Here is a 113,818-nt window from a genome sequence, read left to right as displayed (position 1 = left end):
GGCCCGACCGTGCGCCGCATGCAGGACCTCGCCCGGGAGACCGGCATGGTCGTCGTCGTCCCGGTCTTCGAGGTCGAGCAGTCCGGCTTCTACTACAACACCGCGGCCGTCATCGACGCCGACGGCACCGTCCTCGGCAAGTACCGCAAGCACCACATCCCGCAGGTCAAGGGCTTCTGGGAGAAGTACTACTTCCGCCCGGGGAACGTCGGCTGGCCGGTCTTCGACACCGCCGTCGGCCGGATCGGCGTCTACATCTGCTACGACCGCCACTTTCCCGAGGGCTGGCGGCAACTGGGCCTCAACGGCGCCCAGCTCGTCTACAACCCGTCCGCCACCTCGCGCGGCCTGTCGGGCTACCTGTGGCGGCTGGAGCAGCCCGCGGCGGCCGTCGCCAACGAGTACTTCGTCGCCGCGATCAACCGGGTCGGCGTGGAGGAGTACGGAGACAACGAGTTCTACGGCTCCAGCTACTTCGTCGACCCGCGCGGTCAGTTCGTCGGCGAGCCCGCCAGCGACACCAAGGAGGAACTGGTCGTCCGCGACCTGGACTTCGATCTGATCGACCAGGTCCGCCAGCAGTGGGCCTTCTACCGCGACCGCCGCCCCGACGCCTACGAAGGGCTGGTGCGGCCGTGACCCGCGACCCCGGGAACCTGCACGCCCGGCACCGCGCGGTGATGCCCTCCTGGTTGAGCCTCTACTACGAACGACCCCTGGAGCTCACCCACGGCGAGGGACGGCACGTCTGGGACGCCGAGGGCAACCGCTACCTCGACTTCTTCGGCGGCATCCTCACCACCATGACCGCGCACGCTCTGCCCGAGGTGACCAAGGCGGTCGGCGAACAGGCCGGCCGGATCCTGCACACCTCCACGCTCTACCTCTCCCGCCCCATGGTGGAGCTGGCGGAGCGGATCGCCGCGCTCTCCGGCATCCCCGACGCCCGGGTCTTCTTCACCACCTCCGGCACCGAGGCCAACGACGCCGCCCTGCTGCTCGCCACCACCCATCGCCGCTCCAACCAGGTGCTGGCGATGCGCAACAGCTACCACGGCCGGTCGTTCTCCACCGTCGCCATCACCGGCAACCAGAGCTGGTCGCCCACCAGCCTCTCGCCCCTGCAGACCCTCTACGTGCACGGCGGGGTGCGTTCCCGTGGCCCGTACGCCGACCTCGGCGACGCGGAGTACGTCGCGGCCTGCGTCGCGGACCTGGAGGACATGCTCCAGCAGACCGCCGGCGGCGTCGCCGCGCTGATCGCCGAACCGGTGCAGGGCGTCGGCGGCTTCACCGCCCCGCCGGACGGGCTGTACGCGGCGTTCCGCGAGGTGCTGGCCCGCGAGGGGATCCTGTGGATCAGCGACGAGGTGCAGACCGGCTGGGGCCGCACCGGCGACCACTTCTGGGGCTGGCAGGCGCACGCCGAGAACGGCCCGCCCGACCTGCTCACCTTCGCCAAGGGCATCGGCAACGGCATGTCCCTCGGCGGGGTGGTGGCCCGCGCCGAGATCATGAACTGCCTGTCCGCCAACTCCATCTCGACCTTCGGCGGCAGCCCGATCACCATGGCCGCGGGCCTGGCCAACCTCAACTACCTGCTGGAGCACGACCTCCAGGGCAACGCCCGGCGGGTCGGCGGGCTGCTCATCGAGCGGCTGCGGGCGGTGGCAGCCGGGCTGGACGTGGTGCGGGAGATCCGCGGCCGGGGCCTGATGATCGGGATCGAGCTGGTCCGGCCGGGCACCGACGAGCGCTCGCCGGAGGCCGCCACGCTGGTGCTGGAGGCCGCCCGCGAGCGCGGTCTGCTGATCGGCAAGGGCGGCCAGGGCGGCGCCTCGCTCCGCATCGCGCCGCCGCTCACGCTCACCGTCGCCGAGGCGGAGCAGGGCGCGGAACTGCTCGCGGACGCCCTGCGGCAGGCCCAGCGGCAGCTCGCGGACGCGTCGTAGGGGCCGTCCCCGCGCCGGGCTGCCGTCCGCCGGGCCGCACCGGACCCCCGTCCGGTACGGCCCCGGCCCCCGGCCTTGCCGGCCCCGCCCCGAACCGCCGGCCGATGGCTCAGCCGGCGGGTGCCGCATCCCGGTAACTCCGGCCCACCGCCGGGCTGTTGAGCCAGGCGGTGGCCGCTCCCCGGACGCCGTCGGAGCGGTAGACGCCCCACTTGTCGGTGACCCAGTCGCCGCGCAGGGTCGCCGCGGGGTACTGCTCGGTGCCGCCGGGCAGCTGCTGGGCGGTGCCGTCGTGCCACAGCCGCACCCAGCCGCGGGCCGGGTCCTTCGAGACCTTGATGCCGACGACGAAGTCGTGCCAGGCGTGGAGGGTGAGCGGGGTGTGCCAGAGCCGCGTGGTCCTCAGTTCGGGGTCGCAGTACTCCAGGTCGACGGTGCCGTCACCGCGGGCGCGCAGCGACAGCGGCGGGGTGGCGGCGCCCGAGCCGTAGTCCTTGAGCTGCCACAGGACCACCCAGTCGCCCTTCTTCGTCGGCAGCGGGCCCCACATCGAGCGCCAGCCGATGTAGTAGACGTCGCCCTCCCGGGAGAAGCGCAGCGGGCCGGCGCCGGTGCGGTGGCCGCGGGTCTCCACCCGCACCCGGGTGGGGCCGTCGACCTTCTCGCCGGAGGTGTGCAGCTCGAAGGACTTCCCGTGCCGGCCGGCCGGGTCGTCGACCACCCGCACCGTGCCCGGCTTGGTCTCCGTGCCCTCGAAGTCGCCGGCGCCCCTGGCCGGGTCGGCGCGCCACAGCGTCGCCGCGTGCCGGCCGGCGGCCGAGGGCGCGTCACCGGTGCGGGCCGCGGCCGGAGCCTGGTGGGCGACCGCGGAGCAGGCGCCGGTCAGCGCGAGGCCGACGGCAAGGGCAACACCCTTGCGGAGGTGGGGGGTTAGAGGTCGCTTCATGGTCGGACTCCCGACGTGGGGAAGGGGACGGGAGTGAAAGTTAGGTTTGTTTCCAGATGTCGTCAAGGGGGTGCACGGGTGCCCCACGACCACCGCACCGGGGGCTCCCGGGCGCTGGGGTCAGTCCTGGGCCCGGGCGGCGGCCGCGCGCACCGCGTCGGCCACCTCGGTGAAGAAGCGGGAGTGCGCGCGCCGGCTGACCGGGGCCTCCGGGTTCCACGGCAGCAGTCGGACCCGGGCCTCGATCGCCCGCCAGTTCTCGTCCGTCCGCAGCGCCTCGACCTTCGCGGCGTTGACCCGTACGTCGATCAGGACGATGTCCGGGGCGAGCGACGCGGCCTCCGCCCAGCCGACCGTGGACCAGTTCGCCCCGGCGCCGGCCGCCGGCTCCGGCAGCTCCGCGCCGTGCTCGGCCAGCGCCCGCAGATCCGGCCAGGTGCCCGGACGGGCCAGGTGCACCCTGTCCGGCCCGGCGGGGGAGAGGGCCACCACCCGCGGGCGCACCGGACCGCCGGTCGCCTGCCGCAGCCCGTCCTCCGACGCGTCCAACTCCTTCGCCAGGGCGAGCGGTTCGCCGTGCCCCAGGGACCCGGCCAACGCCGCGAAGCGCTCCCGCACCTCGGCCAGGCTGCGGCCGGGGCCCACCGCGACGGTGGCGACCGGGACCTTCTCCTCCAACTCCTGCGCGGTCTTCGCCTCCAGGCCGTACACCTGCTCCCCGTCGTAGGTGACCGCCACCACCAGGTCCGGGCGGGCCGCCAGCAGAGCGTCCGGGTGCAGCGCGGTGCCCGAGCCGAGGTAGCGGATCTCGGCCAGCGGCAGCTCACCGGCCTTGGCCGGGTCGGCCGCCACCCCGTCGTGCTGGGAGCCGAACAGGCCGACCGGCCGGATGCCGTGGTCCCACAGCGTGGCCCCCGCCTGTATGTACGCCACGATCCGTTCCGGCCGTGCTCCGGCCACCACCAGGCGCCCGCGGTCGTCGGAGAACTCCCACGGTGTGCTCTGCTCCATGGCGCATCGCCTTTCTGACGTCATGAGTGCGCTTTTTGACGCCCTTGGTGCCGATTGTGAAGGTGTGATTCCTTGATGGCTTTCGAAGTTGTGGGTTCCGGAGTCTGTTACCTGCCCATCCGGCCGCCCCCGCACCCCTCCGGGCGCCGACCCCCGAAGCCTCGCGCGTCACCCGTTGAACCACCCGGCTGACCGCCGCCGCGACATCCGTCCGCCGGCCGATCTTCCGTCACGGTATTGCCACGGTGGGTGACATGCTTCTACGGTGTCTCCTTCCCGTCCGGAATCTACGGGTGTAGACCAGCTTGTGACGTAGCGTCAGGTAGGGAGCCGAGATGAGCCGTACGGTCGTCCGGGGCGGACTGGTCATCACCGCCGCCGAGGAGACGCACGCCGACGTCCTGATCGAGGACGGCAGGATCGCCGCCCTCGCCGCGCACGACAGCACGACCGCCGACGGTTGGACCGCCGGCGCCGACCGGGTCCTGGAGGCCACCGGCAAGTACGTCATCCCGGGCGGCGTCGACGCCCACACCCACCTGGACTTCCCGTTCGGCGGCACCTTCTCCTCCGACACCTTCGAAAGCGGCACCCGCGCCGCCGCCTGGGGCGGCACCACCACCCTCGTCGACTTCGCCGTCCAGACCCGCGGCCAGGCACTGCGCGCCGGGCTGGACCTGTGGCACGCCAAGGCCGACGCCCAGTGCGCGATCGACTACGCCTTCCACATGATCCTCTCCGACGTCAACGACCACACCCTCAAGGAGATGGACCTCCTGGTGTCCGAGGGCGTCACCTCCTTCAAGCTGTTCACCGCCTACCCCGGCGTCTTCCTCAGCGACGACGGCCAGATCCTCCGCGCCATGCAACGCGCCGCCGGCAACGGCGGACTGGTCCTGATGCACGCCGAGAACGGCCCCGCCATCGACGTCCTGATCCAACAGGCCCTCGCCGCGGGCCACACCGGCCCCCGTTACCACGGCGAGGTCCGCCACCCCCTCCTGGAGGCCGAGGCCACCCACCGCACCATCCAGCTCGCCCGGATCGCCGGCGCGCCCCTCTACGTCGTCCACGTCTCCGCCGAGCAGGCCGTCGACGAGATCGCCCAGGCCCGGCACGCCGGACTCAACGTCTTCGGCGAGACCTGCCCGCAGTACCTCTTCCTGTCCACCGACAACCTCGCCGAGCCGGACTTCGAAGGCGCCAAGTACGTCTGCTCCACCCCCCTGCGCCCCCGCGAGCACCACGCGGCGCTCTGGCGGGCGCTGCGCACCAACGACCTCCAGGTGGTCTCCACCGACCACTGCCCGTTCTGCTTCCGCGGCCAGAAGGAACTGGGCCGCGACGACTTCTCCAAGATCCCCAACGGGCTGCCGGGGGTGGAGAACCGGATGGACCTGCTGCACCAGAGCGTCGTCGAGGGCCGGATCGGCCGCCGCCGCTGGATCGAGATCGCCTGCGCCACGCCGGCCCGGATGTTCGGCCTCTACCCCAAGAAGGGCACCCTCGCCCCCGGTTCCGACGCCGACCTGGTCCTCTACGACCCCACCGCCGAGCAGACCCTCTCCGCGCGCACCCACCACATGAACGTCGACTACTCGGCCTACGAGGGCAAGCGGATCACCGGACAGGTCGTCACCGTCCTCTCCCGCGGCGAACCCGTCATCGACGCCCGGGAGTTCACCGGCCGCGCCGGACACGGCCAGTACATCCCGCGCGGCACCTGCCAGTACCTCATGTGAGCACCCGCGCCCACCCCTTCCGGCCCCGCGACCCACCGGGCCGGCCCGCACCCCCAAAGGAGCGCCGCAGTGGACTTCGGAGTCGTCCTCCAACTCGACCCGCCCGCCTCCGCAGTCGTGGGGCTGATGCGCCGCGCCGAGCGCAACGGCTTCCGCTACGGCTGGACCTTCGACTCGGCCGTGCTGTGGCAGGAGCCCTTCGTCGTCCACAGCCGCATCCTGGAGCACACCGAGCACCTGATCGTCGGCCCGATGGTCACCAACCCCTCCACCCGCACCCCCGAGGTCACCGCCTCCACCTTCGCCACCCTCAACGACATGTACGGCAACCGCACCGTCTGCGGCATCGGACGCGGCGACTCCGCGATGCGGGTGGCCGGCCGCCCGCCCAACACCCTGGCGCGGCTCGGCGAGGCGATCGGCCAGATCCGCGACCTGGCCGAGGGTCGGGAGACGGACATCGGCGGCCACCGCGTCCGGATCCCCTGGATCAAGAACGGCCGCCTGCCGGTGTGGATGGCCGCCTACGGGCCCAAGGCGCTGGCCATGGCGGGCCGGCTGGCGGACGGCTTCATCCTCCAGCTCGCCGACCCGTTCCTGACCGAATGGATGGTCAAGGCCGTCCGCCAGGCCGCCGTGGACGCCGGCCGCGACCCGGCCGACGTCACCATCTGCGTCGCCGCGCCCGCCTACGTCGGCGACGACCTCGACCACGCCCGTGAGCAGTGCCGCTGGTTCGGCGGCATGGTCGGCAACCACGTCGCCGACCTCGTCGCCCGCTACGGCGAACACTCCGGCCTCGTCCCCGACGAGCTCACCGACTACGTCAAGGCCCGCGAGGGCTACGACTACTCCCACCACGGCCGGGCCGGGAACCCCGACGCCGCCTTCGTCCCCGACGCCATCGTCGACCGCTTCTGCCTGCTCGGCCCCGCCGAGGCCCACCGCGAGAAGCTGCGCGCCCTGCGTGCCCTGGGCGTCGACCAGTTCGCGGTCTACGCCATGCACGACGCCACCGAGGCCACCATCGACGCCTACGGCGCGGACATCATCCCCGCCCTCGCCGACGACTGACCCCGCCGACCCCGCCCGGGGGCGGTCACGGAATGCGGGTGGTCCACTCCTCGCTGGCGAACTTCGTCCGCACGAGTTCCCGGGCGCGGGTCATCTCCTGCGCGGTGACCTCGCCGCGGGCCAGGCCGTAGCGCGAACGGAAGGAGTCGATCATCTTCTCGATGACCGCCTCACGGGGCAGGCCGGTCTGCCGGCGCAGCGGATCGACGCGCTTCTTGGCGCTCCTGGTGCCCTTGTCGGAGAGCTTCTCCTTGCCGATCCGCAGCACCTCCACCATCTTGTCGGCGTCGATGTCGTAGGACATGGTCACGTGGTGCAGCACCGCACCGGGCCCGCCGCCCGGACCGACCATGCGCTTCTGCGCGGCGCCGGCCACCTTCCCCATGTCGGTGGCGATGTCGTTCAGCGGCTGGTACCAGGCTTTGATGCCCAGGTCGCCGAGTGCGGCCAGGACCCAGTCGTCGAGATAGGCGTAGGAGTCCGCGAAGGACAGCCCGGAGACCAGCGCGTCGGGCACCGCGAGGGAATAGGTGATGGTGCTCTGCGGCTCCGCGAACATCGCCCCGCCGCCGGAGATCCGGCGCACCACCGTGACGCCGTGCCGCGCCGCACCCGCCGCGTCGACCTCGTTGCGCAGGGACTGGAAACTGCCGATGATGACGGCCGGCGCGTCCCATTCCCAGACCCGGAGGGTGGGCGGCCGGCGACCGGCGGCCACCTCCGCGGTGATGACCTCGTCGAGCGCCATGTGCAGCGCCGGGGACTGGGGCGCCTCGTGGATCAGCTGCCAGTCGTAGTCGCGCCAGTCGGTGGCCTGGGCCAGGGCGCGTCGCACCGCGACGCCCACGCTCTCACTGGTGAAGCCGAACAGCACCGCCGACTCGGGGAGCGCCGCGTCGATACGGTCCCTCAGCCCCGCCGTGTCGGTGTCGACCGGTGCGCCCTCCAACGCCGAATTGATCTCCAGGATGGCCTCGTCGGGCTCCAGGAAGAAGTCGCCGGCCACCCGGACGTTCCGCAGCCGGCCGTCCTCCACGTCCAGATCGACGACCACCAGCTTGCCACCGGGGACCTTGTATTCGCCGTGCACTCCACACTCTCCGCCTCGTCGGGCGCCGCGACCCGATCCGGCGCCGCACTCTCCTGGACACCGTAACGCCACGGCGGTCGAACGGCTCGAAAGGCCATCGGCTCCCGCGCAGCCGGCGGATTCCGAGGAGCGCCCCGCGGGCCGTCCGTCACGCCCCCGGGGACGCCGGCGTCGCCGCCCAGCTCGCCAGCAGCCGCAACCGCTCCTCCGTCTGCGAGCCCGGCTCCGGCGTGTAGACCACCAGCATCTGGTCCGGCTCGCCCGGCACCGTCAACGTCTCGTAGGGCAGCGAGAGTTCGCCGACCACCGGGTGCAGCATCCGCTTCGTCCCGTACGACTTCTCCTTCACCAGGTGGTCCGCCCACAGTCGCCGGAAGTCCTCGCTGCCCAGCGACAACTCGCCCACCAGCGTGGCCAGTTGCTCGTCGTGCGGATGGTTGCCCGCGTCCAGGCGCAGATGGGCGACGGTCTCCGCGGCCACCGCCGGCCAGTCCGGATACACCTCGCGCGCCCGTGGATCGAGGAACACCTGACGCGGCATGTTGCGGTCCTTGGGCGCCAGCCGCGAGAAGCCGCCGACGGCGTCGGCCAGGGCGTTCCAGGCGAGCACGTCCATCCGGCGACCGAGGACGAACGCCGGTGCCCGGTCGACGAGCTCCAGCAGCAGCCGCAGGCCGGGACGGACCTGCTGGGGCGCGGGGCGCGGCGCACGGCGCGCGGTGGCCGGACGGCGGCGCGCGGGCCTGGCCACCGTGCGCAGATACTCCCGCTCGGTGTCGTCGAGCCGCAGCACCCGCCCGACGGCGTCGAGCACGGCGTCCGACACCGAGGGGCCGCGGCCCTGTTCGAGACGGATGTAGTAGTCGACGCTGACGCCCGCGAGCTGCGCGACCTCCTCGCGACGCAGCCCCGGCACCCGCCGCCTGCCGTGCCCCGGCAGCCCGACCTCCTCGGGCCGGATGCGGGCGCGCCGCGAGCGCAGGAAGTCGCCGAGTTCCCGGCCGATGGATGTGTCCATGCCGCGATCCTAGGTCGTGGTCCGCGTTCTTTCCTGGTACTGCCGGACCCAGGAAAACGGCAACCCTGGGTAGCCGCGGCGCCCGGTTGCAAGGTGGTGGACGTCGCCGGGAGACGCCCGGCGGCGACCACCACGAACCCGGGAGTTCCCATGTCGTACGCCACCCTCGCCGGCCGCACCGCCGTCGTCACCGGAGCCGCCAGCGGCATGGGCGAGGCCACCGCCCGGCTGCTCGCCTCGCACGGCGTGCGGGTGGCGCTGCTGGCCCGCCGCACCGACCGGCTGGCCGAGCTCGCCGCCAAGATCGAGGCGGACGGCGGCCAGGCGCTCGTGGTCACCGCCGACGTCACCGACGCGGCCTCCGTGGACGCCGCCGTCGAGACGGTGCACGCCGCCTACGGGGATGCCGACCTGGTGGTCAACGCGGCCGGCGTGATGCTGCCGAACCCCGTCACCGAGGGCCGCATCGACGAGTGGCAGCGCATGCTGGACACCAATGTGGCCGGCGCCCTGCGCGTCATCCGCGCCTTCACCCCGGACCTGATCGCGGCGGCCGCGGCCGGCCGGACCGCAGACCTGGTCAACATCTCCTCCATCGGCGCGCACGTCCCGTTCCCCCACTACGCCGTCTACGGCGCGACGAAGGCCGCCCTCACCTACCTCTCGCAGTCCCTCCGCACGGAACTGGGCCCGCGCGACGTCCGCGTCACCAACATCGAACCGGGCCTGACCGACACCGAACTGGGCGGCCACATCGACAACGCGGAACTGTCCGGCCAACTGGACGGCATGTTCGACGCGCTGATCGGCCTGTCCGCCGACGACATCGCGGACCTGATCGCCTTCGCCACCAGCCGCGCCCGCCACGTCAACCTGCGCCAGGCGGTCGTGCTCCCGACGCGCCAGGCATGACGCGGTGAGTCCGACGCAGCGGGACCGGCCGACGGCGCACCGCGGGAGCCACGCCGGTGGACCCGGCCCGCCCGTCGGACGGCACCGGAGGAAGGGAGGAAGAGGTGCATTGTCGGCCCCCCGCGGGGAGGGTACGGGTGATCGCAACGCCACGACCGCCACCACGGCCCGCGCGCAGCCGGCACACCCCGTGCCGCCCCGCGACGGCCGACGACGAGGAGGAGCCCCCGTGTTCACCACCCGCCCCACCCTCCAAGGCACCTTCGGCATGGCCGCCACCACCCACTGGCTGGCGTCCCAGTCCGCGATGGCCGTCCTGGAGGACGGCGGCAACGCCTTCGACGCCGCCGTCGCCGCCGGCTTCGTGCTGCACGTCGTCGAACCACACCTGAACGGGCCGGCGGGCGAGGTGCCCATCATCCTGGCCCCGGCCGACGGACCGGTGCGGGTGCTGTGCGGACAGGGACCCGCCCCCGCCGGGGCGACCGTGGCCCACTACACCTCCCTCGGCCTGGACCTGGTCCCCGGCACCGGACCGCTCGCCGCCGCCGTCCCCGGCGCCTTCGACGCCTGGCTGCTGCTGCTGCGCGACCACGGCACCAAATCCCTGGCCGACGTGCTCCGTCACGCCATCGGCTACGCCGAGCACGGCCACCCCGCCGTCGAACGCATCGGGCAGACGGTGGAGACCGTCCGCGCGCTCTTCGAAACCGAGTGGACCTCCTCGGCCGAGCTCTACCTCCGCGGCGGGCGCGCCGTCCGCCCCGGCGAACTCCTCACCAACCGCCCGCTCGCCGCCACCTGGCGCCGCCTGCTCACCGAGGCCGAGGCCGCCTCCGCCGACCGCGCCGCACAGATCGACGCCGCCCGCCGCATCTGGCGCGAGGGCTTCATCGGCGAGGCGCTCGCCGACTTCGCCGCCCGACCCGCCATGGACACCTCCGGCGAACGCCACGCCGGCACCCTCACCGGCGACGACCTGGCCGCCCACACCGCCACCTACGAGGACCCGGTCACCCACGACTGGCAGGGCTGGACCGTCGCCAAGGCCGGCGGCTGGACCCAGGGCCCCGCCTTCCTCCAACAACTCGCCCTGCTGCCCGAGGAGTTGCCCGCTCTGGGCAGCCCCGACTACGTCCACCTCCTCATCGAGGGCAGCAAACTCGCGATGGCCGACCGCGAGGCGTGGTACGGCGACGCCGCCGACGTCCCGCTCACCACCCTGCTCGGCGACGACTACAACACCGCCCGCCGGGCCCTCATCGGCGACCGCGCCTCCTACGCGCTGCGTCCCGGCAGCCCCGACGGCCGCACCCCGCGACTGAGCAAGCACGCCCTGGCCGTGGCCACCGGCAGCGGCGGCTTCGACCCGTTGGGCATCTCGGCGAGCGGCGCGGGCGAGCCGACCGTGGCCCGCGGCACCGGCCCCCGCACCCCCGGCGCACCGCGCACCGCCGACCCGGGCATCGACCCCGACGGCACCACCCGCGGCGACACCTGCCACATCGACGTCGTCGACCGCTGGGGCAACCTGGTCTCCGCCACCCCCTCCGGCGGCTGGCTCCAGTCCAACCCGGTGATCCCCGGCCTCGGCTTCCCGCTCGGCACCCGACTCCAGATGACCTGGCTGGAGGAGGGCCTGCCCAACTCCCTCACCCCCGGACGCCGCCCCCGCACCACCCTCACCCCCTCCCTCGCCCTGCGCGACGGCGTCCCCGTCATGGCGTTCGGCACCCCCGGCGGCGACCAGCAGGACCAGTGGCAGCTGCACTTCTTCCTGGCGGTGGCGCAGCGCCCCCAGGTCCGCGGCGGGCTCGACCTCCAGGGCGCCATCGACGCCCCGAACTGGCACAACGACTCCTTCCCCGGCTCCTTCTTCCCGCGCGGGATGCGGCCCGGCAGCGTCACGGTGGAATCCCGGATCGGCGACGCGGTCATCGACGGGCTGCGCCGGCGCGGCCACGACGTCACGGTGGGCGCCGCCTGGTCGGAGGGGCGCCTGTGCGCGGTGGCCCGCGACCCCCGCACCGGGGTGCTGTCGGCCGCGGCCAACCCGCGCGGCATGCAGGGGTACGCGGTCGGCCGCTGACCGTGCGCAGATCGGCGTGCCGACCGATGTGCTGTTCGGCGTGCTGATCGGCGTGCTGATCAGGGCACTGACCTGGGACGATGCCTGTGGACGGGGCAGCGGCCGGCGCTCCTCGCGGCGGCCGGCCGCACCCGCCCGTGGCCCGCACGGCACCCGGATTTCACCTGGAGTCCGGCTGGTGTGTCAGTGGCTCGTGGTTCGATGGACACATGATCGAAGCACTGGACATGCGCAACCCGGGAGACACCACGGAACTCACCGACGCCGTCACCCTCACCCCGCCCACCGTCGCGGCCGCCGCCCCGGACCTCTCCGGGCTGGACCTCGCCGCCGTCGAGGCCGCCGTCCGGCAGGCCGCGGCCGACGAGATCATGCCCCGCTTCCGGCAGCTCGCCGCCGAGGACATCGTCCAGAAGAACGGCCCGCACGACCTCGTCACCATCGCCGACCGCAGCGCCGAGGAACACCTCACCGCGGCCCTCACCGCGCTGCTCCCCGGTTCGCGCGTGGTCGGCGAGGAAGCCGTCCACGCCGACCCCACCGTCCTCGACGCACTCCACGGCGACACCCTCGTCTGGATCGTCGACCCGGTCGACGGCACCCGCCAGTTCGTCCACGGCGACCCCGGCTTCGCGACCCTGGTCGCCCTCGCCCACCGCGGCGAGGTGCTCGCCTCCTGGACGTACGCCCCCGCCCTCGACCAGATGGCCGTCGCCCGCCGCGGCGCCGGCGCCCGGCTCAACGGCCGGCGGCTCACCGCCGGCCACCCCGCCCCCGGCGCCGACCTCGAAGTCGCCACCTCCCACCCCGACTTCACCACCGACGACCAAAAGCGCGTGCTGGCCGCCCTGCAGACCCCCGGCATCGCCCCCCGCCCCTGCGGCTCCGCGGGCCTGGAATACCTCCACATAGCCCTCGGCCGGCTCGACGCCACCGCCTTCAGCTGGGAGAACTGCTGGGACCACGCCGCCGGACTCCTCCTCGTCCACGAAGCGGGCGGCGCCAGCGGCACGGTCGCCGGAGCGCCCTTCCGCATCCAGGGCGGCAACGCGCTCCCCTTCACCGCGGCCCGGGACGCCGAAACGGCGCGGCGTATCCTCGGATTGCTGGCTGACGCCAACTGACCCTCACCGACGAGGGTCGGACACGAGGGGAGTGGCGCAGGTGCCGACGATGCTCGATGCCGTCGTGATCGGATCCGGACCCAACGGCCTGACGGCGGCGGTCGAACTCGCCCGCCGCGGCATGTCCGTGGAGGTCTTCGAAGCCCGCGACACCATCGGCGGCGGAGCCCGCACCGAGGAACTCACCCTCCCCGGCTTCCGCCACGACCCCTGCTCCGCGGTGCACCCGCTCGCCATCGGCTCGCCCGCCTTCCGCGCCATGCCCCTCGAACGGCACGGGCTGGAATGGCTCCACCCCGACCTCCCCATGGCGCATCCCTTCCCCGACGGCACCGCCGCCGTCCTGGCGCACTCCGTCGGCGAGACCGCCATGTCGTTCGGACCGCACGACGCCGGCACCTATCGCCGGCTCATCGCCCCGTTCACCGGCAAGTGGGACACCATGGCCCACGACTTCCTGCGCACCCAGTGGCTCGGCCTGCCGCAGGACCCGGTCACCTACGCGCGGTTCGGCCTGGTCGCCATGCAGCCGGTGACCCTGCTGAACCGCCGCTTCCAGGACGAGAAGGCCCGCGGCCTGCTGGCCGGCCTCGCCGCCCACGCCATCGCCCCGCTCCGCGGCCTCGGCACCAGCGGCCTGGCCCTGATGTTCGCGCTCGCCGCGCACGCCAACGGCTGGCCGGTGCCCCGCGGCGGCTCCCAGGCCATCTCCGACGCCCTCGCCGGACTGCTCCGTGCCCACGGCGGCACGGTGCACACCGACTTCGAGGTCAAGCGCCTGGACGACCTCCCGCCCGCCCGCGCCTACGTCTTCGACACCTCCCCGACCGCCCTCGCCCGCATCGCCGGCCTCGGCAACGCCTACCGGGACGTCGTCTACGGCCCCAGCGTCTTCAAGGTCGACTACGCGCTCTCCGGCCCCGTCCCCTGGACCGCCGAGGAAGCCCACCGCGCCGGCACCGTCCACATCGGACCCACCCAGGGCGAGATCTCCGCCGCCCTGGACGCCGCCGTCGACGGCCGCGACCCCTCCGTCCCCTTCCTCATCACCGCCCAGCCCAGCCTCATCGACCCCACCCGTGCCCCCGAGGGCAAACACACCTTCTGGGCCTACGGCCACGTCCCCAACGGCTGGGAGGGCGACGCCACCGACGTCATCGAGCGCCAGATCGAGCGCTTCGCCCCCGGCTTCCGCGACCTGATCCTCGCCCGCGCCGTCGCCGGCCCCCCGCAGCTCGCCGCCCGCAACGCCAACTACGTCGGCGGCGACACCGCCACCGGCTCCGCCGCCGGCCTCCGCCTCCTCATCCGCCCCAAGCTCACCCGTGTCCCCTACGAGACCGCCCACCCCGCCGTCTTCCTCTGCTCCCAGGCCACCCCGCCCGGCCCCGGCGTCCACGGCATGTCCGGCCACCACGCCGCCCGAGCCGTCTGGCGCCGCCTCCGCGCCGGCGGACGCTGAGGGCCCTCCCCAGGGCATGCCGGACGGCAGACGGCACTCCGCGGCCACCCCCTCGGGCCTGTCCGACGGGTCAGGCGCGGCCCCGGCCCGGACCCATCGGACGCGCCCTAGGCTCATCCCCATGAGCACCCTCCTCACCCTCACCCAGGGCGACATCACCGAACAGGCCGTCGACGCCGTGGTCAACGCCGCCAACTCCTCGCTCCTGGGCGGCGGGGGAGTGGACGGTGCGATCCACCGCCGCGGCGGCCCCGACATCCTCGCCGCGTGCCGCGCCCTCCGCGCCGGCCACTACGGCCGCGGCCTGCCCACCGGCCAGGCCGTCGCCACCACCGCCGGCCGCCTCTCCGCCCGCTGGGTGATCCACACCGTCGGCCCCGTCCACTCCACCTCCGAGGACCGCGGCGAACTCCTGGCCTCCTGCTACCGCGAATCCCTACGGATCGCCGAGGAACTCGGCGCCCGCACCCTCGCCTTCCCCGCCATCTCCACCGGCGTCTACCGCTGGCCGATCGACGACGCCGCCCGCACCGCCGTGGCCACCGTCCGCGCCGCGCTCGCCGCCGCCCCCGACGCCTTCGACGAGATCCGCTTCGTGGTCTTCGACGACCGCGCCCGCACCGCCTACGAGGCCGCCCTCGCCGAGGAGTGAACGCGCCGCCGCGAGGTCGCGGACGTCCGGGCTGATGAGCCGAGGTTGATGTCGGATTTCCGCCAGCCCGACCCGGTCGGCTGAGGAATCCTGGAGGACATGCACACCGACACCGAGCGCTGTCTGCGCGCCGTGCAATCCAAGGACGCCCGCTTCGACGGATGGTTCTACATCGCCGTCGTCACCACCGGCATCTACTGCCGACCCAGCTGCCCGGTAGTGCCCCCCAAGCCTCAGAACATGCGCTTCTACCCCAGCGCCGCAGCCGCCCAGCAGGCCGGATTCCGGGCCTGCAAACGCTGCCGCCCGGACGCCAGCCCCGGCTCCCCGCAGTGGGACGAACGCGCCGACCTCGTCGCCCGCGCCATGCGGCTGATCGCCGACGGCATCGTCGACCGCGACGGCGTCCCCGGCCTCGCCGCCCGCCTCGGCTACAGCCCCCGCCAGATCGAACGCCAACTGCGCGCCGAGCTCGGCGCCGGCCCCCTCGCCCTGGCCCGCGCCCAGCGCGCCCAGACCGCCCGGCTCCTGATCGAGACCACCGCGCTCCCCATGGCCGAGATCGCCTTCGCCGCCGGCTTCGCCAGCATCCGCTCCTTCAACGAGACCGTCCGCGAGGTCTTCGCCCTCTCCCCGACCGAACTCCGCGGACGCGCCCGCCCCGGCCCCCGCCCCACCACCCCCGGCACCCTCACCCTGCGGCTCCCCTTCCGGCAGCCGCTCAACCCCGACAACCTCTTCGGCCACCTCGCCGCCACCGCCGTCCCCGGCGTCGAGGAATGGCGCGACGGCGCCTACCGCCGCACCCTCGACCTCCCCTACGGCCACGGCATCGTCGCCCTCGCACCCCGCCCCGACCACATCGACTGCCGGCTCTCCCTCACCGACCTCCGCGACCTGGCCGGCGCCATCGCCCGTTGCCGCCGGATGCTCGACCTCGACGCCGACCCGGAGGCCGTCGACGGCCTTCTGCGCACCGACCCGCAGCTCGCCCCGCTCGTCGACAAGGCCCCCGGCCGACGGGTGCCGCGCACCACCGACGCCGACGAGTTCGCGGTCCGCGCCGTCCTAGGCCAGCAGGTCTCCACCGCCGCCGCCCGCACCCACGCCGGCCGCCTGGTCCGCGCCCACGGCGAACCGATCGACGACCCCGGCGGCGGCCTCACCCACCTCTTCCCCACCCCCACCGCGCTCGCCGCACTCGACCCGGAAACCCTCGCCATGCCCCGCACCCGCCGCGCCACCCTCACCGGCGTCGTCGCGGCGCTCGCCTCCGGCACCCTCCAACTCGACGTCGGCAGCGACCGGGACGAGGCCCGCGCCCGCCTCGCCGCGCTCCCCGGCATCGGCCCCTGGACCGTCGAATGCATCGCCATGCGCGCCCTCGGCGACCCCGACGCCTTCACCCCCACCGACCTCGGGCTGCGCCGCGCCGCCGCCGGCCTCGGCCTGCCCGCCACCCCCGCGGCCCTGACCCGGCACTCCGCCCGCTGGCGCCCCTGGCGCGCCTACGCCGTCCAGTACCTCTGGGCGACCGACGACCACCCCATCAACCACCTCCCGACGAATTGAGCCCCACGATGCCCACCCCCACCACGGCGACCCCGGCCACCACGGCCCCCACCGAGTCGGTCACCCACACCGTCCTCGACGACACCCCCGTCGGCCCGCTCACCCTCGTCGCCCACGGCGACGCGCTCAGCGGCCTCTACATGACCGACCAGCGCCACCGCCCACCACAGGAGACCTTCGGCACCCCCGCCGACCCCGACGAACCGCCCTTCGCCGCAACCATCGCCCAGCTCCGCGCCTACTTCCGGGGCGAACTGACCACCTTCGACCTGCCGCTCGCCCTGCACGGCACCCCGTTCCAACGCCGCGTCTGGGCCGCCCTGTGCACCATCCCGTACGGCGAGACGCTCTCCTACGGGCAACTCGCCGAACGACTCGGCAACCCGACCGCCTCCCGCGCCGTCGGACTGGCCAACGGCCGCAACCCGATCGGCATCATCGTCCCCTGCCACCGCGTCGTCGGCGCCAACGGCAGCCTCACCGGCTACGGCGGCGGCCTCGACCGCAAGCGCCGCCTCCTCGACTTCGAACGCACCACCGACGGCCTCTTCCCACCGGAGGCATGGGCCTGAGGCCGCCCAAGGACGCGGCGAGCGCCACCGCCCCGGCGCCCGCCGACCCGTCAGGCGCCGCCCGACGGCGAGAGCCCGCCCAGCAGCGCCCGCACCGTCTCCGCCACGAACTCCTCCTCGCCCGCCGGCCGCAGCGCACCCGCCGGCGCCTCCCCGTCGAAGAACAGGTCGAGGAACGCCCGGTGGAAGCAGGCCCCGATCAGCAGATTGGCCGCCGCGTCCGGATCGGCCCCGGCCGCGATCCGCCCCGACTCCTGCTCCGCCGCCAGATACGTCGCCAGCTGCCGGCTCGCGTTGTGCGGCCCGAGGCCACCCAGCGCGTCCAGCTTGCGCCGATGCGTGGCCAGCAGCTCCGGACTGGCGAACAGCGACGCCGCGATCGGGAACGACCGCCGGTAGAACCGCAGGGCCGAGCGCACCACCTCCTCCAGGTGCCCGGCCGGGCCGCGCTCGTCACCCGCCCGATCCGGCAGCTCCGCCAGCGCGTCCGCGAACTGCGGCACCCGCTCGTGCAGCACCTGCACGAAGATCTCTTCCTTGCTCCGGAAGTGCTTGTACAGGGCGGCCTCGGAGCATCCCGCCTCCTTGGCGATCTGCTTGGTCGTCGTATGCGTCAGCCCCACGCTGGTCATGAGCGCGGCGGCGGCGTCGAGGATGCGGGAGCGCGTCAAGGCGCCTCCGGACAGCGGGGCGGCGGCTTCGTGGCTCATGGGACGACCCTACATTGACAGGTAAGTGAGCACTCACCCACACTGGTGGGTAAGTGCTCACTCACCTCTGTTCGTCGCGGTGTCCCGCTGTGTCCCGCCGGGTTCCGCCGCGCGGGGGTGGCCAGGAAGGATCACCGGAGGAGCCATGAACATCACCGTCGTCGGAGCCTCGGGAGGCATCGGCCGGCACCTCGTCGGCCAGGCACTCGCCGACGGGCACGACGTGACCGCCGCACTGCGCAGCCCCGAGAAACTGACCGAGCGTCACCCGCGCCTGACGGTCGTCCGCGTCGACGCGCTCGACCCCGCCTCCCTCAAACCCGCCATCGAGGGCGCCGACGCGGTCCTCTCCGGTATCGGCCAGTTGGGCCGCCACGACCCGCTGCGCCCCGCCTCCACCTCGGCCCGCGCGGTGACGGAGGCCATGGCGGCGACCGGCGTGCGCCGCCTCCTCGTGGTCAGCGCCGGCCCGCTCAACCGCACCGGCGCCGGCCAGCCGTTCCTCACCCACCGGGTCTTCGGCCCCCTGCTCTGGGCCATCCTCCGGGAGCTCTACACCGACCTGGAACGCATGGAGGCCGTCCTGCGGGCGACCGACCTCGACTGGACTTCCGTACGCCCGCCCCGCCTGCTCGACAAGCCGGGTACCGGCCGCTACCGCCACGCCGTCGAAGCCGGCCCGTCCGGCAGCTCCATTCCCCGCGCCGACGTCGCCCGCGCCATGCTCGACCTCATCCCGGACCCCAGCACGTACGCCCACGCGGTCGGCGTCAGCGGCTAGGTCGTGCCCGCAAAGTCTCATCGTCCGCCCGGCATGCGGGACTTCGCGGACACGACCCAGGCCCTGTCTGCAGGGACGGTGGCGAGCCGGGCCGCCGCCCCTTCAGCGCCGTGTGGGACGCGGTGACCCGGCCGAGTCCGAACGGGCCTGACGGGAGCCGCACGTGCCGCAGAACACCGGTCGGGGCGGACGGGAGAAGGACCGCCGACAGGTCGTCAAAGAGTCGGGAGGCAAACCGGAGGGAGGACTTCCCCCGGTCGTAGAGCACGCGGGTGCGCTCGTCGGCGCCGGGGTGGTCGCCGTCCACCCCCACCACGACCGTGGCGTCGGGCGTGACCACGGCGAACATCCGGCGCCGGAAGGACTGGTCGTGGACGGTCGGCGGGCGGACCGTGTAGCCCATCTCCGTGCCGGAGTGCCCCGCGATCGTCAACCGGTTCTCGTACTCGCTGCCGTAGTACTCGCCGTAGTTGGGCATGCCCTGGCCGTCGTGGTCGAGCACCCCGCGGTCAGCCACCGTCCGCCGACCCGTCGGACACGACCTGGTCATGGCGTGCCTAGGCAGAGCCGAGCACTGCCCGCCCCGGCGTGAGTAGCCGAAAGTTGAATCCGCCGGAACGGTTCCGGCCTTCCGATTCACAGGAGCGCATCACTCATGACTGTCACGCTTGGCCGTACCGGCATGGAGATCACCCGGTTGGGCTTCGGTTCGTGGGCCGTGTCCGGCTCGGGCTGGACCTTCAGCTGGGGTGCCACGGACGACGCCGAGTCCGTCGCCGCGATCCGCCACGCGCTGGCCGCGGGCGTCAACTGGATCGACACCGCCGCGGTGTACGGCCTGGGCCACTCGGAGGAACTGGTCGGCAAGGCCATCGCCGGCCTGCCGCAGGCCGACCGCCCGTACATCTTCACCAAGGTCGGCCTGGTCTGGGACCCGGAGAATCCGTCGGCCGCGCCTCGGCGGATCATGAAGCCGGCCAGCGTCCGCCGCGAGGTCGAAGACTCCCTGCGACGGCTGGGCGTCGACCACATCGACCTCTACCAGGTGCACTATCCCGACACCGGCGAATCGCTGGAGTACGCCGGTGGCGGCTTCGGCGCCGTATCGCCCAACGCCACCCCGCTGGAGGAGTACTGGCAGGTCATGGCCGACCTGAAGGCCGAAGGCAAGGTCCGGGCCATCGGGTTGTCCAATCACACGCCGGATCTGCTCGACGCGGCCGAGCAGATCGCCCATGTCGACGTCATCCAGCCGCCGTTCTCGGCGATCAACCGGTCGGCCGCCGCTGAGATCGCCTGGGCACACGCCCACGAGACCGGCGTGATCGTCTACTCGCCGCTGCAGTCCGGCCTGCTCACCGGGGCCTTCTCCGCCGAGCGTGTGGCCGGCCTGCCCGCCGAGGACTGGCGGACCGCCCACCACGACTTCACGACGGGCCTGACCGCCAACCTCCAACTCGCCGAGGCGCTGCGGCCGATCGCCGAACGCCATGGGCGCAGCGTGGCCGAGGTCGCCATCGCCTGGGCGCTCGCCTGGCCCGGCATCACCGGGGCGATCGTGGGCGCGCGCAAGTCCGCCCAGGTGGACGGCTGGATCGGCGCGGGCTCGCTGGAGCTGACCCCGGCCGACATCGAGGAGATCGCCACCGCGATCACGGTCTCCGGCGCGGGCATCGGCCCGGCCCGCCACGGATGAAAGAGGCCGGCCCATGGCGACGGGCCAAGGGGGCAGCGAGCACGCGTCACACCTCCCTCCCCAGCGCCACCCCTCCCCCCAACGTCACCTCTCCCCGGTGACCACCCCCCGTACCTCCGCCACCAGGTGTTCCGCCCGGGTGAGGGAGTCGCGCAACTGGGCCCGGGTGCAGCCGAGTTCGCCGAGCAGGGCGGCGGCGCGGGCGGCGAAGTCCGGTGGGGTGTGGGGGAGGGTGGCAGCCGTCGCCAGGGCGCCCTTCTCATTCAGGCACCAGACGCCGTGGTGGGCGTGCAGGGCCTGGACGAGGGCGCCTATGGCCCGGGAAAGACACAGGGAGGCATGCAGGACGTCCGTGGCCGCGGACGACTTGGCCGCCAACCCCACGGAGAAGCCCGCGTCCCAGACGGCGGCAGCGGTCAGTGCCTCGCGCAGCGGCTCGGGATACGTCCCGGTCGCCTCCTTGAGGCGGCTCAACTCCCCGGAGCCGTCCGCCAGGATCTGACCGAGGGCCACTTCGCCCGGATAGGCGGGGGACCAGAAGCCCAGGGGATGGCCGGCCTGTATGCCGGTCTCGAAGCGGCCGGCGCGGCAGTCCTCCCACACCCGCCGCACCCGGTCGATGTCCCGGAAGATCCAGTCCACATGGCTGCCGTCGGGCAGGACCAGCCATGCCCCGCCGTTCACCCAGGGGCCCCAGGCGCCCGGCGGGTGTATCTCGACCGGGCCGCCGGTCACGTCCGCCGCCAGCGCCGCCAGTGCGGGCAGGTCCGGTGTTCCTCGGTAGTAGACGCCCAGGTCCCAGTCGGAATCCGGGCGGTTGGTTCCTCGTGCGCGGCTGCCCCCGAGCATGACCCCGACGACTCCCGGCACCCGCGCGATGCGTGCCGCGATCTCTTCCATGGGAACGAGGCTAGGGGGCGGGCGGGGCCAAGGAATCAACCCACGGTTCTCACACTGAGGGTTGAGGTCGAGAAACCGTGCCGCGGTGTGCGGTGTGCGGTCTGCGGCGTGCGCTGTGTGGAGCGTGCGCTGTGTGGAGCGTGGAGTGCGACGGGAGCGAGCCGGTTTCCGGGGAGGGGCGGTGGCGGGAATCGGAGGCGGGTCGGCCCTGCTCGTCCGCTCCCTCCTCCTCTCCCCTCTCCCCGCCCGGCGCCGCCCGGTCAGGCCGGTGGCAGGCCGTCCTCCAGTTCCACCGGGCCGTGGCCGGCTTCCAGGACGTCCAGGGCGGCGCGAACCCGCAGCCGCAGGCCCTTGGCCAGCAGCGTTTCGGCCTCGTCCCAGTGGGCCAGGCGCCAGGACAGGAGTTCCTCCTCCTGCACGCGGATCGCCGCGAACTGGGCCGCGTCCAGCACTCCGCCGTCGAAGAGGTAGGACACCAGCGGGGGGCGCGCCTCGCCGCGCACCCAGTCGACGGTGAGCAGTCGGCCCGGTGCCAGGTCGAGGCCGATCTCCTCCAGGGTCTCCCGGCGGGCGGCCTGGCGGGGGGATTCGCCGATGTCGGATTCGACGGTGCCGCCGGGCAGGACCCAGGTGTCGCGGTAGTTGGGTTCCACGAGCAGCAGGCGGCCTTCCGCATCGCGGAAGATGACTCCGGCGCCCGCCAGCACACGGGGCAGGCCGGCGATGTAGGTGGCGTAGTCGTCGTCCATGGTCGTCACGGCGCGAGCCTAGGGCGTGGCCGGCAGGAGGGAGAAGCACCTTCAGGGGGCGGACTGGCGCAGACGGGTGCGGACCGGTGCGGGCGGGGGGATCCTCTGCCGCTCTGTTCGGCGGGGGCATCGGGCGGATAAGGTCTCAGCGGCGCGACTGCCAGTTCGAAAGCAAGGGGAAACACGGTGGCGGACGCAGCAAGGACAAACACAGCACATGTGCTGATCGCCGCGGACAAGTTCAAGGGCTCGCTCACGGCCGTCGAGGTCGCCGAGCACGTCACGGCCGGTCTGCGGCGCGTGGTCCCCGGCCTGGACGTGGCGGCGGTGCCGGTCGCGGACGGCGGCGACGGGACGACGGCGGCGGCCCTCGCGGCCGGTTTCACCCGGCACGAGGCGCGGGTCACCGGGCCCACCGGCGAGCCCGTGACGGCCACCTTCGCGCTGCGCGAGGACGGCACCGCGGTGGTGGAGATGGCCGAGGCATCCGGCCTCCAGCACCTCCCGAAGGGCGTTTTCGCGCCGCTCACCGCCACCACGTACGGCACCGGTGAGCTGCTGCTCGCGGCGCTGGACGCGGGGGCGACCTCGATCGTCTTCGGCGTCGGCGGCAGCGCCACGACGGACGGCGGCGCGGGCATGCTGGCGGCGCTGGGCGCGCGGTTCCTGGACGCCGACGGGGCGCCGGTGGGGCCGGGCGGCGGCGGGCTGCGGGAGCTGGCCACGGCCGATCTGTCGGGGCTCGACCCGCGGCTGGCCGGTACGGACATCGTGCTCGCCAGTGACGTCGACAATCCGCTGACCGGCCCCAAGGGCGCGCCGGCGGTCTACGGGCCGCAGAAGGGCGCGAGCCCGGAGGACGTGGCCGTCCTGGATGCCGCGCTGGCGCACTTCGCCGAGGTGCTGGAGCGCGCCGCCGGCCCGAAGGCGGCCGAGCACGCGCTGGCCCCCGGGGCCGGGGCCGCGGGCGGTATCGGTTACGGCGCGCTGGTCGGGCTGGACGCCGCGTTCCGGCCGGGCATCGACGTGATGCTGGACGTGCTGGGGTTCGCGCCGGCGCTGGCCCGGGCCACGTTCGTGATCACCGGTGAGGGGTCGCTGGACGAGCAGACCCTGCACGGCAAGGCGCCGGCCGGGGTCGCGGCGGCGGCACGGGCGGCGGGCATCGAGGTGGTCGCGGTCTGCGGACGGCTGCAGCTGCCGCAGGAGGCGCTGGCCGCGGCCGGTATCCGGCGGGCGTATGCGCTGACGGACCTGGAGTCCGACCCGGCCCGCTGCATGGCCGAGGCGGGCCCGCTGCTGGAGCGGGCGGCGGAGAGCCTGGCGCGGGACTTCCTGGTCTGACGACGCCGCGGCGGGATGCCGCGGGCCGCCCGCGAAGAGGCCCGCTGCACACCACGGCTCCCGCTGCACACGACGGCTCCTGCTGCACACGACGGTTCCGCCGCACACCACGGCTCCCGTCACATGCACGGCTCCCGCCGTATGCGAAGAGGCCCCGAGCGGATCGTTCCGCTCGGGGCCTCTCGGCCTTCTTCGTGGGCGCCGCCGCCCGGGTCCGTCAGGGCTGGTGGGCCGCGCGCGACTCGGCGCGCGACTCGCGGCGGTTGTCACGGAAGGTGTTGACCCTCCGGGCCGTCGCGAAGACCGGGATCATGGCGCCCAGGACGATCTGCAGGGAGCAGCCGGTCTGGAGCAGCAGCTGGCCGCCGGGGGCGTCCAGCGCCCAGGCGGCGAGCATGCCCATGCTGAGCACGATCCAGCTGAGCATCGCCACCGCGAGTCGACCCCGCGGCTTGGGGTACTCGACCCGGCTCACCATCAGCCAGGCCACCCCGATGATCGCCAGCAACGTCGGCAGGAACGGCAGCTCCAGCAGGACGATGGCGACGACGGTCAGGGCGCCGAAGGGACTCGGCATGCCCTGGAAGATGCCGTCGCGCAGCGTGACGCAGGAGAAGCGGGCGAGCCGCAGCACGACCGCCAGCAGCACCACCACCGCCGCGACCACCGACACCCGCTGGTGCGCGTCCTGGGCGACCATGCCCCAGGTCACGACGAAGTACGCGGGTGCCAGCCCGAAGCTGATCAGGTCGGAGAGGTTGTCGAGCTCGGCCCCCATCGCCGAGGCCCGCAGCTTGCGCGCCACCAGCCCGTCGAAGAGGTCGAAGACCGACGCCAGGAGCATCAGGATCACGGCCATCGCCGCGCTGTGCCGCGCCATCCCGCCGTCCTCGGTCCCCGTCAGGTGGGGGATGAGGACGCCGGTGGTGGTGAAGTACACCGCCATGAAGCCGCAGATGGCGTTGCCGAGCGTGAGGGTGTCCGCTATTGACAGCCGCGTCGACAGCGGCATGTCATCGTCGTCCTCGTCGTTCTCCGGCGCCCAGCCCGCCTGGGTCTCGGGATCAATCACGGTCAAGGCGAGTCACCCCCGCGGTAGTGGCCTGGCCGACCTCGACCGCCGGCTCGACACCCTCCGGGAGGTAGACGTCCACCCGCGAGCCGAAGCGGATCAGGCCGATGCGCTCGCCCTGCTCGACCTTGGTGCCCTGGGGCACGTAGGGGACGATGCGTCGGGCGACGGCGCCGGCGATCTGCACCATCTCGATGTCGCCCAGCTCGGTGTCGAAGTGCCAGACGACCCGCTCGTTGTTCTCGCTCTCCTTGTTGAACGCCGGGACGAATCCGCCGGGGATGTGCTCCACGGACGTCACCGTGCCGGCCAGCGGCGCGCGGTTGACGTGGACGTTCAACGGGCTCATGAAGATCGCGACGCGGGTGCGACCGTCCTTCCACGGCATGATGCTCTGCACCACGCCGTCGGCCGGAGAGATGACGCGTCCCTGAGCGATCTCTCGCTCGGGGTCGCGGAAGAACCACAGCATGCCCGCCGCGAGTGCGGTGGTGGGCACGGCGACGGCGGCCCAGCGTCCGGACCGGCGGGCACGGGCCAGGCTGACCGCCGCCGTTGCCACGGTCGGGAGGAGCCACGGCGACGCTCCGCGCGCGAGGCGGACGCGACCGCGTTGTGCAGAGGATTGGCTGTGGGGCATGAATGACCTTCGTAGCGGAGGATGCCGCGTATGGATACGGGGGACGGCGGCTTTCCAGGGATGCTATCGGTTGCGAGCGGCAACTGGCCAAGAGCCAGAGCCAATCCGTGGCCGAAGAACGATGACGCGGTGTGATCTTTATCTACCAGTAAACGACCCAAAGGGGACGTTCAGCCCTGGATCCGGTACTCCTCAAGTAGCCGGCGGCCGATGATCATTTTCTGGATCTCGGCCGTTCCCTCGCCGATCAGGAGCATCGGGGCCTCCCGGTAGAGGCGCTCGATCTCGTACTCCTTGGAGAAGCCGTAGCCGCCATGGATACGGAAGGCGTCCTCGACCACCTCCTTGCAGTACTCGGAGGCCAGGTACTTCGCCATGCCCGCTTCGAGGTCGTTTCGTTGCCCGGAGTCCTTTTTGCGTGCGGCATTAACCATCATGGCATGGGCCGCCTCCACCTTTGTCGCCATTTCGGCAAGTTTGAACTGGATAGCCTGATGCTGGGCGATCGGCTTGCCGAAGGTCTGCCGCTGCTGCGCGTACGCCACGCCCAGCTCGAACGCACGCTGGGCGACCCCGCAGCCACGCGCGGCCACATTGACCCGGCCCACCTCGACGCCGTCCATCATGTGATAGAAGCCACGCCCGGTCTCGCCGCCGAGGACCCGGTCCGCCGGAATGCGCAGACCGTCCATGATCAGCTCGGTGGTGTCGACCCCCTTGTAGCCCATCTTCTCGATCTTGCCCGGAATGGTCAGGCCCGGCCGGACCTCGCCGAAGCCCGCCTCCTTCTCCACCAGGAAGGTCGTCATCGACTTGTGCGGAGCGGTGCCCTCCGGGTGGCCCTCGTCCGTCCGGCACAGCACCGCCACGAGGGTGGACGAGCCGCCGTTGGTGAGCCACATCTTCTGGCCGGTGAGGACGAATTCTTCGCCGTCCCGCACGCCCTTGGAGGAGATGGCCGAGACATCGGAACCCAGCGCCGGCTCCGACATCGAGAAGGCGCCGCGGATCTCACCCGCTGCCATCTTCGGAAGGAAATAGTCCTTCTGCTCCTGCGTGCCGTGCTGCTTGAGCATGTACGCCACGATGAAGTGCGTGTTGATGATGCCGGAGACGCTCATCCAGCCGCGGGCGATCTCCTCGACCGTCAACGCATAGGTGAGCAGCGACTCGCCGAGCCCGCCGTACTCCTCGGGAATCATCAGCCCGAACACGCCGAGGTCCTTGAGGCCCTCGACGATCTGCGTGGGATATTCGTCGCGGTGCTCCAGCTCCGTGGCGACCGGAATGATCTCCTTGTCCACGAATTCGCGGACGGTGGAGAGGATTTCCTGCTGGATGTCGGTCAGACCGTCGGTCTGTGCGAGACGCGCCATCAGGTCACTTCTCCTTCCGGGCCGCGGGGGCCTTGAGCTCGGGGCGGCCGGGCTGCTCGCCGCCGCGCTCCTCGATGTACGTGGCGGTGGGAACCATCACCTTGCGCCGGAAGACGCAGACCAGGGTCCCGTCCTGCTTGTAGCCCTTGGTCTCGACGTGGACGATGCCGCGGTCGGACTTGGACTTCGACGGCGTCTTGTCGAGCACGGTGGTCTCGCCGTAGAGCGTGTCGCCGTGGAACGTCGGCGCCACGTGCTTCAGCGACTCGATCTCCAGATTGGCGATGGCCTTTCCGGAGACGTCCGGCACCGACATGCCCAGCAACAGGGAGTAGATGTAATTGCCGACGACCACGTTCTTTCCGAAATCGGTGGTCCGCTCGGCGTAGTTGCTGTCCATGTGCAGCGGATGGTGGTTCATGGTCAGCAGACAGAAGAGGTGGTCGTCGTATTCGGTCACCGTCTTGCCCGGCCAGTGCTTGTACACATCGCCGACGGTGAACTCTTCGTAGGTGCGGCCGAACTGCATCGTGCTCATGCCTCCGGGGCTTCGAAAGTGGTGGTACGGGTCATGCCGGCGGCCCGGCCCTTTCCGGCGATGACCAGCGCCATTTTGCGGCTCGCCTCGTCGATCATCTCGTCGCCGAGCATCGCCGAACCCTTCTTCCCGCCCGCCTCGGACGTGCACCATTCGTAGGCGTCCAGGATCAGCTCGGCGTGGTCGTAGTCCTCCTGGGACGGCGAGAACACCTCGTTGGCGGCCTCCACCTGGCCCGGGTGCAGCACCCACTTGCCGTCGAAGCCCAGCGCGGCCGCGCGGCCGGCCACCGCGCGGAACCCGTCCACGTTCTTGATCTGGAGATAGGGGCCGTCGATGGCCTGGAGGTTGTGCGTGCGGGCCGCCATCAGGATCCGCATCAGGATGTAGTGGTAGGCGTCCGCCGGGTAGCCGGGCGGCTGCTCGCCGACCACCAGGGACTTCATGTTGATGGACGCCATGAAGTCCGCCGGACCGAAGATGATGGTCTCCAGGCGGGGCGAGGCGGCGGCGATCGCGTCGACGTTCACCAGGCCCTTGGCGTTCTCGATCTGTGCCTCGATGCCGATCCGGCCGACCTCGAAGCCCATGGTCTTCTCGATCTGCGTCAGCAGCAGGTCCAGGGCGGTCACCTGCGCGGCGTCCTGCACCTTCGGCAGCATGATGCAGTCGAGGTTCGGGCCGGCGCCCTCGACGACGGTGACGACGTCCCGGTAGGTCCACTCGGTGGTCCAGTCGTTGACCCGCACCACCCGCGTCTTGCCCGTCCAGTCGCCCTCGTTGAGGAACTTGACGATGGTGTGCCGGGCCTCCGGCTTGGCCAGCGGCGCGCAGGCGTCCTCCAGGTCCAGGAAGACCTGGTCGGCCGGCAGGCCCTGGGCCTTCTCCAGGAAGCGGGGGTTGCTGCCCGGCACCGCCAGGCACGAACGGCGGGGACGCAGCCGCTGCACGGGCGCACTCATGCGGGGACCTCCAGGGGGTCGAGTCTGTTCGCGGTGCGGATCTCGTCGACGATACGGCCGATGATCTCCGTGATCCCGAAGTCCTTCGGGGTGAAGACGGCGGCGACGCCGGCCCGGCGCAGCTCCGTGGCGTCCGCGGACGGGATGATGCCGCCGACGATGACCGGCAGGTCGGGGGCCCCGGCGCGACGCAGCCGCTCCAGCACGTCCGGCACCAGCGCGGCGTGCGACCCCGACAGGATCGACAGCCCCACGCAGTGCACGTCCTCCGCGACCGCCGCCGCCACGATCTGCTCCGGGGTGAGCCGGATGCCCTGGTAGACCACCTCGAAGCCGGCGTCCCTGGCCCGCACGGCGATCTGCTCGGCGCCGTTGCTGTGCCCGTCCAGACCGGGCTTGCCGACCAGCAGCCGCAGTCGGCCGCCGCCCAGTTCGGCCGCGGTCCTGGCGACCTTCTCGCGGACCACGGCGAGCGGCGAGCCGGTCTCCGCGGTCACCGCGACCGGCGCGCCGGAGACGCCGGTGGGAGCCCGGAACTCGCCGAAGACGTCCCGCAGCGCCCAGGCCCACTCGCCGGTCGTCACCCCGGCCCGGGCGCACTCCAGCGTCGCCGGGAAGAGGTTGGTGTCGCCCGCGGCGGCCTTCTTCAGGGCCGAGAGCGCGTCCTGGGCCCGCACCTCGTCGCGGTTGTCCCGCCAGTCGTGCAGGGACCGCACGACGCGGTCCTCGTTGGCCGGGTCCACCGTCATGATCGCGGTGTCCAGATCGGCGGTCAGCGGATTGGGCTCGGTGCCCTCGAAGCAGTTGACGCCGACGATCTTCTCCTCGCCGGACTCGATCCGGGCCCGCCGCTCGGCGTGCGCCGACACCAACTGCGACTTCAGGTAGCCGGACTCCACGGCCGCCATCGCGCCGCCCATCTCCTGGATCCGGTCGATCTCGGCCAGGCAGTCGGTCACCAGGGCGTCCACCTTGGCCTCGATGACGTGCGACCCGGCGAAGATGTCCTCGTACTCCAGCAGGTCCGACTCGTGCGCGAGGACCTGCTGGATGCGCAGCGACCACTGCTGGTCCCAGGGGCGGGGCAGCCCCAACGCCTCGTTCCACGCGGGAAGTTGGACGGCGCGGGCGCGGGCGTCCTTGGAGAGCGTGACGGCCAGCATCTCCAGGACTATCCGCTGGACGTTGTTCTCCGGCTGCGCCTCGGTCAGCCCCAGGGAGTTGACCTGGACGCCGTAGCGGAAACGGCGCTGCTTGGGGTTCTCGATGCCGTAGCGCTCGCGGGTGACCTTGTCCCAGATGCGGCCGAAGGCGCGCATCTTGCACATCTCCTCGACGAAGCGGACGCCCGCGTTCACGAAGAACGAGATCCGGGCCACGACGTCGCCCCGCCGCTCGTCGGGCACCTGGCCGGAGGCGAACACCGCGTCGAGCACGGCGATCGCGGTGGACATCGCGTACGAGATCTCCTGCACCGGCGTGGCGCCCGCCTCCTGCAGGTGGTAGCTGCAGATGTTGATCGGGTTCCACTTGGGGATGTGGTTGACCGTGTACGTGATCATGTCCGTGGTCAGCCGCAGCGAAGGGCCCGGCGGGAAGACGTGCGTCCCGCGCGAAAGGTACTCCTTCACGATGTCGTTCTGCGTGGTGCCCGACAGTTTGGCGATGGCCTCCTCGTCGAGACCTTGCTCCTCTGCGACCACCTGGTAGAGCGCCAGCAGCCACATGGCGGTGGCGTTGATGGTCATCGAGGTGTTCATCTGCTCCAGCGGGATGTCCTGGAACAGGCGTCGCATGTCACCGAGGTGGGACACCGGGACCCCGACCCGACCGACCTCGCCGCGGGCCAGGACGTGGTCGGGGTCGTACCCGGTCTGCGTCGGGAGGTCGAACGCGACCGACAGGCCGGTCTGGCCCTTGGCGAGGTTGCGCCGGTACAGCTCGTTGGACGCCTCGGCGGTGGAGTGCCCGGCGTACGTCCGCATCAGCCACGGACGATCCTTCTGACGCTCAGTCATGTAGTCCCGATCCTCAGGCGTTCCGGTCCGGTGCGCCGGCCTGCGGCGCCGCGGTGTCGCGGCTGGCCTTGTTGGTCCGCTCCGCCGGCGCGTCACGGAACAGGTTGATCGCATCGATGTGCTTCGCGCGCTTCTCCTCGTCGCGCACCCCCATGCCCTCCTCGGGGGCCAGGCACAGCACGCCGACCTTGCCCTGGTGGAGGTTGCGGTGCACGTCGTGGGCGGCCTGGCCAGTGTCCTCCAGGCGGTACGTCTTCGAGAGCGTCGGGTGGATCTTGCCCTTGGCAATCAGCCGGTTGGCCTCCCACGCCTCCCGGTAGTTGGCGAAGTGCGAGCCGACGATCCGCTTCAGCGACATCCACAGGTAGCGGTTGTCGTACTCGTGCTGGTAGCCGGAGGTCGAGGCACAGGTGACGATGGTGCCGCCCTTACGGGTGACGTACACCGAGGCGCCGAAGGTCTCCCGGCCCGGGTGCTCGAAGACGATGTCCACGTCCTCGCCGCCGGTCAGCTCGCGGATCCGCTTGCCGAAGCGCTTCCACTCCCTGGGGTCCTGGTTCTGCTCGTCCTTCCAGAACTTGTAGCCCTCGGCGTTGCGGTCGATGATCGCCTCGGCGCCCATCTTCCGGCAGATCTCCGCCTTCTGGTCGCTGGAGACCACGCAGATCGGGTTGGCGCCGCCGGCCAGCGCGAACTGGGTCGCGTACGAGCCGAGGCCGCCGCTGGCGCCCCAGATCAGGACGTTGTCCCCCTGCTTCATCGCCGCGCCGTTCTGCGAGACCAGCTGCCGGTACGCGGTGGAGTTGACCAGCCCCGGCGCCGCCGCCTCCTCCCAGCTCAGGTGCTTGGGCTTGGGCATCAGCTGGTTCGACTTGACCAGCGCGATCTCCGCCAGGCCACCGAAGTTGGTCTCGAAGCCCCAGATCCGCTGCTCGGGGTCGAGCATGGTGTCGTTGTGGCCGTCGGAGGACTCCAGCTCCACCGAGAGGCAGTGCGCGACGACCTCGTCGCCGGGGTGCCAGGCGTTGACGCCGGGGCCGGTGCGCAGCACCACGCCGGCCAGGTCCGAGCCGATGACGTGGTACGGCAGGTCGTGGCGCTTGGCGAGCGGCGAGAGCCGCCCGTAGCGCTCCAGGAAGCCGAAGGTCGACATCGGCTCGAAGATCGAGGTCCAGACCGAATTGTAGTTCACCGAAGAGGCCATCACGGCCACCAGCGCCTCGCCCGGCCCGAGTTCGGGCACCGGCACGTCCTCGACGTGCAGCGACTTGCGGGGGTCCTTCTCTCGGGTGGACAGGCCGGCGAACATCTCGGCCTCGTCCTTGTGCACGGTGACCGCGCGGTACGACTCGGGGAGGGGAAGGGCGGCGAAGTCTTCGCGCGTACTGTCCGGCGCGAGGATCGCATCGAGTATGTGGTTCACGGTATGCCTCCGGCGAAGCACGTATGGAACGGCTTGAGGGAACGTCGGGGGTGGTGCGAGGAACTGCCGTCGGTTCGGCCGGTGGTGCTCGGCATTGCGCGGGTGAGCGCGGTTTGGGGTACCCCCGGCGGTGGCCGGGGGGAGTGCCTGTGACGCAGGCGTCCGGGCGCACAAAGTGCTTGTGGGGACAGTCGGCACGCCCACGGTTGGATGGTTGCGCCGGCCGCCCGGACACCCCCAACGTATGACACCGCGTGCCAGCCGACAAGACACTGAGTGCCAAGAATTTCTCTCAGATGTCATTTGGTCGGCACGCATGAGCAATGGATGGGCCGATGGGGGGAGGGTTCGTTCCGGTGCGTGGTGGGTTGTGCGCGGGTGGTGTGCGCAGGGCCGATTACGCCATTCGGGTGAGGCGTCAGCCGATTTCCGGGCGACGCAGCCGGAGCCGCCGGGTCCGGAACGCCGGCCACAGTTGCGCGGCGGAGTGCAGTGCCAGCAGGGCCACGGGGACGGCCTCGACCGGCGCCCCCGCGGCCCACGCGGCGGGCGGGACGAGGGCGGCAGCGCCCACCGCGGGCAACCGGTGCGTCACGACCGCGACCACCCCGCCGACCCGGCTGCCCTGATCGCGGAGCCACACCCGCCGGGCGGCCCACGCGGTGGCCCCGGCCAACCCCAGCTGCGCCAGCCACCGCACCGCCGCGCCCGGGGCGGCGTCGGGCAGGGACCCGGCGAGGGCGCCGGCGGACCACACGGCGGCGCACAGCGGCAGCGCGTAGAGCCGGAGGAGGATGGGACGGACGTGGGTGGCCGCGTGCCGGACCGGGGGAGCGGGGACATCGGGCGGCGCCGCCGGCCCGGCGTCGGCGAGCTCGGCCGGCAGCCGCTCCGCGTGCGGCGGATCCGCCGCCAGCCTCAGCCGGGACCGCTCCAGCACCTGCAGCCGGTCCCGGAGCAGCACGAGATTGTGCTCGTCGGCCAGGTCGAGGGCCTCCTTGAGCAGCGGCTCGGCGTCCGCCGGTCGGGCGTTCTCCAGCAGTGCCCCGGCCTGCGCGGCCAGCGCCTCGATCGTCGCCCGGACGTCACCGGCCTTTCGCGCCGCGTCCAGACCCCTCTCGATCAGTCGCAGCCGGTCGTGCGGGTCGTCGGCCCGGCGGGCGAACCGCAGCCAGACGTGCGCCAGGACCGTGAGGTCCCCGGCATCGGCGGCGGTGCGCCCCGCCAGCCAGTACGACACGGCCGCCGCATCGGCTTCGCCCACCTGCTCCAGGGCCTCGCCCAGCGCGCTCAGCGAGGCGGCCGCCCGCCGCCCCTCGTGCCGCGCCCACCGCGTCCGGGCCTGTTCCAGATGGTGCACCGCACCGGCGAAGTCCCCCTGGTCCGCGGCCTGTTCGCCCAGGTCGTCGTGGAACGCGGCCGGTTGCACACCCGCCCGCACCCAGGCCAGATGGCCCGCCTCCGCACACGCCGCGGCCTCCGCCGCCCGGCCCACCGCGCGGTACTGCTGCCGCATCGCCCGCAGCAGCTCCGCCTCCTGCTCGCGGTCGCCGCGCCGCTGCGCGGCCAGCACCCCGTGCCGCAGCACCGTCAACGCGTCCACCGCCAGCCCCCGGCGCACCAGGGAGGCTCCCAGCGGGCCGGCGACGGCAGCCACCCGGCCGTGCAGTCCCCGCTCCGCCGCCGCCGCGACGGCCGCCGTCAGCGTCGCCGGCTCCTGGACGAACCACCCGTCCTCGGCCTCGGCGGCGCACCGACCGTAGTGGTGCAGCAGTCGGTCCAGGGCGGCAGTGCGCGCGGACTCCCCTTCCCCGTCGGCCAGTTCGCGTGCGAAGAGGCGCAGCAGGTCGTGGAAGCGGACCCGGCCGTCCGGGCCGGCCGGGTGCAGCAGATGTGCCTGGGTCAGGCGACGCAGCGCCCGGTCCGCGTCCGCCTCCGGGACGCCGGCCAGGGCGGCGGCCGAACCGGCGTCGATCCCGGTACCGGGGTGCAGCCCCAAGTACCGCAGCAGCCCGGCGTCCTCGGTGCTCAACGCCCGGTAGGAGGCGGTGAACGCGCGCCGTACGAGGTCGAGTTCGGCCAGTCTCCGGCCCGGCGGACGTAACGACGCCAACACCCGGCCGGCGCCGTCGGAGGCGTCCCGCAGCCGGCCCGCCGCCACGTCCAGGGCGAGCGGCAGATGGCCGCACAGCTCGGCGATCTCGGCGAGCTCGGCCGGCGGCACCGGGGCGACGGACGCGGCCGCCAGCAGCTCCAAGGAGTGCTCCGGCGCGAGCGAGGGCAGCGGCAGGACGGTGACCTCCGTCGAGGCGGGCGCGGTGCGGAGCGTGACCAGGAGGCGGTGCCGGCCGTCGGGCGGTATCAGTGGGGTGAGGTCGTCCTCGGCCACCGCGTCGTCGAGGAGGACCAGCACCGGGCCGGCGGCGTCCCGCAGCGTCCTGCGGAACTGGGCCTGAAGGCCGCTCAGGTGCGGCGCGAACTGGTCGTTGGGAATGCCGAATTGGAAGAGATAGCCGCGCAACAGCTGCTCGGTGCCCAGCGGATCCCGTCCGCTGTGCGCACCGGCGTCCTCGGCGATCACCCCGCCGGGGAACAACGCCTTCGCCTCATGGGCCGCGAACGCCATCAGGGCGGACTTGCCGATCCCGCCCTCGCCGGTGAGCGCGAGGACCCGCGCCGGCTCTTCGGGCCGTCCGGGCGTCAGCCGGGTCAGGAGGTCGGCCAGCGCGTCGCGGCGCCCGTAGAAGCGGCTGGGGCGCGGCGGCAGGGAGTCGGGGGCGGAGACGGGAGCGGCACCGGAGGGGCCGATGAAGATCTGGCCGGCCTGGTAGACGTTCCGCGCCCACCCACCACTGAACCTGTTGTGCGTGCCCGGAGTTGGCTCCGCCCCGCTCGCGTCCTCCACGTTCCCGTGGATAGCACGAGCGGGGCAGGGGCGTCAGGCGCTCCGCGGATCTTGCTCGGGGCGGCCGGTGCGGGACCGGGTCAGCGCCGTTGGTCCTTGAGGGCCTTGCGGATGGTGCGCATGACCTCGTCGAGCGGCGCGTCCGTGCGGGCGACCGCCACCAGGACCTCGCCCTCCCGGGAGACCGTCGCCGGCGCCGCGGACTCCCCGGTGGCGGCCCGGCTCGCGCCGATCCCCGCGCCGAAGGTCTCCCGGACGATCTCGAAGGCGTGGTCGAGCTGGGTCTCGACGTCGCCCTCCGCGCCGGCCCGCAGCCAGCGGCGCAGCACGTGGTTGTGCGCGGTGACCACGGCGGACGCGGCGACCTCGGCGAGCAGCGGATCGTCGTCGCCCTCGCGGTGTGCGCCCTCGTCGAAGTGGCCCAGGAGGTAGCGGGTGAACAGTCGCTCGTAGCGGGCCACGGAGGCGATCTCGGCCTCCCGGAGGGTGGGTACCTCGCGGGTGAGGCGGTAACGGGCCACGGACACCGCCGGAGCGGACGCGTACATCCGCATGACTTCCTTGATGCCGCGGCAGACCGTGTCGAGGGGGTTCTCGTGCGGCGGGGCGGCGTCCAGGACCGCCTCGGCGCGTACCAGCGTGTCGTCGTGGTCGGGGAAGATCGCCTCTTCCTTGGAGCGGAAGTGACGGAAGAAGGTGCGCCGGGCGACGCCCGCGGCGGCCGCGATCTCGTCGACCGTGGTCGCCTCGTAGCCCTTCGTCGCGAACAGCTCCATGGCGGCGGCCGACAGTTCACGGCGCATTTTGAGGCGTTGGGCGGCCGCCCGGCGGGTGCCGGGAGTGGGCGGGTCGGAGGCGTCGGAGGACTGCGGGCGAGCGGGCTGGGACATGTGGGGAAGGTACTGCATATTCTCGCGGCCCGCGGCATGAGGTACCGCTCCGGCCCCGGTGACCTGGGGCGGGCTGCTGAAACCACCGTGCGACGACTCCAGCAGCCCGCCCCAGCCGCCCCCGGCCCCAGGGCGCCGCCGCGCGTCAGCGCCGGGCGTACTCACGGAAGCCGCGGCCGGTCTTGCGACCGAGGCAGCCGGCCGCGACGAGGTGCTCCAGCAGCGGCGCCGGCGCCAGCCCGGGGTCGCGGAACTCGGCGTGCAGCACCTTCTCGATGGCGAGCGAGACGTCCAGGCCGACCACGTCCAGCAGCTCGAACGGCCCCATCGGGTAGCCGCCGCCCAGTTTCATCGCGGCGTCGATGTCGTCCAGCGAGGCGTAGTGCTCCTGGACCATCTTGATCGCGTTGTTCAGGTACGGGAACAGCAGCGCGTTGACGATGAAACCGGCCCGGTCGCCGCAGTCCACCGGGTGCTTGCGGACCTTGGCGCAGACCGCGCGCACCGTGGCGTGCACGTCGTCGCCGGTGAGGACGGTGCGGACCACCTCCACCAGCTTCATGGCCGGCGCCGGGTTGAAGAAGTGCATCCCGATGACGTCCTGCGGGCGCGAGGTGGCGCGGGCGCAGGCGACGACCGGCAGCGACGAGGTGGTGGTGGCCAGTACGGCGCCCGGCTTGCAGACCTTGTCCAGCGTCCGGAACAGCTGCTGCTTGACGGCCAGGTCCTCGGCCACCGCCTCCACCGCCAGATCGACGTCCGCGAAGGCGTCCAGCGACCCGGCCGGGGTGATCGCGGCCAGCGTCGCGTCGCGCGCCTCGGCGGTCAGTCGGCCCTTGTCCACCGAGCGGGCCAGCGACTTGGCGATCCGGTCCTTGGCCTGCTCCGCCTTCTCCTGGCTGCGGGCGGCCAGCACGACCGTGAAGCCCGCCTTGGCGAACACCTCGGCGATGCCGCTGGCCATCGTCCCGGAGCCGGCGACCCCGACGCTGCGGACCGGCCGGCCGGCCGCAGCGCCGTCGTCGGTTCCGTCCGCCGGCGTCTGGGCGTCCGGCACGACCGTCGCGGAGCCGGGCGCCTCGTAGGTGTAGAAGCCGCGCCCCGCCTTGCGGCCGGTCAGCCCCGCGTCCGCGAGCTGGCCCAGGATCGGCGCGGGGGCGTGCAGCCGGTCGTGGGACTCGGCGTACATCGCCTCCAGGACCGTGCGGGCGGTGTCCACGCCGATCAGGTCGAGCAGCGCCAGCGGGCCCATCGGCAGGCCGCAGCCGAGCCGCATCGCGGCGTCGATGTCCTCACGGGTCGCGTACTTCGACTCGTACATCGCCGCGGCCTGGTTGAGGTAGCCGAAGAGCAGGCCGTCGGCGACGAACCCGGGGCGGTCGCCCACCGCGATCGGGTCCTTGCCCAGCTCACGGGCGAGGTCGGTGACGGCGGCGACCGCGACCGGCGCGGTCAGCACCGACGAGACCACCTCGACCAGCTTCATGGCCGGTGCCGGATTGAAGAAGTGGACGCCGAGCACCCGCTCGGGGCGCTGGGAGTCGGCGGCGAGCCGGGTCACCGACAGCGCGTTGGTGCCGGTGGCGAGGATGGTGTCCGGGCGGACGATGCCGTCCAGCGCGGTGAACACCTCCCGCTTGAGTTCGTAGTCCTCCGGGACCACTTCGATCACCAGGTCGGCGTCCCGGGCCGCCGCCAGTTCGCCGAACGTACGGAACCGGGACAGCGCGTCCTGGCGCTCCCGCTCGGTGATCCGCTCGCGCCGCACGGCGCGGGCGGTGGCGGCTTCGAGGGCGGCGCGGGCCCGCCGCACCGCGGCCTCGTCGATGTCGATGCCGACGACCTCGCGGCCTGCCAGGGTCAGCACCTCGGCGATACCGGTGCCCATGGTGCCCAGGCCGACGACGGCGATGGTGGAGAGAGCCGGGGAGGCGGTTGCGGATGCAGTGGAGAGATCAGGGGTGGACTGACGGCCCATCGCGAGACTCCTGAAGGTGTTCCCCTGAGGGCAGGGGAGAACGTGACGACTGAGGGCTTGACGCACGTGCGGGGCTGCGGCAACGCGCGGCCGACCGGCGGCGGAAGGGCCGCGGCGAGCCACGGCACTGCGGGCAGCGCCTGCGGTGGAGGAGCGCGGCGGGCTCTGTCCCGGGGCCGTGGCGCTTCCCCCCTGAGGGGCGTGCTGTGAGGATGTCGCCACACGGGGCTGCGGTGCCCGCGCGGCGGTGGTGCTGGGTGGTGTGCCGAACCGACGTCACACTCCGGCGGCTGCGTCACCAGGCCGCCCGAGCAGGGGTGCTGCTCTTTCCAGCAGGTTAACCGGTGGGTAACCGAAGCGCCAGGGGTAAGGCGGGTCATTAGGTTGTGGTGCCGGCCACGCCCTGCGAACCAGGGCGGCCGGCAGGGAGGGGAGCGGCAAATGGAAGACGAATTCCACGAGTTGACGGACCGGGTGCGGGCCGAACTCCGCTCACCGCAGGATCTCGTCGCCTACGAGCGGCTGCTCGGACTGGCCCGCAAGAACACCCCCGCCGGGCGCGAGGAACTGGCCCGGATGCTGATCGCGGTGGAGCGCCCCCTGTGGGCCCGGGAGATCGCCGCCTTCATCCTCGGCTGCGCCGGCGACAAGCGCGCCTTCGAGACCCTGGTGCTCCTGCTGAACTACCGCGAACCGGTCCGCTGCGCCACCGCCGCGCACGCGCTGGGCAGGCTCAACGACCCGCGCACCGCCCGCGCCGCCGCCGCCCTCGCCACCAACCCGCTGCGCACCGCCTACGCCCTGCACCCCGTCCGCCTGCTGGTCGAACTCCGCGCCCCGCAGTCCGTCCCCGCCCTGATCGCCACCCTGGAACGGCTGTTGACCCCGCACACCCCCTACTGGCGGGTGGCGCTGGCCTGTGTGGAGGGGCTGGGCGCACTCGGGGACAAACGGGCGGTGCCGGCGCTGCGGGCGGCCACCGCCCACCCCCGGCTCGCCGCGGCGGCCGCCGCCTCGCTGGCCCGGCTGGGCGTCCATGAGGACCCGCCCGCGCCGGCCGAGGACGGTGTGCCGGCCAAGGGGGCGAGGGGAGACGGCAGCGGCACCGGGCCGGCGGGCTGACGGGCCGGGCGCGAACCCGACCGACGACAGAGCATGACCGGCTCCGGCCGGCAACTCCCCGTCGCCCGGGGCGAGATCGACGTCCCGGGCGGGGCCGGCGGCTGGCCGACGACCTCGCCGGCCCGCTCCGCCACCAGCTCCCACGCCTCGGGCCGGCGGCGCGCGAACCGCTCCCGGTGCTGCCGGGCGCCCTCCGTCGCGCCCATCGCGTCCAGATACGCCTGCGGCATGAGCCCCGGGTACGCCGCCTGCCAGCTGTGGACCCGCGCCGCCGCGACCGCGTCGATATCCGCCTCCGTCATCTCCCGTAGGCCCACCCCGTACGACGGCTGCTCGGCGGTCCCCCCGAAAGCGCCGTCCGTTCCCCGTGCATCGGCTCCTGTCATATCCCCTCCCGGTCCGGTTCCCATGGCTGAGGTTCGGATCCGTCGTGGCCACCGGCCAACCGGATTCACCACCGGATTCCCCGCCGGCCGACCACTCTCCGGGCGCGGCATTCGACCTCACCCGGCCGGCACCAGCACCGGCACCGGCCGGGCCGCCGCCCGCGCGTTCGCGGCGGGTGGCGGTGAGCGATCGGCGATCGCCGGGACGGCGCCCCGATCGCCGCCGCACCGGCCCGCCCTCACAGCAGCGTCAACTGCGTGGCCCCCGGGCCGGCGACGGCGGTGGGCGCGGTCGTGGCGGGCTCGGCGGGCCGTGGTGGGATCCGGCGTGCCCGGCCCGGCCGGAACGGCCCGAGGCCGTACTCGGCGGCCAGCTCGTGGACCTGCCGGGTGATCCGGCGCTGGTACCACGTCGGGGCGTAGGCGCCGCCGGCGTAGAGCGCCTCGTAGCGGCGCACCAGGTGCGGATGGTGGTGGCCCAGCCAGGCGAGGAACCACTCGCGGGCGCCGGACCGCAGATGGAGCACCAGCGGGGTGACCGAATCGGCGCCCGCCTCCGCGATGGCCCGGACCGTGGCCCGCAGCTGCTCCGGCGCGTCGGACAGGAACGGGATCACCGGCGCCATCAGCACCCCGCAGGGGATGCCGTGGGCGGTGAGGGTGCGCACCACGTCGAGGCGCCGCCCGGGCGCGGGCGTGCCGGGCTCTACGGTCCGCCACAGCGCCTGGTCCAGGAAGCCGACGGAGACCGAGATGCCGATGTCGGTGACCTCGGCCGCCTGCCGCAACAACTCCAGGTCGCGCAGGATCAGCGTGCCCTTGGTGAGGATCGAGAACGGATTGGCGTGGTCGCGCAGGGCCGCGATGATGCCGGGCATCAGCGCGTAGCGGCCCTCGGCGCGTTGGTAGCAGTCGACGTTGGTGCCCATCGCGATGTGGTCGCCGCGCCAGCGGGGCCCGGCCAGCTCCCGGCGCAGCAGGTCCGGCGCGTTGACCTTGACCACGATCTGGGAGTCGAAGTCGAGGCCGGTGTCCAGGTCGAGATAGCTGTGTGTCTTGCGCGCGAAGCAGTAGACGCAGGCGTGACTGCACCCGCGGTACGGGTTCACGGTCCATTCGAACGGCATTCGGGAGGCGCCCGGGACGCGATTGACGATCGAGCGGGCCCGCACCTCGTGGAAAGTGATGCCGCGGAATTCGGGGGTGTCCACCGTTCGGGTGACGGCATCCCTGCCGAACAGCGCGGATGGGCTTTCTCCCAGATTGTCCCAGCGCATCGGGCCTCCTGTTGTGATCCTGTCGAGCCCCCACCTCGACAATAGAACACATGTTCGCATTCGAGGTGTCAACCCGGATTTGGGCGCACTGCCCAGTGGTGGTTGGCTTGGCCGCGCGCACCGCAGGTTGGCGGCGCACCCAGGTCCGGCAGCCGACTACTGGAGGAAGACACACATGGGGCAGGTAGAGGCCACCACGCAGCGCGAGATCGCGGCGGATCCGGAGGACGTGTTCGACGCGCTCGCCGACTACACCGGCACGCGTCGGCAGCTGCTGCCCGAGCACTTCAGCGAGTACGAGGTCCGCGAGGGCGGCGACGGCAAGGGCACCCTCGTCCACTGGAAGCTCCAGGCCACCAGCAAGCGGGTGCGCGACTGCCTGCTGGAGGTGGACGAGCCGACCGACGGCCAGCTGGTGGAGAAGGACCGCAACTCCTCGATGGTGACCACCTGGGTCGTCACTCCGGCCGGGGAGAACCGCGCCCGGGTCGTCGTCACCACCACCTGGCAGGGCGCCGGCGGCATCGGCGGGTTCTTCGAGCGGACCTTCGCGCCCAAGGGGCTCGGCCGCATCTACGACGCGATTCTCGCCAACCTCGCGGCCCACATGGAGAAGTGAGGGAGCGTCATCCCGTAAACCGCTCGGGGCGCCGGCACGCTCACCGATTCGGGTGGTTTTCCTTACGCGGTGGTGTACCGGCCCTCCGGGCGGCCCACCGCCGGAAACCCCTGGTGGGATCCCAAGTGGCGCCCCTGGCACGGCATTTGACGTCCGTTCCCGCCCACCCTGTTCCGATTCACCTCGCTTGATCGCCGTTGTCGCCCGGTGCGAGAAATGGGCGCCCGCAGCAGCGTGACGAGGGGAGCAGAACGTGGGCGGGACCACCCTGAGCGAACCGGACCGACCGATCGGGCCGCCCGCCGCCGAAGCGATCGCGGACCCGGACCTGGACCCGGAGCCGGCCGGACCGGCACTCCCCGACGAGCCGGCACTCTCCGACGAGCCGGCACTCTCCGACGAGCCGGCACTCTCCGACGAGCCGGCACTCTCCGACGAGCCGCCCGCCCCACCCGGCCCCCGCCCGGTGCGGCCGGCCCTCCCGGTCCTGCTGGCGGCACTGCTGGCCACGGCCCTCGGCCAGACCGCCGCCCTCCCGGCGCTCCCGGCGATCGCCGCCGAACTGCCCGGAGGCCCCCCGGTTGCCTGGGTGGTGACCGCCTACCTCCTGGCGTCGGCCCTCGGACTGCCGCTCAACGGGGCGCTCGGCGACCGCGTCGGCCGCAAGGCCGGTCTCCTCCTCGCCCTGCTGGTCTTCACCGCCGGCGCGGGACTGGCCGGAACGACGCACTCCCCGACCGCCCTGGTGGCCTTCCGGGCCGTCCAGGGCCTCGGCGCCGGCGGCCTGCTGGCCGGCGTCCACGCGATCCTCGCCGAGGCCGCCCCGTCCCGGGCACGCGGCCGACGCACGGCCGCGGCCGGTGCGGCCTACGCCGTGGGCCTGCTGGCCGGCCCGCTGGTGGGCGGCTACTGCGTCGACCACGGTGCCTGGCGCTGGTGCCTGACCCTCGACGTCCCGCTCGGCCTGCTGGTCCTCTTCGCCACCGCGGCCACCCGCCGGCTGCCCCGGCCCGCCGTCCGCCCGCGGCCGGACCTCGCCGGCGCCCTGCTGCTCGCCGTGTTCGCCACGTGCCTTGTGCTGCCGGCCGGTTGGGGCGGCGGCCGCTATGCCTGGGACTCCGCGATGATCCTCGCGCCGGCCGCCGGCGCGCCGGCCGCCGCGGCCCTCTTCGTCCTCGTCGAGCACCGCGCCGCCACACCGCTGATCCCGCCGCGGCTGCTCCGCGAGGTGCTCTTCGGGCGCACCGGACTCGTCGGCGCCGCCCTGGCCCTCGCCCTCTACGGGGCGGTGCGCCACCTCCCGGCCTTCCTCCAGGCGGCCGGCGGCACCACCGCCACCGCCTCCGGGCTGCTGATGCTGCCCCTGACGGGGGCGCTGGCGCTGGCCGCGCTCACCACCGGCGGGCTGATCCACCGCACCGGCCACGTCACGGTCTTCCCGATCCTGGGCTGTGTGGTGGCCGCGCAGGGCATGTGGCTGCTGTGCCACCTGCGGCCGGACACCGCCCGCCCGGTCTTCGCCCTCTGGACCGGCATCCTCGGGCTCGGCCTCGGGCTGGTGCTGCCGGTGCTGGTGCTCGCCGTCCGGGCGTCCGTACCCGCCCCGGGCCCGGCCGGCGCGATCACCTGCCTGCGGCGGCTCGCCGGCAGTGTCGGTGCCACCCTCGCCGGCGCGCTGCTCGCCGGCCACCTCGCCGCCCGGCTGCCGGACCCCGGTCCACTCGCCCCACAGGTGGTCGCGGCGCTGTCCGCCGCGCTGCGGCACGCCTCCGCCGCCTACGTGCAGGCCGCGCCGGGGAACTACCTCTTCCTCGCTCCGGTCCTCGTCCTGGGCTCCCTGCTCGCCCTCTTCCGGAAAGAGAACCCCCTGGTGTCCCACGCCCCGCAGGTCCCGCAGACCCCGCACCCGCCGTACGGCGACCAGGCCGCCCCCGACTCCGCCCCCGTCCCGCCGGCCCGCTCCACCCTCGATCCCGCCCTCAACTCACCCTCTGCCGCGGAGAGTTGTGCCACGGAGCCCGTCCCCTGTGCCGCGCCGGCCGCGCCCGCCTCGGGCGGCGTCCCGGTGTGCGGCACGGTCCGGCACCACGACGGCAGCGTCGTGCCGCGCACCGCGCTCACCCTCATCGACGCCGCCGGCCGGCAGATCGGCCGCGGCGCCACTGGGGAGGACGGCCGGTACGCGCTGAGCACCCCCGGAGTCGGCGCGTACGTCCTGATCGCGGCGGCCGGCGGGCACCAGCCGCAGGCCGTCACGGTGACCGTCGGCGAACGCCCGGTGGAGCTGGACGTGGTGCTCGGCGGCGCCGGGCGCCTGGTCGGCACGGTCACCACCGCCGAAGGCGCACCCGTCCGGGACGCCACCGTCACCCTCACCGACGTCCGCGGCGAGGTGGTGGCGACCGCCCGCAGCGGACGCGAAGGCGGCTATGCCATGGGGGAGTTGGTGGCCGGTGAGTACACGCTCGCCGGCAGCGCCCCGGCATTCCGGCCGGTCGCGCTCCCGGTGTCCGTCCAGGCGTCCCGCGAGACCCGGCAGGACGTCGAACTCGCCGGCGGCGCGGTGCTGCGCGGAACCGTGCGGGCCGGCGACGGACACCGCGTCGAGGACGCCCGGGTCACCCTTCTCGATGCCGGCGGCAATGTCGTCGACACCGCGACCACCGGCACCGACGGGCTGTTCCGCTTCGTGGACCTCTCGGCCGGCGAGTACACCGTGATCGCCGCCGGGTACCCGCCGGTCGCCACCGTCCTGCGGCTGGCGGGCGGCGGTCGGACCGAGCGGGATCTCCACCTGGGGTACGAGGACTGACGCACCGTCAGTTGCTGCGCACGCCCTTTTGACGCCGGCACTGACCGCCGCCCGCCAGCTGCCGCTTCTCGTCGAACACGCCGACGCCGGGCTGCCGTCGGGGCGCTCCATGCCGAACTGGGCGACTGCAACGTCTCCCTGCGCGGAGTGCTGCACCAGTGCGCCGCCGGCGAACGGTTTCGGATCGCCGCCCGTGGCCAACTGCCGTCGGCCACAACGGAATACGGGCCCGACGGGTCCCTCCTCGACCCGCCCTCGCACGGGGTGGTGGTGGGCCCGGACGCGGAGACCGGCCGAGGGGCGGCGGGTCGGGGGCCGGACCCCGCGGCTCCCGCCGTCGAGCCCGGCCCCGTCCCCGGGGTCGCCCCGCTACTGCCCTTGCTGGGCGGCGAGGATCTTGGCCAGCTCCTTGCCGATGAACTCCTCGGCGGCGGACTTGTCGATGCCGAGGTCGGTGAGCGGCCCGGAGCCGTTCTCCTGCTCCAGCAGAGCCAGCAGGATGTGTTCGGTGCCGATGTAGTTGTGGCCCAGTCGCAGGGACTCGCGGTAGGTGAGCTCCAGCGCCTTCCGTGACTGGGTGTCGAACGGGGTGAGGGCGGGCAGGGAGTCGACGGCGGACGGCAGCAGCGCGGTCACCGACTCGCGGAGCGTCTCCGCGGTCACGCCCTGGGCGACGATGGCCCGGAGGGCCAGTGCCTCCGGCTCGCGGAGCAGGCCGAGGATCAGGTGCTCGGGGCGGATCTCGTCGTTCCGGGCCGTGTGGGCCTCGTTCTGGGCTCCTATCACGACGTTCCGGGCCCGTGCGGTGAACCGGCTGAAGCCCTGGTTGGGGTTGAGGTCGGCGCCGCCGCCCGGGTCCTTGGGGACGAAGCGCTTCTGGGCGGCCTGCTTGGTGACCCCCATGCTCTTGCCGATGTCGGTCCAGGAAGCGCCCGAACGCCGCGCCTGGTCCACGAAGTGCCCGATGAGGTGGTCGGCCACCTCGCCGAGGTGGTCCGCGGCGATCACGGCGTCGGAGAGCTGTTCCAGGACGTCCGAACGGTTGTTCTTGATGGCCTCGATCAGATCGTCGAGGCGGACGGGATGCGTCATGCGGACGGGTTCTGTCATGCGTCAACCATAGGTTGACGATCTCGCCATCGTCAACCGTTAGTTGACGATGGGGTGTCGCTTTCTTTCGCCCGGGTGCGCGCCCGCCGCTACGCCGCTCGGCCCGCTCGCCCCGGCTGGCCCTTACGTGGCGTCACCGGCCGCCGCCAGGTCCCGATGGATGACCTTCGCCGCCGCCTCCACCGTGGCCACCCCGTAGCCCATGGTGTCGCTGCCGCTGGAGAGGACGGCCATCGCGTAGTCGTTGCCGCTGCCGTCGAAGGTGCCGACGCTGTGCACCCGCCAGCCCTTCTCCGCGCGCGGCAGCCAGCCGTTCTTCAGGTGGGCGGTCGTCGAGGCGGGTGCCCCCGCCGGTACGCCCCACCGCTGCTCGGGGACGACCCGCTGCATCAGGTCGAGGGCGTAGTCCCGGGACTCCTGGCCGAGCGCGCCGTTCTCCGCCGTCAGCAGCCGCATCAGGGTGAGCTGGTCGGCGGCGGTGATCTGGGTCAGGCCCCAGGCGCCGCCGGGCCCGGGGATCGTGTGCCGCATGCCGGCCAGGTCCAGGAAGTGCTGGACCCCGCTCCGCCCGATCTGATGCCACAGGGCGTCGGTCGAGGCGTTGTCGGACTTGGTGATCATGTCGGTGGTCAGCTTGACCTCCTGTGACGTCAGCGCGCGGTGCGCCTCCTCGGTCTGCCGCAGCAGCGCCCCGAGGACGGTGACCTTGACCACGCTCGCGGAGTCGAAGGGCGTGCCCGCCTGGAACTCGCAGTTGGTCCCCGAGGTGCGGTCGTAGAGGGCGAGCGCCGAGGTGCCCTGGCGCCCGTTGAGTGCCGTGGCGATGTCGTGGGACAGGGTGGGAGCCAGGCCCGGCCGGTCGGAGGTGCAGACGACCTTGGCGTCGCCCACGGTGTCGCCGCCGGTGCTCGCCGGGGCGCCGGTGCCGGCCGAGGCGGGGGCCGCCGTGCTCCATACGGTGAGCGCCGCTCCGGCGGCCACCAGGGCGGCCAGTCCGCGACGGGTGCAACGTGTCGTGCGTGATCCGTGCATGAAGGTGGTGTCCTGTCCCACTGCGCGCGCCGCCCGCCTGGCATCCACAGGGGAGCCCGCCCGGTATCCCACCGGCTACGGCGATCAAGCGACGGCCCGTGCCCGCGCTCGGGCACTTCAGCAGAATATGGGGCCGATCGACCTATGGGAAAAGAGCGAACAGGTGTGATATTCGCCAAACGGGCATAGGCGTCACCCTGTTCGATGCCGCCGCAGGGCCCACGGGTTCCCGCGCCACCGGCCGCCCCGTTCGCGCGTCCCCTCCCGCCCGATGTACGCCCACGCACCCGTGCACCGGCACGGTCGCACTATCGGGGCAACGGCACACACCGCCACCCCGATGCCGCCCGGACTCCGCACTGCCCGGACACCGCGACGAACTGCCGCCCGCCTACGGCAACAACGGCTGCTCCGGGTCCATCCACCACGCGGCGGTGGCCCCCGGAAGCGTCCCGGCCGGACAGGCGCCACTGGCCAGCAGCGGGTCACCGGCCACCGGCGCGGGCACCGACTCGGTGCCGAAGTTCACCGCGCACACCAGGCCGTCACCGCGCACGAACGCCAACACCTGCGGCGGCGACTCCAACCAGCGCAGCGTGCCGTCCCCGAGCTGCGGCAGGCCCCGGCGCAGCTGGAGCGCCTCGCGGTACAGGTGCCAGAACGACCCGGTGTCGGCCACCGCGCGGTCGGCGGTGTGCCCGGCGAACGACGCGGGCTGCGGCAGCCAGGTCCGTGCTGCCGCGGCCGTGCTGAAGCCGTACGGGGCGGCGTCCCCGGACCACGGCAGCGGCACCCGGCAGCCGTCCCGGATGTGCTGCCGGCTGCCCGTGCGGTGGAAGATCGGGTCGGTGAGCACCTCGTCCGGGAGGTCGTCGACCTCGGGCAGGCCCAGCTCCTCGCCCTGGTAGATGTAGGCCGCGCCGGGGAGGGCCAGCATCAGCAGCGCCGCTGCACGGGCCCGGGCCGGGCCCGAAGCGCCCTCCGGCGTGCCCGGTTCGCCCGCGTAACGGGTGACCGTCCGGACCTGGTCGTGGTTGTTGAGCACCCAGGTCACGGTGGATCCGGTGTCCGCGATGTCGGTCAGCGCCTCGGAGATGACCTTGCGGAAGAGGTCGATGTCCCAGCGCGCGGTCAACAGGTGGAAGAAGAACGCCTGGTGCAGCTCGTCCGGCCGGACGTACGCGGCCTGCTCGCCCGGGGTCCGCACCGAGACCTCGCCCACCAGCAGCCGGTCGTGGCCGTCCCGGGCGGTGTACTCCTCGCACAGCGCCCGCCAGTCCCGCCACACCTGGTGCACCTCGGGCTGGTTCCAGGCCAACGGGTTGACCGAGTCGCGGGTGCGCTCGTCGGCCGCCGGGTCGGGGGAGTCGGGGAGTTCGGGGTGCTTGAAGAGCCCCGCGGCCACATCGATGCGGAAGCCGTCCACCCCGCGGTCCAGCCAGAAGCGCAGCACCTTGTCGAAGTCGGCCGCCACATCCGGGTTGCGCCAGTTCAGGTCGGGCTGCTCGGGCGTGAACATGTGGAGGTACCACTGTCCCGGAGTGCCGTCCTCCTCGGTGATGCGGGACCAGGCGGGCCCGCCGAACATCGCCCGCCAGTTGTTGGGCGGCAGCTCGCCGCGCTCCCCGCGCCCGTTCGCGAAGTGGAAGAGCCGCCGTGACGGCCCGTCCGGACCCTCCTCCAACGCTCCCTGGAACCAAGGGTGTTCACTGGAGCAGTGGTTGGGGACGATGTCCAACAGGACCTTCAGCCCGAGCCGGTGGGCATCGGCCATCAACCGGTCGAACTCGTTGAGATCGCCGTACACCGGGTCCACGTCGCGGTAGTCCGCCACGTCGTACCCGTGGTCGTGCTGCGGTGACGGGAAGAACGGGCTGAGCCAGATCCCGTCCACGCCGAGCCTCTTGAGGTAGGGCAGCCCGGCACGGACCCCGGCCAGGTCTCCGGTACCGTCTCCGGTGGTGTCGCGGAAGCTGCGCACGTAGACCTGGTAGATGACCGCATCGCGCCACCAGCGCTGGGCCGTGTCCTGGGCGGGGGTCGGAAGGCCGCGATCTGCGGTGGCTGTGAACATCTGCCGGATCCACTTCTTACGGAGCAAGTCGGCGTGGCGCCTTGCGAGTTGCTGTGATGCATGCATGTTAGGTAGCCGCATCTTTTCGGTGTCAACAGAATGACGAAAGTCGAACGGTACGTGCCCGGATTTGTGGGGTATGGCGTCGGGATCCTGCACCGAACCGCGCCGGTGTCTGCCATGAATCGTCCGCCTGGATTCGTCAACTCCCTTATGCGGCAGGCGAGTACAGGCGGTAGCGAGTGGGTGATGGCGCGTGCGGACGACTGCGGACGACTGCGGACGGCCGTGGGCGGCTGCGGATGATCGCAGAACCACCGCAGAACTACTGCAGAACGAGTGCGGTCGAGTGCGGTCGAGTGGGGGAGTGCGGCTTCGCGAGGGTGGCCCCGACCTCCGCCCTTCCCATGTCCGGTTCGTGACCGCACCTTTGCGTACCTGTTAGCCATGCGGGAGTGGGGAAGTGGGGAGCCTGGAGAAAGGATTTCCCTGCGAGGTCCCGAAGGCGGGACCGCGACTGCGGACGACGACACGCAACGGGCGACGAGGGCACAGGGAGAGGGAAGGCGTGCGGCTGCCACTCCTGGCGCTGTTGGTCAGCGCACCCGCGCACGGCTATGAACTGAAACAGGCCCTGGAGGCACTCCTGGGCGCGGCCTACCCCCGGCCGAACATCGGGCAGATCTACGTCACCCTGGGGCGGCTGGAGAGGGCGGGCCTCATCGAGGGCGAGGAGGTCGAGCAGTCGGACCGGCCGAACAAGCGGATCTACCGGATCACCGCGGCCGGCCGGGAGGCGGTGGAGGCGTGGTTCGAGGAGTCCACCGGCGGGCCGAGGCTCCGCGACGAGTTCTTCATGAAGCTGGCGCTCGCCTCCCGGGTCGGGGCGGTCGACCGGACCCGCCTCATCGACAGGCAACGCCGGCACTACCTCAAGAGCATGCGGGAGCTGTCCAGGTTGGCGGCGTCCGAGGACCGGGGAAACCGGGTCGCGCGCCTGCTGGCGGAGGGCGCGATGCTGCACCTCCAGGCGGACCTCGAATGGCTGGAGCGCTGCCAGGAGGAACTGGAGTGAGGGGGCGGGGCGACGTAAACGATCTTCAGTGGTCTGGACCTCCGGAGTTGTCCACAGCCCTGGCAGGGGTGTTCGCCGCCGCGTAACGTGACGGGTCGAGGGTCCTGCACACGCCCTCTCACCTGCGACGGGACTGATAGACGTGAAGATCTTGATCTCCGCGGACATGGAGGGTGCGACGGGAGTGACGTGGCCCGCCGATGTGCTGCCGGGCACACCGCAGTGGGAGCGCTGCCGCCACATGTTCACCTCCGACGTGAACGCGGCCATCGCCGGTTTCTTCGACGGCGGGGCGGACGAGGTGGTCGTCAACGAGGCCCACTGGACGATGCGCAACCTGCTGCTGGAGCAGCTCGACGAACGGGCCGCGATGCTGACGGGGCGTCACAAGGCGCTGAGCATGGTCGAGGGCGTGCAGCACGACGACGTCGACGGCATCGCGTTCGTCGGCTACCACACCGGGGCCGGGACGGAGGGCGTACTGGCCCACACCTATCTCGCCAACACCCTCACCGGCGTCTGGGTCAACGGCACACGCGCCAGCGAGGGGTATCTCAACTCCCTCGTCGTGGCCGAGTACGGGGTGCCCGTGGTGCTGGTGACGGGCGACGACCGGACCTGCGAGGATGCCAAGGGATACGCGCCGCGGGCGCCCGGCGTGGCGGTCAAGGACCATGTGTCGCGCTATGCGGCGGTGTGCCGGCCGCCGGCCCGTACGGCGGCCGATATCCGGGCCGCGGCCCGCGAGGGCGCGGCGCTCGCGGTGCGCCACGATCCGGTCCGCGGCGGCCCGTTCCGGTTCGAGTTGGAGTTCGACGCCGAACACCTGGTGGGGGCGTCGACATGCGTGCCCGGCGTGGAGCGCTGCGGCGAGCGCCGCGTCGCGTATACCAGTCGGAACATGTACGAAGCCATCCGGTGTTTCAAGGCGGTCACCACGGTCGTCTCGTCCGCCGTGGAGGAGCAGTATGGCTGAGAGGGAGTTGGCGGAGCACGGGCCCGGCCCGGCCGCCGAGACGGTCGATCAGCAGGCGCTCGACGAGGTCGTGCGGTTCACCTCGGAGCTGATCCGCATCGACACCAGCAATGCCGGCGACGGCAGCTGCCGGGAGCGTCCGGCCGCCGAGTACGTCGCCGAGCGGCTGACCGAGGTGGGCATCGAACCGGTTCTGCTGGAGCGCACCCCGGGGCGGACGAACGTCGTCGCCCGCATCGAGGGCAGCGACCCGTCCGCCGACGCCCTGCTGGTGCACGGGCACCTGGACGTGGTCCCGGCCGAGCCCGCCGACTGGCGGGTCCACCCCTTCTCGGGGGAGGTCCGGGACGGTGTGGTCTGGGGCCGGGGCGCCATCGACATGAAGAACATGGACGCGATGATGCTCGCCGTGGTCCGGCAGTGGGCCCGCAGCGGGGCGCGGCCCCGGCGCGACATCGTGCTGGCGTTCACTGCGGACGAGGAGGCGAGCGCCGAGGACGGCTCCGGCTTCCTGGCCGACCATCACGCCGACCTCTTCGAGGGCTGCACCGAGGGCATCAGCGAATCGGGCGCCTTCACCTTCCACGCGGGCGGCGGGATGCGGATCTATCCGATCGCGGCCGGGGAGCGCGGCACCGCCTGGCTGAAGTTGACGGCCCGGGGCCGGGCCGGGCACGGTTCGAAGGTCAACCGCGACAACGCGGTCAGCAGGATGGCCGACGCGGTGTCCCGGATCGGCGCGCACGCATGGCCGGTGCGGCTCACCCCCACCGTCCGTGCGGCGCTGCGCGAACTCGCCGCGCTGCACGGCATCGACATCGACCCCGAGCGGCCCGACTTCGACGTCGACGCCCTGCTCGACAAGCTCGGTCCGTCCGCCAAGCTGGTGGAGCCGACGATCCGCAACAGCGCAAATCCGACGATGCTGTCGGCCGGTTACAAGGTCAATGTGATCCCGGGCTCCGCCGTCGCCCATGTGGACGGCAGGGTCGTCCCCGGTGGCGAGGCCGAGTTCCGCACGACCATGGACGAGCTCACCGGTCCCCAGGTCACCTGGGACTACCACCATGGAGAGGTCGCGCTCCAGGCCCCGGTGGATTCCCCGTCGTTCGCCGCGATGCGGGCCGCGATCGAGCGGTTCGACCCGGACGGCCACACCGTGCCGTACTGCATGTCCGGCGGCACCGACGCTAAGCAGTTCTCCCGGCTGGGCATCGTCGGCTATGGCTTCTCGCCGCTGAAGCTGCCCGAGGGGTTCGACTACCAGGCGCTCTTCCACGGCGTGGACGAGCGGGTGCCGGTGGAGGGCCTGCACTTCGGCGTCCGGGTCCTCGACCACTTCCTGCGCGGTGTGCCCGGCCGCGGCCGGCCCGCCGTCTGACGACGGGCGCCCGGTCGGCCGGCGGGCGCCGGCCGGGATGCGGCGCACGGGGTGAGCGGGCGCGCGGGCGCGCGCCCGCTCGGCCGGACGAGCCGCGCCGGTGCGGGTGACGAGCCGTGGCCACATGTCGGACGGTCGGCCCCACGGCGTCGCCCGAACGGCCCCGGTCGCCCCCATTTCCCGTTCTACCAAGGTGAACTGACGTCCTATCAGCGACTCGTGTCATGAGCGTTGACATGCTCGTTACTCGTGTCACAACATGAGCGCGCCGTTACCGACTGGTTGGTACGACGTGTCTTGTGGAGGTCTGCGTGCCCAGCGTGTCCCGAGTCGTGTCCCGCCCCGTGCTCCGCATGTCGCTGGCCCTGCTGACCGGCACCGCCCTCACCGCGCCCCTCGTCCTGAGCGCCCCCGCTGCCGCCGCGGGCGACGCCGCCGAACCGTACACGGTCTCCGCGCTCAAGGTGACCGTGCGGGCCGGCGACCGCAACTGCACGGTGGACGCCGACCTCTACCGCCCACGGGGCGTCGACGCCGCGCACCCGGCGCCCGCCGTGCTGACCACCAACGGCTTCGGCGGCAGCAAGGCGGACGGCTCGACCGACGCCACCGCCCGGGCGCTCGCCGCCCGGGGCTATGTCGCACTCGCCTACTCCGGCCTGGGCTTCGGCCGGACCGGCTGCCCGATCTCGCTCGACGACCCGGCGATCGACGGCCGGGCGGCAAGCCAACTGATCGACGTGCTGGCCGGGTCGCGGGCCGCGGACGACGGCACCCGCGTCGACTTCGTCGCCGAGGACCGGCCCGGCGACCCCCGGGTCGGCATGATCGGCGGGTCGTACGGCGGGGCGATCCAGATGGCCACCGCCGCGGTCGACCACCGCGTCGACGCGCTGGTCCCGCTGATCACCTGGAACGACCTCGCGTACTCCCTGACCCCGAACAACATCGGCCGCACGGACGGCGTCGGCAGTGCGGTCCCCGGGGCGTACAAACACCAGTGGACGAACGGCTTCTTCCTCATCGGCGAGGCGCAGGGGCTGCTCCATCCGAGGCTGGACCCGTCCCGGGCCGGGGAACTCGGCTGCCTGCACTTCGTCGCGCCGGCCTGCCGCACCAAGCGACTGCTGGACTCCCGCAAGTACCCGGCCGACGAGACCCGGGCGATGCTCCGGTACGCACGCAGCGTCTCCCCGGTGTCCTACCTGAAGTCGGTGAAGGCGCCGACCCTGTTGGTCCAGGGGCAGGCCGACACCCTCTTCAACCTCAACGAGGCCACGGCCACCTACCGCACGCTCGCCTCCCAGGGCACGCCGGTCAAGATGATCTGGCAGTCCTGGGGCCACAGCGGCGGGATGAAGGACCCCGCGAAGGGCGAACTCGATCTGGCCCGGGGCAACTTGGACACCAGTTACGTGGGCCGGCGGATCCTCGCCTGGTTCGACCGGTATCTGCGGCACCGGACCGCCACCGACACCGGACCGGCCTTCGCGTACTACCGGGACTGGGTGACCAGTGGTCCCACCTACGCCACCTCGTCCGCCTTCCCGGCGGGCGGCAGCCGCCGGCTCTATCTCTCCGGGGACGGCAGGCTCGTGGACAGCCGTGCCGACGTGGTCCGCGGGATCCGCGCGTACCGCAATCTGCGGGTGCCCACCAGTCACTCGGAGAGCTCGCTGAGCGGCCTCGTCGGGGTGCCCGACTTCCAGCCCTACGACATCAAGGGAACCTACCTGGACTGGACCTCGGCGCCGGTGACGGGCGGGCCGTTGGACGTGGTCGGGGCCCCCAAGGTGACCCTGAGGGTGCATTCGCCGTACGCCGAGCGGGAGCAGAACTCCTCGGACGCGGCCGACAAACTGGTGCTCTTCGTCAAGCTCTACGATGTCGCGCCGGACGGTCGCAAGGCGCTGGTGCACCGGTTGGTCGCCCCGGCCAGGGTGCCCGATGTGACCCGTGCGTTCACCGTGGAACTGCCGGGCATCGTGCACCGCTACCAGCCGGGGCACCGGCTGCGGCTGGTGATCGCCGCGAGTGACACCGCCTATGCGGGCAATCGCGGGGTGAAGGGGGTGTCGGTCACCAGCGCGCCCGAGGACGAAGGAGTCCTCGAACTCCCCGTCACCCGCGGGGTCGTGCCGTAGCGGATGGGGTGGATGCCGTAGGGATCGACGTCAGGGGCGGGGCGTTCCGGCGTCACTCCTCCGTGATCTTGATGGCCCCCACCGGGCAGGCGCGGACGGCTTCCCGTACCAACGGGTCGCCCCCACCGTCCTCCCGGCCCGGGAGCAGCGCGCTGAAGCCCTCGTCGTCCTGGGTGAAGACCGACGGTGCCGTCAGCGCACACTGGCCGGCGCCGATACAGACGTTCGTGTCAATGGTGATCCGCATTGTCGGGCCCCTTTCGTGGGCGTACCGCCTCCGGTGGCGCCGATCGGTGCTACCAGGCAAGCGGCAGTTCGATCATTCCTTGGAGAGTGTGCCCCGGCTTGAACGGAATCTCGGCAGCCGGCACGGCGAGTCGCAGATCGGGGATTCGCCTGAAGAGCGAGCGTAGCGCGATCTCCATCTCGGCGCGGGCCAGATTCTGCCCCAGGCACTGGTGGACGCCGAAGCCGAACGCGACGTGGTGGCGGGCCGAGCGGTCGAGGTCCAGTTCGTCCGGGGCCGGGTAGGCGGCCTCGTCCCGGTTGATCAACGACGTCGAGAACATCACGCCGTCGCCGGCGCGAATGGTGCGGCCGGCGATCTCGATGTCGTCGGTCGCCACCCGCAGCATGCCGTCGGCGATGGACAGAAACCGCAACAGCTCCTCGACCGCGGCCGGCATCAGATTGTCGTCGGCTTTCAACTGCGCCAGCTGATCGGGGTGTTCGAGCAGGGTGAAGGTGCCGAGCGAGATCATGTTGGCGGTGGTCTCGTGGCCGGCGACCAGCAGGACCATGGCCAGCCGGACCAGCTCCTCGTGGCGCAGCGAGCCGGTCCGCAGCCGCTCGGTGATCAGTTCGTCCAACAGGCCGTCGCCCGGGGTCTTTTCCTTGGCCGCGATCAGCCCCGCCAGATAGTCCTCCAGTTCGAGCCGGGCCTCTTCGCCCTCCTCTGCCGACGGCCCGCGCAGCAGCCGATGGGACCGTTCCTCGAAGAACTCGTGGTCCGCGTAGGGGACACCGAGCAGCAGGCAGATCACCATCGAGGGGACCGGCAGGGCGAACGCGGAGACCAACTCGGCGGGCGGCCCCTGGGCGACCATCCGGTCCAGCAGCTCGTCCACGATCCGCTGGATCTGCGGCCGGAGCGCGATGGTCCGCTTGACGCTGAAGCTGGGGATCAGCATGCGCCGCTGGGTGTTGTGCTCCGGGTCGTCCACGCCGATCAGCGGCGTCCGCACGCGCCGCACGGCCTCGAACCGCTCCACCGTGATGGGGAACGCGGGATTCTGCCGGTCGGCCGACAGACGCCCGTCCACCAGCAGCGCCCGCGCCTCGGTGTGGCCGGTGACCGCCCAGATCCTGCGGCCGTCGTAGAGGGCGACGTGGGAGAGCGGGCCGGACTCGCGCAGCGGCCGGTAGTTCGTCGGCGGGTGATAGGGGCAGGTGCGGTCCTGGGGGAAGGAGATGGTCTCGGTCACGGTTCCTCCCGTGCGGGTGGGGTGGGTTGCTCGTCACGGGGACGTCACCGGTGCCTGCCGTGTGACATGCCGCCGCGGAGGCGAGCCGTGTGCGCCGCGCTGATCTCCGTGGGTGTGCGGGGTGAGGTGTGCGTGAGGTGTGCGGGGTGCCGCCACGCCAGGTCGGTCAACGTGGCGCGGCTGCGGTCCGGTTGGGTGCGATCACCCCCTCTCGGCTGCGGATTCCGCTACGCGTCGCTGCGGGTTCGCTTGTCGAACGTCCGGGCCCGCGCCGGGCGTTCCCGCCGGACGCAGCAAGGTTTCCAGCAGTGTGTCCAGATGCCGGTCGCGGGCGGGGCCGGCCGGCAGGGACCGCGGAACGGCGTGGCTGAGCTGGGTGTGCCCCAGATACGCGGTGTACGCGAGCAGCCCGCGGCGGTGCGCCTCGTCCTCGGGGAAGCCCAACTCGCTGAAGAGGGCGGCGATATGGCCGATCCGGCGGTCGGTCACCCGGGCGAGCGCGGCGGCCACCCGCGGATCCGCGGCGGAGGCCAGCAGTGAGACCTCCAGTGGATCCTCGGCGGCCCGGCGGGTGGCCCGCAGGAACAGTCGGCGGAGCCGCTCGCCCGGATCGGGCTCGTCCGCCAGCTCGGCGATCACGGTTTCGGTGCGGGTCTCGGCCCAGCGGTCCAGGGCGGCCTCGATCAGCGCGTCGCGGTTGGTGAAGTGCCAGTAGAAGCTGCCCTTGGTGGTGCCCAGGCGGACCGCCAGCGGCTCCACGGCGACCGCCGCCAGGCCGCCTTCCCCCATGGCCGCAAGGGCCGCGTCGGCCCAGTCCTGCACGGTCAGGCGCTGCCGTGCGGCGCCGCCGCCGGTCTCCTTCGTCCGCTGTCGCACCATGACCGTACGCTACCGTACGGTAAAAACATACGCCACCGTATGGAGGTGCCCCGTGCACACGGTCCGCGACGCCCATACCCGCACCATCCAGGCCCCGGCGGAGGCCGTGGGAGCCTTGATCGACCGGCTGGGCGGCGAGCCCGACCCGCTCTTCCCGACGCCCGTATGGCCCCCCATGCGCTTCGACCGCCCCTTGGGGGTCGGCGCGGACGGCGGTCATGGATTCGTCCGCTACCGCGTCGCCGCCTACGAGCCGGGCCGCCGCATCCGCTTCGCCTTCACTCCCGGAGCGTCCGGCGAGGACACCGGTCACCACGAGGTCACCGTCCACCCCGTGGGAGCGGACCGCTGCCGGGTCGACCACGTCCTGGAGTCCCGGCTCCCCCTCGCCCGTCGGATCGTCTGGCACCTGGCGATCCGCGCCGTGCACGGCACCGTCGTCGAGGAACTCTTCGACAACCTCGAACGGGCCGCCACCGGACGCCTCGGCGCCCCCGTCCGTCGGTCGCCCCGGGTGCGACTGCTCAACCGCCTCCTGTGGGACCGGCCGACGGCCGTCGCCCTACCGGAAGGCGCGCACCTGGCACGCAGTGCCTTCTCGCGTACGGACTTCCAGGACGCCTGGCAGATGCCGCTGCGACCAGGTATGCCGCGCGAACCGGAAGCCTGGGAGGGGGTGTTGCGCGGGCCGTCGTTCCCCGTGCTCGCGCGGCGGGCCGGGGAGGTCCTGTTGGGCAAGGATGCCGGTCACCTCGACCTCCGGGCCTCGCTCCTGGTCGCCGACGACCGGATCACGCTCGGCACCGTCGTGCGCACCCACCACCGCGGAGGGCGCCTCTACATGGCCGTCATACGCCGGGTCCACCCCTTCGTGGTGCGCGGAGTGCTGCGTCGGGCCCACCGCGAACTGGCGCTGGCGGCGCCCGGCGCGGCGGAGCGGTGGCGGCCCGCCGCCCCGGAGGAAGGTCGAGAACGGCCGTCCCTCTAGCCACAGATGGCACTCAGTGCCACACTCGGTTCATGAGGCGACGAGACGACACGGGACGGCGGCAGAACCTCGGCACGGACCAGGCGTGGGCGGCGCTCGGCGGCGACCCCGGGCTCACGGAACGCATCTCCTACGAGGGGCCGCCCGGCCTGCTGCCCGCCCGTCTCCCGGTCATGGCCCTGGCCCGCTCCACAGTGGCCGTCTGCGCGCTCGCCGCGGCCGAGCTGGCCGCACAGCGCGACGGCGGCCCGCTGCCCGCTGTACGGGTCGTCGACGGAGCCGTGGCCACCGCCTTCGTCAGCGAACGGCATCTGCGGATCGACGGTCGTGCAGCCTCGACCTTCGCCCCGCTCTCCCGGTTCTGGCGCACGTCCGACGGCTGGCTGCGCACCCATGCCAACTACCCGCACCACCGCGCCCGTTTGCTCGGCGCGCTGAGCCTCCCGGACACCGCCGGCCCCGCCGACGCCGAGGCCGTGATCGCCGGACGGCGGGCCGAGGAGCTCCAGGAGGCCGTCCACGCGGCCGGCGGGTTGGCCGTCGCCGCCCGCACCCCCGAGGAGTGGTCCGCCCACGAGCAGGGCGCCACCCTCGCCCGGAAGCCACTGCTGACGCGCGAGCACCTCGGCGCCGGCACTCCGCCCCGGGTACTGCCAGCCCGAGCCGGCGACCCGGTGCTGCCCGCCGCCGGGCTGCGCGTGCTGGACCTGACCCGAGTGATCGCCGGCCCGGTCGCCACCCGGACGCTGGCCCTTCTCGGCGCGGACGTCCTGCGCATCGACGCACCACAGCTGCCGGAGAGTCAGGACGCCCACAGCGACACCGGTTTCGGCAAGCGCTCCACCGCGCTGGACCTGGGATCGCCCGGCGGACGCGCGTCCTTCGAGGCGCTGCTGGCCGAGGCGGACGTGGTGGTGACCGGCTACCGCCCCGGCGCCCTCGACCGCTTCGGGCTCACCCCCGAGGCCCTGGTGGAACGCCGCCCCGGGCTGGTGGTGGCCCGGCTCTCCGCCTGGGGCGACGACGGCCCCTGGGGCGGCCGGCGCGGTTTCGACAGCGTCGTACAGGTCGCGACCGGCATCGCCGCCGTCGAGGCGCACGACGATGGCACCCCGGGCGCGCTGCCCGCGCAGGCACTGGACCACGGCACCGGGTACCTGTTGGCCGCCGCGGTGTTGCGGGCACTGACCGAGCAGGCCCGGACGGGCGGTTCGCACCTGGTGACGCTGGCGCTGGCCCGTACGGCACGCTGGCTGGTGCACGACCTCGGGGACACGCCCGACCGGCCCGCCACCGCCGTGGCGACGGGTTCCGTCGCCACCACGGGCCACGACCCCGCCCACTACCTCCGCGAGACCGACAGCCCCGCAGGGCGACTGCGGTACGCACTGCCCCCGGTGTCCTTCGAGGGCGGCCCGGTGAACTGGGCGACCCCGTCCGGATGTTGGGGCACCGACGCGCCCGTGTGGCGCTGAACGACCTCGCGCTCCCGTCCACCACGGGACGCACCCGCGGGCTCCGGGCCGGCCGGTCACCACCCGTCCGGAGTCCGCGGTGCGGCCTGGCCGCCGGGAAACGGGGCGGTCGGCCCGCCCGCACGGCCCCTCCCTCGTACGATCTGCCGATGACGAGCACCGACCGCTACCTCGCCCGTGGCCCCAGGGCGGGCATCCGGCGCTTTACCGCCGACGATCGGCAGGAGTTCACCGCCCTCGTCCGGCAGAGCCTCGATCTGCACCGCCCCTGGCTCTTCCCGCCGGGCACCGACGCCGCGTACGACGGCTATCTGGCGCGACTTCAGGAACCGCTGCGCGAGGGCTTCCTGATCTGCGAGCACGACAGCGGACGGATCGCGGGCTACCTCACCATCAACAACATCGTGCACGGCGCCTTCCTCAGCGGCGCCATCGGCTACGGCGTGTTCGCGCACGCCGCCGGCCGGGGCCTGATGAGCGAGGGACTACGACTGGTGCGCCGCTACGCCTTCGGCCCCCTGGGCCTGCACCGTCTGGAGGCCAACATCCAGCCGTCCAACGAGCAGTCGATCCGCCTGGTCGAGCGCGCGGGCTTCCGTCTGGAGGGCTTCTCGCCGGGCTTCCTCTTCGTCGACGGCGCCTGGCGCGATCACGAACGCTGGGCCCTCACCCGTGAGATGGTCCAGAAGGACGAAGAAGACCAGGCGGACCAGGAAGGCGACCGGGCGGACCGGGGCGCCCGGAGAGGCGGCGAGGCGGAGTGAGCGACATCAAGGAGACGGGCGGGACCAAGGGGGGCGACGGTACCCAGTCGGGGGAGGTCGTCGTCCGGCGCGCGGTACCGATCTTCCGGATCTTCGACGTGGCCAAGGCACACGAGTTCTACGTCGACTACCTCGGCTGCACCCTCGACTGGGAGCACCGCTTCGCGCCGGGAATGCCGCTCTACACCCAGGTCTCCCGGAGCGGCCTGGTCCTCCACCTCTCGGAGCATCACGGCGATGCGACCCCGGGATCGACCGTGTACGTCGAGCTGACAGGAGTGCGCGCCCTGCACGCCGAACTGACCGCCAAGGACTACCCGTACCTGCGTCCCGGCCTGGAGGAGGACGAGTTCGGCACCTGTCTCACCCTGACCGACCCGTTCGGCAACCGGCTGCGCTTCAACGAGCCGCTCCCGGAGGGGCGGCAGGGATAGCGCGCGCCACCGGGAGGCCCGCTACCGGTCCTTGCGGTTGATCTTCATCGTGTCCATGTCGGTGGCGGTGGCCCGCAGTTCCCGGTAGCCCAGTCCCGCCGCCCGCAGCGCGCCCTCCGCCTTCTCCTCGCCGAGCGCGGCGGCCATCTCCTCACCGAGTGCGGCGTCCGAGGCGATGACGTAGCGGTAGCTGAAGGCGTGCAGGGCGGCGTCGTAGGCCAGCGAGCCCTCGGGCGTGAACCTCATCTGGGCGAGCCCGTGGTCGTCGACCTCGGCGAGCAGCTGCGCCCGGGCCTCCGCCGTGAGGTGGTCCCACTTGCCGCGGACGATCACTCGGTAGGTGTGCTGCGTGGCCATCTCCACCGCTTCCGTTCTGGTCTGCGTTCCAGGTGTGCAGCAGTAGAGGCTATGCGGGTGGGCCCCCGACCGCCCGCGGTTTTCCCTGCAACCCCCTGCAACGACCGGCCGTTTACCGGCCGCCCGTTACGATCGCCGTATGCGCCGGAACGTGCTCATCGATGCCCCCTCCAACCTGGGTCTGAGGCCGCCCGCACCCGGTGCGGTGCCCGGTTGCTACAAGCTCGCCGGAGCGCTGCGCGAGCAGGGACTGCTGCGGCGGCTCGGCGCACTGGAGGGCGGGGTGGTGGTGCCGCCCCGTTACGGCCTGGGGGACTGGCGCGAGGGAGACGGGGACTTCCACGCCGCGGCGATCGCCGCCTACAGCGCGCGGCTCGCCCGCCGGGTGCAGGGCCATGTGCGCAGCGGTGACTTCCCGGTCGTCCTCGGCGGCGACTGCAGCATCCTGCTCGGCGCGGTGCTCGCGCTGCGGCGACTGGGGCGGTACGGCGTGGCCTATCTGGACGGACACGGCGACTTCCGGCATCCGGGGAACACCGAGGTGACCGGCTCCGTCGGTGCCGCGGCCGGAGAGGGCGTCGCCCAGATCACCGGTCGCGGCCAGGCCGGTCTGACGGACATCGAGGGGATGCGCCCGTATGTCCGCGACGAGGACGTGAGCCTCCTCGGGGTCCGCGAGGCGGACGAGGACCAGGAGGAGCTCGCCCGACTGGGCATCAGCTGCACCAACGTCGGCGAGATCCGGCGGCGCGGCCCCGAAGCGGTCGCCCGGGCGGCGCTGCGGCACCTCCAGAACTCCCCGCTGGACGGCTTCTGGATCCATCTGGACGCGGACGTGCTGGATCCCTCCGTGATGCCCGCGGTGGACAGCCCCGACCCCGACGGCCTGTTCACCGACGAACTACGGGCGCTGCTTGCCCCGTTGGCCGCCTCCCCGCGCTGCGTGGGGATCACCGTGGCGATCTACGACCCGGACCGCGACCCCGACGGATCCGGGGCGGTACTGCTGGCCGACCTCCTCGAGGGCGTCTTTGCGCAACCCTGACCCCACCTGGCCAACAGGGGCCCTGTTCAGACGGCCGATCACGTTGTTCCATGGTCAACAGCGGGCCGCCGTAGCCGAGGGGGTCCGGTCCGATCCTGCGAGGCAGCCGTGGCCACGAGTGTGCGACGCACCACCCTGACCCTTCCCCTGGCCGCCCTCGGCCCGGACAACCCCCTGCCCGCGCTGCGCGGCCCCGAAGACGTGCACCGCATCGAGATCCCCCGGGACACCGCCCTGCCCGCCGACATGGCGCGTCAGATCGGCTATCGGCCGCTGCGCTCGATCCTGCCCACCCGGATGCGCGACGGCTACGGCCGGGACCGTCGTCGCACCGACCTCGACGCGCTGGTCATCGAGAACGACAAGCTGCGCGCCACCGTCCTGCCCGGCCTCGGCGGCCGGGTGTACTCCCTCCACCACAAGCCCACCGGCCGCGAACTGCTCTACCGCAACCCGGTGGTGCAGCCCGCCGCCTTCGCCCTCAACGGGGCGTGGTTCTCCGGGGGCATCGAGTGGAACATCGGCGCCACCGGGCACACCACCCTCTCGTGCGCTCCGTTGCACGCCGCCCGGGTCCCGGCTCCCGATGGCGGCGAGATGCTGCGGCTGTGGGAGTGGGAGCGGCTGCGCGACCTGCCGTTCCAGGTGGACCTGTGGCTGCCCGACGGCGCGGAGTTCCTGTACGTGGGCGTGCGGATCCGCAATCCGCACCACCACACCGCCCCGGCGTACTGGTGGTCCAACACCGCCGTCCCCGAGGACGAGCACACCCGTGTACTGGCCCCGGCCGAGGCGGCCTGGCACTTCGGGTACGAGCGCACGCTGCGGCGCGTGCCGGTGCCGGAGTCCGCCGGAGCCGACCGGACCTACCCGTTGCGCAGCGAGTTCCCCGCGGACTACTTCTACGACCTGCCCGAGGACGCCCGCCCCTGGATCGCCTCCCTGGACCGGGACGGCCGCGGACTCGTGCAGACCTCCACCGCGGCCCTCGCCGGCCGCAAGCTCTTCCTGTGGGGCGCCGGACGGGCCGGACGGCGCTGGCAGCGCTGGCTCACCGAACCGGGCACCGGCGGCTACGCGGAGATCCAGGCGGGCCTGGCCCGCACCCAACTGGAGCACGTCCCGCTCGACGCCGGTGGGGAGTTCAGCTGGCTGGAGGCGTACGGGTCGCTGGACGCCGACCCGGCCCAGGTCCACGGCGCGGACTGGACGGCGGCGCGCGGCACCGTGGAATCCCGGCTGGCGGCGGTGCTGCCCCGGGAAGAGGTCGATGCGGCGTACGCTGCCTGGCTCCCGTACGCGGACGTGGAGCCGAAGGAGCAACTGGCCACCGGCTCCGGCTGGGGCGCCCTCGAAGTGGCCCGCGCGGGCCTGGACCTCCCCGGCACACCGTTCGCCCCGGCCACCCTGGGCGCCGAGCAGCAGCCCTGGCTGACGCTGGTCAGAACGGGGGAACTGCCGGCCGCCGGCCCGGTCCCCGGACCCGCGCCGGTCGCCCCGGCCTGGCGCGACCTGCTGGAGTCCGCCCGTCCGGGGCCGGCCGTCGAGTACCACCTCGGGCTCGCCCAGTGGCACGCCGACGACCGCGCGCAGGCCGTCCGCAGCTGGGAGCGCGCGCTGGCGCACGGCGCCGGCTGCCTGCCGCTGTACTGCCTGGCCGTCGCCGAGTCCGTGGCGGGCGAGACCGCGCACGCCGCCGACCGGTTCACGCAGGCATTCGACTGTGCCGTCGGCTCGGCCGGGTCCGACGATCCGGCGGTGGCCCGGGTCTGGCGGGATGCTCTGCCGGCCCTCGCGAGGGAGGCGGTGCCCGTGCTGCTGGCGGTGGACCGGGCCGACGCCGCCGCCGGGATGCTGGCGGCACTGCGCCCCGCCGAGCGCGCGGGCGGCCGCTTCCGCCTCCTGGCGGCGCAGGTCCTGCTCGCCCAGGGACAGCCGGCGGTGGCGCGCGAGATCTTCGACGAGGGCTTCGAGATCGCCGATCTGCGGGAGGGCGCCGAGGTCCTGAGCGACACCTGGTACGCCATCGCCGAGCGGCTGGTGGCGGGGGACGGTCCGATCACCACGGAGACCGTGGCCCGGGCCCGCGTGGAACATCCGCTGCCGGAGCGGTACGAGTTCCGGATGCGGCCGGCGGAAACGGCATAGCGCAGGCGGGGCGCCCCGGGCGGGGAGGACGGCACCGCCCGGGGCGCCCCCGCGCAGGTTGGCATATGCCAGTTGGAAAAGATCGCAAGGGCGCGGAATCCTCGCGGATCATCACGCGTTGTGACGAATATGAAGGCAATTACCACGAGCAGTTACGGCGGCCCTGAGGTTCTCACCTACTCCGAGCAACCCGACCCCAAGGTCGGGCCGGACTCGGTGCTGATCCGGGTGCGCGCCGCCGGCGTCAATCCGGTCGACTGGAAGATCGTCGCGGGCTATCTGGACGGCATGATGCACGCTCACTTCCCGCTCATTCCCGGGTGGGACGTGGCAGGAGTGGTCGAGGCGGTCGGCGCCGACGCCACCGAGTACGCGGTGGGCGACGAAGTCATCGGCTACGTCCGCAAGGACGAGGTGCAGCACGGCACGTACGCCGAGCTGGTCGCCGCGCCGGTGCGCACCCTGGCCCGCAAGCCCGCCACGCTCGACTGGCGGCAGTCCGCCGGGCTCCCGCTCGCCGGGCTGACGGCCTATCAATCGCTCAAGCGGGCGCGGACCAAGGCGGGCGATCTGGTGCTGGTGCATGCCGCCGCGGGTGGTGTCGGCTCGCTGGCCGTCCAGATCGCGGTCGCCGAGGGAGCCCGCGTGATCGGCACGGCCAGCGAGCGCAACCACGACTTCCTGCGGTCCCTGGGCGCCGAACCGGTGACCTACGGCGGCGGGCTCGCTGACCGGGTGCGCGCCCTGGCGCCCGAAGGTGTCGACGTCGCCCTGGACTTCGTCGGCGGTGGGGCCGTGGACGTCTCGCAGGAGGTGCTCAGGGACCGCAGCCGGGTGGTGTCGATCGCCGACGGCGAGGTCCGGGCGAAGGGCGGCCACATGGTGTGGGTCAGACCGGACCCCGCCGATCTGACCGCCCTGGCCATCCTCGCGGACGCGGGGAAGCTGACCGTGCCGGTCGATACGGCGCTCCCGCTGGAGGAGGCCGCCGAGGCGTTCCGGCTCAGCATGGCCGGTCGGACCCGAGGCAAGATCGTCCTGGAGGTGTGAGAGGCGGGTGGGCGACCCGAGTGCCGCACGGAGCGTGCGACGGGCCTCGGAGCGGGTGAAGGGAGTGCGGCGGAGAGGCTAGGCGCCCTGCGCGCGATCGACGTACTCGAAGACCGAGCCGTCGGGGTGACGGGCAATCAGATTGCGTCCGATGGGGGTGGACAGTGGTCCGGCGATGATGTCCGCGCCGACCGCGGTGAGGTCGGCCACCGCCTCGTCGACGTCCTTGACGGCGAGGGTCGCGGTGATCTTCCGCAGTACCGACAGCTCCGCCTCGGGGCCGCTCATCAGGAAGAAGCATCCCACCGCGGCGACCGCCACCCCGCCGCGCTGGAAGCGGATCGCCTCGGTGCCGGTCAGTCGTTCGTACACCGTGACCGCGGCATCGAGGTCGCCGACACATACCCGAAGTGAGGTCCCCAGAATGTCCATATGAACCAGCCTAGTTGGGCTGCCGGTGACTGCGCGAACCCTGACGGTGATGTGACTGCGGTGTGCCGGCGCGGTGGAGGCGGGGTGGCGGAAGCGTCGAGCTGACGCTACGTCAAACGCGGCACAGGATCTCGCCGTGCAGCATGCCGAACCAGCCGTCCTCCTCGGCGCCCCACTTCCGCCAGGCCGCGGCTATGCGGGTCAGGTCGGCTTCGGTGGCGTATCCGCCGTCGACCGCGATCTTGGCGTAGGAGGAGGTGACCGTGCGGTCCGCCCACAGTTCGGACCACCAGGAGCGCTCCTCGGGGGTCTGGTAGCACCAGGTGCTCGCCTTCGCGGTGATGTTCTGCGGCGCGAAGCCGGCCTGGCGTGCCCAGGCATGCAGTCGGCGCCCGGCGTCCGGCACGCCGCCGTTGCCGCGGGCCACCCGGCGGTAGAGGTCCAGCCAGTCGGCCATCCCCGCCACCTCCGGGTACCACGTGAAGGTGGCGTAGTCCGCATCGCGGACGGCGACGATGCCACCGGGCTTGGTGACGCGGCGCATCTCGCGCAGCGCCTGCACGGGATCGCCCACGTGCTGCAGGACTTGGTGGGCGTGCGTCACGCAGAAGGTGTCGTCGGGGAAGTCCAGTTCATGGACGTCGCCGACCGTGAAGCGGACGTTCTGCACTCCGCGGGCGGCGGCCGTGGCGCGGGCCTGCTCCAGGATGCCGGGCGCGTGGTCCAGGCCGGTGACCTGGCCGTCCGGTACCAGGGCCGCCAGGTCGGCGGTGATGGTGCCGGGGCCGCAGCCGATGTCGAGGATCTGCATGTGGGGCAGCAGTGAATCCAGCAGGTATCCGGCCGAGTTGGCGGCGGTGCGCCAGGTGTGCGAGCGCAGTACGGACTCGTGGTGGCCGTGGGTGTAGACGGCGGATTCCTGCGGCATGGATCGGCTCCTTCGCGGACATCGGGGGCAGCCGCACGAGGCCGTGTCGGAACGCGGCCGGGGGCGGATGCCCTATGGCGTACTGCCTCACACGGTACGCCGGTGTCTCGTATGGCGAGAGATGCGTCTTGACATGTGGACGTGAGGGGGTGGTGGTGGGGGTGGGTGGGGGACGAGCAGGAGGGAGGAGGGATGCGGGTAGGGGGCGGAGCGGGGCGGTGGTTCCTGGCTGGTGTGGGGGCGGTCAGTTGAGGAGGAGGCGGTAGACGGTCAGGGCCTCGTTCCTCTTTTCCAGGGTCAACTCGCCGGGGACGGCGCTCACTTCACCGTCGTAGGCGAGCGGGGTGCCGTTCGGGAGGCCGCCGATGCGCAGGCGGGGGAGACGGGCCTCGCCCACGAGCGGGGAACTGCGCGGGGTGCCCAGCAGGGCGGCGGTGAGCAGCCGGACGCCGGCCAACCGACCGGCGTGCACCACGCGGACGTCGAGCACGCCGTCGGCCAGGTCGTGGCGCCGCACGGGCGCGGTGCCCAGGCCGCGGTACTGGCAGTTGCCGACGAACAGCAGCCAGACGGCGTGCCGTTCGCCGTTGATCTCGATGCTCAGAGGCGTGGAGGAGCGCAGCACTTCGCAGGCGGCGAGGATCCCGGCGGGCCAGGCGCCGATCCGGTGCGCCCACCGCTCCCGGATCCGGACCAGCTCCGGATACGCGCCGATGGAGAAGGTGTTGAGGAAGTACTGGCCCTCCTGATGCGGCCCGACCCGGAAGCGCGCCAGGTCGACGGCCACGGCCTCGCCGCTCTCCACGGCGCGCGCCGCGTCCGCGTAGGTCTCGACGCCCAGGTCGTAGGCGAAGTGGTTGAGGGTGCCACCGGGCAGGACCGCGAGCGGCAGTCCGTGGCGCGCCGCGACCGTGGCCGCCGCGTTGACGGTGCCGTCGCCGCCGAGCACGCCCAGCGCACCGCCCCGCGCCAGGGCCTGCTCGGCCGCCTCCTCCAGCGCCTTGTCCATCGGCATGCCGTCCGGTCCGCCGCAGACCACCACCTCGGCCTGCGGGAGCGCTCCGTGCACCTCCGCGACCCGGTCGGGGCGCGGCCCCGAGCGTTGTCCGGAGGTCGCGTTGGCCACCACGTACAGTCCGCGTCCGCGGGGCAGTGCGGGCGCCTCGGCGCGGGGCCGGGCGGGCGGGGCCAGTTGGGCGCGGGTCGGCGCCATGCCGCGGACCGCGAAGGCCGCGCCGACGCCGAGCGCGGCGCCGGCCAGCACGTCACCCGGATAGTGCACACCCGTATAGACGCGGGAGAACGCCACGGAGGCGGCGAGCGGGGCGAGGGCCAGGCCCCACCACTTGTTCTCGAAGCCGACGCCGGTGGCGAAGGCCGCCGCCGAGGCCGCGTGCCCGGACGGAAAGGAGGAGGTGAAGGGCTGGCGGCCGAGCTGACGCATCAACGGGACGGTGTCCAGCAGCGGTCTGGCGCGGCGTACGGAGCGTTTGCCGAGGGTGTTCACTGTCGCGGACGCCAGGGCCAGCGAGGCCATACCGCGCAGGGCGGCCCGACGCGCGGGCCGCCCGCCCAGGGCCGCCGCCCCGGCCGCCACGCCGAACCACAGCAGCCCGTGATTGGCGCTGCGGGTCAGCCGGGGCAGTACGCGCTGGGCGCCCGGCCATTCGCGCGTGGCGATCCGATCGAAGGCCCACCGGTCGAGGTGCGGGAGAAGTTTTCGGCTTCGCATGGGTCACGTGTACCCGGGGAGGGGCGAGGCAGGCAGGGGGAGACACTGATGGCCGTTGGCCGTTGGCGTTGCGGGCGTTGCGGGCGTTGCGGGCGTTGCGGGCGTTGCGGGCGTTGCGGGCGTTGCGGGCGGAGAAGCGTCAGGGGTGGGAGTGGTGGGAGTGGTGGAGGAACGGGAGGCGTGGGTGGTTCGGAGGCGGAGGGATGCTGATCTCGGTGCCTGTGTGGCGGTTCTCGCCGAGGTGCACGCCCACAGCGGCTACCCCCACCGCTGGCCCGAGGAACCGGGCCGGTGGCTCACCCCCGACGGGCTGACCGCCGCGTGGGTCGCCGAGGCGGGTGGCGCGGTGGCCGGCCATGCCGCGCTATGTGGACGCGAGGTGAGCCGCCTGTATGTCGCGCCCGGCGCGCGGGGGCACGGCCTCGGCGCGCGGTTGATGGCCGCCGTCGAGGCGGAGGCCGCGGCCCGGGGGGTGCGGCCCGTCTTGGAGGTGAAGACGTCCGACACCTCGGCGGTCGCGCTGTACGAGCGCCGGGGATGGGTGCGGCGCGGCACCGAGCGCCAGGTATGGGGCGCGGCAGGGGCGGAGGAAACGGTGGAGGTGCATCGGTACGAGGCGCCTACGGGCGGGCGGAGGGCGGAGGCGGAAGCCGAGGCGTAGCGGTCCGAGGCCGTTCGGCCGGGCGGGCTCCGCGTTCGCCTCAGGGAACAGTGGTCACCCTCCGCTGACGTGTCGCCCCCGGTCGCCACTCCCGTGATCTGCGAAGGTGGTCGAGGCCGTTCATCATGTGATGGGCCCGCGATCGACCGGCCGCCGTGGAGTGGAGGTACGGATGCAGCGGACCGCCCCGGATCCGCAGCGGGAGCCGGATCCGGCCCCGCCGGTGGGCCTGCCGGTCCTTCCCGAACTCGCCGCGCACCTCTCCGCGGCAGCCGGCCGCACCGCCCCCGAACCCTCCGGCGGCTCCGCGCCGCTGCGCGCCGCCGCCTGCGGCTACTGGGAGCGCCGCGGCCTGTTCACCCCCGCCGATCGGGTGCTGGCCGGCCCCGGGGCCGCCGCCCTGCTGCTCGCCCTGTATGCCGCGGTCGACGGTGCGGTGCTGCTGACGCGGCCGTGCGCCGAGTGGTACGCGCCGCCCGCCAGGTTGCTGGGGCGGCCGGTCCACCTGACGCCGGTACCGGCCGAATCGGGCGGGCTGCCGGACCCGTTCGCGCTGCTGGAGACCGTACGGCGGGCCAGGATGCACGGCGACACCCCGCGTGTCCTGGTCCTCTCCGTTGCCGACGACCCGACCGGTACCTGCCCGCCGCCGGAGCAACTGCACGAGGTGTGCGAGGCGGCGGCCGAGGAGGGGCTGTGGGTCGTCAGCGACGAATCGAGCCGGGATCTGCTGCACGACCCGCATGACACCGTGGTGCTCAGCCCCGCCGAGATACTGCCGGGCGAGGTCGTGGTGCTGACCGATCTGCGGGCCGCGCTGCTGCCCGCCTCCTGGCCCGTCGCGCTGGCCCGATTTCCGGGCACCCGCCGGGGCGCCCTTCTACGGGACGCGGTCCTTGAGACCCTCACCCGGCTGCACACCCCGCTTCCCGGGCCGCTCGCCCGTGCGGTCACCCATGCGCTCGCCGAGCCCGACGCCGTACGGGAGCGGACCGCGGCCGCCGCGCGGGTGTACGGGGTACTCACCGGGGCGCTGTACCGCACGCTCGCCGGGGCCGGTGCGCTCTGCCGTCCGCCGCATGCGGGCAGTTCCCTCTACGCCGACCTCGAACCGTTGCGGCGGTCGTTCGGCGTCCGTGGGCCCACCGGATCAACGGAACTGGAAAGGGAGTTGGCGTCGTGGGCGGCCCGCGGCGCCCATCGTTTCGAGGACGACCCGGAGGCGCTACGGGTGCGGCTGGGAGCGGATGCCCTGCTCGGCGCCGACATGGAGCTGCGGCAGCGTGTCTTGAACACGGCCGATCCACTCCAACTTCCCCATGTGCGGGCGGGGTTGGGTGATCTGGATCGGGCGTTGGCCGAACTGGGCTCGGCTCCGGCGCGACTCGCCCGCCCGCCTCGTGACTCCGGTTCTGCCCGGCCCTCGAATGGAGCCCCTGGATGACCGAACAGACCGAGCGCTCTCTCGCCGGGCGCCCCCTCGATGAGACCTCCCTCGATGAGACCTCCCTCAAGGGGACGTCCCTAGACGAGACCTCACTGGATGAAACGTCCCTGGGCGAGACCTCCGTCGAGGAGACCCCTCTCGATGAGACCTCCCGCGTCGAGGAGGTTGGTGGTGGGGCGGCTGCTGGCGCGGTAGGCGGGCGTCTTGCCGCCGCGGCGCTTCCGGAGACCGCGCCGCCCTCGCACCCACTGTCCGAACCGCGCCCACTGTCCGAACCGCGCCCCCTGGGGGAGCCCCGCACCTGGCCCCGTGACTTCACCGACCGGTTGACCGCGCCGCTGCCCGGCGTCCGGGCGTTGGCCCGGATCGCGCGGGAGGGCAAGCTCCGCCCGGCGGCCGAGACGCTCCGGCAGATCCAGCAACTGCCGTTCGAGCCCGGCCCGATGCCGGAGGTCGGTCCCACGACCGTCGCGCTGACCTGGGCCGGGCACGCCAGTTGGGTCATCCGGATGGGCGGGCTGACGGTCCTCACCGACCCGGTCTGGTCCCGCAAGATCCTCGGTACGCCCGCCCGGGTCACCCCCGTGGGGGTCCGCTGGGAGGACCTGCCACCGGTCGACGCCGTCGTCATCAGCCACAACCACTACGACCACCTGGACGCGCCGACGCTGAAGCGGCTGCCGCGCGACGTTCCGCTGCTGCTTCCCGCGGGGCTGGCGCCCTGGGCCCGACGGCGCGGCTTCACCCGGGTCACCGACCTGGACTGGTGGGAGGCGGTGGAACTGGCCGGCCCCGCCGGTCCGGTGCGGATCGACTTCGTGCCCGCGCACCACTGGAGCAAGCGGACGCTGACCGACACCTGCCGTTCCCTGTGGGGCGGTTGGGTGCTCACCGCCCCCGACGGGCGGCGGATCCACTTCGCGGGGGACACCGGTTACGGCCACTGGTTCGAGGAGATCGGCCGCCGCTACCGGGACATCGACCTGGCGTTGCTGCCCATCGGGGCGTACGACCCGCGCTGGATGCTGCGGCCGGTGCACACCGACCCGGAGGAGGCGGTACGGGCCTGCCAGGACCTGGGGGCGCGGTGCCTGGCGCCGATGCACTGGTCGACGTTCCTGCTCTCGGCCGAGCCGCCGCTGGAGCCGCTGCACCGCATCCGGGCCGCCTGGGCGGCGACCGGCCGTTCGCGGTCGGACTTGTGGGATCTGCCGGTCGGCGCGTCGCGGGTGCTGGCGGAGCGCTGAGGCCCCGGCCTCACCCACCGTCCTGCCCCTGCCCCTGCCCCTGCCCCGCCTGCCCGTCGCCCGTCCCGTACAGTCCCGTCCGCTATCCCTCCCCTTCCGCCGTCTGTTCCTCGCCGTCCGCCGGCGACGGGCGGAGGCGGTGCCACGCGACCGGGGCGGCGCCGAACAGCACCGTCAGGCTGATCGCCGCGGCCACGCCCTGCCAGGGCTCGGGGAAGAGGGAGCCGCCCAGCAGGCCGATCAGCTGGTACGTGGCCGCCCAGGCCAGGCAGGCAGGGAGGTCGCCGCGGGCGAAGCGCCGGGGCGGCATCTCGGCGAGCAGGCAGGCCAGCATGACCGGGATCCGGCCGGCCGGTACCAGGCGGGAGAGCACCAGCACCAACACGCCGTGCTCCCGCAGCCTGTGCCGCGCCTGCGCCAGGCGTTCCGGTGCGGCGCGATCGCGGAGCCGGGCGAGCCAGCGCGAGCCGTTGCGGGAGTGCACGCCGCGTCGCCCGAGCCAGTACAGGCCCAGGTCACCGAGGAACGCGGCGCCGGACGCGACCACGAAGACGAGCAGCAGGGCAAGCGGCGAACTGTGGTGGAAGGCGACCGCCGCCGCCGAGCTGACCACCGCGCCGGTGGGCACGACGGGCACCAGCGAGCCCAGCACCACCAGCAGGAACAGCGACGGGTAGCCGACCGCCTGCTGGGTCGATTCCGGCGGGACATGGGTGAGCACCTGGTGGAGGCCGTCGGCCAGCGTCGTACCGCTCATGGCCGTGCCGTTGGGACTCGTGCCGACCGGTGCCGGACCGTGGGCGTCATCGGGTGGTCCTCGGCTGCACCGACTCGCCGTGCCCGAGCCGGTGCACGGCGACCTTCGGCGCGAGGAGCCCGGCCTGTCGCTCGAACTCCTGACCCGGCGCGTGGAACTCGTGGGGCCGGACGGCGTCCAGACCGATCGGCCAGTACGTGCCGTAGTGCACCGGCACCGCGCTGCACGGTGCCAGGCGGGCCGCCGCCACCGCGGCCCGCCGGGCGTCGAGGTGGCCATGGCCGAGGAACGGTCCCCAGCCGCCCACCGGCAGCAGCGCCACTTCGCACGGCCCGACCTCGTCCGGCAGCTCCGGGAACAGCCCGGTGTCGCCGGCGAAGTAGGTGCGGGCCGTGCCACTGATGACGTAGCCGAGGGCGGGGACGCGGTGCGGTCCGTAGGGAAGCCGCCGGCCGTCGTGGGCGGCCGGCACCGCGCGGACGGTCAGGGCGGCGGCGTCCCCGGGCGGTCCGATCCGGCACTCCTGGCCCGGCCGCAGCTCGCTCACCGGCAGGCCCCTGGCGGCGGCCACCCGGCGCAGTCCGGGTACGGCGGCCGGCGCGCCGTACGGCACGATCAGCCGGGTCCCGGGCGCGAGCCGGGCCAGCGAGGCAGGGTGCAGATGGTCGGCGTGCAGATGGGAGATCAGGACCGCGTCCGCGTGGGCCGCCTCGGGGGGCGGCAGTGCGCCGCGGCGGCGCCGCAGGTGGGCGAGCCGGGCGACGAACAGCGGGTCGGTCAGCACTCGCACCCCGGAGTCCTCGACGGTCACCGTGGCATGTCCCCACCAGGTGACTTTCACGGACATGCTCGGTCCACCTCCTTGCCCGGCCGGGCACCGCCCGATCCGGGACGCTCCGACCGCGACGCCCTGCCGGGGCCGGGCCGCTCATCGGCCGGCCGTCCTGCCGCGTACCCCGTTCCGATCGTTACCGATCCTCCCTCATCCGCCCCGCAGGCAGGTCCCGGGGACGCGTGCACCGAGTGGCGGGGATATGCCCTGCCCCCTGCCACGCCCACTTTCCCCGCCCACAATCCCCGCCCGCTCTCCGCGCCCGCTTTATGACACCCGCCCGCATTGATGACACCCTTGGCCGGAATGCCCGTCCGGCTGGTGCGGCGGGCCCGAGCGGGGAGGACGGGACGGCGTGCGGACCGCGCGGTGGAAGGCCCTCGGCGGCGCCCTCCTGAGGGTGCTGGCCGTCTGGGCGGTCTCCAGCCTGACCCTGCTCGCCCTGGCCGCGGTGCTGCCCGACTTCCGGCTGCAGGCCGTGGGCGGCGAGAGCCTCACCCGCACCGCACTCACCGCGGCGCTGGCGGCCGGCGCGTTCGGCCTGCTCAGCGCCCTGGTGTGGCCGCTGCTGGTGCGCGCGCTGCTGCTGGTGCCGGCGTTGGTGCTGGGGCTGCTGGTGTTCTTCCTCAACGGGTCGTTGCTGCTGGTCGCCTTGGACGTGGTCCCGGCGGGACGGGGGCAGACCACGCCGGAGACCGCGGTGATCGTGGCGGCCGTGATGTCGGCGGCGTCCTCGGCGACCTCGACCTTCCTGGCGGTGCGCAACGACGAGGCGTACCGGCGTCGGCTGGTGCGGCTGGCCGGCCGGCGGGGGAGGCGGGCCGGCGCGGACCGCGGGCCGGCCACGCCCGGGACGGTCTTCCTCCAGCTCGACGGCGTCGGCCATGAGGTGCTGCGGGAGGCGACCCGCGGCGAGCGCCCGCTGATGCCGACCCTCGCCCGCTGGATCGGCACCAGTCACCGGCTCGTCCCGTGGCGCACCGACTGGTCCAGCCAGACCGGCGCCAGCCAGCTCGCCATCCTGCACGGCAGCAACGAGGACCTGCCCGCCTTCCGCTGGTACGAGAAGGAGACCGGCGACCTCATCGTCAGCAACCGGCCCAGCAGCGCCGCCGAACTCCAGCGCCGGGCCGTCGCGCGCACCGGCGACGGCGGGCTGCTGGCCCACGACGGCGCCAGCCGCGGCAACCTCTTCAGCGGCGGTGCCGACCAGGTCGCCCTGGTGATGTCGGTGGCCGCCCGGCGCGGCCGGTACAACCGTTCGCGGGCCGGCTACTTCGCCTACTTCTCCGACCCGGCCAACGCCACCCGGACCGCGGTCTCCTTCGTCGCCGAGGTCCTGCGGGAGATCGGCCAGGCGCTGCGCAGCCGCTGCCGCCGCGAGCGGCCACGGGTCAGGCGGGGCGGCCTCTACCCGGTCATCCGGGCCTTCGCCACCGTCGTCGAGCGCGATGTGGTGGTCGCCGCGGTGCTCGGCGACATGCTGGCCGGCCGCACCGCGGTCTACGCCGACCTGGTCGCCTACGACGAGGTGGCGCACCACTCGGGGCCCGTGCACCGCGACACCCACCAGGTGCTGCGCCGCCTCGACCGCTGCATCGAGCTGATCGCCGAGGCCGGCCGGTACGCGCCCCGGCCGTACCGCGTCGTGCTGCTCTCCGACCACGGCCAGAGCCCCGGCGCGACCTTCCGGGACCGCTACGGGCTGACCTTGAGCGACCTGGTCCGCGCCGGGTGCGGGCTGCCGGTCCGGCGGCGGGCCGGGCGCACCGCCAGCGGCGCCGAGGCCCGGGAGGCGGCGCGGGCGGCGCTGGGCCGGCCGGAGGGGACGGCGGACGGGGACCGGCCCGGCGCGCAGCCGGTCGTGCTGGCCTCCGGCAACCTCGGCCTGGTCTCGTTCCCGGACGTCCCCGGCCGGATCACCCGTGAGGAGCTGGACCGCCGCCACCCGGCGCTGCTGGACACCCTCGCCGGCCACCCGGGCATCGGCTTCGTCCTGGTCCGCTCGGTCGCGCACGGTGCGGTGGTGCTGGGCCCGGACGGCGGCGAGCACCACCTCGACACCGGGCGGGTGGTCGGCGCGGACCCGCTGGCGCCCTTCGGGCCCGGTGCGGCCGAAGCGGTCCGCCGCACCGACCGGTTCCCGCACGTCGCCGACCTCATGATCAATTCCGCCTGTGATCCGGCGACCGGCGCGGTGCACGCCTTCGAGGAGCAGATCGGCTCGCACGGCGGACTGGGCGGCCCGCAGAGCCGGCCCTTCCTCCTGTGGCCCGCGGAGCTGTCTCCGCCGGCCCCGGACGGGACGCCGCTGACCGGCGCCGAGCAGGTCCACCAGGTGCTGCGGCGCTGGCTGCGGGAGGCGGACGGTCCGCGACCGCCGGTCGGCCCGGGGGCGGAGGAGCCGTACGGGCGGCTCGGGCCGGAGGCGGACGACCTGCGGCGCTAGGCCGGGCAGCCCGAAGGTTTTTCCGGTCGCCCGACCCCTGGCGGGACAAAAACCGGTGATTTTGCGGGGGCCCTCCGGTCGCCCACCATGTCCTGGCCCGGCAATCCCGGGTGCACCGCGCACGACGAGAGGGCCCACCACGCCATGCACGACCGGCACACCCGCCGTTTCGGTCTGGGGACCGCTACCGCCCTGGTGATGGGGAACATCATCGGCGGCGGAATCTTCCTGCTGCCGGCTTCGGTCGCCCCCTTCGGCACCGTCAGTCTGGTCGCCTTCGGCGTCCTCACCCTCGGGGCGATCGCCCTGGCCCTGGTCTTCGGGCGGCTCGCCGAGCGCCATCCGGACACCGGCGGGCCCTATGTCTACGCGCGTGAGGCGTTCGGCGACTTCGCCGGCTTCCTCTCCGCCTGGTCGTACTGGACGATGACCTGGGTCAGCAACGCCGCGCTGGCGGTGGCCGCCGTCGGCTACGTCCATGTGCTCTTCCCCGGCCACGCGTCCCGGGGCGTCGATCTGATGGTGGCGCTGGGCGCGCTGTGGCTGCCGGCGCTCGCCAACTTCGCGGGCACCCGGTACGTCGGGGCCGTCCAGATGGTCTCCACGGTGCTGAAGTTCGTGCCGCTGCTGTTCATCGCGGTCGTGGGGCTGTTCTTCTTCGACCCGCACAAGCTCGGGGCGTTCCACGAGGGCGGCGGCAGCACCCTGGGCGGGCTGTCCGCGGCGGCCGCGATCCTCCTCTACAGCTACGTGGGCGTGGAGTCCGCCGCGATGAGCGCCGGCGAGGTCCGCAACCCCGAGCGCAACGTCGGTCGGGCCACCGTGCTGGGCACCGTCGGTGCCGCCGTCGTCTACCTGCTGGGCACCCTGTCGGTGTTCGGCACCGTCGCCCACGACAAGCTGGTCAATTCGAAGGCGCCGTTCTCCGACGCGGTGGACGCGATGTTCGGCGGCCACTGGGGCGGCACGGTCATCGCGGCCGCCGCGGTGATCTCCATCATCGGCGCGCTCAACGGCTGGACGCTGATGAGCGCCCAGTCGCCGTACGCCGCCGCGAAGGACGGCCTCTTCCCGGCGGCCTTCCTCACCAAGCGGCGCGGGGTGCCGACCTTCGGCGTGCTGGCCGCCGCCGTGCTGGCCTCCGCCCTGACCGTGATCAACTACTTCCTCGGTACCGGCGGCGTCTTCGAGATCCTGGTCCTGATCACCACCTTCTCGGCCACCGTCCCCTACCTGCTGGCCGCCGGCGCCCAGATCTACTTCCTGCTCTCCGGCCGCCGCGACAAGGTCCGCCCGGCCCGCTTCGCCCGCGACCTGACGCTCGCGGTGATCGCCTTCGGCTTCACCTTCTGGCTGGTGGCGGGCGCCGGCTACGCGGCGATCTACCAGGGCGTGCTGTTCCTGTTCGCCGGAATCCTGGTGTACGCGCTGATGGCGGCCCGCCGCGGGCGCCGGCCGGCCGTGTCCGAGGACGCGACGGAGGGCACCCAGGGCGCCGAGGCCGCCGAGGCCGCTTCCGTGGAGGCGGTCGGGAACGCTCCGGCGGACGCGCCGGTGACCACCGTCCCCGCGGCGAGCTAGCCGCCCGCCCGCCGACCCCGATGCCCCCGGCCGCCTCGCTGCGACCGGGGGCATTACCTTGCGCGTAATCGCCCCTCGCCCGTCGCTCCGGCAGAGTCGAGGCATCGGTTCACGGGCCGGCGCACTCCGGCCCGTGAACTGTCGCTGACGAACCATCGGTCACCTGGCGGCCCGGATCCCACCGGCCGCCGCGACGGACACCACGAGGAGTTCACGATGTCGCAGAACGTGCAGCAGGGCGCCGCCGAGCGGACCGTCGACCACGCGGCCGCCGCCGAGCGGTACCTGGCGGCGTGGAACGCCACCGAGGAGGGCGCCCGGTTCAAGGCCGTCGCCGCGGCGTTCACCGAGGACGCCACCTACACCGACCCGCTGGCCGAGGTCGCCGGGCACGACGGGCTGGCGGCGGCGATCGCCGGCGCGCACCAGCAGTTCCCGGGTTTCGTGTTCCGGCCGCTGGGCGTGGTGGACGGCCACCACGACATCGCCCGGTTCGGCTGGGAGTTGGTCGCGCCGGACGGGTCGGCGCCGGTCGCCGGCTTCGACGTGGTGCGGCTGGCCGAGGACGGTCGGATCCGGTCGGTGCTCGGCTTCCTGGACCGCGTACCGGCGATGTGAACCACCCTCACCCCGCCGCTTTGCGCAGATGCTCGGCCGTTTCGGGGTCCGCGGGCAGGAACGCCTCCAGCGCCAGTTCCGAAACGGTCACATCCATCGGCGTGTTGAAGGTGGCGATGGTGGAGAGGAAGGAGAGCACCGTGCCGTGGTGCTCGATCACCAGCGGCAGGGCGAACGGCGGGTGGTCGCCCGGGGTCGCGCTCTGCCGCCCGCCGGCCGGCAGCGGGTAGGAGCGGAGCTCGTCGTGCAGCGCGCGCAGCGGCGCGGACCGCATCAGCGCCAACTGCCGGTCCAGTTGGGCGAAGAGGTGTTCCCGCCACTCCGGGAAGTTGCGGATACGGGGGGCCATGCCGCGCGGGTGGAGCGTGATCCGCATGGCGTTCATCGGCGGCCGGAGCAGTTCCGGATCGACGCCGTCCAGCAGCACCTCGACGCCCCGGTTGGCCGCCAGCACGCGGTACATCCCGTCGACCACCAGGGCCGGGTACGGCTCGTAGCCCGCCAGCAGCCGGTCCATGCCGGCCCGGAGTTCGGACATCGACGGGTCGTCCAGCGGGGTCTCCGGGAAGGCGGGGGCGTAACCGGCCGAGATCAGCAGGGCGTTGCGCTCCCGGACAGGTATGTCGAGGTGTTCGGCCAGTCGCAGCACCATCTCCTGGCTCGGGCGGGCGCGGCCGGTCTCGATGAAGCTGATGTGGCGGGCGGAGGAGTCGGCGCGCAGTGCCAGTTCCAGCTGGCTGATGCGGCGCCGGTCCCGCCACTCTCGCAACAGGGTGCCCACACCCGTGGTTTCCGGCGCGGACGCCGTGGCAGTCGTCATGCCGGGGACGCTAGCCGACCGGCCAGGTGTTACCTGCGGTAACTTCTGGGTTCGTGGCGGCCCGGACAGGCCCTGGCCGCACCGGCCGTCCCCATTCGCCCCGCGTGGACGGGCGCGCGACCGCCCCGACGTGACAGGCTGGAACCGCCGCGCCCAGCGGCGGCGACCGGTACCCGGCGGGAAGGCGAGCGCGATGAACGCACAGGTGGAACCCCTCGACGACGCGGAGATCGCGGACCGCCTCATCGAACTGCCGGGCTGGACCGTCGAGGGCGACCGGTTGCACCGCCGCTACCGCTTCGACCGGCACTTCCAGGCCGCCGCGATGGTCATGCACATCTCCCAGATCCAGGAGGAGTTGGGCCACCACGCCGAGCTGACCCTGGGCTACAACCACCTCGGCGTCTCGGTCAACACCCACAGCGTCGGCGGCCGGGTCACCCACCTCGACTTCGGCCTGGCCCGCCGCATCGAGGAGATCGCCGCGGCGCACGGCACCCACTGACCGGCCCCGCCGTCGCCCGTTCCGAGGTCGACCCGGTCCGACGTCAGCTCGGGCGGCGCGGCCGGACGACCCGCCCGGCGCGCGCCAGCTCCACGTTGAACTGCGCCCCGGACAACAGCGACAGGTTGGAGAACCACAACCAGATCAGGAACACCACCGGGCCGGCCAGCGAGCCGTACAGCCGGTTGAAGGTGCCGACGTACGAGGCGTAGAAGGCGAAGCCCGCCGACGCCACCAGCCACAGCAGCACCGCCAGCACTCCGCCCGGCCCGGCCCGCCGCACCCCGCGCGAACTCGGCGGCCCCGACCGGAACAGCACCATCGCCAGCACGGTCGCCAGCACCAGCAGCAACGGCCACTGGAGCAGGTTCCACAGCGTCTCGCCCGCCTCGCCGAACCCCAGCGCCCGGCCCAGCGCGGTCGCCACCGGCCCGCTCACCAGCAGCGCCACCGCACTGCAGATCAGCAGCGCCATCAGCAGCAGCGCGGTCACCAGGATTCGCGGCGCCTTCCGCCACGGCGGCCGGTCGTCCTTCGTCCGGTGCATGGCGTGCAGCGCCCGCCGGAACACCGCCAGATAGCTGCACGACGACCACAGCGCGCTGACCGCCGCACCGCCGACCACCACCCAGGCGGCCGTCCGTTGGTGCGCCATCACCACCAGCGCGTGCCGGACCGTCGCCCCCGACTCGGCCGGCGCGATCGAACTGAGGTGGTTGATCAGCTGCTCGGTGCCGGCCGGGTCGGCGAGCCCGATCAGCGAGATGGTGACGATCGCCGACGGCAGCAGTGCCAGCACCGAGTAGTACGTCAGGCTCGCCGCGTAGTCGGTCAGGTCGTCGTGCCAGACGGACAGCGGTGTACGGCGCAGCGCCGTGCGGTACCGCTGCCAGACCCGGCGGCGGGGAGGGCGCTCCGGCCCGGTCCGCGCCGGGGCCGTGGACGGTGCGGTCTCAGCCTCCATGCCGGACCCCCGCCGTCCTGGCCCATCGCCGCGCGACGCTCCGCATACCGCTCCCGCCCATGTCGTATCCGTCCCCTGTGTCGTACTGGTCCGGCATCGTCCCGGTCCCCGGGCTGCATCATGCCCCGGCGCGGCCGGCGTCCGCGAGGGGCGGGTGACCGGCCCGCCCGGGGCGGGGCCACGGGCCCGTCAGCCGAACGACAGGCCCCGCCAGGGGGACGCCGGGTCCTGCGTCAGCACCCGGTGGAGGTGCGCCGTCTCCGCGTAGGCCGGCCCGAACCAGCCGTTGTCGTACGCCAGTGCCCGCCCGAGCGCGTAGCCCGCGGCGAACTCCTCCCATGAGCCGTAGACCTCCTGGGCCCGCGCCGCCACCCGCGTCACCGCCTGCTCCGCCTGCGGCGGCGCGCACAGCCGCGCGCCCAGGCCCCAGCGGACCAGGCCCACCGCGTGCGCCAGGTCCAGTGCGACCAGCGACACCACCCGGCCGTCGGCCGGCAGCAGCCCGTCCGTCCGGAACCGTTCCTCGTACCGGTCCACCAGCTCCGGAACCGCGGGCGGCGCACCGTCACCGGCCGTCGCGTCCGCGCCCGACGCGCCGCCGGCCCCGGCAGCGGACCCGCCCTCGGAAGCGCCACCGGACTCCCCGCCGGACGCCGTGGCCCGGGCACGCAGCGCCGTCTCCGTCTCCGCCGGCACGAACTGCCCGCCGAGCAGTTGGTCGAACCGCTGCTGCCAGCTCACCGGATCGGCCACCGACCACTGCGCGCGCAGCGTCTCGGCGTCCTCCGAGTAGTCCAGGAACGCCGTGCCCAACTCGTTCCACGGCACGCTGTGGTGCACCGCGAGCGGCGCGCCACAAGCCAGCCCCTGCGCCACCGGACCGTGCAGCGGCCCCGCGTAGTGGGTGACCAGCAGTCCGCCCGGCCGGACCCCGACCTGCGCGCGGACCCGCAGCCACGCCGCGCGGTGGGCCGGCGAGGCGGACAGGTACGCGGCGAACGGCGTGCCCGGGTTGATCGCCAGCCGCCACTTGTCGTTGGGCCAGTCCTGCGCCAGCTCCTCGATCGAGACCCGGTCGAAAAACCGCTGCGGTTCCCACGGCGGCAGCATGCCGCGCGTCAGCACGGGAATGCACTTACCGCCCGCCGTCGGATCGTCGTAGACGGGCAGTGGTTCCTGCCCCTGCTGCGGCACCGCCAGATACAGGTCCTCACCGGCGATCGCCGCGACCTGTCCGTCCCCGTCCCCACGTGCCGTTGCCTCATACAGCCGCCGCTCGGTCTCCGTCGGCGGCATCCATCCCGGAGTACCCACAGGCCAAGACCCTACGGTGACCCCGCCCCCGGTCCGAACCAGGGTCCGCGCCGGGGCCGCCGGCCCGGCCCGGCCGCTTGCCGGCGCCCACCCCGTATCGGAGGCTCGATGCCATGAGCAGTGACGACCGCCCCGTGCCAGCGGAGCCTTCGCCCAGCCCGCGGTCCGGTTCCCCCGGCAGACACGCCCACTCCGGTGCCGACCAGGGCGGCGCCATCGACTGGGAGGTGCTCGGCCCGTTCCTGGAACGGGGCGCCGAGATCCAGACCCCGCTGTACGAGCAGGCCGCCGCCTGGCTCCGCGCACTGCTCTCCCCGGACGCCGCCGAGGGTGGGGCGGGCGGGGCATCCGGGGCCGCGGCACCCGGCGCCGCGTCCCGGACACCGACCGTCCGCCGCATCCTGGACGTCGGCAGCGGCCCCGGGGTCGTCAGCTGCCTGTTGGCGCGGGCCTTCCCGGACGCCGAGGTGTGCGCGGTGGACGCCACCGAGGCCCTGCTGGCCCGCGCTCGCGCCCGTGCCGACCGGCTCGGCCTGGCCGACCGGATCCACACCCACCACGCCGAGGTCCCGCACGGCCTGGACTCGCTCGGCGGCGCCGACCTCATCTGGTCCAGCAAGGCGCTGCACCACGTCGGCGACCAGCGCGGTGCGGTGGCGGCGCTCGCCGGCCACCTGCGGCCCGGCGGCCTGCTCGCGGTCTGCGAGGGCGGCCTCGCCCCGCGCTTCCTGCCGCGTGACATCGGTGTCGGCCGCCCGGGACTCCAGGCCCGACTGGACGCGGCGGCGGAGGACTGGTTCGCCGGGATGCGGGCCGCCCTGCCCGAAGCCACCGACACCCTGGAGGACTGGCCCGCCTTCCTGGCCAACGCCGGACTGCGCACCCCGCGCACCCGCAGCTTCCTGCTGGACCTGCCGGCCCCGCTCGCCGACGACGTCCGCCGCTACATCCAGGCCAACCTCAGCCGCGCCGTGGAGGAGTACGGCGACCAGCTCGACCCCGGCGACCTGAGCACCCTCACCCGCCTCGTCGACCCCCACGACCCCGCCGGCATCACCCGCCGCCCGGACGCCTTCCTGCTCTCGGTGCAGACGGTGCACACCGCCCGCGCCCAGGAGCAGTAGCCATGACGGCCGTCCGCCATGCCTCAACAAAGGCTGCCACAGGCAGAATTGACGACCCGTCGGAAATGCTGGTCACTCCATCGACTTCGGGTGGATCAGGGCGAAGACCGCGCCCTGCGGGTCGGTCACCAGGGCGATCCGGCCGGCGATCATGTCGAACGGTTCCGTGATCGCGTTGCCGCCGGACGCGGTGACCTTGGCGACCGCCGCGTCGGCGTCCGCCACCGCGAAGTACGTCAGCCAGTGGGAGGGCGTGTCGGCGGGGAGTTGTTCCGGCATCGGCTGCATGCCGCCCACGGGGCGGCCGTCCACCTGGAGCCCGTAGTAGTGCTCGATGCCCTCCATCGTCGTGGACTCGATGCCGAAGGCGGCCCGGTAGAAGGCGGAGGCGGCGGACCGGTCGGTAGTGTTCAGCTCGTTCCAGATCAGGGCGCCGGGCTCGTTGACGACGCCCGCGCCCGGGAAGTCGACCGGCTGCCAGACGCCGAAGACCGCCCCGGTCGGATCGGCCGCGATGAACATCCGGCCCAGGGACATCACGTCCATCACGGGCATCAGCACGGTGCCGCCGGCGGATTCCACCGCCCGCTGGCTGGCTTCCGCGTCGGCGCTGGCCAGATAGGTGGTCCAGACGGTCGGCGGAGCGGGCTGGTCGCCCATCGCGACGGCGGCCATGATGCCGGCGACGGGCTTCCCGTTCAGCTGGCAGACGGCATAACCGCCGGTCTCCGGAGGACCGATCTCCCCGGTCCAGCCGAGGAGGCCGGCGTAGAAGTCGATGGCGGCCTTCTGGTCGGGGGCCGCGAGATCGACCCAGCAGGGCGTCCCGGGCGCGTAGGGAGTGGTGACGTCGGGCATCGGTGCCTCCTCGGAGCGGAGTGGTGGCCGCCCAGCGGCAGCCGCCCCCGGCGGCCGGCGTCGCTGCGCGACCGCCCTCCCGTTCCACATTTCCCGTCGCCCGCGGAGCCCGCCACTCGGGGCCGCGGCCCGGCGCCCCGCTGTCCGGCGGAACGGCCCCCTCGGGAAGCGCCCCGACATACGGCGGCGCCGCCCGCCCCCGAGGGGACGGACGGCGCCGCGTCGCACCGCGCACCCGGCCGCGGGCTGTGCCCCGGACGACGCCCGGACCAGCGGGTCCGGGCCGTGACGCGAGCGGTCGGGCCCTCAGGCCGCGTCGAAGGTGGCCGGGTCCGGGCCGAGGCGGGTGCCGGAGTCCAGGCCGGCCACGGCCGACAGGTCGTCGCCGTCCAGCTCGAAGCCGAAGACGTCGAAGTTCTCCCGGATCCGCGAGGGGGTGGCGGACTTGGGGATGACGACGTTGCCGACCTGGAGGTGCCAGCGCAGGACCACCTGGGCCGGGGTCCTGCCGTGCTTGTCGGCGATCTTGACGATCGTCGGGTCCGTCAGCAGCCCCTTGCCCTGGCCCAGCGGCGACCAGGCTTCGGTGGCGATGCCGTGCCGGGCGTGGAAGGCGCGGGACTCGGCCTGCTGGAGCTGCGGGTGCAGCTCGATCTGGTTGACCGCCGGGACGACGGAGGTCTCGCCGAGCAGCCGCTCCAGGTGGGCGGGGAAGAAGTTCGAGACGCCGATGGCCTTGGCGCGGCCCTCGGAGTAGATCTTCTCGAACGCCTTGTAGGTGTCCACGTAGGTGTCGCGGGCCGGCAGCGGCCAGTGGATCAGGTACAGGTCGACGTACTCCAGCCGCAGCTTCGCGAGCGAGGCGTCGAACGCGCGGAGGGTGGAGTCGTAGCCCTGCTCGGAGTTCCACAGCTTGGTGGTGACGAAGAGTTCCTCGCGCGCGATGCCGGAGGCGCCGAGGGCCTTGCCGGTGCCTTCTTCGTTGCCGTAGATGGCCGCGGTGTCGATGCTGCGGTACCCGGCCTCAAGGGCGTGGCTGACGGCGGTGAACGCCTCGTCATCGGGGATCTGCCAGACGCCGAAACCGAGCTGGGGCATCGTGACGTCGTTGTTGAGCGTGATGGACGGAACCGTGCTCACGGGGGATTCGATCCTTACGTCGACTGTCGTGTTCGAGGGCGTCAACGATCATCCGTCCCCGGACATTCCCGTGCACGCCGAGAAAAACCGCCCGTTCACCGTCATGTCCCGCCGGCCCGCGGACCCACCGCTCTCACCCCCGGTACAGCGCGTCCACCTCCGCCGCGTACGCCGCCTCGATCGCCTTGCGCTTGAGTTTCAGCGAGGGCGTCAGCAGGCCGTGCTCCTCGCTGAACTGGTTGGCCAGTATCCGGAACGTGCGGATCGACTCGGCCTGCGAGACCAGCGTGTTCGCGGCGACCACGGCGCGCCGGATCTCGGTCTCCAGGTCGGGGTCGCGCACCAGGTCGCGCGGCGGCATCTCCGGCTTGCCGCGCATCGCCAGCCAGTGCGTGACCGCCTCCGGGTCCAGGGTGACCAGCGCCGCGATGAACGGGCGGTCGTTGCCGACGACGATGCACTGGGCGACCAGCGGATGCGCCCGCACCCGCTCCTCCAGCGGCACCGGCGAGACCGACTTGCCGCCCGAGGTGACCAGGATCTCCTTCTTCCGGCCGGTGATCGTCAGATAGCCGTCCTCGGCCAGGACACCGAGGTCCCCGGTGGCGAACCAGCCGTCGTGCAGCACCGCGTCGGTCGCCTTGGGGTCGTTGTGGTAGCCCTGGAAGATCTGGCCGCCGCGCAGCCAGACCTCGCCGTCCTCGGCGAGGTGGACGGTGGTGCCGGGGACCGGCGTGCCGACGGTGCCGAAGCGGGTCCGCTCCGGCGGGTTCGCGGTGGCCGCCGCCGTGCTCTCCGTCAGGCCGTAGCCCTCGAAGATCCGTACGCCGGCGCCGGCGAAGAACAGGCCCAGCCGGCGTTCCATGGCCGAGCCGCCGGACATCGCGTGCCGCACCCGGCCGCCCAGCGCCTCGCGGACCTTGCTGTAGACCAGCTTGTCGAAGAGCTGGTGCTGCATCCGCAGCGCGGCGCCGGGGCCGGGGCCGGTGCCGAACGCCTTGTGTTCCAGCCCCTCCGCGTAGCGGACCGCGATCTCGACGGCCTTGTCGAAGGGGCTGACCTTGCCCTCGGCCTCCGCCCGCCGGCGGGCCGCGGCGAACACCCTCTCGAAGATGTAGGGCACCGCCAGGACGAAGGTGGGCCGGAACGCCTGGAGGTCCGGGAGGAGCGCCCGGGCCGAGAGCTCGGGCTGGTGGCCGAGCTTGACCCGGCCGCGGATCGCCGCGACCTGCACCATCCGGCCGAAGACGTGCGCCAGCGGCAGGAAGAGTAGGGTGGCCGCCTCGTCGCCGGGCTTGGAGCGGAAGACCTTGTCGTACCGCAGCACGATGTTGTCGGCCTCGGCCATGAAATTGGCGTGGGTGATCACGCAGCCCTTGGGGCGGCCGGTGGTGCCGGAGGTGTAGATGATCGTCGCGACGGCGTCGGGGGTGACCGCCATCCGGTGCCGGTGCACCACCTCGTCGTCGAGATGCGCCCCGGCCGCGGTCAGCTCGGCCACCGGGTCGGCGTCCAGCTGCCACAGTTTCCGCAGCTGGGGGAGTCTGCCGACGACCGAGCCGACGGTCATCGCGTGGTCCTCGTGCTCCACCAGGCACGCCGAGACCTCGGCGTCGTGCAGCATCCAGAAGACCTGCTCCGCCGACGAGGTGGGGTACAGCGGGACGGACTGGGCGCCGATCGACCACAGCGCATAGTCGAAGAGCGTCCACTCGTAGCGGGTGCGGGACATGATGCCGACCCGGTCACCGAACCGGACGCCCTGCGCGAGCAGGCCCTTGGCGAGTCCGATCACCTCGTCCCGGAACTGGCCGGCGTCGACGTCCCGCCACTGCCCGGCGGCGTCCTTACGCGCCAGCGCGGTCCGCCCGGGGTCGGTTTCCGCGTTGTCGTACACCGAGTCGGCCAGCCCGCCGACCCGGGGCGCGGTCGCCAAAGGAGGGACGGTGAACTCGCGCAATGACCCAGCTCCTCGTGGTGCTTCTCACAAGGCCGCGACCGTACCCCACGGGGACGGCTGGTGGGAGGGCGTTACCACGCCGCGACGGCGCTGCCACCGTAACCGGCCAGGACGGGAAATCGGGTTACTTCGGGTAACGGTGGACATTGCTCGACTGGTTCGCCCCCGGACGAACACTGCGTCGGGACTGGATCTGCACCGAATCTCTGCATCTGTCGCGACGTCAGAGCACGTCGGAGGCATATTCCGGGGTGCTGCGACGATCCCCCGGAGGTTCTCGGGAGATCCCGAGCAGCCCCGCGGAGGCCGCCGGCGCCGCCCGGCGCACGGCGCCGACGGCCTCAAGCGGTACGGCGGATTCCGGGTGCCTCCTCGGGCGCCGAGGCGGCCGCCTACGGGAGGTGCAGCCGGTCGCCGCCCGCCAGGATCGCCTCGGCCAGCGCCTCCGCCGGGCCGCGCGCCGCCCCCGCCCGTTCCCCGTGCAGCAGCACGAAGTCCACCCCGCCCAGCTCCGGCAGCCCGGCCCGGGACGGTATCCGCACCAGGCCCGGCGGGATCATCCCGAGCGTGTGCGCCATCACGCCCAGCCCCGCCCGGGTCGCCGCGATCAGCCCGTTCAGGCTTCCGCTGGTGCAGGCGATCCGCCACTCCCGGCCCTGTCCCTCCAGCGCCTCCAGGGCCCGCGCCCGGGTCACCGCGGGCGGGGGGAAGACCACCAGCGGGACCGGCCGCCGCGGGTCCAGCCGCAGCCGCTCGCCGCCCACCCACACCAGCCGATCCCGCCACACCAGCCGCCCCTGCGGCCCCTCCGGCCGATGCTTGGCCAGGACGAGATCGAGCCGGCCGGCCGCCAGCAGCTCGTGCAGGGTGCCGGAGAGCTCCACGGTCAGTTCCAGATCGACCTCCGGGTGATCGCGCCGGAACCCCTCCAGCACCTCCGGCAGGCGGGTCAGCACGAAGTCCTCGGACGCACCGAACCGCAGCCGCCCGCGCAGCCGGGTCCCGGCGAAGAAGCTCGCCGCCCGCTCGTTCGCCTCCAGGATGGTGCGCGCGAACCCCAGCATCGCCTCGCCGTCCTCGGTGAGGTCCACGGCGTGCGTGTCCCGTGCGAACAGCCGCCGCCCGGCGGCCTCCTCCAGCTTCCGCACGTGCTGGCTCACCGTGGACTGGCGCAGCCCCAGCCGGTGCGCGGCCTGGGTGAAGCTCAGCGTCTGCGCCACGGCGAGGAAGGTGCGCAGCTGCGCGGGTTCGAACACGGACGACGCCTCCCGACGGTGCTCACGGTGCTCATCGTGATCCATGATGGCAGTCACCACGGTAAGAGGGCTTCCCGATTGCCGTTCCGCCCGGCAGTCTGGAGCGGGCACCGTCCATGCCACCGCCCGTGAGCCGTCGAACCCGAAGAGAGACCATGCGCCGCCCTGTGTTCCGCCTGCCCGCCTGGCTCCCCGTGGACGGTTACATCCTCGCGTTGCTCGGTACGGTCGGCCTGGCCGCCCTGGTGCCCGCCCGCGGCGCCGCCGCCACCGTCGCGGACGGTGCCTCCACCGGGGCCGTCGCCCTGCTCTTCTTCCTCTACGGGGCCCGGCTCTCCACCCGGGAGGCGATGGCCGGACTGCGCCACTGGCGCCTCCACCTGACCACGCTGGCCTGCACGTTCGTGGTCTTCCCGGTGTTCGGTGTGGCCGCCCGCTTCCTGGTGCCCTTCGTGCTCCCGCCCGCCCTGTACACCGGTCTGCTCTTCCTGTGCCTGGTGCCCTCGACGGTCCAGTCCTCCATCGCCTTCACCTCCATCGCCCGCGGCAATGTGGCGGCGGCGATCTGCGCCGGCTCGTTCTCCAGCATCGTGGGGATCGTCGTCACCCCGCTGCTGGCGGCCCTAGTGCTGGGCGGCGACGGCGGCGGCTTCTCCGCGCACTCCCTGGTCTCGATCGTCTGCCAGCTGCTGCTCCCGTTCCTCGCCGGGCAGCTGCTGCGGCGCTGGGTGGCCGGATTCCTCACCCGGCACAAGAAGGTCCTCGGCTACGTCGACCGCGGCTCGATCCTGCTGGTCGTCTACGCCGCGTTCAGCGCCGGCATGGTGCAGGGCATCTGGCACCAGGTCTCCCCGCTGCGGCTGCTGTGCCTGCTGGGCGTGGAGGCGGTGCTGCTGGCGGCCATGCTGACGGTCACCTCGTACGGCTCGAAGAAGCTCGGCTTCCCGCGCGGCGACCGGATCGCGATCACCTTCGCCGGCTCGAAGAAGAGCTTGGCGGCCGGGCTGCCGATGGCCAGCGTCCTCTTCGGCGCCCAGGCCGGGTTGGCGGTGCTGCCGCTGATGCTGTTCCACCAGATGCAGTTGATGGTGTGCGCGGTGCTGGCGAAGCGGTACGCGGCGCGGGCCGACGCCGAGCCGCCGCCGGCGGTCGGGCCCGACGGCTCCGGGCCCGACCGGGGCGGTTCAGCGGTCGGCGGCCACCCGGTCCAGCGGGAGTCCGAGCACCAGCGGGCCGGCCGCTGAGGCGTTGCGCTCGCGGACCCGGGAGAGTTCGGCGTCGGTGAGCGCCCGGCGGTAGACGCGGACCTGCGCCAGGGCGCCGGTGAACTGCGCCCGACCGTCCGGCCGTTGGCCCAGGTGGACGCCGAACACCGAGGTGCGGCTGACCGATCCGGGGACGTCCGCGACCGAGGTCGTCGCGGTGCCGTCGACGGTCAGCAGCATCCGGCCGCCGGTGCGGCGCAGCGCGAGGTGGTGCCAGCGGCCGTCGTTGTACGCGCCGGCGGTGGCGACCTGGGCGGTGGCGGGCGCCCGGGCGCCGTCGACGGCCGTGAGAAGCGCGGTGATCCGGTGGTGCGCGGGATCACCCTCAAGGGCGACCTGCGGGGAGCGGCTGCCCACCCCGCCCATCCACAGCAGCGGCTGCTCGCCGGCGCCGGCGCGGTAGCGGAACCACAGGGTGCAGGTGAAGTCCCGGTTGCCCAGCGGGAGCGAGTCGCGGTAGGGGAGGCGCACGGCGTCGTCGGTGCCGTCGAAGGACAGCGCGCGGCCGAAGGGGCCGTCGGTGAGCCGGCCGCCGCCCAGGACCAGGGCCGGCCGGGCACCGGGGGCCTGGTCGGGGGTGGTCGGGTCCGGGCCACGGCGCGGTCCGAGCCACTGCTCGGTGAAGCGGGCGAAGCGGATCTCGTCCCGGGCGTCGGCGGTGCCGCCCTCGTAGAGCAGGCCGGTGACGGTGCGGGAGACGGCGACCAGGTCGGAGTAGCCGGACCAGTCGGCGCTGACCCGGGCGCCCCGGTCCACGCCCTCCCAGGTGCGGCCCTCGTCGTACGAGGAGCGGATGGTCATGGTGCGGCGGCGGTCCGGGTCGGCCGGCGCGGCCAGCAGGGTGCGGCCGTGGCCGCCGTCGCCGGACGAGCGCGGCAGCCGCAGCGCGGACGCCTGCACCATCGGGGTGTAGAGGTCGGGGATCGTGCGGAACGGCGCGGTGAAGGAGTCGCCGCCGTCCCGGCTCACCGCGGCGGTGCGGTTGCCGAGATCGGTGCCGTCCTGCTCGCGGCCGTTGACGTAGATCGAGCCGTCGGAGCGCTCCAGGAGGGTCATCTCGGACGGCTTCTGTCGGAAGGTTCCGTCCCGGGCGATCGGCCAGGTGTCCAGCGCGCCCACCCGCCAGGTGGTGCCGCCGTCGTCGCTGTGGACCAGCGCGGCGTGGTTGGCGGTGATCCGGCCACCCGTGTAGCTCTCGGCGTTGACGCCGAAGACCAGCCGCCCGGCGTGCCGCCCGTGGGTGAGCTGGATGCCGTGCACCGGACCGGTGGCGTACCAGGAGTTCCAGCGGCGGGGGCGGATGCTGCGGGTCAGGTCGCGGGGTGCGGACCAGGTGGCGCCGTCGTCGTCGCTGTACTGGAGATGCGGGGTGCGGTCGCAGGGGACGTCGCAACTGAGGCCGTCGGTACGGCCCTTGTTGTAGGTCTCGGCGAGGATGATGCGGCCGGTGCGGCGGTCCACCAGGGGCGCCGGGTTCCCGTGGGTGTCCCCGTCGCCGTGGTTGACGACCTGGAGGGGGCCCCAGGTCCGGCCGCCGTCGGTGGAGCGCTTGAGGACGAGGTCGATGTCGCCGGCGTCCCCGCAGTCGTGCACCCGGCCCTCGGCGAAGGCGAGGAGGGTGCCGCGGACGGTCCGCACGATGGCGGGTATACGGAAGCAGAAGTAGCCCTTCTCGTACGCCGCCTTGAACAGCACCTGCTGGTCGAAGCCGTCTGAAGGGGCGTCAGCGGTGGCCCGGGCCGGGGCCGTGGCCAGGACGGCGAGGGCGGTGGCGGCCAGCGCGACGGCGGCGGCCTGGGCACGACGGTGCCGGGGTCTGCGGCGGAGGCGGGGGTGCGCGCGGAGATCTGACGTCATGGTCCGGCCTGCCCTTCGAGGCATCGGGTCGGGTCATCAGGACATCCAACGTCCTATGTGCAGATGTGACGGAAGCTACTGCCGTGCGGGAGGTGCGACAAGGAGCCTGCGTCGGTTCTCCGCGCCCGCTCCGGAATTCACTCTCCCGGGCCGGGCGCACTGCGCCGTGTGCGCCACCTGGGGCCGGTGGGACGACCGCGTCCCACCGGGCCGTGGCGCCTCACGGCCGCAGCACCACCTTCCCGAGGTTGGCCCGCGCCTCGATGATCTCGTGGGCCTTCGCGGCGTCCGCCAGCGGCAGTTCGACGTGGGTCGCGGCCCGCAGCCGGCCGGTGCCGGCCAGCTCCCACAGCTGCGCGCGGTGCCGCGCGTACAGCTCGGGGTGGACGGCGACGAAGCGCCGCATGGTCAGCCCGGTGACGGTCTTCGCTCCGGCCAACAGCTCATAGGCCGGGACCGTGCCGCCGCCGGAGTTGAAGAAGATCAGCCGCCCGCCGGGCGCGACGGCGGCCAGGGCGCGCGGCAGCAGCTCCCCACCGACCCCGTCCAGCACGATGTCGACCGGCTCGCCCCAGGACTCCTGGTCGTACGTCACCACCTCGTCGGCGCCCAGCTCGTACAGGAAATCCGCCTTGGCCGGGGAGCCGACCGCGGCCACCACCCGCGGGACGCCCTGGAGCTTGGCCAGTTGGACGGCGAGGTGGCCGGTGGCGCCGGCCGCGCCGGTGATCAGCACGGACTCGCCGGCGGCCGGCGCCGCGGTGCTCAGTGCGGCCAGCGCGACGTGCCCGCCGCGCACCAGCGCCACCGCCTCGACCGCGCTCGCACCGTCGGGGATGCGGCTGGCCAGGACGGCCGGGGCGAGGGCGAGTTCGCCGTAGGAGCCGGCGAGGGTGATCGAGGTGACCCGGTCGCCGACCGCGAAGTCGGTGACGTCCGGGCCCAGGGCGATCACCTCGCCCGCGATCTCGCCGCCGACGACGCCGGGCAGCGGATCGCCGCCGCCCTTGCCGTCCCCGCGCACCCGGCGCACGGCCGGCAGGCTGACGCCGATCGCCTCGGTGCGGACGAGGAGTTCACCGGGTCCCGGCGTCGGGTCCTCGGTCTCCTCCAGCCGCAGGACCTCGGGGCCGCCGTAGGTATGGAACCGCACCTGGCGCATGGGCCGTCACCTCCGTGGGAACGAGCCGCGAGCACCGCGGCCGGTTTCATTGGTTGCCCCAACGATAACCACGAAACCATTGGGACGTCCAACGGTTTCTCCCTGGCGCTTACGTTGGTGGGACCCACGGTTCCCTGGGTACGGTGGCCCCATGGTCGACACCCCCTACGCCCCCAGCCGTATCCGCGCCCTCCCCAGTTGGCTGTTGGGCCGCGCAGCCGCCCGCGGGCACCGGCTGGTCGCCGAGGCGCTGGCCGCCGAGGGCATGCGGATGATGCACCATGCCGTGCTCTGTGCCGTCGCCGAACTCGGCCCGGTCTCCCAGGCGGAACTCGGCCGGACCGTCGGCATCGACCCCAAGGACATGGTCGCGATCGTCAACGACCTGCAGAAGGACGGGCTGGTCACCCGCACCCCCGACGCCAGGGACCGGCGGAAGAACGCCATCGAGATCTCCGCCGAGGGGAAGCGGCGACTGCGCCGCACCGAGCGGCTCGGCGACGCGGCCAACGCCGAACTGACCGCCGCGCTCAGCGATGAGGAGCGCGCCCAACTGGTAGCGCTGCTGACCCGGATCGTGACACCGGGAGATTGAGGCGGGGGGAGCGGGGCAGGGCGGCCCGCGGCGTCAGCCCGCGGCGGCCGCCGCGTCCAGCGCCAGCCGGTGCGCGCCCGCGTAGACGTTCATCGACCGCCCTCGCAGGAAGCCGACCAGCGTCAGCCCCGTCTCGGCCGCGAGGTCGACGGCCAGCGAGGACGGCGCGGAGACCGCGGCCAGCACGGGTATGCCGGCCATCACCGCCTTCTGCGCCAGCTCGAACGAGGCCCGCCCGGAGACCATCAGCACGCCGGATGACAGCGGCAGTCGGCCGTCCTGCAGCGCCCGCCCGACGATCTTGTCCACCGCGTTGTGCCGCCCCACGTCCTCGCGGACGTCGAGCAGTTCGCCGTCCGCGGTGAACAGCGCCGCCGCGTGCAGACCGCCGGTCCGGTCGAAGACCCGCTGGGCGGCCCGCAGGCGATCGGGAAGGGCGGCCAGGGTCTCCGGGGTGAGCCGGACCGCGGGATCCGGGGCGTCGTCCAGCCGCCAGCGGGCGGTGGTCCGCACCGCGTCCAGGCTCGCCTTGCCGCACAGCCCGCACGAGGACGTGGTGTAGACGTTGCGCTCCAGCGTGAGGTCCGGGACGACGACCCCGTCCGCCAGCCGGACGTCCACGACGTTGTAGCTGTTGCCGCCGCCCCCGGGCTCGACTTCCGCCCCGCGCGTGGCCCCCGCGCAGTACACGATGTTCGCCAGCTCGTCCGCGCTCCCCAGGACGCCCTCGCTGACCAGGAACCCCGCCGCCAGCGCGAAGTCGTCACCGGGGGTGCGCATGGTGATCGCCAGCGGCTTGCCGTTCAGCCGGATCTCCAGCGGCTCCTCGGCGACCAGGGTGTCCGGCCGGCTGCTCACCGCGCCGTCGCGGATCCGGATGACGCGGCGTCGCTCGGTGACCCGTCCCATGTCTGATCAGCCCCGGTTCTGTCTGTGGTGATGGCCCGTCCATTGTCCGGTACGTGCGTGCGTCCGGCGCCGCCGATGCGGACCGTGGCCGGCCGGTGGATCGCCGCGGCGGCCTGTGGGGGAGCGGGGGCGCTCGGTAGACTGTAGACGATAGCCAATGACGGAGGGGGTCCTCGATGCTGTCCAGAGGCTTGCCACAGGGCACCGTGCCCAAGCTCGAACGCCCCGGCCCGTTGCGCGAGCGCGTCTACGAGGCACTGCTCGAACTGATCACCACCCGCGCGCTCCGCCCCGGCCAGCACCTGGTGGAGAGCGAGTTGGCGGGCCACCTGGGGGTCTCCCGCCAGCCGGTCCGCGAAGCGCTCCAGCGGCTCGACACCGACGGCTGGGTCGATCTGCGCCCCGCCCAGGGCGCCTTCGTCCACGAGCCCACCGAGGAGGAGGCCGACCAGCTGCTGACGGTGCGCACGCTGCTGGAGGCCGAGGCCGCCCGGCTCGCCGTGGTCCACGCCGACCCGGCCGGCATCGCCGAGCTGGAGCGGCTCTGCGACCAGGGCGAGCGCGCCGTCCAGGAGGACGACGTGGAGACCGCGGTGGCGCTCAACGCCACGTTTCACGCCAAGGTCACCGAGCTGGCCGGGAACGCCGTCCTCGCCGAGCTGGCCGCGCAGGTCGGACGGCGGGTGCGCTGGTACTACACCCCGGTCGCCCGCAAGCGCGGCAAGCGGTCCTGGGCCGAACACCGCGAGCTGATCGCGGCGATCGCCGACGGCGACGAGGCCCGCGCCACCTCCGTCATGCGCGCGCACACCGAGCACACCCGGCGGACGTACCACGAACGCGACGGCGAGGACGCCTGACGCGGCGGCGCCCTCGCGGGTGGCCGATCCTCGCCCCCGCCTGCCCACCTCCCGTCCGATCCGCGAGACCAGCGGAGATGACCGGCCCACCGCCGGGTAGGGTGCAGGCGATCACGCACCACCTGATCACGGACGAACCACCCAGAACCCGACCAGAAACGGCGAGACGCACATGAGCGAAGGGACAGCACCGGCGGCCGGCGAGGCGGCCTCCGTCGCCGACGAGGCGGCCCGGGAGCGGCTGCTCTATCTGCGCGGCAGCATCGACAACCTCGATGCCGCACTGGTGCACCTGCTCGCCGAGCGGTTCAAGTGCACCCAGCAGGTCGGCGAACTCAAGGCCCGGCACAGCCTGCCGCCCGCCGACCCGGCCCGCGAGGCCGCCCAGATCGCCCGTCTGCGCCGCCTGGCCGAAGACGCCCGCCTGGACCCGGCGTTCGCCGAGAAGTTCCTCAACTTCATCATCGGAGAAGTCGTCCAGCACCACCGCGCCATCGCCGACCGGGCCGTGACCAGCGGCGAGGCGAGGGCCGAGCAGCCCCGGACGCCCACCGGCTGATCACCGGGGAGAACCGGGCGATCCGCTTCCGCGGAAGCCTCCGACACCGGAAGACGCCCCGTCCCTGCCATGGCAGGAACGGGGCGTCCGGGATTCCGTCATCGCTCCGGCCGGCACTCGCCGGCCGGTCGTGCGGCCGTCAGTGGCGCGGGCGCGAGGCCTTGCCGATGGTGGTCTTGCCGACCGGGAACTTGCCGGCGTCCTGCGTCGTCTTCAGCTTGTCCGCGGTCTTGGCGACGGCGTTGACGACGGCGTCGATGTTGACGGGGGGCTTCTTGACGACGTTCTTGGCCACCGGGCTGCTGTCGAGCAGGTTCTTGGCATCCGTCGCGACCCCCCGGTGGCCGTCGGCGAACGCGGGGGCGGCGACGCCCAGGGCCATTACCGCGCCGGCAACAACCGCAGCGGCCTTGGAGTACGTCATGATGGACAGTCCCTTTCTGCTTCAGAGATCAAGCGGCGTCTACCGCCGGCCAAACGGACGTGGCGCGCGCGCTCTGCCGCTCGCGGCACGTCTTCCGTCGGCACACACCCAAACGGCCCCGCCGCCCCCAGGACACGGCGCCGATCCCCGCTGAAGGGGAATGCACCCGAACGTGTCGCCCCGCTCAGGTCATTTCCCTACTGATCGGCCGGGGGTTGGGCGGCACGTCGCGCAACCGGGTCCGACCCGGCTGGTGCAGCAGCAGGGTGAACGCCGCCGCGACCAGCGACAGGCCGCCGGCCAGCAGATATGCGCCGTTGTACCCCCAGGCGCTGACCACCGTCGATCCCAGTCCGCCGCCGAACAGACCGCTGATCAGCTTGCCGCTGTAGACCAGTCCGTAGTTGGAGGCGTTGTAGTTCTCGCCGAAGTAGTCGGGGGTGAGCGCCGCGAAGAGCGGATAGAAGGCGCCGCCGCCGAATCCGGACAGGAAGGCGAAGAACAGAAAGAGCCACTGGCTGTGGATGTCCCCGGCCCACAACACCCCGAACTGGGCCAGCCCCAGGACGACGATCACGAACACCAGGGTCGTCTTCCGGCCCCATAGGTCCGACAGCCAGCCGACCACGGCCCGGCCGACGCCGTTGACGACGGACATCACCCCCATCGACGAGGCCGCGACCAACGGGCCGAACCCCACGTCCTTGGCGAAGTCCACCTGGAACGAGATCCCGAAGATCGAGACGCCTGCGGTCAGCACCACGCTCACCCACATCAACGGGAGCATCCCGCTGCGCACCGCCTCCTTGGGTGTGAACTGCCGCACCGCCGGCGGATTCTTCGCCAGGAATGCCGCGCCCTGCCCCGACCCGCCGGCCTTCAGCGGATCCGCCTCGACGGGCCACCAGTTCTTCGGCGGATCCTTGAAGAACCAGGCACAGCCCGCCACCACGATCAGTACGTAGATCCCGATGCCGTCCAGTACGTCCTGGAAATCCCCGATGTCGAAGGCGTAGTTGAAGACGAAGATGAACGGCAGCGCGCCATAGGCGAATCCGCCGTTGACGAATCCGGTCTTCGCGCCGCGCCGCTCCGGAAACCATTTGCCCACCATGTTGATGCAGGTGGCGTAGACGAGCCCGGAGCCGATACCGCCGACCACCCCGAAACCGCAGATCGCCGCCAGCACATCGTCCAGGTGCGCCAGTGACGCGAAGCCCACCAGGCTCAGCACCGCCCCGAGGAACATGGCCCGGCGCGCGGTGAGGATGCCGATTTCCCGTAACCAGCCCGCCGGAAAGGCGATTCCGGCCTGGCAGAAGACCCAGACACTCAGAATCCAGAAGGTGTCGCTCTGCGTCCACCCGTGCGCGCGCGACAGCGTGCCCTCGGCGGAACCGTAGGCGTATTCGGCGACGCCGATGGCCATCATCGCGAGCCACGGCAGATACACCATCAGTTTCCGCGAGTGGCCGCCGAGAAGTTCCCGGTCGGATTCACCGACCCGGTAGACCCGCCCCTTGCCGTCGACGATTTCCTGATAGATCGTTGCGGTTGTTTCCGTGCCGTCCCGTTGGCTGCGGTCCATACCCTTCACCTCGGAATCGAAAATCCGGTCAGCGCGCCCGCTGTCCGCCCTCTCCGTGCTCACTGAGGCGACGACACGACCTAGGTCCGCAGCAGCCCCGCGGCCCGCGCCCAGCGGTACTTCGCGCCGAGCACCGCCACCGGCTTCTCGGTCGTATACGGATAGGCGACCACCCCGCGCGCGAAGAGCCGGGCCGCCGCCTCCTCGACCTCAGTGTCGCCGGCCAACGACGCCACCACCGGCTTTTCGATCCCGCGCGCCCGGAACTCCGCCACCACCCGCCCGGTCAGCTCGGCGAAGACCGCCGGCGGGGTGACGATGGTGTGCCAGTAGCCCAGCACCAGGGCATGGATCCGGGGATCCGACAGGCCCAGCCGGAGTGCCGCCTCGTAGGTGGCCGGCGGCTCCCCGCCGGTGATGTCGATCGGGTTGCCGGCCGACCCGAACGGCGGGATCAGCCGGCGGAACGCCGCGTCGAGGTCGGGCGGGACGTCCATCAGCCGCAGCCCGTTGTCGACCAGCGCGTCCGACAGCAGTACTCCCGAGCCGCCGGCGCCGGTGATCACCACCACGTTGTCACCCCGGGGGACGGGCAGCACGGGCAGCGCCCGGGCGTACTCCAGCAGGTCGGCGAGGCCCGGTGCCCGGATCACCCCGGCCTGCCGCAGGATGTCGTCGTAGACCGCGTCGTCGCCGGCCAGTGCGCCGGTGTGCGAGCCCGCGGCCCGCGCCCCGGCACCGGTCCGGCCCGCCTTGAGCACCACCACCGGCTTCTTCGGCACGGTCTCCCGGGCCGCCGCGACGAACGCCCGGCCGTCCTTGAGGTCCTCAAGATGCATCGCGATGCAGTCGGTGTGCGGGTCCTCGGCGAAGTAGGTGAGGAGGTCGTCCTCGTCCACGTCCGCCTTGTTGCCGAGCCCGACGATCGCCGAGACGCCGGTCCGGGTGGTCCGGGCGAAGCCCAGGATCGCCATCCCGATGCCGCCGGACTGCGAGGTCAGCGCCACCCCGCCCTTGACGTCGTACGGCGTGCAGAACGTCGCGCACAGGTCCTGCCAGGTGGAGTAGTAGCCGTAGATGTTGGGCCCGAGCAGCCGGACGCCCCACTCGGCCCCGATCGCCACGATCCGCTGCTGCAGGGCGTGTTCACCGATCTCGGCGAAACCGGACGGGATCAGCACCGCGTTCGGGACGCCCTTGCGACCGGCCTCCTCCAGCGCCGCGGGCACCAGCGGCGCGGGGATGGCGAACACCGCCACGTCCACCTCGCCCGGCACCTCCCGCACCGAGCGGTACGCCTTGCGGCCCAGGATGTCGTCGGCGGTGGGGTGCACCGGATGGATCTCGCCGGGGAACCCGCCGTCGAGCAGGTTGCGCATCACCGAGTGGCCGATCTTCCCCGGCGTGCCGGAGGCCCCGATGACCGCCACCGACCGGGGGCGCATCAGCCGCCGCATCGCCGCCAGGATCTCCTCCCGGGTGTGCCGCGGACGCTCCGGCGGCGCGCCCTCGCTCAGCAGGATCCGCACGTCGACGGTGGTCGCCCCGCCCGCCGAGGCGAACACCGGATTGAGGTCCACCTCGGCGATCTGCGGGAAGTCGGCGGCCAGTTGGGAGGTGCGGACGATCAGATCGACGAGCGCCGCGCGGTCCACCGCGGGCGCACCCCGCACCCCGCGCAGCACCTCCGCCGCCCGGATGCCGTCCAGCATCGACGCGGCGTCCTCGGTCGAGGCCGGCGCGAGCCGGAAGGTGACGTCCTTGAGCACCTCGACCAGGACCCCGCCCAACCCGAACGCCACGACCTTCCCGAACGTCGGATCGGTGACCGCCCCGACGATCACCTCCTGCCCCTCCGGCACCATCTGCTGCACCTGCACACCGTCGATCCGGGCCTGCGGCGCATACGCCCGCGCGTTCGCGACGATCGTGGTGAACGCGGCGCGCACCTCGGCCGCCGAACCGAGACCGGTCCGCACCCCGCCCGCGTCGGTCTTGTGCGGGATGTCCGGCGAGACGATCTTGAGCGCCACCGGGAACCCGATCCGGTCCGCGAGCGCCACCGCGCCCTCGGCGTCCTCCGCCAGTCCCTCCGCGGGCACCGGAATCCCGTACGCCTCGGCGATCAGCCTGCCCTCGGGCGCGGTGAGAATCTGCCGCCCGGCAGCCCGCGCCTTGCCCAAAACCCCTTCCACGCCCCTTTTCTGGCGATCCGTCAGATCGATCCGGCCCATCAGATGACCCCCTCCGCCTTCAGCTGTCGGAGCTCCGTGCCGTCCAGCCCCAGTTCGTCGCCGTACACCTCGGAGTTGTGCTCGCCCAGCAGCGGTGAGCGATGGACCTCGACGGGGGAGTCGGAGAGCTTCAGCGGCGAGCCGACCGTGGTGAAGGTGCCGCGCTGCGGATGTGCGACCTCGACCACCATGCCGTCGGCGGCCAGCGAGCGGTCCTCGATGATCTCCTTGGTCGACAGGATCGGCCCGCAGGGGATGTCGTGGGCGGTCAGCCTCTCCAACACCTCCCACTTGGGGAGCGTGCTGCTCCACTCCTCGATCAGCTGGAACATCTTCGACAGCTTGGGCAGCCGGGCCTCCGGCGTCGCCCAGTCCGGGTCCTCGGCCAGCTCCGGCCGGCCGATCAGCTCGCTGAGCGGCCGCCAGCCGACCGGCTGCACGATCACATAGACGTAGTCGTTGGGCCCGCCGGGCGCGCACTTCACCGCCCAGCCCGGCTGCCCGCCGCCGCTGGCGTTGCCGCTGCGCGGCACCTCGTCGCCGAAGCCCTCGTTCGGATACTCCGTCAACGGCCCGTGCGCCAGCCGCTGTTGGTCCCGCAGCTTCACCCGGCACAGGTTGAGCACCGCATGCTGCATGGCGACGTTGACCCGCTGGCCGCGGCCGGTGCGGGTGCGTTGGAAGAGCGCGGCGAGGATGCCCGCGACGCAGTGCACCCCGGTGCCCGAATCGCCGATCTGCGCGCCGGTCGCCAGCGGCGGCCCGTCCTCGAACCCGGTGGTCGCCATCGCCCCGCCCATGGCCTGGGCCACCACCTCGTACGCCTTGAAGCCGGTGTACGGGCCCTCGCCGAAGCCCTTGATGCTGGCGTAGACGATTCGCGGGTTGATCTCCTGGATGCGCTCCCAGGTGAACCCCATCCGGTCGACCGCGCCGGGCCCGAAGTTCTCCACCAGGACGTCGCTGCGGCCGATCAGTTCGGTCAGCAGCTCCTTTCCCCGCGGTGTCTTGGTGTTCAGGGTGATGCTCCGCTTGTTGCAGTTGAGCATCGTGAAGTAGAGCGAGTCGGCATCCGGTACGTCCCGCAACTGACGGCGTGTGATGTCTCCGCCGACCGACTCCAGCTTGATCACGTCCGCCCCGAGCCAGGCGAGCAACTGTGTTGCGGAAGGCCCGGACTGAACATGCGTCATATCGAGGACGCGAATGCCGTCGAGTGCCTTGGACACGGCCGACTCCCTCCTACTTGTACATGGTCTGGTTCATCGTTCCGGGGGCGTAGGCGTCCGGATCGATCCACACGTTGATCAGCGAGGGCTTGCCCGACTCCCGCGCCCGCCGCAGCGCCGGCCCGATGTCCGCCGGGTCCCGGACCTCCTCGCCGTACCCCCCGAGCAACTGCGCGAACTTGTCGTAGGGCACATCGCCGAGGGTGTTCCCGACCCGCTCCCGCTCGGCGCCGTACTTGGCCCGCTGCCCGTAACGGATCTGGTTCATCGAGGAGTTGTTGCCGACGACGCCGACGAACGGCAGGTCGTAGCGGACCAGCGTCTCGAAGTCCCACCCGGTCAGGCTGAACGCACCGTCACCGAAGAGCGCGACCACCTCCTTCTCCGGCCTGGCCTGCTTGGCCGCGAGCACGAAGGGGATCCCCACGCCGAGCGTGCCGAGCGGACCGGGATCCATCCAGTGGCCCGGCGCCTTGGGCTGGACGACCTGACCGGAGAAGGTGACCACATCCCCGCCGTCCCCGATGTAGATCGAATCCTCGGTCAGGAACTCGTTGATCTCGCTCACCAGCCGGTACGGATGGATCGGACAGGCATCCGACCGCAACTGCGGCAACCGCTTCTCGACCGCCGCCTGCTCGGCCGCCCGCAGCTCGTCCAGCCACTCCTTGCGCTTTCCGGCACCCCCGTCGATCCGCCCGGACGCCGCCTCGGTGACCGCCTTCAACACCAGCCCCGCGTCGCCCACGATCCCCAGATCGACGTCCCGGTTCTTGCCCACCGTCCGGTAGTCCAGGTCGATCTGGACCACCGTCGCGTCCGGCGACAGCCGCTTGCCGTACCCCATCCGGAAGTCGAACGGCGTCCCCACGATCACGATCACATCGGCGTTGGCGAACGCATACCGCCGCGACAGCTGGAAGTGGTGCGGATCCCCGGGCGGCAGCGTCCCGCGCCCGGCCCCGTTCATGTACGCCGGGACGTTCAGCGCCCGGACGAGCTCCACCGCGGCCTCGTTCCCGCGCGTCGTCCACACCTGGCTCCCCAGCAGGATCGCCGGCTTCTCCGCGCGGACCAGCAGATCGGCCAGCCGCTGGACGTCGTCGGGGTCGCCGGCCGAGCGGGTCGAGGCCCGGTAGTGCCCGGCCCGCGGCACCCGGGCCGCGGCCACCGGCACCTTCGCGTCCAGCACATCCCGCGGAATCTCCAGGAACGACGGCCCGGGCGCCCCGTGGAAGCACTCCCGGAACGCCATCGAGACCATGTCCGCGGCCCGCGCGGTGTCCGGCACGGTGGCCGCGAACTTGGTGATCGGCGTCATCATCTCGACGTGCGGCAGGTCCTGGAGAGACCCCATCTTGTGCTGGGTGCGCGCCCCTTGGCCGCCGATCAACAGCATCGGCGACTCGGCCCGGAAGGCGTTGGCGACGCCGGTTACCGCGTCCGTCGTACCGGGCCCTGCGGTGACCACCGCACACCCGGGCCGCCCGGTGATCCGCGCATACCCGTCCGCGGCATGCGCGGCGACCTGCTCGTGCCGTACGTCGACCACGTCGATCCCCTCGTCGACGCACCCGTCGTAGATGTCGATGATGTGCCCACCGCAAAGGGTGTAGATCACCTCCACCCCCTCCGCCTTGAGCGCCTTGGCAACCAAGTGCCCACCGGAAACGAGACCGGCACCGCCATTCCCGACCCCCCGGGCACCCCCGCCCTCCCGCCCACCCCGAGCGAGATCCGCGCCCCGACCGTCTTCAGACATGTACATCGCTTCCCTTCAACTCAACTCTCCGTTGCGCCGATCACCTGCGGGCGCATGCCGTGCAACTGCTGCGGCGCGTGCGGCGCGTGCGGCTACCTCGACTCGTACGGCTACCTCGACTCGTACGGCTGATGCGACTCGTACGGCTTGTCTCGTTCTTCTTCCGCTTCTCCCTCTTCATTTGCATATGCACCGATCGTCGCTCATGCATACAGAACTCAGAAGACTGTATACAGTCGTCAGTCGACAAAGCTGCATGAACCCGTTATCCCGCATCCCCCGACCGTTGTCCAGGGGAAGCGCGGGGGAGCGCGAGGAACGGCAACGATCACGCCACCCGTCGGCGCCGGTCGGCCGGCTGTCGCTCCGCCTCCGCTCCACCTCCGGGTGCGGGTCCGCGACGGGCGCACTCTCCGGGCGCATGTGACCCAACCGCCTCGTCCGCCCGTCCCCATCACCCATAAACGCGCCTTATGTCCGGCATGGATGCGCAGGTGAAGGGCACTCCGAAACCTTGGTATTGTTGTCCATGTCGCCGCGGGGAACGCCCCGCGAAGACCACCTAAGTCCGGGTGGCGGAATGGCAGACGCGCTAGCTTGAGGTGCTAGTGCCCTTTATCGGGCGTGGGGGTTCAAGTCCCCCCTCGGACACCAGCTGAGACCCCTGTTCATCAGGGGTTTTCTGCTTTTCTGGGCGGTGGCGTGACCAACCACGTGACCAACGGCCCAGAGATTCCCCTGGTCAGACCAGGGATGAGAGGTCGAGTCGGCCCGCTCCGGAGGCAGCGAGCTTCCGCGCTCCATCCTTACGTGAGTGGCGGTAGCGGGCCATGGTGTAGCCCGGCGAGGGGTGCCGGACGTTGGCGGAGAGCTCTACGGGGTTCTCCCCGGCCTCCAGATCGTTCGTGACCTTGCTGTGCCTCCAGTCGTGGATGCGGAAGTCGTCCGGCAGGTGCAGCCGGTTCCGGAGGGTGCGCCACCGCGCGGATACCTTCTCGGGGTCCTGGGGGCCGCCTGCCTCACCCCTGTAGAGCTTGAAGCCGTCACGGGCGAGACGGAGAACGGCCGAGACGTGCGGGCCCTGGTAGTCGAAGAGGAATGGTCGGAGTCTCTTCGGCGCGCCCGGCGCGATCATTCCCTCACTCCCAACCTGCGCATCGCGTGGGATAGCAAGACGCTGCGCAACACCACAAAAGAGGAGCATCAGGAGGTGGTCGGTCCGGCATTGGCAATGCACGGCCACATCACCCCATCCGACTGGAACGAATATGTGTCGGTGAAGGAAGCGGCCGGGGCACCTTCAACAGGTTTCTTCCCATCACGCTCAACGCGGTGCCGATGCTCGATGACGACACTTTCAGCCTGCCCGCACTGGACGTTGAGGATCTCGCACAGGCATACGCGTGGGCCACGGCCAGGCGCGGAACGATGACTCTTGGCCTGGACTCAAAGCCCCTGCGGAGGCTGGTGCGCCGGTACGTGCGCATCCTGAACGCCACCCTCCCCGAGCACCAGGCCGTGTTCATCCAACGCACCGAGGAGCAGACGTTGAGGGTCGCGGTCTGCCTCGCTGCGGCCGAGTGCTCCACCACCATCACGCACGCGATGCTGTCGGCTGCCCTGCCCTTCGTGCGCCACAGCGTCCGGTCAGTGACAGCCCTTGTCGCTGCGACTGAGGACGGGAAGTCATGCAGGCCAGTTACGGCGGCCGACAAGGTACGCGCCGTCATCCGGAGGGAGGGGGCGATCAAGAAGGGTGATTTGATGCGGGCTGCGAAGATACCCGCCGCGCAACTCGACGCCGTGCTTTCCGACATGGGCGACGTGACGACCGAGCGCCACAGGACCGGCGGCCGTCCGGCAACCGTGCTGAGCCTCACCGGCCCGGAGCACCGGGAGGAGCGACCCAACGTCGTCAGCCTTGCCGAGAAATGAAGGGCCCGAACGGATTCCTCTCACGCTCCGCAGCCGCCGGCGCAGACACAGCGTGAACAGAATGGTCCCGCGGATCCGTTCGCCACCCTCCGAGCCAACCTGTACTGACCTCTCGAATCGAACCCAGGAACGCCCCCGCTGATTGCGGCGGGGGCGTTCCTGGGTTCGATCAGCCACGGCTCAGACGAGAGCGATTCCGGCCTGAGCCTTGATAGTGTCCACGGCTTCTTCAGTGAGCCAGCGCAGAGGGACTACCGTCCACCTGTCGCCCTTGCGCATGACCACGGCCTTGCCGTCCCTGGTGCGTCCGACGTGGACGAACCCGTGGTCGCGTCGCAGGTCTTTCGCCAGGTTCTCGCCGTGGATCACGGGCGCTACTTCCCTTCGCGGTCCTCGTCGTCAGCCATGCTGCTGTGGACGTCACCGTTCTGAGAGACCCGGGCATCGGGGTCGGTAGCCTGACCCTGGTTGGCCTGCGGGTCCCAGTCGTCCTCGTTCTTCTTACCCATTCTCGCGCGTTCCTTCCTGTCGAACACTGAGGCGTCGCGGGGAGTCGGTTCCCGCGCCGTCGTGCAGCCCGCCCCGACCGCTAGCCCTTCCTGTTTGAGCGATCGGGGCGGGGATGCTTCGGCTTCCCTGGGGCCGAAGCGTTGCCCTCACTGCCCAGGGCAGCACCCCAGTTAAGAAGGGCGGACCGGGGCGAGAGCCTGAGCCCGTCAGCTCAGACCGGGCACGTCTGCCCGTACTCGAAGGCTGATCCCGGTCGGGGGTCCTGCTGCCCGTCCCTACCGCCCGGCGCCGCCGCCGTCACGGGAGGAACGGGAGTCTCAGACTCCGGTCATCTGCGAACAGATGTGGCAGACCCACATGCCAGATACCTCTTCAGTCATCAGGTGACCTCTTTGGCAGAGCACCTACTGGCGCCCTTTGGCCCGGCAGTTGAGGCACGGGAAGGGGCACGGCGGCACCTTCGCTCCCTGAGGGATGAACACGACTCTAGATGCCACGTCCAGTCGCCCGCCGAAATCCGTCCACCACCCCGGAGAGTCCGAGGGTGGCTCACCTGGATCTGCGGTGGGCGGGCTGGTCATCGCTGCGCCCGGTTCCGGATCCGGCCGCCGGCCACTACCGTCCCGCCAGGCTTGCACGCCCATGGCTGCTACTTCGGGCACTTGTCGGCGTGCCGGTAGATCACCACGGGCGGACCGGAGGATGAGCATGGCAGGGCTTCCGGCCTCGTGACATGCACCGGAATGAAGCAGGCTGTCCTGGCATGCACACGTGATGTCGGGAGCTGTCGTGCTCGGCAAGGGCGAGCACGACTTCCTACGTGAACGCCTACCGCTGGCGATGAAGGCCGCGGCGCCGATCACCCCAGTCAGTGACGAGCTACGAGAGTTCTTGCGCGCATTCGACAGTCACCGTGGATCCGGAGAACCGCGCGTCGCGCCCATTCACATCTGTATCGGCCCCCGTCTGGGCCCGAATCGGCCGCTACGGCAACTGCAATTCGCCCCGCATCACCGGCATGTGCGTACGGTTCAACTCGGACTCGGACACAGCTATCGCACACAGTGCCCGCGTAGCGGGCAGGCGTAACTGGCACCCGCCTCGGGCTTCGGTCCGGGAGCGGGTGTTTGTTGTTTCAGGCCCCTCCTGTCCTCCTCGCTTCGTGGTCTGTAGCGGGGTGGTTGCGGTCAGCCGATAGTGATCTCGATCCTTTCTCCTTGTGAGTGGTCGAGGGTCAGGGTCTTGTGTCGGCGTCGACGGCACCAGTGCCCCTCGGGACCACACGAGGGTCAACCGGCTGACGCTGTGCCAGATCATGCTGGCCGGCCTGGAACAGGAGGTGCGCTTCGGACAGCGGGTGGTCGTCGCCGTGTGCTCCGCGCCGAAGAGCAAGGGGCGCTGGCTCGTGGCCGGTCCGGGGCGACGCGGGGCACCTGGATACCTCCAGCACCGCTGGAACCGCGGGATGTCCGGCGGCGGGCGATGCCCTGCCGCCGGGCTTTCACCGGCCGTTCAGCACACCGGCTCTGGAGCCGCCTCACCGAAGGCGCGGCGGGCGGCGCGGCGCCAGCGGTTGGCGGGGAGTGCGGGGCGCAGTGCGGCGAAGGCGCCGCAGTACTTGGTGAAGACGGCGGGGCGTATCCCGTGGGCGTGCAACAGGCGGTCCGCCTCGGTGAGATGCCCGGTGGTCTTGGTCTCGACGAGCACGAGGTCGTCCGCGCACCGCACGGTGCGTCCGGTGCGCAGGTCGTCGCAGACCAGTGCCGCGTCGCAGGTGATGCGCTCGCCGTCGGCCACGAAGGTGGCGCGAAGATAGTCGGTGGTCAGAGACGGTTCGAGGACGGCCGGGGCGCCGATGCCGTACGCGGTCCGCAGGGCGTCGGCAAGGAACCCCTGGCAGTCGGGGTCGAGCGGGGTGCCGGCTCCGGTGAGCGGCCGGCGGCGCTTGACGGTGTCGCCGCGCGGCCCCTTGAGCTTGATCTCGAACTGCCGCTCCCCGGTGTCCGCGTAGACCCGTTCCCGGATCTTGAAGCGGAGCCGGCGGCCCTGCCGGTGGTCGTGGAAGGAGCGGAGTTCGAGGGTGTCGTAGTAGACGGAGTGGTAGCGGAAGGCACGCCGGCCGTCGATGGCGAGGGCCCGGTAGGAGCCCCCGGGCCGGTGTGGGTCGGTGAGCCGGCCGACGATGCACCGGAAGGTGTCGGCGGGCACGAGGTAGCTGTGGTCGAAGCGGGCGAGGAGGGCGGCCCGTTCGTTGAGTTCGTCGAGCGAGATGGGGCCGGCGCCGTGGGCGGCGTCGCCGATGGCGCGGACCGCGGCGGTGGGGCGGACCGGCGTGGTGGTCATACGGCCTCCCAGGCGGGCGTGGCCCGGGGGGAGGGCCCGGCGGCGGGAGCGGGGCCCCGGCCGGCCGGGGCCGCCGCGGGCTCGCGGTAGCGGACGTCGACGATGGTGAGGTCCCGGACGAAGTCGACTTCCATGACCGTCCAGTGGAGGGGTTCGCCCAGGCGCCGGGCGAGGTCGGCTCGGAGTGCGGCCGGGTCCTCGTGGACGGTGTCGAGGGTGACCAGGGCGCGCCGAGTGCCCGCGAGGAGGCGGGGGCTGTCGGCCGCCCAGACGATGAGAAGCAGGGTGGCGCACAGCCCGGCGGTGAGCACGAACGGCAGCCTCGGCAGTCCGCAGAGCAGGCCGAGGACCAGGGTGGTGAAGTAGTAGGCGACTTCTTCGTGCTGTACGGCGTCGGAGCGGAGTCTGACGATCGAGAGCACGCCGAAGAGGCCGAAGCCCAGGGCTGCTCCTCCGGCGCCGCGCACCTCTGCGAGGGCGGTGACGACGGTGAAGAGGCCGGCGTTCAGGGCGAGATAGGCCGGCACGAGGTCGCGCCGGCGGTGCCGCGGATAGTAGATGGCGAAGGCCAGTACGCCGACGGCGGCGAGGTCGAGCCCGAGGTGGGCGGCCAGGTGCCGCAACGATTCCATGGCTGCGCTCCCTGTCGGTGCGGAGGCCCGAGGGCCCTGAAGGAGAGACAGACGATAGGGAAACGCACGGCGAACGCGCTTTCGCTTGTGGAGAAACGATGCGCCTCCTTGATGGCCCTCGGTCCCAACTGACCGGAAGCGCCTACCTCCTGTCGCATTCGCCGCCCTTGCCGGACGCCTCCGGCACTCCCCCTCTGGAGGCGGCGGTGCGTGCGCCTCCGCCGCGTACGAGCCGGGTAGCCCCCCCCGGATCGTGGTGGCGTGTCGCGGCAGTGTGACGTGGTGGGTGCGCCGCATGAGGTGGCGGGCGTCGCCGCGGCGGACGATGCCGGTCCCGGCGTCGCTTTCCTGACTACCAAACGGAGGACAGCTATGACGCGTCGCATAACAGGGCGAGCCGCGAACCGGGGAATCGGGCGGCGGGGTGCGTGGTTCGCCGCGGTGGGCGCCGTGGGCGTGGCCGCGGCCGTGCTGGCGGTCACGCCGGCGTTCGCCAAGGGGAGCGCGACGCTCAGCGCGGCACCGGGCACTGTGAAGCTCGGGCAGAGCGTGCACGTCAAGGGGCAGGCTGACAGCGACGGGCTGCGGTACGGGAAGTTCTGCGTACAGGACCGCGTGGGGACGCACGGCGCCTGGCACACCGTGACGTGTGGCCGCATCGTGGAGATCGACGGCGCGGAGGCCACGGCCGATGTGAAGGTCAAGGCCACCCACCGCGGCGTGCTCCAGTTCCGCGGCGTTCTCTACGGCGTCGACGGCCCGCGCGGTGGTCACCCGACCGCGGACCAGACCACGGAGATCCGCACGGTACACGTGCGCTGACGCACCATCATCTCACTGTCGATGCGTCCCGCCAGGTGAATGGACGACAGCGGAAACGAAGTCGGGGGTGCCCATCCGGGAAACGGGGATGGGCACCCCCACTGCAGTACGGGCGCGCGATGCCAACCGCTCCCCGTGCTCCTTGTGGGTGGTGTCGGCGCACCATCCCTGTATCGGGTGCGAATCGCCCCCATCAATGGCGCGCGACACCTACGGCAACAGGAATTCGCCCGGGCCTCGCCCTTCATCTCTGTTGCGTACATGGCCATGGTGTTCCAGGGCTCAGCCGTCGCTCTCGTTGTCAACTGCCTCTCGTCTCCGGCCAGTGTCATACCTGTTCGGGAAAGTCGCCGATGGTGATCGCCAGGTCTCGGCGGTGGAGAGGAGTTCCTCGTAGGTCTTGCGGCCCTGCGTCCACCCGGTTTTCTTCGATGCGCCATCCCCTGCAGGCTCTCGGTGGTCGGCATCGTCTTCGTCCTGCCGCTCTCCTTGATCATTGAGGTTCGCGGGTCCGGGTCCCTGTGCGGTTCCCTGTTCAGTACGGCCGGGCGGCATGCCGGTGGGCCGGGGCGAGGCGGGCTGCCTCGGCCCTGGGCAAGCTGATCTTCTTCGGGTCTCCGTCCGAGGTGTACCGCCTGACCGTCCCGTCGCGGAGCTTGTCCAGCCAGGCCGTCGAGGTGAACCGGGCATCCGGGCCGGTCGCCGCCTGGGAGCGGATCCGCGGGATCGCCCCGGGGCCGAAGGCCGTCGAGAAGGGGGAGGGGGCGGGGTCTGCTCTGGAACGCCGGAGCCAGCTATCAAGGGGCGGCGCTGGCCACGCTGCGGTGACGCGAGCTCAGATCCCCGGCCCGGGCCATGCCCAGGGCGAAGCAGAGCTCAGCGGTGAGCAGCCATAGCCGTAGGACGCACAGCGGCGGCGACCAGTTCGGTCCGCAGGTGGTCCGCGGTGGCCCAGCCGACGACGGCGGGAGACGAGGCCGAGGTCGCTGGCCGGGTAGAGCCAACCTTCCCCGGTCGGGACGTAGGTGATGTCGCCGCACCAGCGGGCCGATACGGTCCGCAAGTGGCGGCGGCGGTTCCTGGCCGAGCGGCTGGACGGTCTGGTCGACGAGCCCCGGCCGGGACGGCCGCCGACCATCGGGGTCGATCAGGTGGAGGCGCAGCCTGGCTGCTTCAGGCTCTGCGGCGGCGAGTTCGCCGCCCCCGGTCCGGCCTGCCGCATGGTGCTCCACGGTGAGCAGCCCAACGGCCGAGGGATGCCGCCGACGGGCTCGGGGGGAATTCCCGCCGGGGCCGGGTCATGGCCCGATTTCCAGCCGCGCCCCACCCTCGCTTCCCCGGAGGCCGGAAGTGAGGCACTCCGTGGGCAGCTGACGAGGGAGCGCGGTCACGATCCGCTGCGCCGCCAGTCCTTCGCCACGCCCCTCGACCACTCGGCCCGACAGCTCCACGACGAGGACGCCGGCGACGCGGAGGGTGGTGTCCCTGTCGTAGACGATCAACGATCGTTTGCCGTCGGCGTAGTGGACGAATTCCCTCAGGTGCGGACTGTCCAGCGTGATGCACGACGCCGCGGGCGACTTCCCTTCCATGTAGCCAGTGGCCGGTTCGGTGCGGCCGGGCTCAACCGTGCACTCGTAATTGCCGCGTGCGCGAACACGGGTCTGGCGGGGCACAAGAGTCAAGGCCGGGTCGTACGTGCTGGTGCTGGAGCCCGTGCACAGGACACCTTCTTTGTGCTCGCTCTCATGGGCCTGACCGGCTGGAGCCCACACCACCGACGAGACCACCAGGGTCAGGGAACTCAGTGCCACCGCCGCGCCGCGCCTGCCGAACATACGCCCTCCATGGAAGCCGATCCGCCAGTGGGCTCTGACTGCCCCGAGCCGCCCCTACCGCCACCGGCTCGTTGTGGTGCACCAACCGCGCACAGCCTGCGCCACGCGCGGGCATGTGCACCGCCTACACCGGCCGGGTCGCCTTGGCCTCCGGAGCGCCGGGTAGGACAGCCGAAGCCGACTGCGGCTCTCATGGCTGAACGCCCCCCGGTAGAAGGGATTCCGATGGATCTGATAACCGCGCAGAGACTCGTCTTCACCATGCTGGACGCGGACGGAGACGGGGTCGTCTCCAGGGACGAATACATGGCGCGCACCAGGAACGTGGCGCTGGCGACGGGCCGTAAGGACGACGACACTCTTGTCGTTACCGCACGCACGCTCGGCGAGCAGGCATGGGCGTCGATGGATGCCAACGGCGATGGGAGGATGACCTTCGACGAGTACGCGGGCTGGGCCGGCGCCGAGGCGTTCGACACCGTCTGCGCGTCCGTCCTCGGCGCGCTCTTCGACCTGGCCGACGCCGATGAGGACGGCGCCCTCAACCTGCCCGAGTTCACCACGCTGCGCACGGCACTGAACAACCCGGCCGGTAACGCCGAAGCGGCGTTCGCCGCCCTGGACGCCAACGGTGACGGACGCATCAGCCGCGACGACTACATCGCGTCGATCCGCGCTCATGTCACCGGCGAGAGCTCCCCCATGGGCGAGGCGCTGTACAGCACAGGGACAGCACAGGCGCTGGGAGGGAGGTAGCCGGCGACCTTGGCCTGTGCGGAATCGTGATCACGGAGCGGGCGGGGGTAGCTGAGCTCGGTGGACGGCCTGTCCGATCGGACTGTTGCCAAAGCCGGGGGTGAGCCGCACGCCCGGCTCGGCCTGCCGGCTTGTGCCGACACTGCCGGGAGACTGGCGTCAACATGACCCGGCTCAACTGCACAAGGGCGAGGCGTAGTTGGTCCTGACGCACACGTTGCGTGAACCGCTGCATGGAGGTTCGGACACGTCAGCTTGCATGCATTCATGTCTCGGCCGTTGTCGTTGGCTCGGTGTACGGCACAACAGGCGGCACGCAGGGCAGTTGTTGCGCCCATGGCCCCGCGCCGCCGTCCTCACTCCTTCGTGACAGCCCAGGGGCTCCAGCGGCTCTTCCCGGCACATTGACCACACTGCCCTCCGCACGCTCCAGCCGAAGGGAACTCCTCCGTGCACCGCTCTCCGGACCGGGGCTTGATCCCGCGCCCGCTGCTCTTCTGGTCAGGCGTCCTGATCTGCTCGGCGGGGGTGGCGGAGCACATCCTCGTGTTCGTCCACACCGCCGGGATGGACTTCCATATGGCGGGCATGCCCATGGATGCAGGCATGTGGGTGGCGATGACCGCGATCGTGGTCGGGCTGGTACTTGCAGCTCTCGGACTCATCCCCCGTCGCCTCAAGTACAGCGCCTCACCGCCACCCGAAGCACCGCAAGAACGGGTTACCCACAGCGGGCGGACCATGCTCCGCGTACGTCTGGTCGCCGTACTGTCCTTTGCGTTGGTCGTCGACCAGATGAAACCGGCCACGCTGGCCTTCATCCTGCCCGGCGCGCGCGCCGAGTACGGTCTCACCACAGCCGAGGTCGCCATGCTCCCGGTGGGCGGGCTGACCGGAACGGTCCTGGGCTCACTGCTGTGGGGGCAACTGGCCGACCGGATCGGGCGCCGCGCCTCGGTGCTTCTGGCGGCGCTGCTGTTTGTGGCGACCACCGTATGCGGGGCGATGCCCAGCTTCGAAGCAAACATCATGATGTGCGTGCTGATGGGCATCTCCGCGGGCGGCATGCTCCCCATCGTGTACGCCCTGATATCCGAGGTTCTGCCCGGCCGCAGCGGCACGATCGTACTGACGGCCGGTCTGACGACGGTCGGCGGCTACCTGGCCGCCAGCGGCCTCTCCGCCGCCTTCGAGCCGGTCTACGGCTGGCGGATCCTATGGTTTCTGCAACTCCCCCTCGCCCTCGTCCTGTTGGTCCTCAACCGCTGGATCCCGGAGTCGCCGAGCTTCCTGGCGTCGCGCGGAAACACGGCGGAAGCGCGCAGGATGACCGTGCTGTTCGGCCTGTCGGACACCCCGGCCGAGCCCAGGACCGAGCGCGGTGGGCGCGCCCTGCTCGGCCCCGGCTACCGCCGCCAGACACTGATCATTTCCGGGTTCGCCCTGTCGTGGGGACTCGTCTACTGGGGCTTCGTCACCTTCTTGCCCACCGTACTGGGCGAGGCCGGCCTGAAGACCGCTGCCTCGCAGATCCTGTTCGGCTCCTCGCTCCTGTCCATCCCGGGCACCGCCGTCGCGGCCTGGCTGTACAGCCGTTGGTCGTCACGGAAGACGATGACCCTTTACGGCACCGTCACCGCGGTGTCGCTCGCCGCGCTGACGACCGTGCCGCTGGACAGCGCCCAGGTCGCTGTTCCCGTGCTGATCGGCCTGCTCACCGGGGTCAGCGGTGTGGTCTCGGTACTGGGCCCGTACACCGCCCAGGTTTACCCAACGGCCTTCCGCGGCCTGGGAAGCGGACTGTCCGCCGCCTGCAGCAAGTCGGGCGGCATCGTCGGACCACCCGTCGTGGGCTCCCTGATGGCGTCGCTCCCCGTCGGCCGGGTCGCCATCGTCATCGCCGCTCCCATGGCCCTCGCCACCGCGTTGATCGCCCGGTACGGCAAGGAGACAACAGCAGCTACGAGGACACCGGCCCCTCCTGGTTCGTCCCACAAGGGCGGCCAGGACCACTTCCGCCAGATGTGGCGGCACATCCGATGACCATCAAGCCTGCCGCGTATACGGAGGTATACGGAGACAGCCACACATCGCCGTTAGCAGTGCAGTCCCAGTCCCGGCAGTCGGCGAGCGAGGTGTCCACGCCGCCCCCGGGTCGACACAGGTCGGCACGCCCGCTCACAGACGCCGGATCCGTTACACGGCTGAGATCGGAGTGGCGGCCCGTTGACGCAAGACCGTGCAAACAGGGTTAATCGCTGCAAGTACGTTGACTCCCGTCCTGCGGAACCACCTTCTGTCTTTGGGAGTTGACATGCCTTCTGTGAACACCGACGGGAAACGTCGTCAGGCTCGGCGTATCGTCTCGACGTCTCTCGCAGCCGTCGCAGCCGTCGCAGCCGTCGGTCTGACAGCGACGGCCGGTCACGCGGCATCGCAGTCCTCCAACCAGTCCGCAGAGCACCCGGCCGCTGGGCACTCTTCTGTCGACCCGTGCCGGAACGGAAACAAGCGGGTCCTCTTCACCGGCCCTGTAGAGGGCGTGCTGAAGTACAGGGCGGGGAAACTGACCGTCACGGAGAAGATCGACGGATCCAAAGACTTCCCGCACACGGAGGTTTCCGAGCTCTGCCTCACCAAGCAGACGAAGGTGTTCGGCGCCCTCCGTATAGGCGACGGCCATCACCTCACCGTCAACAAAGAGGGCTACGGCACCGCACCGCGCACCCTCACCCAGCTCAAGAAGGCCGCAAAACGCGGCGACGTCGTAGTCCGGGCCGACATCAAGGACAATGCGGCCATCAAGATCTGGGAGCACTACCAGCGGGGCTGATCCCGGACCTGGTCCTCGGCCGCATGGCCGAGGACCCCATACGCCCTCCAGCCGCGTCGGCGCGCACCGCCACCCTGTCCCATAGGTCGGTGACGAGCCGGGCTGCCGATCGTTCGGAGCCGTGTGGGGCGGGGTGATCTGACCGACTTTGAACGGGCTCGGCTGGAGTCGCACTTACCGGAGAACGCCGGTACGTGCCGCCCGCCGAGTACGAACACGACTTCCGGCAAAGCCAGGAGCAAGTCCCGCAGTCTGCCTGAACCAAGATCACCGGATCTCTGCAAAACTCGGGGCAGCTCACAGTGAAGGCCCGGTGGATACCGGGCCTTCACTTTCGAGTAGCGGGGACAGGATTTGAACCTGCGACCTCTGGGTTATGAGCCCAGCGAGCTACCGAGCTGCTCCACCCCGCGTCGGTATGGTGAACTGTACGGCATCGGCCCGGCCAAGCCGAATCGGCTTTCGCCTGCAGGCAGGGCCGCTTCGTTGAGCACTGACGGCCGATCACGAGTACCACCGGATCTCACCTCAGGTGTCGGCAGCGCTCGAATAATGGTTCCGGACGCCGCTGAGCGGGACCTCAACTCCGTGCATCGTCACTGGGCGGCGCCCCGCCCAAAACCCCGTTCAGGTGAGCCTTGAGTTCTCTTCTTGCGTGTCGTGGCCATCACGGCGCACGATCCTCTGTATCCGGTTGCGAAATCGCCCCCATCAGTGGCGCGACACCTATGGCAATCGCAATTCGCCCCGCATCACTGGCGTGTATGTATGGTTCAAGTCCCCCCGGACACATACCGCAGAGTTCCTGGTTAGCTAGCTGGCCAGGAACTCTGCGTTGGCATTCGATCGGGCCGTCGAAGTGGAAGGGGTGAACTCCCCTTAGGGTGGCGCGCTGACCTGGGGTTTCTCCTGGGTAATTCCGTGGGATCCTCGACCATGGAGAGTGGGCACCTGTTCGTAGCGTCATGCGGTAGGTGTCACGGGAGCTGGTTGCTGCTCGTAGGCGACTGGAGCTTGCTGTCCGTTCGCGGAATGTCGTCGGCGGGTGTGGTGACGGGTGGCTCGGCGGAAGATGGCCAGGTGGCAGGGCCGGGCGCCGTCGAAGCGGCTGGTGCCCTTGAGCGTCTTGCGATTGAGGGCCGCGTTGAAGCTCTCCGCGAGGGTGTTGTCCGCGTTCGTTCCGACTGTCCCCATGGACCACCTCACCGGGCGGCGTGAGAAGCAGTCGATCACGGTCACCAGATACCGAA

97 protein-coding genes, 2 tRNA genes and 2 pseudogenes (2 of these 101 running past the window's edge) are annotated in these 113,818 nt (G+C 72.2%); 47 read left to right on the top strand and 54 right to left on the bottom strand.

Features of this window, described 5'->3' with window-relative positions; genetic code table 11:
* Positions 1-639 carry the 3' portion of a nitrilase-related carbon-nitrogen hydrolase gene (locus tag SNOUR_RS10220; protein ID WP_067345874.1) on the top strand. Its footprint begins 204 nt before the window's first position, so only the last 639 of its 843 coding nucleotides appear in the window; its start codon lies off the left edge, out of view; its stop codon occupies positions 637-639.
* A gap of 41 nt (positions 640-680) precedes the next feature.
* Positions 681-1,952: an aspartate aminotransferase family protein gene (locus SNOUR_RS10215; RefSeq protein ID WP_067358052.1), complete on the top strand. Its 1,272-nt coding sequence runs from the start codon at positions 681-683 to the stop codon at positions 1,950-1,952.
* Positions 1,953-2,061: 109 nt separating this feature from the next.
* On the opposite strand, the gene SNOUR_RS10210 is transcribed toward SNOUR_RS10215, so the two are convergent.
* Both SNOUR_RS10210 and SNOUR_RS10205 read right to left on the bottom strand, forming a co-directional pair.
* On the bottom strand, positions 2,062-2,898 hold the full coding sequence (locus SNOUR_RS10210) for a heparin lyase I family protein (protein ID WP_067345872.1): 837 nt from the start codon (positions 2,896-2,898) through the stop codon (positions 2,062-2,064).
* Between the two features lie 120 nt (positions 2,899-3,018).
* Positions 3,019-3,909, bottom strand: a complete 891-nt coding sequence (locus SNOUR_RS10205; RefSeq protein ID WP_067345869.1) for an ABC transporter substrate-binding protein — start codon at positions 3,907-3,909, stop codon at positions 3,019-3,021.
* A 335-nt stretch (positions 3,910-4,244) separates the two neighbouring features.
* Here SNOUR_RS10205 and hydA point away from each other — a divergent pair, with 335 nt between their 5' ends.
* Both hydA and SNOUR_RS10195 read left to right on the top strand, forming a co-directional pair.
* The gene (gene hydA, locus SNOUR_RS10200; protein ID WP_067345867.1) at positions 4,245-5,651 is read left to right on the top strand and encodes a dihydropyrimidinase; all 1,407 of its coding nucleotides are present in this window, start codon (positions 4,245-4,247) and stop codon (positions 5,649-5,651) included.
* A 69-nt stretch (positions 5,652-5,720) separates the two neighbouring features.
* A complete protein-coding gene (locus tag SNOUR_RS10195; protein WP_067345864.1) occupies positions 5,721-6,725 on the top strand; it encodes a TIGR03842 family LLM class F420-dependent oxidoreductase in 1,005 nt (334 codons plus the stop codon).
* 25 nt (positions 6,726-6,750) lie between these two features.
* On the opposite strand, the gene lplAB is transcribed toward SNOUR_RS10195, so the two are convergent.
* Both lplAB and SNOUR_RS10185 read right to left on the bottom strand, forming a co-directional pair.
* Positions 6,751-7,815: a lipoate-protein ligase LplAB gene (lplAB, locus tag SNOUR_RS10190; protein WP_067345861.1), complete on the bottom strand. Its 1,065-nt coding sequence runs from the start codon at positions 7,813-7,815 to the stop codon at positions 6,751-6,753.
* 148 nt (positions 7,816-7,963) lie between these two features.
* Positions 7,964-8,833 carry a helix-turn-helix transcriptional regulator gene (locus SNOUR_RS10185; RefSeq protein ID WP_067345859.1) on the bottom strand — a complete coding sequence of 290 codons (870 nt, stop codon included), beginning with the start codon at positions 8,831-8,833 and terminating at the stop codon, positions 7,964-7,966.
* A 150-nt stretch (positions 8,834-8,983) separates the two neighbouring features.
* On the opposite strand from SNOUR_RS10185, the gene SNOUR_RS10180 reads away from it, so the two are divergent.
* From SNOUR_RS10180 to SNOUR_RS10150, 7 genes are all read left to right on the top strand, one after another.
* A complete protein-coding gene (locus tag SNOUR_RS10180) occupies positions 8,984-9,745 on the top strand; it encodes an SDR family oxidoreductase (protein ID WP_067345856.1) in 762 nt (253 codons plus the stop codon).
* Between the two features lie 229 nt (positions 9,746-9,974).
* Positions 9,975-11,834 carry a gamma-glutamyltransferase family protein gene (locus tag SNOUR_RS10175; RefSeq protein ID WP_067345853.1) on the top strand — a complete coding sequence of 620 codons (1,860 nt, stop codon included), beginning with the start codon at positions 9,975-9,977 and terminating at the stop codon, positions 11,832-11,834.
* 209 nt (positions 11,835-12,043) lie between these two features.
* Positions 12,044-12,958, top strand: a complete 915-nt coding sequence (locus SNOUR_RS10170) for an inositol monophosphatase family protein (RefSeq protein WP_079142484.1) — start codon at positions 12,044-12,046, stop codon at positions 12,956-12,958.
* Between the two features lie 40 nt (positions 12,959-12,998).
* Positions 12,999-14,420 (top strand): phytoene desaturase family protein, encoded by a 1,422-nt coding sequence (locus SNOUR_RS10165; RefSeq protein WP_067358045.1) that lies wholly within the window; start codon positions 12,999-13,001, stop codon positions 14,418-14,420.
* A gap of 121 nt (positions 14,421-14,541) precedes the next feature.
* The gene (locus SNOUR_RS10160) at positions 14,542-15,072 is read left to right on the top strand and encodes an O-acetyl-ADP-ribose deacetylase (RefSeq protein WP_067345850.1); all 531 of its coding nucleotides are present in this window, start codon (positions 14,542-14,544) and stop codon (positions 15,070-15,072) included.
* A 99-nt stretch (positions 15,073-15,171) separates the two neighbouring features.
* Positions 15,172-16,644 (top strand): DNA-3-methyladenine glycosylase 2 family protein, encoded by a 1,473-nt coding sequence (locus SNOUR_RS10155; RefSeq protein ID WP_067345847.1) that lies wholly within the window; start codon positions 15,172-15,174, stop codon positions 16,642-16,644.
* Between the two features lie 8 nt (positions 16,645-16,652).
* Complete coding sequence (locus SNOUR_RS10150; protein WP_067345845.1) at positions 16,653-17,216, top strand: methylated-DNA--[protein]-cysteine S-methyltransferase; 564 nt, start codon at positions 16,653-16,655, stop codon at positions 17,214-17,216.
* A gap of 50 nt (positions 17,217-17,266) precedes the next feature.
* Here the strand turns inward: SNOUR_RS10150 and SNOUR_RS10145 are convergent, their stop codons facing one another.
* Positions 17,267-17,926 carry a TetR/AcrR family transcriptional regulator gene (locus SNOUR_RS10145; protein WP_067345842.1) on the bottom strand — a complete coding sequence of 220 codons (660 nt, stop codon included), beginning with the start codon at positions 17,924-17,926 and terminating at the stop codon, positions 17,267-17,269.
* Positions 17,927-18,071: 145 nt separating this feature from the next.
* Between SNOUR_RS10145 and SNOUR_RS10140 the strand changes: the two genes are divergently transcribed.
* A complete protein-coding gene (locus tag SNOUR_RS10140) occupies positions 18,072-18,707 on the top strand; it encodes an NAD(P)-dependent oxidoreductase (protein WP_067345839.1) in 636 nt (211 codons plus the stop codon).
* Here SNOUR_RS10140 and SNOUR_RS10135 read toward each other — a convergent pair.
* Positions 18,697-19,224, bottom strand: a complete 528-nt coding sequence (locus tag SNOUR_RS10135; protein ID WP_159425848.1) for a hypothetical protein — start codon at positions 19,222-19,224, stop codon at positions 18,697-18,699. The two genes, SNOUR_RS10140 and SNOUR_RS10135, sit on opposite strands and share 11 nt — an antisense overlap.
* 138 nt (positions 19,225-19,362) lie before the next feature.
* Here SNOUR_RS10135 and SNOUR_RS10130 point away from each other — a divergent pair, with 138 nt between their 5' ends.
* Complete coding sequence (locus SNOUR_RS10130) at positions 19,363-20,403, top strand: aldo/keto reductase (protein WP_067345835.1); 1,041 nt, start codon at positions 19,363-19,365, stop codon at positions 20,401-20,403.
* Between the two features lie 84 nt (positions 20,404-20,487).
* On the opposite strand, the gene SNOUR_RS10125 is transcribed toward SNOUR_RS10130, so the two are convergent.
* On the bottom strand, positions 20,488-21,303 hold the full coding sequence (locus SNOUR_RS10125) for a nucleotidyltransferase domain-containing protein (protein ID WP_067345832.1): 816 nt from the start codon (positions 21,301-21,303) through the stop codon (positions 20,488-20,490).
* A gap of 260 nt (positions 21,304-21,563) precedes the next feature.
* A complete protein-coding gene (locus SNOUR_RS10120; RefSeq protein WP_067345830.1) occupies positions 21,564-22,061 on the bottom strand; it encodes an NUDIX domain-containing protein in 498 nt (165 codons plus the stop codon).
* Between the two features lie 210 nt (positions 22,062-22,271).
* Between SNOUR_RS10120 and SNOUR_RS10115 the strand changes: the two genes are divergently transcribed.
* Positions 22,272-23,396: a glycerate kinase gene (locus SNOUR_RS10115; RefSeq protein ID WP_067345827.1), complete on the top strand. Its 1,125-nt coding sequence runs from the start codon at positions 22,272-22,274 to the stop codon at positions 23,394-23,396.
* A 217-nt stretch (positions 23,397-23,613) separates the two neighbouring features.
* Here the strand turns inward: SNOUR_RS10115 and pssA are convergent, their stop codons facing one another.
* From pssA to SNOUR_RS10065, 10 genes are all read right to left on the bottom strand, one after another.
* On the bottom strand, positions 23,614-24,474 hold the full coding sequence (gene pssA / locus SNOUR_RS10110; RefSeq protein ID WP_174717860.1) for a CDP-diacylglycerol--serine O-phosphatidyltransferase: 861 nt from the start codon (positions 24,472-24,474) through the stop codon (positions 23,614-23,616).
* Positions 24,461-25,108 (bottom strand): phosphatidylserine decarboxylase, encoded by a 648-nt coding sequence (locus SNOUR_RS10105; RefSeq protein ID WP_067345825.1) that lies wholly within the window; start codon positions 25,106-25,108, stop codon positions 24,461-24,463. Before SNOUR_RS10105 ends, pssA begins: the two co-directional genes overlap by 14 nt.
* A 170-nt stretch (positions 25,109-25,278) precedes the next feature.
* The gene (locus SNOUR_RS10100; protein ID WP_067345822.1) at positions 25,279-26,484 is read right to left on the bottom strand and encodes an acyl-CoA dehydrogenase family protein; all 1,206 of its coding nucleotides are present in this window, start codon (positions 26,482-26,484) and stop codon (positions 25,279-25,281) included.
* Between the two features lie 4 nt (positions 26,485-26,488).
* Positions 26,489-27,013: a MaoC family dehydratase gene (locus SNOUR_RS10095; protein ID WP_020963637.1), complete on the bottom strand. Its 525-nt coding sequence runs from the start codon at positions 27,011-27,013 to the stop codon at positions 26,489-26,491.
* 5 nt (positions 27,014-27,018) lie between these two features.
* Positions 27,019-27,984, bottom strand: a complete 966-nt coding sequence (locus tag SNOUR_RS10090) for an HpcH/HpaI aldolase/citrate lyase family protein (protein ID WP_067345819.1) — start codon at positions 27,982-27,984, stop codon at positions 27,019-27,021.
* On the bottom strand, positions 27,981-30,002 hold the full coding sequence (locus SNOUR_RS10085; RefSeq protein ID WP_079142482.1) for an ethylmalonyl-CoA mutase: 2,022 nt from the start codon (positions 30,000-30,002) through the stop codon (positions 27,981-27,983). Before SNOUR_RS10085 ends, SNOUR_RS10090 begins: the two co-directional genes overlap by 4 nt.
* A 13-nt stretch (positions 30,003-30,015) precedes the next feature.
* Positions 30,016-31,425: a crotonyl-CoA carboxylase/reductase gene (gene ccrA, locus SNOUR_RS10080; protein ID WP_067345814.1), complete on the bottom strand. Its 1,410-nt coding sequence runs from the start codon at positions 31,423-31,425 to the stop codon at positions 30,016-30,018.
* A 418-nt stretch (positions 31,426-31,843) separates the two neighbouring features.
* Positions 31,844-34,330, bottom strand: coding sequence for an NB-ARC domain-containing protein (locus SNOUR_RS10075; RefSeq protein ID WP_067345811.1), 2,487 nt, complete (start codon positions 34,328-34,330; stop codon positions 31,844-31,846).
* Positions 34,331-34,410: 80 nt separating this feature from the next.
* Positions 34,411-35,220 (bottom strand): TetR family transcriptional regulator, encoded by an 810-nt coding sequence (locus tag SNOUR_RS10070; RefSeq protein ID WP_179954861.1) that lies wholly within the window; start codon positions 35,218-35,220, stop codon positions 34,411-34,413.
* Between the two features lie 145 nt (positions 35,221-35,365).
* Positions 35,366-37,198, bottom strand: a complete 1,833-nt coding sequence (locus SNOUR_RS10065; RefSeq protein ID WP_079142480.1) for a 3-hydroxyacyl-CoA dehydrogenase family protein — start codon at positions 37,196-37,198, stop codon at positions 35,366-35,368.
* A gap of 441 nt (positions 37,199-37,639) precedes the next feature.
* Here SNOUR_RS10065 and SNOUR_RS10060 point away from each other — a divergent pair, with 441 nt between their 5' ends.
* Entirely contained in the window at positions 37,640-38,320 is a 681-nt protein-coding gene (locus SNOUR_RS10060; protein WP_067345805.1) for a HEAT repeat domain-containing protein, read from the top strand.
* A gap of 625 nt (positions 38,321-38,945) precedes the next feature.
* On the opposite strand, the gene SNOUR_RS10055 is transcribed toward SNOUR_RS10060, so the two are convergent.
* Positions 38,946-39,983, bottom strand: a complete 1,038-nt coding sequence (locus SNOUR_RS10055) for an Rv2578c family radical SAM protein (protein ID WP_067345803.1) — start codon at positions 39,981-39,983, stop codon at positions 38,946-38,948.
* Between the two features lie 175 nt (positions 39,984-40,158).
* Between SNOUR_RS10055 and SNOUR_RS10050 the strand changes: the two genes are divergently transcribed.
* Together SNOUR_RS10050 and SNOUR_RS10045 are read left to right on the top strand one after the other, a co-directional pair.
* On the top strand, positions 40,159-40,602 hold the full coding sequence (locus SNOUR_RS10050; RefSeq protein WP_067345800.1) for an SRPBCC family protein: 444 nt from the start codon (positions 40,159-40,161) through the stop codon (positions 40,600-40,602).
* 253 nt (positions 40,603-40,855) lie between these two features.
* Positions 40,856-43,414 carry an MFS transporter gene (locus tag SNOUR_RS10045; protein WP_067345797.1) on the top strand — a complete coding sequence of 853 codons (2,559 nt, stop codon included), beginning with the start codon at positions 40,856-40,858 and terminating at the stop codon, positions 43,412-43,414.
* Between the two features lie 369 nt (positions 43,415-43,783).
* Here SNOUR_RS10045 and SNOUR_RS10040 read toward each other — a convergent pair whose 3' ends face one another.
* The 3 genes from SNOUR_RS10040 to SNOUR_RS10030 all read right to left on the bottom strand — a co-directional run bounded on the left by SNOUR_RS10040 (position 43,784) and on the right by SNOUR_RS10030 (position 47,630).
* Positions 43,784-44,524: a Clp protease N-terminal domain-containing protein gene (locus tag SNOUR_RS10040; protein WP_067345793.1), complete on the bottom strand. Its 741-nt coding sequence runs from the start codon at positions 44,522-44,524 to the stop codon at positions 43,784-43,786.
* Positions 44,525-44,647: 123 nt separating this feature from the next.
* Complete coding sequence (locus SNOUR_RS10035; RefSeq protein ID WP_067358039.1) at positions 44,648-45,556, bottom strand: serine hydrolase; 909 nt, start codon at positions 45,554-45,556, stop codon at positions 44,648-44,650.
* A 391-nt stretch (positions 45,557-45,947) separates the two neighbouring features.
* Positions 45,948-47,630 (bottom strand): glycoside hydrolase family 13 protein, encoded by a 1,683-nt coding sequence (locus SNOUR_RS10030; RefSeq protein ID WP_067345790.1) that lies wholly within the window; start codon positions 47,628-47,630, stop codon positions 45,948-45,950.
* A 568-nt stretch (positions 47,631-48,198) separates the two neighbouring features.
* Between SNOUR_RS10030 and SNOUR_RS10025 the strand changes: the two genes are divergently transcribed.
* The 4 genes from SNOUR_RS10025 (at position 48,199) to SNOUR_RS10010 (ending at position 53,206) form a co-directional block, all read left to right on the top strand.
* Positions 48,199-48,705 carry a PadR family transcriptional regulator gene (locus SNOUR_RS10025; protein WP_067345787.1) on the top strand — a complete coding sequence of 169 codons (507 nt, stop codon included), beginning with the start codon at positions 48,199-48,201 and terminating at the stop codon, positions 48,703-48,705.
* Between the two features lie 142 nt (positions 48,706-48,847).
* Complete coding sequence (locus tag SNOUR_RS10020; protein ID WP_067345784.1) at positions 48,848-49,681, top strand: M55 family metallopeptidase; 834 nt, start codon at positions 48,848-48,850, stop codon at positions 49,679-49,681.
* On the top strand, positions 49,674-51,062 hold the full coding sequence (locus SNOUR_RS10015; RefSeq protein WP_067345781.1) for a M20/M25/M40 family metallo-hydrolase: 1,389 nt from the start codon (positions 49,674-49,676) through the stop codon (positions 51,060-51,062). Before SNOUR_RS10020 ends, SNOUR_RS10015 begins: the two co-directional genes overlap by 8 nt.
* Before the next feature lie 353 nt (positions 51,063-51,415).
* Positions 51,416-53,206 carry a CocE/NonD family hydrolase gene (locus SNOUR_RS10010; protein WP_067358037.1) on the top strand — a complete coding sequence of 597 codons (1,791 nt, stop codon included), beginning with the start codon at positions 51,416-51,418 and terminating at the stop codon, positions 53,204-53,206.
* Between the two features lie 52 nt (positions 53,207-53,258).
* Here SNOUR_RS10010 and SNOUR_RS10005 read toward each other — a convergent pair whose 3' ends face one another.
* The 3 genes from SNOUR_RS10005 to SNOUR_RS09995 form a co-directional block, all read right to left on the bottom strand.
* Complete coding sequence (locus SNOUR_RS10005; RefSeq protein WP_067345778.1) at positions 53,259-53,453, bottom strand: ferredoxin; 195 nt, start codon at positions 53,451-53,453, stop codon at positions 53,259-53,261.
* Positions 53,454-53,502: 49 nt separating this feature from the next.
* On the bottom strand, positions 53,503-54,690 hold the full coding sequence (locus SNOUR_RS10000; RefSeq protein ID WP_067345775.1) for a cytochrome P450: 1,188 nt from the start codon (positions 54,688-54,690) through the stop codon (positions 53,503-53,505).
* 201 nt (positions 54,691-54,891) lie between these two features.
* Positions 54,892-55,569: a TetR/AcrR family transcriptional regulator gene (locus SNOUR_RS09995; RefSeq protein ID WP_067345772.1), complete on the bottom strand. Its 678-nt coding sequence runs from the start codon at positions 55,567-55,569 to the stop codon at positions 54,892-54,894.
* A 52-nt stretch (positions 55,570-55,621) separates the two neighbouring features.
* On the opposite strand from SNOUR_RS09995, the gene SNOUR_RS09990 reads away from it, so the two are divergent.
* The 4 genes from SNOUR_RS09990 to SNOUR_RS09975 all read left to right on the top strand — a co-directional run bounded on the left by SNOUR_RS09990 (position 55,622) and on the right by SNOUR_RS09975 (position 59,230).
* On the top strand, positions 55,622-56,557 hold the full coding sequence (locus SNOUR_RS09990) for a DUF2867 domain-containing protein (protein ID WP_067345769.1): 936 nt from the start codon (positions 55,622-55,624) through the stop codon (positions 56,555-56,557).
* Between the two features lie 32 nt (positions 56,558-56,589).
* Positions 56,590-58,032 carry a CoA transferase gene (locus SNOUR_RS09985; RefSeq protein WP_067345767.1) on the top strand — a complete coding sequence of 481 codons (1,443 nt, stop codon included), beginning with the start codon at positions 56,590-56,592 and terminating at the stop codon, positions 58,030-58,032.
* A 149-nt stretch (positions 58,033-58,181) separates the two neighbouring features.
* Complete coding sequence (locus tag SNOUR_RS09980; protein ID WP_067358034.1) at positions 58,182-58,796, top strand: GNAT family N-acetyltransferase; 615 nt, start codon at positions 58,182-58,184, stop codon at positions 58,794-58,796.
* A gap of 5 nt (positions 58,797-58,801) precedes the next feature.
* Positions 58,802-59,230: a glyoxalase superfamily protein gene (locus tag SNOUR_RS09975; RefSeq protein WP_067358031.1), complete on the top strand. Its 429-nt coding sequence runs from the start codon at positions 58,802-58,804 to the stop codon at positions 59,228-59,230.
* A 21-nt stretch (positions 59,231-59,251) separates the two neighbouring features.
* Here the strand turns inward: SNOUR_RS09975 and SNOUR_RS09970 are convergent, their stop codons facing one another.
* Positions 59,252-59,587 (bottom strand): DUF6204 family protein, encoded by a 336-nt coding sequence (locus tag SNOUR_RS09970; protein WP_067345765.1) that lies wholly within the window; start codon positions 59,585-59,587, stop codon positions 59,252-59,254.
* Between the two features lie 139 nt (positions 59,588-59,726).
* On the opposite strand from SNOUR_RS09970, the gene SNOUR_RS09965 reads away from it, so the two are divergent.
* The 3 genes from SNOUR_RS09965 (at position 59,727) to SNOUR_RS09955 (ending at position 63,830) form a co-directional block, all read left to right on the top strand.
* On the top strand, positions 59,727-60,632 hold the full coding sequence (locus tag SNOUR_RS09965) for an arginase family protein (RefSeq protein WP_067345763.1): 906 nt from the start codon (positions 59,727-59,729) through the stop codon (positions 60,630-60,632).
* Positions 60,633-60,740: 108 nt separating this feature from the next.
* The gene (locus SNOUR_RS09960) at positions 60,741-62,780 is read left to right on the top strand and encodes a DUF5107 domain-containing protein (protein ID WP_067345760.1); all 2,040 of its coding nucleotides are present in this window, start codon (positions 60,741-60,743) and stop codon (positions 62,778-62,780) included.
* A 129-nt stretch (positions 62,781-62,909) separates the two neighbouring features.
* The gene (locus SNOUR_RS09955; RefSeq protein ID WP_067345758.1) at positions 62,910-63,830 is read left to right on the top strand and encodes an NADP-dependent oxidoreductase; all 921 of its coding nucleotides are present in this window, start codon (positions 62,910-62,912) and stop codon (positions 63,828-63,830) included.
* Positions 63,831-63,908: 78 nt separating this feature from the next.
* Here the strand turns inward: SNOUR_RS09955 and SNOUR_RS09950 are convergent, their stop codons facing one another.
* From SNOUR_RS09950 to SNOUR_RS09940, 3 genes are all read right to left on the bottom strand, one after another.
* Positions 63,909-64,262 carry a VOC family protein gene (locus SNOUR_RS09950; protein WP_067345756.1) on the bottom strand — a complete coding sequence of 118 codons (354 nt, stop codon included), beginning with the start codon at positions 64,260-64,262 and terminating at the stop codon, positions 63,909-63,911.
* 112 nt (positions 64,263-64,374) lie between these two features.
* Positions 64,375-65,190, bottom strand: a complete 816-nt coding sequence (locus tag SNOUR_RS09945) for a methyltransferase domain-containing protein (RefSeq protein WP_067345753.1) — start codon at positions 65,188-65,190, stop codon at positions 64,375-64,377.
* A gap of 244 nt (positions 65,191-65,434) precedes the next feature.
* Positions 65,435-66,922 (bottom strand): bifunctional phosphatase PAP2/diacylglycerol kinase family protein, encoded by a 1,488-nt coding sequence (locus tag SNOUR_RS09940; protein WP_067345748.1) that lies wholly within the window; start codon positions 66,920-66,922, stop codon positions 65,435-65,437.
* Between the two features lie 223 nt (positions 66,923-67,145).
* Between SNOUR_RS09940 and SNOUR_RS09935 the strand changes: the two genes are divergently transcribed.
* The 3 genes from SNOUR_RS09935 to SNOUR_RS09925 all read left to right on the top strand — a co-directional run bounded on the left by SNOUR_RS09935 (position 67,146) and on the right by SNOUR_RS09925 (position 70,277).
* Positions 67,146-67,583, top strand: coding sequence for a GNAT family N-acetyltransferase (locus tag SNOUR_RS09935; protein ID WP_312632311.1), 438 nt, complete (start codon positions 67,146-67,148; stop codon positions 67,581-67,583).
* A gap of 172 nt (positions 67,584-67,755) precedes the next feature.
* Positions 67,756-69,027, top strand: coding sequence for an aminotransferase class I/II-fold pyridoxal phosphate-dependent enzyme (locus SNOUR_RS09930; protein ID WP_079142478.1), 1,272 nt, complete (start codon positions 67,756-67,758; stop codon positions 69,025-69,027).
* Positions 69,024-70,277 (top strand): MBL fold metallo-hydrolase, encoded by a 1,254-nt coding sequence (locus SNOUR_RS09925; protein WP_099055677.1) that lies wholly within the window; start codon positions 69,024-69,026, stop codon positions 70,275-70,277. Before SNOUR_RS09930 ends, SNOUR_RS09925 begins: the two co-directional genes overlap by 4 nt.
* An 82-nt stretch (positions 70,278-70,359) precedes the next feature.
* Here SNOUR_RS09925 and SNOUR_RS09920 read toward each other — a convergent pair whose 3' ends face one another.
* Positions 70,360-71,034, bottom strand: coding sequence for a DedA family protein (locus SNOUR_RS09920; RefSeq protein ID WP_067345745.1), 675 nt, complete (start codon positions 71,032-71,034; stop codon positions 70,360-70,362).
* Between the two features lie 46 nt (positions 71,035-71,080).
* Entirely contained in the window at positions 71,081-71,881 is an 801-nt protein-coding gene (locus SNOUR_RS09915) for an MBL fold metallo-hydrolase (protein ID WP_067345742.1), read from the bottom strand.
* 340 nt (positions 71,882-72,221) lie between these two features.
* Between SNOUR_RS09915 and SNOUR_RS09910 the strand changes: the two genes are divergently transcribed.
* The 3 genes from SNOUR_RS09910 (at position 72,222) to SNOUR_RS09900 (ending at position 76,514) form a co-directional block, all read left to right on the top strand.
* Complete coding sequence (locus SNOUR_RS09910; RefSeq protein ID WP_067345740.1) at positions 72,222-74,315, top strand: phage holin family protein; 2,094 nt, start codon at positions 72,222-72,224, stop codon at positions 74,313-74,315.
* 144 nt (positions 74,316-74,459) lie between these two features.
* Positions 74,460-75,896, top strand: coding sequence for an amino acid permease (locus SNOUR_RS09905; RefSeq protein ID WP_067345737.1), 1,437 nt, complete (start codon positions 74,460-74,462; stop codon positions 75,894-75,896).
* A 216-nt stretch (positions 75,897-76,112) separates the two neighbouring features.
* Positions 76,113-76,514, top strand: a complete 402-nt coding sequence (locus SNOUR_RS09900) for a nuclear transport factor 2 family protein (protein WP_067345734.1) — start codon at positions 76,113-76,115, stop codon at positions 76,512-76,514.
* A gap of 7 nt (positions 76,515-76,521) precedes the next feature.
* On the opposite strand, the gene SNOUR_RS09895 is transcribed toward SNOUR_RS09900, so the two are convergent.
* Positions 76,522-77,334, bottom strand: coding sequence for a helix-turn-helix domain-containing protein (locus tag SNOUR_RS09895; RefSeq protein WP_067345731.1), 813 nt, complete (start codon positions 77,332-77,334; stop codon positions 76,522-76,524).
* 193 nt (positions 77,335-77,527) lie between these two features.
* Here SNOUR_RS09895 and SNOUR_RS09890 point away from each other — a divergent pair, with 193 nt between their 5' ends.
* Positions 77,528-77,839: a 4a-hydroxytetrahydrobiopterin dehydratase gene (locus SNOUR_RS09890; protein ID WP_067345729.1), complete on the top strand. Its 312-nt coding sequence runs from the start codon at positions 77,528-77,530 to the stop codon at positions 77,837-77,839.
* Between the two features lie 43 nt (positions 77,840-77,882).
* Here SNOUR_RS09890 and SNOUR_RS09885 read toward each other — a convergent pair whose 3' ends face one another.
* Together SNOUR_RS09885 and SNOUR_RS09880 are read right to left on the bottom strand one after the other, a co-directional pair.
* Complete coding sequence (locus tag SNOUR_RS09885) at positions 77,883-78,803, bottom strand: YihY/virulence factor BrkB family protein (protein ID WP_067345726.1); 921 nt, start codon at positions 78,801-78,803, stop codon at positions 77,883-77,885.
* 189 nt (positions 78,804-78,992) lie between these two features.
* On the bottom strand, positions 78,993-80,099 hold the full coding sequence (locus tag SNOUR_RS09880) for a DUF1266 domain-containing protein (protein ID WP_079142474.1): 1,107 nt from the start codon (positions 80,097-80,099) through the stop codon (positions 78,993-78,995).
* Between the two features lie 131 nt (positions 80,100-80,230).
* Between SNOUR_RS09880 and SNOUR_RS09875 the strand changes: the two genes are divergently transcribed.
* Positions 80,231-81,241 carry a class I SAM-dependent methyltransferase gene (locus SNOUR_RS09875; protein ID WP_079142472.1) on the top strand — a complete coding sequence of 337 codons (1,011 nt, stop codon included), beginning with the start codon at positions 80,231-80,233 and terminating at the stop codon, positions 81,239-81,241.
* A 72-nt stretch (positions 81,242-81,313) separates the two neighbouring features.
* Here the strand turns inward: SNOUR_RS09875 and SNOUR_RS09870 are convergent, their stop codons facing one another.
* From SNOUR_RS09870 to SNOUR_RS09855, 4 genes are all read right to left on the bottom strand, one after another.
* Entirely contained in the window at positions 81,314-82,099 is a 786-nt protein-coding gene (locus tag SNOUR_RS09870; RefSeq protein ID WP_067345724.1) for a VOC family protein, read from the bottom strand.
* A 306-nt stretch (positions 82,100-82,405) separates the two neighbouring features.
* Positions 82,406-83,239, bottom strand: a complete 834-nt coding sequence (locus tag SNOUR_RS09865) for an aldo/keto reductase (RefSeq protein WP_067345722.1) — start codon at positions 83,237-83,239, stop codon at positions 82,406-82,408.
* Between the two features lie 133 nt (positions 83,240-83,372).
* A complete protein-coding gene (locus SNOUR_RS09860) occupies positions 83,373-85,199 on the bottom strand; it encodes an AMP-dependent synthetase/ligase (protein WP_079142470.1) in 1,827 nt (608 codons plus the stop codon).
* 392 nt (positions 85,200-85,591) lie between these two features.
* On the bottom strand, positions 85,592-86,455 hold the full coding sequence (locus SNOUR_RS09855) for a LysR family transcriptional regulator (protein ID WP_067358017.1): 864 nt from the start codon (positions 86,453-86,455) through the stop codon (positions 85,592-85,594).
* A 155-nt stretch (positions 86,456-86,610) separates the two neighbouring features.
* On the opposite strand from SNOUR_RS09855, the gene SNOUR_RS09850 reads away from it, so the two are divergent.
* A complete protein-coding gene (locus SNOUR_RS09850; RefSeq protein ID WP_067345716.1) occupies positions 86,611-87,699 on the top strand; it encodes a bile acid:sodium symporter family protein in 1,089 nt (362 codons plus the stop codon).
* On the opposite strand, the gene SNOUR_RS09845 is transcribed toward SNOUR_RS09850, so the two are convergent.
* Both SNOUR_RS09845 and SNOUR_RS09840 read right to left on the bottom strand, forming a co-directional pair.
* Positions 87,640-89,577: a sialidase family protein gene (locus SNOUR_RS09845; RefSeq protein ID WP_067345711.1), complete on the bottom strand. Its 1,938-nt coding sequence runs from the start codon at positions 89,575-89,577 to the stop codon at positions 87,640-87,642. The two genes, SNOUR_RS09850 and SNOUR_RS09845, sit on opposite strands and share 60 nt — an antisense overlap.
* Before the next feature lie 220 nt (positions 89,578-89,797).
* Positions 89,798-90,739 (bottom strand): quinone oxidoreductase family protein, encoded by a 942-nt coding sequence (locus SNOUR_RS09840; RefSeq protein WP_067345708.1) that lies wholly within the window; start codon positions 90,737-90,739, stop codon positions 89,798-89,800.
* Positions 90,740-90,890: 151 nt separating this feature from the next.
* On the opposite strand from SNOUR_RS09840, the gene SNOUR_RS09835 reads away from it, so the two are divergent.
* Entirely contained in the window at positions 90,891-91,334 is a 444-nt protein-coding gene (locus SNOUR_RS09835; RefSeq protein ID WP_067345704.1) for a MarR family winged helix-turn-helix transcriptional regulator, read from the top strand.
* Positions 91,335-91,367: 33 nt separating this feature from the next.
* Here SNOUR_RS09835 and fdhD read toward each other — a convergent pair whose 3' ends face one another.
* Positions 91,368-92,243 (bottom strand): formate dehydrogenase accessory sulfurtransferase FdhD, encoded by an 876-nt coding sequence (gene fdhD, locus SNOUR_RS09830; RefSeq protein ID WP_067345699.1) that lies wholly within the window; start codon positions 92,241-92,243, stop codon positions 91,368-91,370.
* 176 nt (positions 92,244-92,419) lie between these two features.
* Here fdhD and SNOUR_RS09825 point away from each other — a divergent pair, with 176 nt between their 5' ends.
* Positions 92,420-93,103, top strand: a complete 684-nt coding sequence (locus tag SNOUR_RS09825; protein WP_067345697.1) for a GntR family transcriptional regulator — start codon at positions 92,420-92,422, stop codon at positions 93,101-93,103.
* A gap of 172 nt (positions 93,104-93,275) precedes the next feature.
* Positions 93,276-93,662, top strand: coding sequence for a chorismate mutase (locus tag SNOUR_RS09820; protein ID WP_067345691.1), 387 nt, complete (start codon positions 93,276-93,278; stop codon positions 93,660-93,662).
* Positions 93,663-93,801: 139 nt separating this feature from the next.
* Here the strand turns inward: SNOUR_RS09820 and SNOUR_RS09815 are convergent, their stop codons facing one another.
* The 5 genes from SNOUR_RS09815 to SNOUR_RS09795 all read right to left on the bottom strand — a co-directional run bounded on the left by SNOUR_RS09815 (position 93,802) and on the right by SNOUR_RS09795 (position 100,794).
* On the bottom strand, positions 93,802-94,086 hold the full coding sequence (locus SNOUR_RS09815) for a hypothetical protein (RefSeq protein WP_099055676.1): 285 nt from the start codon (positions 94,084-94,086) through the stop codon (positions 93,802-93,804).
* 184 nt (positions 94,087-94,270) lie between these two features.
* Positions 94,271-95,674: an OFA family MFS transporter gene (locus SNOUR_RS09810; RefSeq protein WP_067345686.1), complete on the bottom strand. Its 1,404-nt coding sequence runs from the start codon at positions 95,672-95,674 to the stop codon at positions 94,271-94,273.
* Positions 95,675-95,754: 80 nt separating this feature from the next.
* Complete coding sequence (locus tag SNOUR_RS09805; RefSeq protein ID WP_067345684.1) at positions 95,755-97,908, bottom strand: acetate--CoA ligase family protein; 2,154 nt, start codon at positions 97,906-97,908, stop codon at positions 95,755-95,757.
* A complete protein-coding gene (gene frc, locus SNOUR_RS09800) occupies positions 97,908-99,137 on the bottom strand; it encodes a formyl-CoA transferase (RefSeq protein WP_067345682.1) in 1,230 nt (409 codons plus the stop codon). Before frc ends, SNOUR_RS09805 begins: the two co-directional genes overlap by 1 nt.
* A 13-nt stretch (positions 99,138-99,150) precedes the next feature.
* Positions 99,151-100,794 (bottom strand): thiamine pyrophosphate-binding protein, encoded by a 1,644-nt coding sequence (locus SNOUR_RS09795; protein WP_067345681.1) that lies wholly within the window; start codon positions 100,792-100,794, stop codon positions 99,151-99,153.
* 671 nt (positions 100,795-101,465) lie between these two features.
* Between SNOUR_RS09795 and SNOUR_RS09790 the strand changes: the two genes are divergently transcribed.
* Positions 101,466-101,553: transfer RNA gene (locus SNOUR_RS09790), tRNA-Leu, on the top strand.
* 88 nt (positions 101,554-101,641) lie between these two features.
* Here SNOUR_RS09790 and SNOUR_RS09785 read toward each other — a convergent pair.
* Positions 101,642-102,034 carry a site-specific integrase gene (locus SNOUR_RS09785; protein WP_067345679.1) on the bottom strand — a complete coding sequence of 131 codons (393 nt, stop codon included), beginning with the start codon at positions 102,032-102,034 and terminating at the stop codon, positions 101,642-101,644.
* A 203-nt stretch (positions 102,035-102,237) separates the two neighbouring features.
* Here SNOUR_RS09785 and SNOUR_RS09780 point away from each other — a divergent pair, with 203 nt between their 5' ends.
* Positions 102,238-102,834, top strand: coding sequence for a hypothetical protein (locus tag SNOUR_RS09780; protein WP_067345672.1), 597 nt, complete (start codon positions 102,238-102,240; stop codon positions 102,832-102,834).
* A gap of 180 nt (positions 102,835-103,014) precedes the next feature.
* On the opposite strand, the gene SNOUR_RS09775 is transcribed toward SNOUR_RS09780, so the two are convergent.
* The 4 genes from SNOUR_RS09775 to SNOUR_RS09765 all read right to left on the bottom strand — a co-directional run bounded on the left by SNOUR_RS09775 (position 103,015) and on the right by SNOUR_RS09765 (position 106,319).
* Entirely contained in the window at positions 103,015-103,203 is a 189-nt protein-coding gene (locus SNOUR_RS09775) for a hypothetical protein (protein ID WP_067345669.1), read from the bottom strand.
* Positions 103,204-103,208: 5 nt separating this feature from the next.
* Entirely contained in the window at positions 103,209-103,343 is a 135-nt protein-coding gene (locus SNOUR_RS48270; RefSeq protein WP_312632278.1) for a hypothetical protein, read from the bottom strand.
* Between the two features lie 1,513 nt (positions 103,344-104,856).
* Positions 104,857-105,687, bottom strand: coding sequence for a polyphosphate polymerase domain-containing protein (locus SNOUR_RS09770; protein ID WP_067345661.1), 831 nt, complete (start codon positions 105,685-105,687; stop codon positions 104,857-104,859).
* A complete protein-coding gene (locus tag SNOUR_RS09765; protein WP_067345658.1) occupies positions 105,684-106,319 on the bottom strand; it encodes a DUF4956 domain-containing protein in 636 nt (211 codons plus the stop codon). The genes SNOUR_RS09770 and SNOUR_RS09765 overlap by 4 nt, the downstream gene beginning before the upstream one ends.
* Before the next feature lie 372 nt (positions 106,320-106,691).
* Between SNOUR_RS09765 and SNOUR_RS09760 the strand changes: the two genes are divergently transcribed.
* Positions 106,692-107,141 carry a hypothetical protein gene (locus SNOUR_RS09760; RefSeq protein WP_067345655.1) on the top strand — a complete coding sequence of 150 codons (450 nt, stop codon included), beginning with the start codon at positions 106,692-106,694 and terminating at the stop codon, positions 107,139-107,141.
* A gap of 1,052 nt (positions 107,142-108,193) precedes the next feature.
* Positions 108,194-108,301 (top strand): annotated as a pseudogene (locus SNOUR_RS44605) (helix-turn-helix domain-containing protein); the annotation flags it as partial.
* Between the two features lie 138 nt (positions 108,302-108,439).
* Here SNOUR_RS44605 and SNOUR_RS46980 read toward each other — a convergent pair.
* On the bottom strand, positions 108,440-108,979 hold the full coding sequence (locus SNOUR_RS46980) for a hypothetical protein (protein WP_067345648.1): 540 nt from the start codon (positions 108,977-108,979) through the stop codon (positions 108,440-108,442).
* Between the two features lie 225 nt (positions 108,980-109,204).
* Here SNOUR_RS46980 and SNOUR_RS09745 point away from each other — a divergent pair, with 225 nt between their 5' ends.
* From SNOUR_RS09745 to SNOUR_RS46155, 3 genes are all read left to right on the top strand, one after another.
* Complete coding sequence (locus SNOUR_RS09745; RefSeq protein ID WP_067345645.1) at positions 109,205-109,735, top strand: EF-hand domain-containing protein; 531 nt, start codon at positions 109,205-109,207, stop codon at positions 109,733-109,735.
* 450 nt (positions 109,736-110,185) lie between these two features.
* The gene (locus SNOUR_RS09740; RefSeq protein WP_079142468.1) at positions 110,186-111,778 is read left to right on the top strand and encodes an MFS transporter; all 1,593 of its coding nucleotides are present in this window, start codon (positions 110,186-110,188) and stop codon (positions 111,776-111,778) included.
* 271 nt (positions 111,779-112,049) lie between these two features.
* A complete protein-coding gene (locus SNOUR_RS46155; protein WP_159425847.1) occupies positions 112,050-112,568 on the top strand; it encodes a hypothetical protein in 519 nt (172 codons plus the stop codon).
* 339 nt (positions 112,569-112,907) lie between these two features.
* Here SNOUR_RS46155 and SNOUR_RS09730 read toward each other — a convergent pair.
* Positions 112,908-112,981, bottom strand: a tRNA-Met gene (locus SNOUR_RS09730).
* 550 nt (positions 112,982-113,531) lie between these two features.
* Positions 113,532-113,818, bottom strand: a pseudogene (locus tag SNOUR_RS09725) (IS3 family transposase); it runs 776 nt beyond the window's last position.

Source organism: Streptomyces noursei ATCC 11455, from assembly GCF_001704275.1.
GTDB lineage: Bacteria > Actinomycetota > Actinomycetes > Streptomycetales > Streptomycetaceae > Streptomyces > Streptomyces noursei.
This window is presented reverse-complemented; position numbering and strand designations above follow the sequence as displayed.

Coding starts and splice junctions, on each gene's coding strand:
- SNOUR_RS10215 (WP_067358052.1), top strand. CDS start 681: ATGCCCTCCTGGTTGAGCCTCTACTACGAACGACCCCTGGAGCTCACC.
- SNOUR_RS10210 (WP_067345872.1), bottom strand. CDS start 2,898: ATGAAGCGACCTCTAACCCCCCACCTCCGCAAGGGTGTTGCCCTTGCC.
- SNOUR_RS10205 (WP_067345869.1), bottom strand. CDS start 3,909: ATGGAGCAGAGCACACCGTGGGAGTTCTCCGACGACCGCGGGCGCCTG.
- hydA (WP_067345867.1), top strand. CDS start 4,245: ATGAGCCGTACGGTCGTCCGGGGCGGACTGGTCATCACCGCCGCCGAG.
- SNOUR_RS10185 (WP_067345859.1), bottom strand. CDS start 8,833: ATGGACACATCCATCGGCCGGGAACTCGGCGACTTCCTGCGCTCGCGG.
- SNOUR_RS10180 (WP_067345856.1), top strand. CDS start 8,984: ATGTCGTACGCCACCCTCGCCGGCCGCACCGCCGTCGTCACCGGAGCC.
- SNOUR_RS10170 (WP_079142484.1), top strand. CDS start 12,044: ATGATCGAAGCACTGGACATGCGCAACCCGGGAGACACCACGGAACTC.
- SNOUR_RS10160 (WP_067345850.1), top strand. CDS start 14,542: ATGAGCACCCTCCTCACCCTCACCCAGGGCGACATCACCGAACAGGCC.
- SNOUR_RS10155 (WP_067345847.1), top strand. CDS start 15,172: ATGCACACCGACACCGAGCGCTGTCTGCGCGCCGTGCAATCCAAGGAC.
- SNOUR_RS10150 (WP_067345845.1), top strand. CDS start 16,653: ATGCCCACCCCCACCACGGCGACCCCGGCCACCACGGCCCCCACCGAG.
- SNOUR_RS10145 (WP_067345842.1), bottom strand. CDS start 17,926: ATGAGCCACGAAGCCGCCGCCCCGCTGTCCGGAGGCGCCTTGACGCGC.
- SNOUR_RS10140 (WP_067345839.1), top strand. CDS start 18,072: ATGAACATCACCGTCGTCGGAGCCTCGGGAGGCATCGGCCGGCACCTC.
- SNOUR_RS10130 (WP_067345835.1), top strand. CDS start 19,363: ATGACTGTCACGCTTGGCCGTACCGGCATGGAGATCACCCGGTTGGGC.
- SNOUR_RS10125 (WP_067345832.1), bottom strand. CDS start 21,303: ATGGAAGAGATCGCGGCACGCATCGCGCGGGTGCCGGGAGTCGTCGGG.
- SNOUR_RS10105 (WP_067345825.1), bottom strand. CDS start 25,108: ATGCCCCACAGCCAATCCTCTGCACAACGCGGTCGCGTCCGCCTCGCG.
- SNOUR_RS10100 (WP_067345822.1), bottom strand. CDS start 26,484: ATGGCGCGTCTCGCACAGACCGACGGTCTGACCGACATCCAGCAGGAA.
- SNOUR_RS10095 (WP_020963637.1), bottom strand. CDS start 27,013: ATGCAGTTCGGCCGCACCTACGAAGAGTTCACCGTCGGCGATGTGTAC.
- SNOUR_RS10090 (WP_067345819.1), bottom strand. CDS start 27,984: ATGAGTGCGCCCGTGCAGCGGCTGCGTCCCCGCCGTTCGTGCCTGGCG.
- SNOUR_RS10085 (WP_079142482.1), bottom strand. CDS start 30,002: ATGACTGAGCGTCAGAAGGATCGTCCGTGGCTGATGCGGACGTACGCC.
- SNOUR_RS10070 (WP_179954861.1), bottom strand. CDS start 35,220: ATGTCCCAGCCCGCTCGCCCGCAGTCCTCCGACGCCTCCGACCCGCCC.
- SNOUR_RS10065 (WP_079142480.1), bottom strand. CDS start 37,198: ATGGGCCGTCAGTCCACCCCTGATCTCTCCACTGCATCCGCAACCGCC.
- SNOUR_RS10060 (WP_067345805.1), top strand. CDS start 37,640: ATGGAAGACGAATTCCACGAGTTGACGGACCGGGTGCGGGCCGAACTC.
- SNOUR_RS10055 (WP_067345803.1), bottom strand. CDS start 39,983: ATGCGCTGGGACAATCTGGGAGAAAGCCCATCCGCGCTGTTCGGCAGG.
- SNOUR_RS10050 (WP_067345800.1), top strand. CDS start 40,159: ATGGGGCAGGTAGAGGCCACCACGCAGCGCGAGATCGCGGCGGATCCG.
- SNOUR_RS10040 (WP_067345793.1), bottom strand. CDS start 44,524: ATGACAGAACCCGTCCGCATGACGCATCCCGTCCGCCTCGACGATCTG.
- SNOUR_RS10035 (WP_067358039.1), bottom strand. CDS start 45,556: ATGCACGGATCACGCACGACACGTTGCACCCGTCGCGGACTGGCCGCC.
- SNOUR_RS10030 (WP_067345790.1), bottom strand. CDS start 47,630: ATGTTCACAGCCACCGCAGATCGCGGCCTTCCGACCCCCGCCCAGGAC.
- SNOUR_RS10015 (WP_067345781.1), top strand. CDS start 49,674: ATGGCTGAGAGGGAGTTGGCGGAGCACGGGCCCGGCCCGGCCGCCGAG.
- SNOUR_RS10010 (WP_067358037.1), top strand. CDS start 51,416: ATGTCGCTGGCCCTGCTGACCGGCACCGCCCTCACCGCGCCCCTCGTC.
- SNOUR_RS10005 (WP_067345778.1), bottom strand. CDS start 53,453: ATGCGGATCACCATTGACACGAACGTCTGTATCGGCGCCGGCCAGTGT.
- SNOUR_RS09995 (WP_067345772.1), bottom strand. CDS start 55,569: ATGGTGCGACAGCGGACGAAGGAGACCGGCGGCGGCGCCGCACGGCAG.
- SNOUR_RS09985 (WP_067345767.1), top strand. CDS start 56,590: ATGAGGCGACGAGACGACACGGGACGGCGGCAGAACCTCGGCACGGAC.
- SNOUR_RS09980 (WP_067358034.1), top strand. CDS start 58,182: ATGACGAGCACCGACCGCTACCTCGCCCGTGGCCCCAGGGCGGGCATC.
- SNOUR_RS09970 (WP_067345765.1), bottom strand. CDS start 59,587: ATGGCCACGCAGCACACCTACCGAGTGATCGTCCGCGGCAAGTGGGAC.
- SNOUR_RS09965 (WP_067345763.1), top strand. CDS start 59,727: ATGCGCCGGAACGTGCTCATCGATGCCCCCTCCAACCTGGGTCTGAGG.
- SNOUR_RS09955 (WP_067345758.1), top strand. CDS start 62,910: ATGAAGGCAATTACCACGAGCAGTTACGGCGGCCCTGAGGTTCTCACC.
- SNOUR_RS09950 (WP_067345756.1), bottom strand. CDS start 64,262: ATGGACATTCTGGGGACCTCACTTCGGGTATGTGTCGGCGACCTCGAT.
- SNOUR_RS09945 (WP_067345753.1), bottom strand. CDS start 65,190: ATGCCGCAGGAATCCGCCGTCTACACCCACGGCCACCACGAGTCCGTA.
- SNOUR_RS09940 (WP_067345748.1), bottom strand. CDS start 66,922: ATGCGAAGCCGAAAACTTCTCCCGCACCTCGACCGGTGGGCCTTCGAT.
- SNOUR_RS09930 (WP_079142478.1), top strand. CDS start 67,756: ATGCAGCGGACCGCCCCGGATCCGCAGCGGGAGCCGGATCCGGCCCCG.
- SNOUR_RS09925 (WP_099055677.1), top strand. CDS start 69,024: ATGACCGAACAGACCGAGCGCTCTCTCGCCGGGCGCCCCCTCGATGAG.
- SNOUR_RS09920 (WP_067345745.1), bottom strand. CDS start 71,034: ATGAGCGGTACGACGCTGGCCGACGGCCTCCACCAGGTGCTCACCCAT.
- SNOUR_RS09915 (WP_067345742.1), bottom strand. CDS start 71,881: ATGTCCGTGAAAGTCACCTGGTGGGGACATGCCACGGTGACCGTCGAG.
- SNOUR_RS09905 (WP_067345737.1), top strand. CDS start 74,460: ATGCACGACCGGCACACCCGCCGTTTCGGTCTGGGGACCGCTACCGCC.
- SNOUR_RS09900 (WP_067345734.1), top strand. CDS start 76,113: ATGTCGCAGAACGTGCAGCAGGGCGCCGCCGAGCGGACCGTCGACCAC.
- SNOUR_RS09895 (WP_067345731.1), bottom strand. CDS start 77,334: ATGACGACTGCCACGGCGTCCGCGCCGGAAACCACGGGTGTGGGCACC.
- SNOUR_RS09890 (WP_067345729.1), top strand. CDS start 77,528: ATGAACGCACAGGTGGAACCCCTCGACGACGCGGAGATCGCGGACCGC.
- SNOUR_RS09885 (WP_067345726.1), bottom strand. CDS start 78,803: ATGGAGGCTGAGACCGCACCGTCCACGGCCCCGGCGCGGACCGGGCCG.
- SNOUR_RS09880 (WP_079142474.1), bottom strand. CDS start 80,099: ATGCCGCCGACGGAGACCGAGCGGCGGCTGTATGAGGCAACGGCACGT.
- SNOUR_RS09875 (WP_079142472.1), top strand. CDS start 80,231: ATGAGCAGTGACGACCGCCCCGTGCCAGCGGAGCCTTCGCCCAGCCCG.
- SNOUR_RS09870 (WP_067345724.1), bottom strand. CDS start 82,099: ATGCCCGACGTCACCACTCCCTACGCGCCCGGGACGCCCTGCTGGGTC.
- SNOUR_RS09850 (WP_067345716.1), top strand. CDS start 86,611: ATGCGCCGCCCTGTGTTCCGCCTGCCCGCCTGGCTCCCCGTGGACGGT.
- SNOUR_RS09845 (WP_067345711.1), bottom strand. CDS start 89,577: ATGACGTCAGATCTCCGCGCGCACCCCCGCCTCCGCCGCAGACCCCGG.
- SNOUR_RS09840 (WP_067345708.1), bottom strand. CDS start 90,739: ATGCGCCAGGTGCGGTTCCATACCTACGGCGGCCCCGAGGTCCTGCGG.
- SNOUR_RS09835 (WP_067345704.1), top strand. CDS start 90,891: ATGGTCGACACCCCCTACGCCCCCAGCCGTATCCGCGCCCTCCCCAGT.
- fdhD (WP_067345699.1), bottom strand. CDS start 92,243: ATGGGACGGGTCACCGAGCGACGCCGCGTCATCCGGATCCGCGACGGC.
- SNOUR_RS09825 (WP_067345697.1), top strand. CDS start 92,420: ATGCTGTCCAGAGGCTTGCCACAGGGCACCGTGCCCAAGCTCGAACGC.
- SNOUR_RS09820 (WP_067345691.1), top strand. CDS start 93,276: ATGAGCGAAGGGACAGCACCGGCGGCCGGCGAGGCGGCCTCCGTCGCC.
- SNOUR_RS09815 (WP_099055676.1), bottom strand. CDS start 94,086: ATGACGTACTCCAAGGCCGCTGCGGTTGTTGCCGGCGCGGTAATGGCC.
- SNOUR_RS09810 (WP_067345686.1), bottom strand. CDS start 95,674: ATGGACCGCAGCCAACGGGACGGCACGGAAACAACCGCAACGATCTAT.
- SNOUR_RS09805 (WP_067345684.1), bottom strand. CDS start 97,908: ATGGGCCGGATCGATCTGACGGATCGCCAGAAAAGGGGCGTGGAAGGG.
- SNOUR_RS09785 (WP_067345679.1), bottom strand. CDS start 102,034: ATGATCGCGCCGGGCGCGCCGAAGAGACTCCGACCATTCCTCTTCGAC.
- SNOUR_RS09780 (WP_067345672.1), top strand. CDS start 102,238: ATGCTCGATGACGACACTTTCAGCCTGCCCGCACTGGACGTTGAGGAT.
- SNOUR_RS48270 (WP_312632278.1), bottom strand. CDS start 103,343: ATGGGTAAGAAGAACGAGGACGACTGGGACCCGCAGGCCAACCAGGGT.
- SNOUR_RS09770 (WP_067345661.1), bottom strand. CDS start 105,687: ATGACCACCACGCCGGTCCGCCCCACCGCCGCGGTCCGCGCCATCGGC.
- SNOUR_RS09765 (WP_067345658.1), bottom strand. CDS start 106,319: ATGGAATCGTTGCGGCACCTGGCCGCCCACCTCGGGCTCGACCTCGCC.
- SNOUR_RS09760 (WP_067345655.1), top strand. CDS start 106,692: ATGACGCGTCGCATAACAGGGCGAGCCGCGAACCGGGGAATCGGGCGG.
- SNOUR_RS46980 (WP_067345648.1), bottom strand. CDS start 108,979: ATGTTCGGCAGGCGCGGCGCGGCGGTGGCACTGAGTTCCCTGACCCTG.
- SNOUR_RS09745 (WP_067345645.1), top strand. CDS start 109,205: ATGGATCTGATAACCGCGCAGAGACTCGTCTTCACCATGCTGGACGCG.
- SNOUR_RS46155 (WP_159425847.1), top strand. CDS start 112,050: ATGCCTTCTGTGAACACCGACGGGAAACGTCGTCAGGCTCGGCGTATC.